Genomic DNA, 113,932 nt, shown 5'->3' with positions numbered 1-113,932 from the left:
CGCCCTGTACGCCGAACCATTCGCTGACCTGCATGACCGCACCCGCCGCCGCGCCGCCGAGCAGTGGGGCGACGAACGACACCGGTGCGTAGCGGATCCAGCCAGGGTCGAGGGCCGCCAGCTCGCCCTCCCGATGGGTCCCGGGGGCTTCGGCCGCGGCGCGGGCCAGCAGCTCGCGCCGCAGTCGCTCGCCCTCCGCCCTGCTGACGGGGTCGAGCTCCAGCGTGGACTCACCGCCGCCGCTGTGCTCGCCGGTGCCGATCCGCACCTTGACCAGGCCGAGTATGCGCAGCAGCGGATTGGCCGTCAGATCGACGCTGCGGATGCGCTCCCGGGCCAGGGAGCGGCGTTTGACGAGCAGCAGCCCGGTGTGGAGTTCGGCGCGCTCGGGGCCGATCCGGTACCGCGTGCGCCGCCACCGCACATAGTCCGCGCCCGCGCCGCCCGCGACGAGGACGACGGCTCCCGCCACGACCCAGCCGAGCGCCTGCCACCACGGCATACCGCCGGCCAGGCCGAACAGCACCGGCAGTCCGGCGCCGCCCGCGACGCCGGCCATGACGGCGGCCGTGACGAGGACGGTGCGCGGGTCGAGCCTGAGCCAGCCGTCGCTCATGTGGCGTCCCCGGGCGTGGTCTGCGTGATCCTGGTCAGCTGCGCGGCCAGCTCCGCCGCCAGCTCATGGTCCAGGCCCGCGATCCTGATCGCGCCTCTGGACGAGGCCGTGGTGACGGTGACCGTGGCGAGCCGGAACGCCTGCTCCAGTGGTCCGCGCACGGTGTCCACGGTCTGGATCCGGGACATGGGCGCGATCCGCCACTCCTGCCAGAGCGCGCCGGTGCGCACGTACACCGCCTCGTCCGTGACCTCCCAGCGGTGCACCCGGTACCACCAGGCGGGGAAGAAGGCGGTGCCGGCGAGCCCGAGGACCGCCAGGGCACCGGCCGCGGCCAGCAGCCAGACCCTGGCGGGCTCGATGAGCGCGCCGAGGACGGCGAGCACCGCCACCGGCACGGCCGTCGTCAGCAGGCACTGCGACCGCCACCAGCCGACGGCCCGTTCGTTCAGCTTGTTGTTCGGCGGCCGCAGCCGCACCGTCCCCTCCCCCGCCATCGGATCAGCGTCCGCGCAGCGTGCGGTACGTGTTCACGAGCGCCGCGGTCGAGCTGTCGAGGTCCTCTCCGCCACGGCCCTCGGTGAGGACGGGCTCGATCCTCTTGGCCAGCACCTTGCCGAGCTCGACGCCCCACTGGTCGAACGAGTCGATGTTCCATACGGCGCCCTGGACGAACACCTTGTGTTCGTAGAGTGCGACGAGCTGGCCGAGGACGGACGGGGTCAGCTCCTTCGCCAGGATCGTGGTGGTCGGGTGGTTGCCCACGAACGTCTTGTGCGGCACCAGCTCCTCCGCGACGCCCTCCGCCCGTACCTCGTCGGGGGTCTTGCCGAAGGCCAGCGCCTGCGTCTGGGCGAAGAAGTTGGCCATCAGCAGGTCGTGCTGGGCGACGAGCCCGGGCAGCAGGTCCGGGACGGGCTGTGCGAAGCCGATGAAGTCGGCCGGGACGAGCTTCGTCCCCTGGTGGATCAACTGGTAGTACGCGTGCTGCCCATTGGTGCCGGGCGTGCCCCAGACGACGGGTCCGGTCTGCCAGTCGACGCGATTGCCCTCGCGGTCGACGGACTTGCCGTTGGACTCCATGTCCAGTTGCTGCAGATACGCGGTGAACTTGCTCAGGTAGTGCGAGTACGGGAGCACCGCGTGCGACTGGGCGTCGAAGAAATTGCCGTACCAGACGCCGAGCAGGCCGAGGAGCAGCGGCGCGTTCTCCTCCGGCGTCGCCGTGCGGAAGTGCTCGTCGACGAGGTGGAAGCCGTCGAGCATCTCGCGGAAGCGGTCCGGGCCGATGGCGATCATCAGCGAGAGCCCGATGGCCGAGTCGTACGAGTACCGCCCGCCGACCCAGTCCCAGAACTCGAACATGTTCGCCGTGTCGATGCCGAACTCGGCGACCTTCTCGGCGTTGGTCGACAGGGCCACGAAGTGCTTGGCGACGGCCTCCTGGCCGGCCTTCAGCTCGGTGAGCAGCCAGTCGCGGGCGGACGTCGCGTTCGTGATGGTCTCGATCGTGGTGAACGTCTTGGACGCGATGATGAACAGCGTCTCGGCCGCGTCGAGGTCGTGCACCGCCTCGTGCAGATCGGCCCCGTCCACGTTCGAGACGAAACGGAACGTCAGGTCCCGTGCGGTGTAGGAGCGCAGTACCTCGTACGCCATGGCCGGGCCGAGGTCGGAGCCGCCGATGCCGATGTTGACGACGTTCTTGATGGGCTTTCCGGTGTGACCGGTCCAGTTGCCCGAGCGGATCTGCTCGGAGAAGGCGCCCATCTTGTCGAGCACGGCGTGCACCGCGGGGACCACGTTCTCACCGTCGACCTCGACGACGGCGTCGCGGGGGGCGCGCAGCACCGTGTGCAGCACGGCCCGCTGCTCGGTGATGTTGATCTTCTCGCCGCGGAACATGGCGTCCCGCAGCCCTGCGACATCGGTGGCCGCGGCCAGCTCGCGCAGGAGCGCGAGCGTCTCGTCGGTCACCAGATGCTTGGAGTAGTCGAGGTGGAGGTCGCCGACCTGGAGGGTGTACCGGCTGCCCCGGTCGGCGTCAGCGGCGAACAGCTCCCGCAGATGCGTACCGGCCAGCTGCTCATGATGCTTGCCGAGAGCAGCCCATTCGGGCATCCGGTTGAGCCTCGTTGCGTTCATCTTCAGCCCACTTCTTCTCGTGCCTGCCTGCGTGCCCCGCTGCCCCACCAACCTAATTGATCTGGGTGGCCAAAGACGTGACGGCGAGGGTGAACAGTCCGGCCGCCAGCAGTGCGGGTGTGTTCAGGCCCCAGGCCGCCGCCGACGCACCGCCGAGCAGCGCCCCGAGCGGCGCCCCGGCGATCGCGAGCGTGCGGAAGGCGGAGCTGATGCGGCCCAGCATGCCGTCGGGGCTGCGCTCCTGCATCAGCGTCACCTGATTGGCGTTCCACACCAGTCCCATGAGGCCGAAGAGCGCCAGCGCCACGGCCGTCACCCACAGCTCGCGGACCGTTCCCATGGCGACGAGGCAGCCGGTCTGCACGGTCCCGGCCAGGAACACGCCGCGCAGCCTGCCGATCCGTTCGGATATCCGCCGGGCGAGCAGGCCGCCGACGACGCTTCCCGCGCCGTACGCCGTGACGACCGCGGCATAGCCGCCGTTGCCCGCGTCGAGCCAGCCGGTGACGTGCAGGACGAGCGTGGCGATGAGCGCGCCCATCCCGATGTTGCAGAGTGTGGTGGCGGTGCACAGGGAACGCAGTGCCCGGTCACGCCACAGCGCGCGTATGCCCTCGGCGATCTCGGCCCGCAGCGTGGAACCCGCCTTGCGGGGCTGCCGCTCGGGGCCCGCGCCCCGCAGCGAGGCCACCAGGAGTGCCGCCAGCAGATAGGTCGCCGCGTCCGCCGCGTACGGCACGGCCGCGCCCGCGATGAGCAGCACCGGCACCAGTGGCCCTGCCAGGAAGGTGCCCGCCATCTGCTGCCCGGTCTGCAGCCGGGCATTGGCGCTGCCGAGCGCCTCGCCCGGCACCAGGGACGGCAGCAGGGCCGTCGCCGCGTTGTCGAACAGGGTCTGGAGCGCGGTGAGGGCGAAGGCCACCGCGATCAGCACGGCGATCGAGACGTGGCCGAGGGCCACGGCGACCGCGAACGCGGCCATCAGCCCGCCCCGCAGCAGATCCACGGCCCACATGGCCCGCCGCTGGTCGACCCGGTCGGCGACGGCCCCGCCGAGCAGCCCGAACAGCAGCCACGGCAGATAGCCGCAGGCCGTCACCGAGGCGATGAGCAACGGGTCGTCGGTGAGCGAGGCGGCCAACAGCGGCATCGCGGCCGTACGCAGCGCGTCGCCGAATTTCGACACGACCGCCGCCGTCCACAGCCGCCCGAATCCGCCGCGCCATGCCGGCGCCGTCCGGGCAGCACCCGCTGCCTCCGCTGTCGTCACGGTGCCCCCCTACGGCCGTTGGTCGTCCACCGGGCACGACCGTAGAGGAGGGCACTGACAATGCCCCCGGATCAGTGGCCGCCGCGGTGCAGCCGCCCCTCGTAGCGGGCCTCGAGCACGTCGTTCCGCTCGTACCCGCCGGGCACGTTGGCGGAGACGTACACGGGGGCCTCGTGGCCCTCGGCGGTGAGCAGGGCGACGGCCTCGGCGACGGTCATCTGGATCAGGAGCGAGGAGGTGAGCGTGGAGACGCCGCACAGGGCGTTGCCGTCGGGCAGCGGGAGGAGGGCGTCGCCGGTGGGCGCGCAGTTGTCGAGCACGGCGTCGGCGAGGTCGGCGAGCCGCTTGCCGCTGCTGTGCAGTGCCGGTACGGAGTTGGTGTGCTCCAGCGAGGTGAGGGCGACCAGTGGATGGCCGGCGCTCTTCACATGGAGCGCCATGTCGACGATCGAGTTGTTGACGCCCGAGTTGGAGATGATCACGAACATGTCCTGCGGGCGTGGCGTGGCCAGGGCGTAGAGCCGCGCGGCGAGGCCCGGGGAGCGCTCCAGCAGCGGGTCCTTGAGCACGGAGCGGTCCTCGCCACCGCGGAGCACGAGGTCGGCGAGGGAGATCCGGCTGGTGGGGACGAGCCCGCCGGCCCGGCCCGCGACCTCCAGCGCGGCGGCCTGCGAGTGACCGGTGCCGAAGGCGTGGACGACGCCGTCCGCGGCGACGCAGTCCGCGACGAGCCGGGCCGCCGCCATCACCGAGTACTTGTTGGCCTCGACCGCCCGCTCGAAGGCCGCGCGTCCCTGCTCGACGAAGAGGTCGGCGCCGAGCTGTGCGCGCGGACCGTGCTGCGACTGCGGCATGACAGGACTCCCTGAGGTCACCGGCGACGGCCGGTTCGTTGCATGGGCTGGTTCGTTGCATGGGCCGGTTCACTGCGTGCGTCAACGAATCGCCGACTCGATGACTCAACGATTCACTTTCTCGCGCGCCACCCGGTTCAATGAATCAGCAGTGTGGACTCACGTCAAGAGCCGCGCGAGCGCCACCGCTCCGGCAGCGCCGTCCGCCACGGGCTCGGGCCTCAGCCCCAACTCCGCCGTACGCACGGCCAGCCGCTCCAGCAGCGGCCCTTGCGGTCCGAGCAGGCCACCGGTCGTGACCAGCGGCTCTCCGGGACGAGGAGCCAACGCGCCCACCGTGGCAGCCAGTTCGTCCGCGGCGCGGTCGAGCAGCGCCCGGGCCACCTCGTCGCCGGCCCCCGCCGCCGCCACCACGAAGGGGCTCAGCGCCGCGAGCTGCACCGGGTGCCCCTCGAAGGCGTATCCGATGATGCGTTCCCGGAGCGTCCTGCGCCCCTCCCAGGACTCCGGCAGGCCTTCCTCGTACCCCAGGCAGTGTGCGAGCAGCGGCTCCACCAGCCCGGTCCGCGGGCCACGCCCGTCGAGCGCCCTCAGCACCGCGGTCAGCGCCTCGCGGCCCAGCCAGAAACCGCTCCCGGCGTCGCCCAGCAGCCAGCCGTCCCCGTCGGCCGTGCGCACCGTCCGGCGGCCCGCCATCCGCGCCCCGGTCGCGCCGGTGCCGGCGATGACGACGATCCCGTCGGCAGGCGCCCCCGGCCCCGATGCGAAGGCGACGTCCGCGTCCCCGACCACCTCCAGGGCCGCGGGAGCAGCACCCACTGCCCCGAGTGCGTCGGCGAGGCAGCTCAGAGCGAGGTCGCGTCCCTTGCCGGGACCGCCGCCGGTCGACCCGCCGGCGAATCCGCCCACGACCGCGGCGACCGAGCCGCCGAGCCCGGACGGAACGGCCCCGGTGAGGGCGGCGGTGAGATGGCGGGTGAGGGCGTCGCGCCCGACGCTCATCGCGTTGCCCGGCCCGCCCGTGCCCTCGCCGATGACGGTGCCGCCCCGCGCGTCGGCCAGTCGCGCGCGGACTCGGGTACCGCCCGCGTCGATGCCGATGACCAGGCGGCTGATGGAATCGCTCATGGGTCCGCATCGTGGTTGATAGATTCACCGGAAACAATCCCCCGAGCGCCGGACGACGGAGAGGAGCAGCCGTGATCACCGCACTGATCCGTTCCGCGCTGCCACGGATGACGGGCTCGCTGCGCAAGATCGGCGAGCACGTCCTGGCCGACCCGCAGGGCGTGACCCTCGCCTCCGCCGCCGAACTCGGCCGCCGGACCGGCACGTCCCAGGCCTCCGTGACCCGTTTCTGCCGGGCGCTCGGCCTCGACTCGTACCAGCACCTCCTGCTCGAACTGGCCAAGGAGCAGGGGGGCCAGGCCGTCGACGAACGTCCTCTCGGCCCCGGAATCGGCCCGGACGACCCGCTGGACCATGTCGTCGCGGTCGTCGCCCAGGCCGATCAGCAGGCCCTGCGGCAGACCGTGGAGAGCCTCGACCGGGACGCGCTGGAACGCGCCGCGCTGGCCGTCGCCCGCGCCCGTCGCATCGATGTGTACGGAGTGGGCGCGTCCGGCATCGTGGCGCGGGAGACGGAGGCCCGGCTCTTCGGCATCGGCTGCGCCGCCCGGGGCTGGACCGAGGTGCATGCGGCGGAGACCTCAGCCGCTCTTCTGACGCCCGCCGACACCGTCGTGGCCCTGTCGCACTCCGGCGCAACCCGCGAGGTCCTGAGCCCTCTGCAGCTCGCTGCCGAGCGGGGCGCCACGACCGTGGCCGTCACCGGCGACCCTCGCTCGCCCATCGCCACCGCGGCATCGGTCCATCTCACCTCGACCTCGGCGGAGACCAGCTTCCGGCGCGGCGGCTTCGGCACCCGGCACTCGGTGCTGCTGATTCTCGACTGCCTCTTCGCGCGGGTGGCCCAGCTGACCTACGAGCGGGCCACCGCCTCGCTCGCTTTGACCGCACACATCGGCGACGCTCACGCCGTACGCACACGGCACCGCTGAAACGCGTCCGGGCCCGGCCCGCTCAGGAATCCAGGATTCCTCAGCGGGCCGGGCCCGTTGTCAGCGGCTGGAGGTCGGCCGAGCCTCGAGTGCTCAGATCTCGCCCCGGAGCTTGGCCAGCGCCTCGGCGAGGATCGCCTCGCCGTCCGCGTCGCTGCGCCGCTCCCGCACATACGCCAGATGCGTCTTGTACGGCTCGGTGCGCGGCGGGTCCGGGGGGTTGTCCCGGTCCTGACCGGCCGGGAACCCGCAGCGCGGGCAGTCCCAGCTCTCCGGAACCTGTGCGTCACTGGCGAAGCTGGGCTGTGTCTCGTGCCCGTTCGAGCACCAGAAGGAGATGCGGAGACGCGGTGCGGACTCGCCCCGCTCGGCCTCCCCCATCGGCCCCGCTCCGACCCGGCTTCCCCGGATCGCGTTGCCACTTGCCACGGTTGTAACTCCCTGCGTGATGGTGCTCGAAGATGCCCCAGTCTACGTAAGGCCCAACGCGCGTCCAGTGATTGGAGTTACACCCCCACCCCCGGGACGCCCGAAGTGCGTCAGCTGCCCATCTTCAGCAGCAGACCAAGTACGACAATGCACGCGAACCACATCAGAGCGACGACGATGGTGATGCGGTCGAGGTTGCGCTCGGCGACCGAGGAACCGCCGACGGACGACTGCATTCCGCCACCGAACATGTCGGAGAGGCCGCCGCCCTTCCCCTTGTGCATCAGCACCAGCAGCATCAGCAGCAGGCTGAAGACGATCAGGGTGATCGAGAACCCCATAACCACGGCTGGACCAACTTCCTCGGACGGGACAGGACTGGACAACAACGGAACAACTGATCAAGGAGACGGGGGCCGGGCCCGAAAGCCCCGGCCCCCGCAAGGGTACGACGGATCGGCGCTACGGCCTACTCACTGGTCACGGAACCGGACGATCTTGACGAATTCGTCCGTGCTCAGCGAGGCACCGCCGACCAGGGCACCGTCCACATCGGGCTGCGCCATGATCGCAGCGATGTTCCCGGCCTTCACGGAGCCGCCGTACTGGATCCGGACCTTGTCGGCCAGCTCCTGACTGTACAGCTCGGCCAGCCGACCGCGGATCGCCCCGCAGACCTCCTGGGCGTCCTCGGGGGTGGCCACCTCACCGGTGCCGATGGCCCAGACGGGCTCGTACGCGATGACGATGGACTCGGCCTGGTCGGCCGGGACGTCCTTCAGGCCGCCGTCGACCTGGTTCAGCGTGTACTGGACCTGCTGGCCGGCCTTGCGGACGTCCAGGCCCTCGCCGACGCAGAGGATCGGGGTCAGACCGTGCTTGAACGCGGCCTTCACCTTGGCGTTGCAGAGTTCGTCCGACTCGCCGTGGTACTGGCGTCGCTCGGAGTGACCGACGGCGACGTAGGTGCACTTCAGCTTGGCGAGCATCGGGCCCGAGATCTCACCGGTGTACGCGCCGGAGTCGTGCGCCGAGAGGTCCTGGGCGCCGTACTTGATCTTGAGCTTGTCGCCGTCCACCAGGGTCTGCACGGAGCGCAGATCGGTGAAGGGGGGCAGGACGGCGACCTCGACGGCGTCGTAGTCCTTGTCGGCGAGGGCGAAGGCGAGCTTCTGGACGTGGGCGATGGCCTCGAGGTGGTTGAGGTTCATCTTCCAGTTGCCCGCCATCAGCGGGGTGCGGGTGGTCATCGGTAGGTCAGTCCTCCAGTGCGGCAAGGCCCGGCAGCGTCTTGCCCTCGAGGTACTCGAGGCTGGCGCCGCCACCGGTCGAAATGTGGCCGAATGCGTTCTCGTCGAAGCCGAGCGTGCGGACGGCGGCGGCCGAGTCGCCACCGCCGACGACGGTGAAGGCGTTGCTGTCCACGAGCGCCTGGGCCATCTCGCGGGTGCCGCCCGCGTAGTCGGGGTGCTCGAAGACGCCCAGCGGGCCGTTCCAGAAGACGGTCTCGGCGTCGGCGATCTTGGACGCGTACAGCTCGCGGGTGCGCGGGCCGATGTCCAGACCCTCCTTGTCGGAGGGGATCTTGTCGGCGTCGACCGTGATGAACTCGGCCGGGGCCTTGGTCTTCAGGTCGGGGAAGTCCGACGAGGCCAGGGTGTCGACCGGCAGCACCAGCTCGACGCCGTGCTTCTCGGCGCGCTCCATGTACTCGGTCACGGTCGGGACCTGGTCCTCCTGGAGGAGGGAGATGCCGACCTCGTAGCCCTTGGCCTTGAGGAAGGTGTACGCCATGCCGCCGCCGATGAGCAGACGGTCGGCCTTGCCGAGGAGCTCGTCGATGACGGCGAGCTTGTCGGAGACCTTGGCGCCACCGAGGACGACCACGTACGGCCGCTTGACGTCCTCGGTGAGCTTCTTCAGGACGCCGACCTCGGTGGCGATGAGGTAGCCGGCGGCGTGCGGCAGCCGGGCCGGGAGGTCGTACACCGAGGCGTGCTTGCGGTGGACGGCCCCGAAGCCGTCGCCGACGTACACGTCGGCGAGGGAGGCGAGCTGCTCGGCGAAGGCGCCCCGCTCGGCGTCGTCCGTGGACGTCTCGCCGGCATTGAAGCGGAGGTTCTCGATGACGGCGACCCGGCCGTCGGCGAGGCCGTCGACGGTACTGCGGGCGGACTCGCCGACCGTGTCGGTCGCGAACGCCACGTCGGCGCCGAGCAGTTCACCGAGGCGCGTGGCGGCCGGGGCGAGGGAGAAGGCCGGGTCCGGGGCGCCCTTCGGGCGGCCCAGGTGCGAGGCGACGACGACCCGGGCGCCCGCGTCGGCGAGCGCCTTCACGGTGGGCAGTACGGCGCGGATACGGCCGTCGTCGGCGATGGCGGTGCCGTCGAGCGGCACGTTGAGGTCGGCGCGGACGAACACCCGCTTGCCGGTGACGCCTTCGGCGAGAAGTTCGTCGATCGTCTTCATGTGTGATGACTCCTAGAGGGGTCGAGGACAAGCGACAGGGCTCGTACAGCGCATCGTTGCGCTGCCCGAGCCCTGTGCTCACATCGAGGTGCCTACCGGCCCGTGATCAGAGCTGGTTGCCGACGAAGACCGTCAGGTCGACGAGGCGGTTGGAGTAGCCCCACTCGTTGTCGTACCAGCCGACGACCTTGACCTGCTTGCCCTGAACCATGGTCAGCTTCGAGTCGAAGGTGCAGGAAGCCGGCCAGTTGACGATGTCCGAGGAGACGATCGGGTCCTCGGTGTAATCCAGGATGCCCTTCAGCTGGCCTTCGGCGGCCTTCTGGAAAGCGGAGTTGATCTCGTCCTTGGTGACCTCGCGGTCGAGCTCCAGGACCAGGTCGGTGACGGACCCGGTCGGAACCGGGACGCGCATGGCGATGCCGTCCAGCTTGCCCTTGAGCTGCGGGAGGACCAGCGCGGTGGCCTTGGCGGCACCGGTGGAGGTCGGGATGATGTTCTCCGCGGCGGCACGGGCGCGGCGCAGGTCCTTGTGCGGGAAGTCCAGGATGCGCTGGTCGTTCGTGTACGCGTGGACCGTGGTCATCATGCCCTTGACGATGCCGAAGCTCTCGTCGAGGACCTTGGCCATCGGCGCCACACAGTTGGTGGTGCAGGAGGCGTTGGAGATGACGTGATGCTTGGCCGTGTCGTACTTGTCGTGGTTCACACCCATGACGATGGTGATGTCCTCGTCGCTGGCCGGAGCCGAGATGAGGACCTTCTTCGCGCCACCGGCGATGTGCTTCTCGGCGTCGGCCTTCTTCGTGAAGATGCCGGTCGACTCGATGACGATGTCGACGCCCAGCTCACCCCAGGGGATGTCGGCCGGGTTGCGCTCGGAGAGCACCTTGATGGTGTGGCCGTCGACCGTGATGGTGTCGGCGGTGTGGCTGACGTCCGCCTTGAGGCGGCCGAGGATGGTGTCGTACTTCAGAAGGTGAGCAGTGGTCGCGGTGTCACCCAGGTCGTTGACAGCCACGATCTCGATGTCAGCACCCTGCTCCAGCAGCGCGCGGAAGTAGTTACGACCGATGCGGCCAAAGCCGTTGATGCCTACGCGGATCGTCACGAACCGATCTCCTCGTTGGTACGCCGGTTTTTGACGCCGGCGAGCTGTATGGGATGTCCCCGACCGCTTATGACCCTACCTCCCTCGGGCAGCCGGAGTGACATCGAGCGCGCCCGTATTCACGGTGCCCACCGATGACCCGTACCTACCGACAAGTACGGGCCATCGGTGCCGTGCGACTACACAGCGTCAGCGCCGGAGCGCGCTGAGCGCCTTACCGATGATCTGCTTGCGCTCGGCCGCGGTCCTCACATGCTCCAGGCCGAAGCCGAGGAGCACGGTGTCCTGCGTCGTGACGGACGCGTAGGAGTGGAAGAGGGCGGGTGAGCGCGCCCAGTCGGAGCCGTTGCCCGGGCTGCCCGCCGGCGGTCCGGTCACGCTCCACGGTCCGAGGGAGGTCTCGAAGCCCTCGGCGCCCTGCGGGGTACCGCCGACGACGAGGCGCGTGTCGTCGGCGAAGACACCGAGGCCGCTGGTGCCCGGGTCGGTGATGTAGGAGATGGACAGCTCGACCTGCCTGCCCGCGTAGGCGCTGAGGTCGACGGAGACCGGCTGCCAGCCGTTGGAGCTGCCGGTGAAGCGGTTCCAGGCGCCGGTGGTGCCGGTCGGCGCGCAACTGTCGGTTCCGATGGTGAGGTAGCGGGCCAGGAAGGGGTGGCCGCCGATGTAGAAGCCCGCGTCGCATTCCGCGGGGGTCTCGGTGGTGGTGCCGCCGTTGGCGTCGGGCAGGGTCGTCCAGTCGTCCTGGCCGACGGTGTGGGCCTCGACGACCACGTTGTCGTAGTGCTCCTCCGTGTCGTAGCTGAGCTGGAACTGGAGGCTGGGCTCGGCCGAGGCCGCCGTTCCGGTCAGGTCGACGGTCCGGCTGAGCCGCATCCACGCGTCGTCGCTGTGCCTGGCCGCGGCGAAGCCTGTGCCTTCGTACGGCTCGAAGGGGGACCGCACGCCCGGGTAGTCACCGGCGGAGCTGCTGCGGAACTGCGGGAACCGGTCGGGCTTCAGGGTGTCGGAGGTGACGGTGTAAGCGCCCGCCGCGTTCAACGGGTTGTCCGCGGCGTCGCCGAGGACCGCCTTCGTACCGGCGAAGGGTCCCGTCCCGGCGAATCCGGGCGGGCTCTTCAGACCGGCGCGGTGGTACGCACCGAGGTAGTACTGGGCGAAGTCGTTCGACTCGGCGCGGCCGATGTTGACGCTGCCGCCGTTCTCCTCACCGGCGTTGATCAGCTTGCCGCCCTCGTTGACGTAGTCGCGGACGGCGAACATCACCGGGCCGGACGGCCTGCCGGAGCCGGTGTACCAGACGACGGTCCTGAAGTGGGACAGCACGCCGAGTGCGTGCGGGGTGCCCTGGGTGGCGACGTCCCAGACGGCGGCCTTGCGGCCGTTGTCGGCGAGCGCCCGGGTGTACGTGGCGAGGTGCGCGGCCGGGGCGCCCTCCTCCGCGAGGACGAGGGTGTCGGCGCCGCGCGGCCGTTCGGTGACGGTGTACGTGAACGGGGTGCTGGAGACCCGCTTGCCGTCGCGCGTGCGGCCGGTGAACCAGACCTCGACCTTGTCGCCCGGCCCGGTGTCCTCGACCTCGGCGCGGTACTGGTCGAAGCGGATGTTGTCCTCGCCGCCGTAGATGTCGCCGCCCTTCCACGGCTTCAGGTCCTCGTCGTGCGTACGGCCGCCGTTGACGCGGTAGTTGAGCTCCTTGTCGCGCAGCGACTTGCGGGCGGTGACGGAGACTTCCTGGTCCCCTCGGGCGTACGAGACCGAGAAGGCGTCCGGGGTGAAGTCCGGGGCCTCGATGCCGACCGGGGACGAGGGCTGGTCGGGGTGGGCGGCGGTCTCGGCGACGGCGAGCGCGAACGGGATGTTCTTGGCGAACTCCTGCTGGATCAGCTTCTCGTCGTCGGGGAAGGTGAAGACGGAGGCGCAGTCGGCCGGCTCCCAGGGGTCGTTCGGGTCGATCCTGGACGCGGTCGCGCAGGTCGACATCTCGGGGGTGAACATCATCATCCCGTTGACGTTGGCCGCGTGGCCGTCGGCCTCGCCGTTGGTGGTGTAGAGCTCCGAGGAGAGCTGCGGGCGGTAGCCGGGCACGGCGGAATTCTGCGGCGTACCGGCGAGGGACTCGTAGAGGACGTCGTCGGGGGTCGGTGTGCCGACCTGCCAGCCCACTCCGTAGAGCAGCAGCTGGGCGGCGGAGTGGTAGTTGATGCCGTACTCGAAGCCGATCCGCTTCTGGAAGGCGTCGATGGCCCTGGTCTCGGGCTCGGAGGCGGGGACCGTGCCCCTGTAGGTCTCGTCGGCGGGGTCGGGGGACGAACCCTCGTTGTCGTAGCCCCACTTGTAGGAGAAGTTGCGGTTGAGGTCGACGCCGTCGCCGGGGGCGATCTTTCCGTCGCGGTTGTTGTCGCGGAGGTTCTTGCGCCACTGGCGGTCGCCGTCGGGCGCGTGCGTGTAGTCGTAGCCGTCGGGGTTGGCGGAGAGCACGAACCACAGCTCGCTGGAGTCCACGATGCCGGTGATGCGCGGATCCTTGCCGTAGTTGGCCAGGTAGTGGTGGAGCAGCCGGCGGGTCATCTCGGGGGTGATCCACTCGCGGGCGTGCTGGTTGGAGAGGTAGAGGGTGGCCGGCTTGGCCCCGTCGTGGTACTTCTTGGCGCCCTTGGTGAGCTTGAGGGCGAGGATGTCCTGGCCCTTGAGGCTCTTGCCGATGCTGACGACCTTGGTGATGGAGGGGTTGGCCGCGGCGGCGGCGAGAATCTCCTCCTTGAGGCCGCCTTTGCCGCCGTAGGGGCGGAAGACGCCGTCCCCGGCGGCCGCGACGCGCTTCTGCGCCGTGGCGGAGACCGTGTGCTCGCTGATGTCCACGCCCTGGCCGCGGAGCTGACCGGCCTGGTCGTCGGTGAGGTACATCTCGATGGTGGCGGTGCCCTTGTCGGGCACCTGCTCGGTCAGTTCATGTCCGTCGGCACCGGCCGCGAGGAGCAGCGGCACTTGCGCCTTGGTGACTTCCGCATGCCATACGGAGAGTCCTTCGTCCTCTCCGCCCTGGTCGGCCTGGGCGAGCGGTGCAGCCGCCAGGCCGGCGATCAGGAGTGAGGTCGCGGCGAGGATCGATCTCGCTCTTCGTCTCATTGGCCCCCCTTGCTTTCGTCTGTCGCGAAAGAAAACAGATGCCAGGCTCATGACTGTTCATGATCATGTCAAGATGCCCGGGGGGCCGGCGACACGCCGCTGCCGACGCCCCAATGGGCGCCGGCAGCGGCAAAATTCACTCTTCGGAGGGACAACGGTGACCGCTGTCGCGGAGGGACTCGGGTGGCCCGGCCGTCACGGACGCGGGCCGGCCGTCATCCGACGAGCCCGTCGGCCATCTCCTCGGTGAGGTTGGACTCCGTGCCCGGGATGCCGAGGTCCTGGGCTCGCTTGTCGGCCATCGCCAGGAGGCGGCGGATGCGGCCCGCGACCGCGTCCTTCGTCAGCGGCGGATCCGCGAGGGCGCCCAGCTCCTCCAGCGACGCCTGCTTGTGCTCCATGCGCAGCCGGCCCGCGGCGGCGAGGTGCTCGGGCACCTCCTCGCCGAGGATCTCCAGAGCGCGCTGCACCCGGGCACCGGCGGCCACCGCGGCGCGGGCCGAGCGGCGGAGGTTGGCGTCGTCGAAGTTGGCGAGGCGGTTGGCGGTGGCGCGGACCTCGCGGCGCATCCGCCGCTCCTCCCAGGCCAGCACCGACTCGTGGGCGCCGAGCCTGGTGAGCAGCGCGCCGATGGCGTCCCCGTCACGGACCACGACCCGGTCGACCCCGCGCACCTCACGGGCCTTCGCGGCGATGGAGAGCCGGCGAGCGGCCCCGACCAGCGCCAGCGCGGCCTCCGGGCCGGGGCAGGTCACCTCCAGCGAGGAGGAGCGGCCGGGCTCGGTGAGCGAGCCGTGCGCCAGGAAGGCCCCGCGCCAGGCCGCCTCGGCGTCGCACGTGGCGCCCGAGACGACCTGCGGGGGCAGTCCGCGGATGGGGCGGCCCCGGCCGTCGACGAGCCCGGTCTGCCGGGCCAGCTGGTCACCGCCCGCCACGACCCGTACGACGTAGCGCGAGCCGCGCCGCAGTCCGCCGGGAGCCATCACCACGAGGTCCGAGGAGTGCCCGAAGATCTCCAGGATGTCCTTGCGGAGCCTGCGCGCCGCGATCCCCGTGTCCAGCTCCGCCTCGATCACGATGCGGCCGCTGACCAGGTGCAGCCCGCCCGCGAACCGAAGGATCGCCGAGACCTCCGCCTTTCTGCAGCAGGTCCGGGTGACGGGGAGCCGGGAGATTTCGTCCTTCACCGCTGCCGTCATCGCCATGGGCCGATCCTTCCATGCATCCGAAAAATACGGTCGTACGCGGCGGCCAGGAGCTCCGGATCGTGCTTCGGAGCTCCGTCGGGCCGGGCCACCGGCGCCAGCTCGACCGCGGCACCGAACCGCTCGGCGGCGACGGCGAGGGACTCGCGGTCGGGCACGGCGGCCTCGTCGGCCAGCACCACGTCCAGGGCGAGTTTAGGGGCGTGTCGTCCCAAAACCTCCAAATGACGCTGCGGGGAGAAGCCTTCCGTTTCTCCGGGCTGCGGCGCCAGGTTGAGGGACAGCACGCGGCGGGCCTTCGTCTCGACCAACGCGTCCAGCAGCTCGGGGACCAGAAGATGCGGGATCACCGACGAGAACCAGGAGCCGGGACCGAGCACGACCCAGTCGGCGTCGAGGACGGCCGCGACGGCCTCCGGGACCGCCGGCGGGTCGTTCGGCACGAGGTGCACGGACTGCACCTCGCCGGGCGTGAGCGCCACGGTCGCCTGCCCCCGGACCGTCCCCACCTCGTCGGGCTGTGCCGGATCATGGCCCTTGACCAGCGCCTGCAGCTCCAGCGGGACGGCCGACATGGGCAGCACCCTGCCGTGCGCGCCGAGCAGCCTGCCGACCAGGTCCAGGGCCTGCACATGGTCGCCGAGCTGCTCCCACAGGGCCACGATCAGCAGATTGCCGACCGCGTGCTCGTGCAGCTCGCCGTGCGACTGGAAGCGGTGCTGGATGACCCTCGACCAGGTCTGCCCCCAGTCGTCGTCGCCGCACAGCGCCGCGAGCGCCTTGCGGAGGTCGCCGGGAGGCAGCACGCCGAGCTCCTCACGAAGCCGGCCGCTGGAGCCGCCGTCGTCGGCGACGGTGACGACCGCGGTGAGGTCGCCGGTGATCCGCCGCAGTGCCGCGAGCGACGCGGACAGCCCCATCCCGCCGCCGAGGGCGACGACCTTGGGCTGTGCGCCGCGTCTGCGGCCTGCGCGGAGCGCATCGCTGCCCCGCAGCCGGCGCAGACGGAGAGTACGTCCGGTCACTCGCGCCCCATGTCCCGGTGGACGACGACGGTCTCGATCCCCTCGGAGCCGAGGCGGGCGGCGAGCTTCTCGGACATGGCGACCGAGCGGTGCTTGCCGCCGGTGCAGCCGACGGCGATCGTCACGTACCGCTTGCCCTCGCGCCGGTAGCCCGCGGCGATCAGCTGCAGCAGCTCGGTGTACTGGTTGAGGAACTCCTTGGCGCCCGGCTGGTCGAAGACGTAGGCCGACACCTCCTCGTTGAGGCCGGTGAAGGGGCGCAGCTCCGGGACCCAGTGCGGGTTCGGCAGGAAGCGGCAGTCCACCACGAGGTCGGCGTCGACCGGCAGGCCGTACTTGTAGCCGAACGACATGACCGTGGCCCGCAGCTCCGGCTCCTCGTCGCCGGCGAACTGGGCGTCCATCTTCGCGCGCAGTTCGTGGACGTTGAGGCTGGAGGTGTCGATCACGAGATCGGCGTCGCCGCGCAGCTCCCGCAGGAGATCCCGCTCGGCGGCGATGCCGTCGACGATCCGGCCGTCGCCCTGCAGCGGGTGCGGGCGGCGCACGGACTCGAAACGGCGCACGAGGGCCTCGTCGGACGACTCCAGGAAGACGATCCTACGGGTGACCTGCTTGGCGTCGAGGTCCGCGAGCGACTCGCGGAGGTTGTCGAAGAACCGCCGGCCGCGGACGTCCACGACGACGGCGATACGGGCCACGTTGCCCTGGGACCGTGCGCCGAGCTCCACCATCGTGGGGATCAGAGCGGGTGGCAGGTTGTCGACGACGAACCAGCCGAGGTCCTCCAGGCACTTGGCCGCAGTGCTGCGGCCCGCGCCCGACATACCGGAGATGATGACCAGCTCGGGGATGGCCGCCTCGGCGGCCTGCCCGGCCTCGGTCGTTGCCGTACTCACGTCTCCTGCTCCGTGTTCTTCTCGGTCTGCGCGGCCGTGCCGACCGGCGATTCCCTGCTGGTCGGCGCGCTTGTGCTGCTCAGCACCGCCTGGCGATCCGGTGCCGTCCTGCTGCTCAGCACCGTCCTGCTGCCCGGTTCTGTCCTGAGCGGTCATTCCGTGCTTCCCCCGTCCTCGGTCGTGCGTGCTGCCGGAACCCCGTCGTCCGCTTCCTCTTCAATGATCTCTCCTGTCGCCGTGTTCACGGCGGGCGCGGCCGGGGCCGCCTGGGAGAGGGCCACGACGAGGGACTCGGCCGTCTTCCTGCCCATGCCCGGCACCTCGCAGATCTGCTCGATTGTCGCCTGCCGCAGCCGCCTCACCGAGCCGAAGTGCTTGATCAGAGCCTGCTTGCGGGTCTCGCCGAGGCCGGGCACGGCGTCCAGCGGGCTGCTGCGCAGCCGCTTGGTGCGCTTGGAGCGCTGGTAGCGGATCGCGAAGTCGTGAGCCGTGTCACGGACGCGCTGGATGAGGTAGAGCCCCTCGCTGGAGCGCGGGAGCACGACCGGGTCGCCCTCGTCCGGCAGCCAGACCTCCTCCATCCGCTTCGCGATGCCGCACACGGCGACATCGTCGATGCCCAGCTCGTCCAGGGCCCGCTGGGCCGCCGCGACCTGCGGCCGGCCGCCGTCGACGAGCACGAGCTGGGGAGGGTAGGCGAACCGCTTCGGCTTGCCGTTGCCCTCGTCCGCCGCCACCTCGCCGCCCTCGGCCGACCGTCCCCTGCCTTCGGCGGGGAGACCCCATTCCCCCGTCTTCTCCTTCTCGGCCAGATAGCGCTTGAAGCGCCTGCTGATCACCTCGTGCATCGAGCGGACGTCGTCCTGGCCCTCGAAGCCCTTGATCTGGAAGCGCCGGTACTCGCTCTTGCGGGGCAGCCCGTCCTCGAAGACGACCATGGACGCGACGACGTCCTCGCCCTGCAGGTGCGAGATGTCGAAGCACTCGATCCGCAGCGGCGCCGAGTCCAGGTCCAGCGCCTCCGCGATCTCCTCCAGGGCGCGGGAGCGGGTGGTCAGATCGCTGGCGCGCCTCGTCTTGTGCAGGACGAGGGCCTGCTGCGCGTTGCGCTCGACCGTCGCCATCAGGTCCTTCTTGTCGCCGCGCTGCGGGATGCGCAGCGAGACGTTCGCCCCGCGCCGACCGCTCAGCCACTGGGTGACCGCGTCGACATCCTCGGGGAGGGCCGGGACGAGGACCTCCTTGGGGACGGCGTCGCCGCTCTCCTCCCCGTAGAGCTGCTGCAGTGCGTGCTCGACCAGTCCCGCGGTGTCGACCGCCTCGACCTTGTCGGTGACCCAGCCGCGCTGGCCGCGCACGCGCCCGCCGCGGACGTGGAAGATCTGGACGGCGGCCTCCAGCTCGTCCTCGGCGACCGCGATCAGGTCGGCGTCGGTGGCATCGGCCAGCACGACGGCGTTCTTCTCCATGGCCCGCTTCAGGGCCTCTATGTCGTCGCGGAGCCGGGCCGCCCGCTCGTACTCCATCTCCTCGGCCGCCGCCATCATGTCCTTCTCGAGGCGGCGGATGTACGTGCCGGTACGACCGGCCATGAAGTCGCAGAACTGCTCGGCCAGTTCGCGGTGCTCCTCCGGGGTGACCCGTTCCACACAGGGCGCCGAGCACTTGCCGATGTACCCGAGCAGGCAGGGGCGGCCGGTCCGGGTGGCGTTCTTGAACACCCCTGCGGAGCAGGTCCGCACGGGAAACACCCGGAGCATCAGGTCGACGGTCTCGCGGATCGCCCACGCGTGCCCGTACGGACCGAAGTAGCGAACGCCCTTCCGCTTGGCCCCGCGCATGACCTGGACGCGCGGGAACTCCTCGTTCATCGTCACCGCGAGATAGGGATAGCTCTTGTCGTCCCGGTACTTGACGTTGAAGCGGGGGTCGAACTCCTTGATCCAGGAGTACTCCAGCTGCAGCGCCTCCACCTCGGTGGAGACGACCGTCCACTCCACGGAGGCCGCGGTCGTGACCATCGTGCGCGTGCGCGGGTGCAGACCCGCCAGGTCCTGGAAGTAGTTGGCGAGACGCTGGCGCAGGCTCTTCGCCTTGCCGACGTAGATCACCCGGCGGTGCTCGTCACGGAACTTGTAGACCCCTGGCGAGTCGGGGATCTGCCCCGGCTGGGGACGGTAGCTGGAGGGGTCTGCCATGCCGCCCACCCTACTGGCGGCCAACGACAACCGGGGCCCGCCGTGGGAGGCCGTGACCCGCCGGGGAAGGCGGTGCGGGAGCAGGCAGGGCGCCCTTCGCGCCGGTGGTCGTTTACGGGTGGTTACGCGTCCGGGCCCGCGACGAGCTTTCCGTCCCGCACGGTGACCGGGACCTCCGGCAGCGGTACGGTCGCCGGACCCCGGAGGGCCTCGCCGGTGGTGACGTCGAAGCGGCTGCCGTGGCAGGGGCAGTTGCCCTCGGTGCCCTCCACCTTGTCCAGGAGGCAGCCGGCGTGGGTGCACTGGGCGCTGAACGCCTTGTACTCGCCCTTGGCCGGGCAGTGCACGACGACCCGCTGCTCGCGGTAGAGCTTGGCGCCGCCGACCGGGACCGCGTCCGCGGCGCCGAGATCGACGGGTGCGGTCGGGGTCGGGACCTGGGCATGGCCGAGCTTGGACTCGGTGGAGCAGGCGGCTACCCCCAGCCCGGCGGCCCCGGCGAGGGCAGCGCCTTTCAGCACGGTACGGCGGGCTGCGGGCTGGCCGGGCATGAAGTCTCCACTGGTCGGGGCGGGTGCGTCGGCATCGGCGTCGGCGACAGACCCGACGATACCGGCGCAGATCGCGGCACCTGCGGCCGGGGCGGGGTGCCCGGGGCGGGCCCCGGAAGGCCGGGCCGTGCAGGGTCGAACCCGGCTCGAGCCCGGCTCGGTCCCGGCGGGCCGGGAGCCCTGGGCGCACTGTCGTCCGACCGGAACCATGGGTTACGTTTTCAGCCGTGATCGTCATCGCCGGTGAGTCCCTGATCGACCTGGTCCCACAGCGGGCGGCGGTCGACGGTGAGCCGCTGCCCCCGTTGCTGCCACGGCTCGGCGGTGGCCCGTACAACACGGCCGTGGCGCTCGCGCGGCTGGGCACGCCCGTCACCTTCTGCTCCCGCATCTCCACGGACGGCTTCGGGGAAGCGTTGCTCGGCGGGCTGCGTGCGGCGGGCGCCGGGACGTCGCTGGTGCAGCGCGGGCCGGAGCCGACGACGCTCGCGGTCGCGGCGATCGGGGCGGGCGGCTCTGCGGGGTACGGCTTCTACGCCGCGGGGAGCGCGGACCGGCTCTTCGAGCTGCCGCCCGAACTCCCGCCAGCGGTGCGGGCGTTGGCGCTGGGGACGTGCTCACTGGTACTGGAGCCGGGCGCGAGCGCGTACGAGGCGCTCCTGCTGCGCGAGGCGGCGCGCGGGGTCTTCACCCTGCTCGATCCGAACATCCGCCCGGGGCTGATCGCGGACCCGGACGCGTACCGTGCCCGCTTCGACGGCTGGCTCCCCTCGGTGTCGCTGCTGAAGCTCTCCGAGGACGACGCGAAGTGGCTGGGGGGCTCACCTGAAGAGTGGCTGGCGAAGGGCCCGGCCGCGGTGGTGCTCACCCGCGGTGAGCGAGGACTCACCGTGTTCACCCGGGACGGCGTGGAAGCCTCCGTCCCCGCGGCGGCGGTGACCGTCGCCGACACGATAGGGGCGGGCGACACGGTGAACGCGGCTCTGCTGCACGTCCTGGGGCGACGCGACGCCCTCTCCCCCGGGGCCGTGCGTGCCTTCGACGCCGCCGCCTGGTCCGCGGTCCTCACCTTCGCGGCCCGCGCCGCGGCGGTGACGTGCTCCCGTACGGGAGCGGAGCCCCCGTACGGGTCGGAGCTGGGGTGATCCTCGGGGCGAGCCCCGGAACTCCCGAGCCGACCCGCTTCCTGACGCGCCTGAAAGCCACGGGGCCCGAGGACTCGTCCCCCAGACCCCGCCGGCCCGTCGCCGGACCTGCCGCCCCAGGGTGAGGGGCGGGGCCGGCGACGGGCCAAAAGTCAGGCCTTGCGCGCGCGGGCGCGCGAGGTGGCCTGCTTCTTCACCGGGGTCGCGTTCGCCGTCACCGTCTTCTTGCTCACCGCGGTGGAGTTGGCCGAGACCGTCTTCCTGGCCGCGGCCTTCTTCGCCGCCGTCTTGCGTGACTGCGGCGGCACCGCGTCGCTGATGCGCTCCGCGCTGAGGATGTCGCGCAGGAACTTGCCGGTGTGGCTCGCGGGGACGCCCGCGACCTCCTCCGGAGTCCCCTCGGCGATGACGAGGCCACCGCCGCTGCCGCCCTCGGGGCCCATGTCGACGACCCAGTCCGCGGTCTTGACGACGTCCAGGTTGTGCTCGATGACGATCACCGTGTTGCCCTTGTCGACCAGGTTGGACAGCACCTTGATCAGCTTCGAGATGTCGTCGAAGTGCAGACCGGTGGTCGGCTCGTCGAGGACGTAGACCGTGCGGCCCGTGGACCGCTTCTGGAGCTCGCTCGCCAGCTTGACGCGCTGCGCCTCACCACCCGACAGCGTCGGTGCGGACTGCCCGAGCCTGACGTACCCGAGACCCACCTCGTTCAGCGTCTTCAGGTGGCGGGCGATCGTCGGGACGGCCTCGAAGAAGTGCAGGGCCTCCTCGATCGGCATGTCCAGGACCTCGGCGATCGACTTGCCCTTGTAGTGGACCTCCAGGGTCTCCCGGTTGTAGCGCGCGCCGTGGCAGACCTCGCACGGGACGTACACATCCGGCAGGAAGTTCATCTCGATCTTGATGGTGCCGTCACCCGAGCAGTTCTCGCACCGCCCGCCCTTGACGTTGAAGGAGAAGCGGCCGGGCAGATAGCCGCGCACCTTCGCCTCCATCGTCTCGGCGAAGAGCCTGCGGACGTGGTCGAAGACGCCGGTGTACGTCGCCGGGTTGGAGCGGGGCGTACGGCCGATGGGCGACTGGTCCACGTGCACGACCTTGTCGACGAGATCGTCGCCGTCCACGCGCGTGTGCCGCCCGGGCACCGACTTGGCCCCGTTCAGCTCGCGCGCCAGATGGGTGTACAGGATGTCGTTGACCAGGGTCGACTTCCCGGAGCCGGAGACTCCGGTGACGGCCGTGAAGACCCCGAGCGGGAACGACACGTCGATGTCGCGGAGGTTGTTCTCCCGGGCGCCGTGCACCGTCAGCCGGCGGGTCGGGTCCATGGGGCGCCGGACGTCCGGCGTCGGGATGGACTTCTTCCCCGACAGATACAGCCCGGTCATCGACTCCTCGTTGTCCAGGAGCGCCTTCAACGGTCCGGAGTGGACGACCTTGCCGCCGTGCTCACCGGCGCCCGGGCCGATGTCGACGACCCAGTCGGCGGTCTTGATGGTGTCCTCGTCGTGCTCCACGACGATCAGCGTGTTACCCATGTCCCGCAGCCGGACGAGCGTCTCGATGAGCCGGTGGTTGTCGCGCTGGTGGAGTCCGATGGACGGCTCGTCCAGCACGTACAGCACGCCCACCAGCCCGGAGCCGATCTGCGTGGCGAGCCGGATGCGCTGCGCCTCGCCGCCGGAGAGTGTGCCCGCCGCGCGGTTCAGCGAGAGGTAGTCGAGGCCGACGTCGACCAGGAAGCGCAGCCGCTCGTTGACCTCCTTCAGCACCCGCTCGGCGATCTTCTTGTCCCGGGCATTGAGCCTGAGCTCGCCGAGGAACTCGGCGCACTCGCTGATCGACATCGCGGAGACCTCGGCGATGGACTTCTCCATGACCGTGACCGCGAGGACGATCGGCTTGAGTCGCGTGCCCTGACAGGTGGGGCAGGGCACCTCGCGCATGTAGCCCTCGAAGCGCTCACGGCTGGCGTCGCTCTCGGCCTCGCTGTGCCGCCGCCGGACGAACTCGACCGCGCCCTCGAAGGCCGGGGTGGTGTACGCCCGCTCCCGCCCGTACCGGTTCCGGTAGCGGACCTCGACCTGGGTCTTGTGCCCGTACAGCAGGGCCTTCCTGGCACGCTGGGGCAGGCCGGCCCACGGCATGTCCGTGCTGAAGCCGAGCGCCTGGGCGAGCCCGCCGATCAGCCGCCCGAAGTACTCCCTGGTGTGGCCGTGGGACCACGGGTGGATCGCGCCCTCGTCGAGCGACCGCTCCTCGTCGGGGACGAGCAGGTCGGGGTCGACCTCCATGCGTGTACCGATGCCGGTGCAGTCCGGGCAGGCGCCGAAGGGCGAGTTGAAGGAGAAGGAGCGGGGCTCCAGCTCTTCGAACGACAGGTCGTCGTACGGGCAGTACAGATGCTCCGAGTACATCCGCTCGCGCTCGGGGTCGTCCTCGGGGAGGTCGACGAAGTCGAGCACGACCATGCCGCCCGACAGACCGAGCGCGGTCTCGACCGAGTCGGTGAGCCGGCGCTTGGCGCTCTCCTTGACGGTGAGGCGGTCGACGACCACCTCGATGGTGTGCTTCTCCTGCTTCTTCAGCTTGGGCGGCTCGGTGAGCTGGACGGTCTGCCCGTCGACCCTGGCGCGCGCATAGCCCTTGGTCTGGAGGTCGGAGAAGAGGTCGACGAACTCCCCCTTGCGCTCGCGCACGAGCGGCGAGAGCACCTGGAAGCGGCTGCCCTCGGGCAGCTCCAGCACCTTGTCCACGATGGCCTGCGGCGACTGGCGCGAGATGGGACGGCCGCACTCGGGGCAGTGCGGCTTGCCGATCCGGGCGAAGAGCAGCCGGAGGTAGTCGTAGACCTCGGTGATCGTGCCGACGGTGGAGCGCGGGTTGCGCGAGGTGGACTTCTGGTCGATCGAGACGGCCGGGGAGAGGCCCTCGATGAAGTCGACGTCCGGCTTGTCCATCTGCCCGAGGAACTGACGGGCGTACGAGGACAGCGACTCGACGTACCGACGCTGTCCCTCGGCGAAGATCGTGTCGAACGCGAGAGACGACTTGCCCGACCCCGAGAGCCCGGTGAAGACGATGAGTGAGTCACGCGGGAGGTCGAGCGAGACGTTCTTGAGGTTGTGCTCGCGAGCGCCACGGACGATGAGACGGTCGGCCACGCCGGGTCCGCACCTTTCTTGAGTCTTGAGAGAGGTCGTGAAGAAGCGGGGGCACCGCCCCCGGTCCCGGACTGCTCCAGGCTAGGGGCGCCGCCAGATCGATGACGGCCGGACGGATGAATGCCTGACTACCAAGGATGCCTCTACCGAGCCTATAGCACGCGCATTCGATTTCCGGGCAGGCTCCACCACCTTCACCCGAACGTGTGGCGGGGCTATCGTCTTCCCCATGATCGATCCTGTGCGCGACCTGACCGCCGTGCGTGAGGCGACCGACCGGTTGCTGCGCGCAGCCGCCGAACTGGACAACGCGGCGGTCGCCGAGCCGTCACGGCTCACCGGCTGGAGCCGCGGCTACGTCCTCGCCCATCTCGCCCGTAACGCGGACGCGCTCGTCAACGTTCTCGAAGGCCGTCCCATGTACGTGAGCGGCGAGGCACGCGACGCCGACATCGAACGGGACGCGCCGAGACCGCTCTCCGTCCAGCTCGAGGACGTACGCGAGAGTGCCGAACGCTTCCGGACCGCAGGCGCCGCGGACGCCGACTGGTCCCGCACCGTCGAGCTGCGCAACGGGGTGAAGGACGCGGCGGCCCGTATCCCCTTCCGGCGCCTCGTCGAGGTCGAGCTGCACCACGTCGACCTCGGCATCGGCTACGAGCTGGAGGACCTCCCGGCGGATTTCGTGGCGCGCGAGATCGACTTCCTCACCGAGCGGTTCGCCGGGCACAGGGACGTACCGTCCACCGCGGTCGTCGCCGACGACGGCCGGTTGTGGAGCACGGGCGGCGGCGCCGACGGCGGGCCGGTCACCGTCAAGGGCCCGGCGCCCGACCTGCTCGGCTGGCTGGCCGGCCGCCGCGACGGCTCGGCCCTGGAAGTCACGGACGGATCGCTTCCCCTGCTGCCGCCGCTGTAGTCGGCTGAGTACGCTGACCCCATGACATACAGCGGAGCGGTCAAGGTCGGCGGTCCTGCGGATGTGCACGAGCTCAAGGACGTGATGATCTCCAAGGTCGCGGTCGGACCGATGGACAACAACGCCTATCTGCTGCGCTGCCGGACGACCGGCGAGCAGCTGCTGATCGACGCGGCCAACGAGCCCGAGACCCTGCTCACGTTGATCGGTGACGACGGCATCACGTCCGTCGTCACCACGCACCGGCACGGGGACCACTGGCAGGCGCTGGCCGAGGTGGTGGACGCCACCGGGGCCCGTACGTACGCGGGCCGTCACGACGCCGAGGGCATCCCGGTGCCCACCGACGTGCTGGTCGACGACGGCGACACGATCCGGGTCGGCCGGGTCGAGCTCACCGCCCGCCACCTGATCGGACACACCCCGGGCTCCATCGCCCTGGTCTACGACGACCCGCACGGCCACCCGCACGTCTTCACCGGTGACTGCCTCTTCCCCGGCGGGGTCGGCAACACCCACAAGGACCCCAAGGCATTCGCGAGCCTGATCCACGACGTGGAGACGAAGCTCTTCGACGAGCTCGCCGACGAGACCTGGGTCTACCCGGGGCACGGCAACGACACGACCCTGGGCGCCGAGCGGCCCCACCTTCCGGAGTGGCGCACTCGCGGCTGGTGAGTGCCCGCCGGGCGCTGATGCGGATCCATGTCGCGCCCCCGTACGCCCCCGTAACCAGGGGCGATCACGGGTAGTTGGCGCGACATGCGCAAAAGTCACGCTCCGTCGCCGACTGCTCGCTCGGCCTCTGGTTCCTCCGCCGGCTCCTCCTCGGCTTCCGATCCAGACGCTTCCGGTCCCGGCACTTCCCGTCCCGACGCTTCCGATCCCGACGCTTCCGATCCCGCCGCATCCGCTCCCGCTGTTTCCATGACGCGGCTCGCCGCGGCCTCCCTCGCAGGGACGGCCGTGGAGTTCTACGACTTCTTCGTGTACGGCACCGCCGCAGCGCTCGTGCTCGGGCCGCTGTTCTTTCCGACGTTCTCGCCGCTCGCGGGGACGCTGGCCGCCTTCGGCACGTTCGCGGTCGGCTTTGTTGCGCGTCCGCTCGGTTCCGTGCTCTTCGGCCACGTCGGCGACCGGTACGGACGACGGCCGGTCATGTTCGCCTCGCTGCTGCTGACCGGGCTGGCCACGGTCCTGGTCGGCTGTGTGCCGTCGTACGCGACCCTCGGCGTCACCGCTCCCGTACTGCTCCTGGTGCTGCGCTTTCTGCAGGGGCTCGGGCTCGGCGGCGAGTGGGGCGGGGCCGTGCTGCTGACCGCCGAGCACGCGCCCGCAGCGCGGCGCGGGCTGTGGGCGAGCTTCCCGCAGATCGGTCCGGCGGTCGGATTCCTGCTGGCCAACGGGGTGATGCTGGCGCTGTCCGCGGGGCTGAGCGAGGAACAGTTCCGGGAGTGGGGCTGGCGGGTGCCGTTCTGGGCGGCGGGGCTGCTCGCGGCGGGCGGACTGCTGCTGCGCAGTTCGCTGGCGGAGACCCCGCAGTTCCGGCGGATCACCGAGCCCGCCCGACTGCCGCTGGCCGAGGTGCTGCGCGGGCACTGGCGCCTGGTGCTGCTGACCGCAGGGGCGCTGGCCGTCGGATACGCCGTCTTCTACGCCGTGTCCACCTGGTCCCTGGCGTACGGCACCGAGCGGCTCGGCGTCAGCCGGACGGCGATGCTCACGTGCATCATGGCGGCCGTGGCGATCAAGGGCGCCGCCACGCCGTTCGCGGCCATGCTCGGCGACCGCTACGGCCGGCGACCGCTGTGCCTCATCGGGTGCACCGCGACCGCGCTGTGGATGTTCCCGATGGTGGCGCTGCTGCAGACCGCCGAGCCGCTGCTGATGTTCGCCGGGTTCCTGGGCGCCCTGCTGGCGTTCATCACCATGTTCGCGGTCGTCGCTGCGTATCTGCCGGAGCTGTACGAACCGAGGGTGCGGTGCACCGGCGCGGCCGTCGGCTACAACCTGGCGGGAGTCCTGGGCGGCGCGCTGACACCGATCGTGGCCACGGCGATGGCGGGCGGAAGCGGTCCGCCGTGGGGCGTCGCCGCATATCTGACCGTGATCGCCCTGCTCAGTCTCGGGTGCTTCGCGCTGCTGCCGGAGACCCTGCCGGCGCGGATGGCCGTGGCGGAGCCGGCGGAGGAGGGAGCGGCCGCCTGAGCGCGCCGTCCGGTCCGGTGCGGCCGCGGCGGGCGGGACGCAGACATGCCTCCACGTGAACGCCGGCCGGGTTGCTGGGCAACCCGGCCGGCGTTCTGCCGCGTACGGCACGTGCCGACGTCGCGCACGGAGGTGCGTCCGGCGCGCCGGCTCAAGCCCCTCAGACGTCGATGCTGTCCTTCTGGGCCGTGCCGCCCGCCTCGGCCGCAGCCTGCTCGGCGGCCTCGGCCGCCTCACGCTGCTCCTGCTTCCTGGAGGCGATGAGGCTGGTGATCGTGGTGATGATCAGCACACCGCAGATGACCGCCAGCGAGAACGGGATGGAGATCTCGGGGACATGGACCCCCGACTCGTGCAGCGCGTGCAGCACCAGCTTGACGCCGATGAAGCCGAGGATCACCGACAGGCCGTAGCTCAGGTGGACCAGCTTCTTCAGGAGTCCGCCGATCAGGAAGTACAGCTGGCGCAGGCCCATCAGCGCGAAGGCGTTGGCCGTGAAGACGATGTACGGGTCCTGGGTCAGGCCGAAGATCGCTGGGATGGAGTCCAGCGCGAACAGCACATCCGTGGTGCCGATGGCGAGCATGACGACCATCAGCGGGGTCAGCACGCGCTTGCCGTTGACGCGGATGAAGAGCTTCGTGCCGTGGTACCGGTCGGCGACGCCGAACTTCTTCTCGATGGACTTGAGGAGGCGGTTCTCCTCGAACTCGTCCTCCTCCTCGTCGGAGCGCGCCTCCTGGATGAGCTTCCAGGCGGTGTAGATCAGGAACGCGCCGAAGATGTAGAAGACCCACGAGAAGCTGGCGATGATCGCGGCGCCGGCCGCGATGAAGATCGCCCGCAGGACCAGGGCGATCAGGACACCCACGAGCAGCACCCGCTGCTGGAGGTGGGACGGCACCGCGAACTTCGCCATGATCAGGACGAAGACGAAGAGGTTGTCGACACTGAGCGACTTCTCGGTGATGAAGCCCGCGAAGAACTCTCCCGACGCCTGGCTCTCGCCGGCCACCAGGAGGCCGAGGCCGAAGAGGACGGCGAGGACGATCCAGACCACCGTCCAGATTCCGGCTTCCTTGACCGACACATCGTGCGGCTTGCGCCCGATGAAGAAGTCGACCGCGATCAGGGCCACCAGACCGAGAATGGTCAGCACCCACATGGTCCATGAAACGTCCACTGCGCCTCCGGCGTCGTACGGCTACTTGATCAGCGTCGTCGCTGCCGGAGGTCTCTTCCACCCGGGCGGCATGCTGCCGCAGTCACGGGCCGGCGCCCCGGGACGGGTCATGTCCTGTCCGTCCGTACTGACGGGAACGCCGCAGGTGGGAATACTCCCCTCCGCGCAAAGAAGATTACAGGAAAGACCAAAGAAAGGTAAAGGGAAGGGTAATGTAAGCGTCAAATGAGCAGGTCAGCGGCTCTGCGGTGGGCCGGCCGGTCCCGAAGGGCGCCTTCCCTGCTCAGCGGCGCCAGGTCCGGCGCGCCTCGGCGACCTGGGCCAGCACCTGCTGGAGGACCTGACTGCCCGGCGGGACGCGCGGCGGCTCGTAGGTCCAGATGTGCTGCACCCAGGGGTCGGCGAGGTGGTCGTCCGGAACCGGGGTGATCCGCAGCAGGGAGCGCCAGAGCGGGTCGAGCACCGGGCCGTACGCGCTGGCGTCCTCGCGGTCGGCCACCATCAGCAGATGGACGCCGACCGCCGGGCCCTCGTCGGCGAGATAGCGCAGCTGAGTGACGGCCCGGTCGTCGAAGCCGTGCGGGAAGTCGTTGACGATCAGCAGTTGCTCGGCGGTGTCGAGGTCGGGCGGCAGGGCATCGGCAGCGCCGCCGCGCACCGCCATCTGCACGAGGTCGACGCGCTGGGTGAGCTTCGCGAGCACGGACGAGACGCCCTGGGCGCCCGCGGCGGGCGGCTGGTCCAGCACCCCGGACTGCACGAGCGGGGCGAGCGCGCCCGCCGCGGAGCCGGCGGGGTCGATGACATGGACCGTGAACTCGCCGGCCGGGTAGACCGCCAGCAGCCGGGCGGCGTGCGCGACCGCAGTGTCCACGGCGAGCCGGCGTATCCGCCCCTCGTCCATCAGCGACGCCGCCTCGGACGAGGCACGGCCGCTGTCGACCCAGAGACCGCGCTCCAGCGGCAGCCGGATGAGCATGGGGATGCGCAGCTCCGGGCGCTCGGGAAGGTGCAGATCACCGAGGCGCAGGGCCATCGGGACCTCCATCGGGACGCGGTAGCCGTGCCAGACGGGGTTGTCCCACCGGGCGAAGGCGGCCGGCAGGGCCGGCTCGACGACGTCGGACTCGGCAGCGAGCTGGGCGAGATCGCGGTCGAGGACCTCGCGGGCCTGCTCGGTCAGCTGATCGTGCTTGGCGCGGGCCGCCGCGCGGGCGGCGTCCCCGGAGCCCGCGATGCGGCTGCGCGGGTCGGACAGGGCGCGGTCGAGCTCCTGGTCGAGCCGGGACTCGGCGAAGTCGACGGCGCTGCGGTACGCCGCCGTGGTGCGGGCCAGGTCCTCGAACATGCCCCACACCTGGTTGTACAGCCGCTCCTCCATGGACCAGCCGGTGGCGTCCCCGGCGACCGGGACGGGCGGCCGGCCGGGCTCGGCGGGCGGTGCGGCCGGGGGCGGCGGCGGGGGTGCGACCGACTGCCTGCCGGGGTGCGTGTAGTTGATGGGCCCGTCGTGGGTCTGCGCCGGAGGCTGGGGCGCCGTACGGTCCGGCGGCTGGGTGGTGGCTCCCGGCCCTGGGCCCGGGTCGCCGCCCGTGCCGCCTGCGGCCGTCGCCGCGCTCCGGCGCACCTCCGTCGTACGGGGCGGGGGCGCCCCCACCGTACGGGCGAGGCCGGGCGCGACGGCCTCCTGGACGGCGGCGGCCAGCTCACCGGCGCGGTCGAGGCCCTGGTCGGCCAGAAGCTCGGCGAGGCCGCCCGCGTATCCCTGGCCGACGGCGCGAACCTTCCACGCGCCCTGGCGGCGGTAGAGCTCCAGGGCGACGACGGCGGACTCCGCGTCCAGGCCCGTGATGGTGTAGCTGGCGATCTCGGCGCCGTCGCGGTCGGCGACGGCGACGAACGGTGCGGCGACGGAACCGAAGCGGACCGGAAACGCGGGGCCCAGGGGCAGCGCGAGCAGCACGGTCACCCGGTGCACGGCCGCGGGCACGGTGTCGAGTTCGACGGCGATCCGGTGATCGGCGGTGGCCTGGCGGGAGACCTCGACCCCGGGAAGGCCCGGCCGGCCGGGGTGGGCGACCCATTCGGCACCCGGAACCCTGCCGTCCTCGTCGCCGAGCGTGGCTCCGGCCACGACCGGTTTGCCGGCCGACACCCGGATCTCGAGACGGGTGTGGGGCAAAGGATGGTTCTGCCCCCTGACCAGCTCGGCCGTCATCGCCTGTGTCCCCTCGGTGCGTCGGTGGTCAGCGGTGCAGCTCCCGGCGGCCTGCTGCCTCCGGGAGCTGCGTGGTCACGCCGTGCGGAAGCCGTGCCTACAGGTGCGGCAGGACCGACGGCATCAGGTCCTGGAACGTGCGGCCGTTGGCCGGGTTGCCGAGGGCCGTCATCTGCCAGCCGGAGCCGACGCGGTGCACCTTCGCCATGATCTGCGCGGTGTACTGCCCGCCGCCGTCCAGGGTGTAGCGCGCGAGCTCCTGACCGTTGGTCTCGTCGACGATGCGGCAGAACGCGTTCTGCACTTCCTGGAACGTCTGGCCGGTGAACGAGTTCACCGTGAAGACGATCTGGTCGATGTGCACCGGAACACGCTGCAGGTCGACGAGGATCGCCTCGTCGTCGCCGCCCTGGCCGGCGCCGCCGACCAGATTGTCACCGGTGTGCCGGACCGAGCCGTCGTCGCTGACGAGGTGGCGGAAGAACACCACGTCGACCGGCTGCTTGTCGGCGAAGAGCACCGCCGACGCGTCCAGGTCGATCTCCCGTGTGCGCGAGCCGAACAGACCGCGCCGGGGCGCCGCCTGCCAGCCGAGCCCCATCCGCACCGCGGTGAGGGTGCCGCCGCCCTTCTTCTCCAGGTTGATGGCCTGACCCTTGGTCAGGTTGACGCCTGGCCCCCCGGGCGCACCGCCCTTGGATACGTCCACCACGCGCAGTCCCCTCTCCATGGTTCCCCCGCAACCGTCCGTGTGTGCGGTTGCCCCGTACCCTACGCAGTCGGTCCGACAGCACAGCAGACTTGGGCAGCTTTTGTGTCGGTCTTGAAACACAGCTGCCGGTGCGTCAGGCCAGGCCTGCACCCTCTTCGGCCCCAGCCGCCCCTCAGGCCAGGCCGGCCTCCTTCATCTGCCGCAGCTCCTTCTTGAGCTCGCTGACTTCATCGCGCAGCCGCGCGGCGACCTCGAACTGGAGCTCGGCCGCCGCCGCCCGCATCCGGTCGGTCATCTCCTCGATGATCCCGGCCAGTTCGGTGGCAGGGCGGTCGCTCGTGATCTCGCCCTTCCTGGCCGCGGCCTTGCCGCCCTTGGCGCCCGGGACGGCGTGCGCCGCCAGCGACGGCACCGGGGCCTTGGCGCCCTTGCCTTCCTTCCCCTGGCGGTAGCCGGTGCCGAGCAGTTGCTCGGTGTCGACCTCCTCGCGGGCGATGGTGGCCACGATGTCGTTGATCTTCTTGCGGAGCGGCTGCGGATCGATGCCGTTCGCCTTGTTGTACGCGACCTGCTTCTCGCGGCGCCGGTTGGTCTCGTCGATCGCCTTCTCCATCGCCGGAGTGATCTTGTCGGCGTACATATGGACCTGGCCGGAGACATTGCGCGCCGCGCGGCCGATGGTCTGGATCAGGGAGGTGCCGGAGCGCAGGAAGCCCTCCTTGTCGGCGTCGAGGATCGCCACCAGGGACACCTCGGGGAGGTCGAGGCCCTCGCGGAGCAGGTTGATACCGACCAGCACGTCGTACTCACCGGAGCGCAGCTCGCGCAGCAGCTCGACCCGGCGGAGTGTGTCGACGTCGCTGTGCAGGTAACGGACCTGGATGCCCATCTCCAGGAAGTAGTCGGTGAGGTCCTCGGCCATCTTCTTGGTGAGCGTGGTGACCAGGACGCGCTCGTCCTTCTCGGTGCGCTTGCGGATCTCGTGCACCAGGTCGTCGATCTGGCCCTCGGTGGGCTTGACGACGACCTCGGGGTCGACGAGGCCCGTGGGGCGGATGATCTGCTCCACGAAGCCGTCGGAGCGGGAGAGCTCGTAGGTGCCCGGGGTGGCGGAGAGATAGACGGCCTGACCGATCCGCTCCTGGAACTCCTCCCACTTCAGTGGCCTGTTGTCGAGCGCCGAGGGCAGCCGGAACCCGTGCTCGACCAGGGTGCGCTTGCGTGACGCGTCGCCCTCGTACATCGCGCCGATCTGCGGGACCGTGACGTGCGACTCGTCGATGACGAGGAGGAAGTCCTCCGGGAAGTAGTCGAGGAGGGTGTTGGGCGCGGTGCCGGGGGCGCGGTCGTCGAAGTGCATCGAGTAGTTCTCGACGCCCGAGCAGGAGCCGATCTGGCGGAGCATCTCGATGTCGTACGAGGTGCGCATGCGCAGCCGCTGGGACTCCAGCAGCTTGCCCTGCTTCTCCAGCTCGGCGAGACGCCCCTCGAGCTCGCGCTCGATTCCGTTGATCGCCTTCTCCATGCGCTCCGGGCCGGCCACGTAGTGGGTGGCAGGGAACACGTGCAGCTCACGGTCGTCGCTGATCACCTCGCCGGTGATCGGGTGGAGTGTGGACAGCGCCTCGATCTCGTCGCCGAACATCTCGATGCGGACGGCGAGCTCCTCGTAGACCGGGAAGATCTCGATGGTGTCGCCGCGGACCCGGAAGGTGCCCCGCGTGAACGCCAGGTCGTTGCGCGCGTACTGGATGTCGACGAAACGGCGCAGCAGCTGGTCGCGGTCGATCTCCTCGCCGACCTTCAGCGACACCATGCGGTCCACGTACTCCTGCGGGGTGCCCAGACCGTAGATGCACGAGACGGAGGCGACGACGACGACATCCCGGCGGGTCAGCAGCGAGTTCGTCGCCGAGTGGCGCAGGCGCTCGACCTCCTCGTTGATCGAGGAGTCCTTCTCGATGTACGTGTCCGACTGCGGGACGTACGCCTCGGGCTGGTAGTAGTCGTAGTACGAGACGAAGTACTCCACCGCGTTGTTCGGCAGGAGCTCGCGGAACTCGTTGGCCAGCTGGGCGGCCAGTGTCTTGTTCGGCGCCATGACGAGGGTGGGGCGCTGGAGCCTCTCGATCATCCAGGCCGTGGTCGCCGACTTGCCGGTGCCGGTCGCACCGAGCAGGACGACATCCTTCTCACCTGCGCGGATGCGCTTCTCGAGCTCGGCGATGGCCGTCGGCTGGTCACCGCTCGGCTGGTAGGGGCTGACAACCTCGAAAGGCGCCATCGTGCGTTCGATCTGGGAAACGGGCCGCATGCCACCACCGTACGACCCACCACCGACAGCCGGGCCTGATCCCGGCTCCCGCCCTGGATCGGCGGGGGGACGGGCGCGGGCGGGAGCAGGCGGTCAGCGGTTGCGGGAGCGGTGGGAGGCGCGGCGGCCCGAGCGGGAGGGTGCCGCCCAGTTCGCGGGCTCGCCGTACGCGGGCAGCTGCCGCTGCGCCGCCACGCCCGCCCGCGCCCGGCGTCCGGTCGCCTTCCGGCCCGCCTCCGGTTGCTGCCGGTCGGGCTCACCCATGACGAGCAGCGGGTCGAACATGACGATCACGCCCGCCAGGACCAGGAAGACGGCGGGCCCGACCAGCATCGGGGCGATGAGCGTGGCGGGCGAGTCGCCGACGGCGCCGGGCGGGACGGTGCCGTGCAGGTGGACGTCGACGGCGGCCATGCCGGTGTAGTGCATGCCGCTCACGGCGAGACCCATCACCAGACTCGCGCCGAGGCTCGGCAGGAAACCGTGGATGGACACCGCCGCCCACAGGGCGGAGGTGGCCGCGACGACGGCGATCACCACGGAGAGGGCGACGGTGAGGGTGTCGTACTCGAGCCGGCCCTGGAGCTGCATGCCGGCCATGCCCAGGTAGTGCATGGACGCGATGCCGAGGCCGGTGATGGTGCCGCCCGTGACCAGAGCCATCGCGGTCGCGCCGCGGTAACCCACGATGAAGATCCCGATGCCGGTCATGACGACGGCGACGCCGAGGCTGGCGAAGGTCGTCGGCCGGTCGTAGCTGATCGGGGCCTCCGCCACGGTGAAGCCCATCATCGCGATGAAGTGCATGGTCCAGATCCCGGAGCCGATGGAGATGGCGCCGAGCGCCCGCCAGCCGGGCTTGAGGGACCTGCCGTTGCGCACTGATCTGGTGGTGCAGCGCAGCCCCAGGGCGCCGCCGAGGCAGGCCATGAGGTAGGCGGCCACAGGTGTGACGACGCCGTAGGTGAAACCGTCGACTGTGCCCTGCATGCCTCGGTCTCCTTCGCCGCTTGTGCCACCCGTGCCCCGTGCGCTCCTCGTCGGGGATGCCTGGTGGGGGCGAGAGTATGGCGAGCGTGGCGGCGAGCAGACATCGGGGCCCGTATTCGCAGGTCGGGGCCGGTTGTCAGTGGGCGCTCGTACGGTGGTCCGCATGAACAGTTTCGAGTGGACCGTCGTGTGCTCGGACATCGGGCCGCTGCTGCTCGCCGCCACCGGGGCGGGGCTGGTGAGCGTGGTCTTCCATGCCGACGCGCCGGTGCGCGACAGGGCCCTCGGGCAGCTGGCCGCGCGGCTGGGCGCGGAGCCGGTCGAGGTCGCGTCGGGGGACAGGGCTCGCGACAGGTCGGGGGACGGCCAGGGGAACGCGCCAGGAAACGGGTCCGGGGGCGCGGCGGCCCCGGTGCTGCTCGCCGAGCCGATACGCCAGCTCGAGGAGTACTTCACGGGGAGGCGCCGGGGCTTCGCGCTCCCGCTGGACTGGTCGCTGACGTCCGGCTTCAACCGGCAGGTGCTGCGCGAGCTGGCGTCCGGCGTGCCGTACGGCTCGGTCGTCGGGTACGGCGACCTGGCCGACCGGGTGGGCCAGCCCGGCGCCGCACAGGCGGTGGGGGCTGCCATGGGGTCGAATCCGCTGCCGGTCGTGGTGCCGTGCCACCGGGTGGTGGAGAGCGACGGCGGCCTCGGAGGCTTCGGGGGCGGGCGGGAGACGAAGCGGAAGCTGCTGGCGCTGGAGGGGGTGCTCCCGCAGCCGCTGTTCTGAGGGGAGGGCCGGACAGACGGTTCCGCACAGACGTACGTAACTGGCACACTGCGGCGGTGCCCAGTACATCTGCCCGTACATCCCGTGACCGCAAGAAGACCGCGCTCAGCGCGTCGCATCTGCCCGCTCTGAGGCGGCGGATCACGCCCGTGCTGATCATCAGCCAGATTCTCGGAGGGCTCGGCGTCGCGACGGGCATCGCCCTGGCCACGGTGCTCGCCCAGGAGGTGAGCGGTACCGAGGCGCTGGCCGGCCTCGCCCCCACCGCCACCGTCGCCGGAACGGCGCTGCTGTCGCTGCCGCTGGCGGCGCTCATGACCGCACGCGGGCGACGCCCGGGGCTCGTCCTGGCGTATCTCATCGGGGCTGTCGGTGCCGGTGTGGTGGTCGTGGCCGCGGTGATCGGGAGCTTTCCGCTGCTTCTGCTCGGGATGGCGGCGTTCGGGGCGGCCTCGTCGGCGAATCTGCAGGCGCGGTTCGCCGCCGCGGACCTCGCGGAGCCGGACCGCCGGGCACGGGCCATCTCCACGGTGGTGTGGGCGACCACCATCGGGGCGGTGCTCGGTCCGAACATCGCGGCGCCGGCGGGGCGGAGCGTATCCGGGCTCGGGATTCCCGAGGCGGCCGGTCCGTTCCTTTGGGCGGCAGGAGTGTTCCTGATATCGGCGCTGGTCGTCGCGGTGCTGCTGCGACCTGATCCGCTGCTGACGGCGCGGGCACTGGCGCCGGCCGAGGAGGGCCCGCGGGAAGGACGTTCCCTGCGGACGGCCGTGCGAACGGTGCGGGAGTCCGCGCCCGCCCGGCTTGCGCTCGTCACCGTCGCGGTCTCGCACACCGCGATGGTGTCGATCATGTCGATGACCCCGGTCGCGCTGAGCCACCACGGCGCGGGCATCGAACTCATCGGCCTGGTCATCAGCGGCCATATCGCGGGCATGTACGCGTTCTCGCCGGTGATGGGCTGGCTGTCCGACCGTCTCGGGCGGCTCACGGTGATCGGCCTGGCCGTGGGACTGCTCTCGTGTGCGGCACTGCTGGCGGGTACGGCCGGGGGAAGCCATGCCCGTACCGCGGTGGGTCTCTTCCTGCTCGGCCTCGGCTGGTCCGCCGGACTGGTCTCGGGCTCCGCGCTCCTCACGGACTCGGTCCCGGGCCCGGCCCGCGCCGCCGTCCAGGGCCTCTCGGACCTGACGATGAACGCGACGGCGGGCATCGGCGGCGTGGCGGCGGGCCTCATCGTGTCGAACGCGGGCTACGGCTGGCTCAACGCGGTCGGAGCCTGCCTGCTCCTCCCTCTGGCCGCGCTGGTTATTCACCGCGCACTGGCCCGGTCGCATGCGGATGTCCCGGACACCTCGAAGGCCCCGGCCGCCTCGGACACCCCGGAGGCCCCGTCCACCTCGGATACCCCGGCCGCACCGGATACCCGGGCCGCCGTCTCGGGCGCTCCGGATGCCGCGGCCGTTCCGGACTCCTCCGGCGGCCTCACCTGCCCGGCGGCTCAGGACATCGGCCTCAAAGAGTGATGTGGTACGCCTTCCGCAGCGTCTCGTGGACGGTCCAGGTCGTACGGTCGCCCTCGCGCAGCACACAGGCGTCGCCGGGTCCGACGCCGAAGGTGTCGCCGCCCTCGACCTCGATCGTGGCGCGGCCGCTCACGACGACGAAGAGCTCGTTGGCCTCGGTGTCGGTCACCACGCCCGGCGTGATCTGCCAGATGCCGCGGAGCTGCTTGCCGTCCTCGGACTCCCACAGCACCTTTCCGGTCACGACCGGCTCGCCGGAGACGATCTGACCGGGGTCGAGCGGCTCGACCTCCAGCTCGACGTCCGGGATGTGCACGGCGAACGAAGGGGAAGCGGGCGTGGCAGCGCTGTGATCAAAGGTCGTCATGGCGCGTCACCTTAGCGGGGGCGGTTGGGCGCCTCGCGCCAAGGACCGGCTGAAAGGAGCCCGTGCGCTCCGGTCCGGCCACTCGGCCTCGCGAAAGCCCACGTGCTCGACGACATCCGTCGCCTGCCTGGTGAGTCGTCTGCCGGCGATGAGCGCCCGGTAGCGGGGCCGGACCCTGGTGGTCCGTTCCCCGCCCGCAGCGGAGCGCAGCTGGGACCGTGCCCGTGGGGAGCATCCGCAGGTGTGCGGCACCGACGCGAGAGGCAGGGTCCGTGCGGCTGCCTCGCCCGCCGGCCCGCACGCCCGGCCCGCACACCCGGCCCGCGCAGCGCTCACGGTGGTGGTGGCTGGCGGAGAGTCCGGGGCGGGAGGGGCGAACGGGCAGACGGCTGCACGGGCGGAACCGTGCGGAAACGTTTGCGCAGGGGGCCTGTGTGCCAGGGATGGGGACATGCCCGAGACCACGCTGCTGTTGTCGGAAGAGGTACGGGAGGCGCTGGACGCGCGCCGGCCCGTCGTCGCCCTGGAGTCCACGATCATCGCGCACGGGCTGCCGCGCCCACGCAACCTGGCGGTCGCCGAGGAGCTGGAGTCGCTGGTCAGAAGCGAGGGCGCGGTGCCCGCGACGATCGCCGTGCTCGACGGAAGGGCCCATGTCGGCCTGGACAAGGGCCAGTTGGAGCGCGTCGCCACGGACCCCGGGGTGCGCAAGCTCGGCCACCGCGATCTCGCGCCCGCCCTCGTAAAGGGGGCGAGCGGGGCGACGACCGTGTCGGCCACGGCGTTCCTCGCCGCTCGTGCCGGGATCAGGGTGTTCGCGACGGGCGGGCTCGGCGGGGTGCACCGGGAGTGGACCACGACCCAGGACGAGTCGGCGGATCTGCGGCTGCTCGCGCAGACCCGGATCGCCGTCGTCTGCGCCGGGGTGAAGTCGATCCTCGACGTCCCTGCGACCCTCCAGCGGCTCGAGACCCTGGGCGTCGGCGTGCTCGGCTACGGCACCGACCACTTCCCCGGCTTCTATCTGACCTCCTCGGGCGAACCCGTCGACTGGACGGTCCGCACACCGGAGGAGGTGGCCGAGGTGATACGCGCCCAGGCTGCCCTCGGCGGCCCCGACACGGCGCTGATCGTCGCCCACCCCGTGCCCGAGGACGAGCAGCTCGACCCGCGGCTGCACGACCGGGTGCTGGCGGAGGCGCTGGACGAATGCCGGGAGCGGGGCATCACGGGCCAGTCGGTCACCCCCTTCCTCCTCGACCATCTGATGCGGCGCACGGAGGGCGCGTCCCTGGAGGCGAATCTGGCGGCCGTACGCGGCAATGTGCGGCTGGCGGCGCGGATCGCGGCGGCGCTGTGACGCGTCCTGCCGCCGCGTCCGGTGCGCTGCTGGTCATCGGGGACGTGGCCACCGATGTCGTGGCCCGCCACGGTTCGGCGCTCGCGCACGGGACGGACACGGCCGCCGAGATACGGACCCTGCCGGGCGGCGCGGGCGCCAACGCCGCCTGCTGGGCCGCGCACTCGGGCTGTGCCGACGTACGCCTGCTCGGCCGGGTCGGCGCCGACGCCGCGTCCTGGCACGCCGTACACCTGCGCCGGGCCGGGGTGCGGCCGCTCCTGGTGCCCGACGACGAGGCGCAGACGGCCACGGTCGTCGCGCTCGTCGACGCGCACGCGGAGCGCACGTTTCTCACCGACAGCGGAGCGGCTCTGCGGATCTCCCCCGCCGACTGGTCGCCGGCCCTGCTCGACGGGGTCGGGCGGCTCCATCTGTCCGGCTATCTCTTCTTCGCACCGCCGAGCCGGGACCTGGCCGTCCTCGCCCTCGCCGACGCCCGCGAGCGGGGCGTGCCGGTGAGCGTGGACCCGGCGTCGGCGGGCTTCATCGCCACCCTCGGCGTGGACCGCTTCCTCGCGGCGGCGGCCGGTGCGGATGTGCTGCTGCCCAACGCCGACGAGGCCAGACTCCTCACCGGAATCCCGGACGTCGCCGACGCCGCCGCGAAGCTGAGCCGACAGGTGCCGCTGGCCGTCGTCACGCTCGGCGCGGACGGGGCGGTGGTGGCCGAGTCGGGCGTGGTGACGGCCCGCGTGCCGCCGGTCCCGGCGAAGGCGGTCGACTCGACGGGCGCGGGCGACGCGTTCACCGGTGCGTTCCTCGCCGCCCTCCTGGCAGGTGCGGACCCGGCGGCCGCGGGGCAAGAGGGCTGCCGGGCGGGTGCGCTCGCCGTCACCCTGCGCGGGGGCCGCCCGCCGGGGCGGCCGGACGGCACCTGCTGACCCGCCGCCCCCGAAGCCCGGGCCCTACGTCCCCCACGGGTTGTTCCACGCCGGGTGGCGCGGGTCGTCGGTGCGGACGACGACCTCCGCGGTCTCGTCCGGGCCGACCTCGCGCTCGTACCGCTCGAAGGCGGGCAGGGTCCACTGCCGTGACTCGTCGGTACGGCGCCGCAGTGCGCCCGGCGAGAGTCTCAGGTGCAGGGTCAGGTCGAAGGGGAACCAGCGCCCCAGCAGCAGCGGTCCGTGCAGCACCAGCACGCCGCCGGGCGGGAGTTCGTGGTGCGGGCTGCGCGTCGCACGGTCGGTGGCCGGGTCCCACAGGTCCGGCAGCACCCGTCCGGACCCGCCCGGCTCCAGCGGCCCGAACACCTCGCGCCAGAGCGCGCCGGTGTCGAACCAGCCGTCGTAGTACGTGTCCGGGTCCTCGCGCCCGTACTCGTACCGCAGCGAGGCGGGCCGCAGAAAGCCCTCCGTGCCGACCACGAGCACCGAGCGCCCGCGCACCCGCAACGCCTCGGCGAGCGCGTCTGCCGCCGTGCCGGTCCCGGCGGCGGGGGCACCGTCGACCGCGATGCGCAGCCAGGGGCTCCCGTCGCCGGTCTTGATCCCCACGGTCCGGTCGGCGACGGCTTCGGTCAGCCGTTCCCAGGTGATCGGTTCGAGTCTCACCGGCCCATCATGGCTTCTCGCCCAAGGTGCGCAGCGGGACGCGGAAGCGCTCGGCGAGGACCGACGCCACGGACGCGGCCTCCTCCTCCGCCCCGGCCTCGACTTCACGGAAGGCGGCGAGCCACACACTCTCCCCCGGCGTCCCGTCGGGCGCCGTGGGACCGACCACGGTCATCAGCACCTGCATCCAGCCGCCGGTGTCGCCGTCCCGGCCGAGCTCGAACGCGACAGGCGCCCGGGGCAGCCCGGCGACGGTCGCAGCGAGGGTCTCCACGTCCCGGGGCGGCGGTGGCTCCACACGGTCGCCGAGCGCCTCTGCTCGTGCGGCGATCAGAATCTGGGACATGCCAAGATCGGGACGGGGCTCGAATCCCGAAGCCCAGATCACCGAGACAGCCGCAAGCCGGCGGCGTCGTGCGACGAGTTCGTCGACGCGCTCGCGCACCTCGTCCGGAAGCGCCGCCCACAGGCTCTCGACCTCGTACCGGCTCGTGCTCATGGGACGATCCCGTCATTCGCGTCCGGGACCGAGCATCTGCGCAACAGGGTCGGCCAGGTCCCGGAGGTCCGTATCTCCGCGCAGAGCTGTCGCGAGCGATCCGTCACCGGAAACCCGGATGCGCCCGTCCCGTAGGCCCTCCTCCACGGTCAGGCTGCCTCGGTTGACGGCGAGGCACGCGTCCGTGCCCAGTTCGAGCCGTGAGGCTGTCCCACCTCGCGGCGCCGGCCCTTCCCCGTACACGGGTCGGGTCCCGTCGCCCCCGACCCGCACATGGAACACCCCCTCGGGCAGCCGGACTTCGACGACATCCGTCACGCCCATGGCCTCCAGACGGCGCAGCAGCGGAAGCGCGAACCAGTGCGCCCGCACGGCGTCCGTGGGCCGGGGCTCGGCCAGTTCGGGTGCTCCCCACTCGGCAAGGGCGGTCACCACGGGGAGCAACGCCCTGCCGCGTCCGGTGAGTTCGTAGACGAAGGCCGAGACGGGGGCGGGGAGCCGGTGCCGTGCGGCCAGACCGTCCCGCTCCATGTCCTTGAGCCGGGATGCGAGGACGTCCGTGCTGACTCCGGGCAGATCGGCGTGCAGATCCGTGTACCGCCGGGGTCCCGCCAGCAACTCCCGCACGATCAACAGGGTCCAGCGGTCACCGACGGCGTCGAGGGCGCGGGCGGCGGCGCAGTACTGGTCGTAGCTTCGGCGGCGCTGAGGACGTGGCATGCGACGCAGTCTAGACATGTTGTTGGACTTTCCAAGCTCCCACTTGGTAAAACCAAGTAACACCGTTTCTGGGGAGGCCACCCGCATGGAGTTCCGGCAGTCGAGCAAGCTCAGCGAGGTCTGCTACGAGATCCGCGGCCCGGTGATCGAGCACGCGAACGCGCTGGAGGAGGCGGGCCACAGCGTCCTGCGCCTCAACACCGGAAACCCCGCCCTCTTCGGCTTCGAGGCCCCGGAGGAGATCGTCCAGGACATGATCCGGATGCTCCCGCAGGCCCACGGCTATACCGACTCCCGGGGCATCCTTTCGGCGCGGCGCGCCGTGGCCCAGCGCTACCAGTCGCTCGGGCTCACCGAGGTCTCCGTCGACGACGTCCTCCTCGGCAACGGCGTCTCGGAGCTCGTCTCCATGGCGGTGCAGGCCCTGCTGGAGGACGGCGACGAAGTCCTCATCCCGGCGCCGGACTTCCCGCTCTGGACCGCCGTCACCACCCTCTCCGGCGGAAAGCCCGTCCACTATCTGTGCGACGAGTCCGCCGACTGGTACCCGGACCTCGACGACATGGCGTCGAAGATCACCGACCGGACCAGGGCCGTCGTGATCATCAACCCCAACAACCCCACCGGTGCCGTGTATCCGCCCGAGATCCTCGAGGGCATCCTGAATCTGGCGCGCCGGCACCAGTTGATGGTGTTCGCCGACGAGATCTACGACCAGATCGTGTACGACGACGCCGTCCACCACAGCACGGCCGCCCTCGCCCCGGACCTGGTCGTCCTCACCTTCAGCGGGCTGTCGAAGACGTATCGCGTGGCCGGTTTCCGCTCCGGCTGGCTGGTCGTCACCGGGCCCAAGCAGCACGCGCGCAGCTACCTGGAGGGGCTCACGATGCTCGCCTCCATGCGGCTGTGCGCCAACGCGCCCGCGCAGTACGCCATCCAGGCCGCGCTCGGCGGACGCCAGTCGATCCGCGAGCTCACGGCACCGGGCGGGCGGCTGCACGAACAGCGCGACCGCGCGTGGGAGCGGCTCAACGAGATCCCGGGGGTCTCGTGCGTGAAACCGAAGGGCGCGCTGTACGCGTTCCCGCGCCTGGACCCCACGGTGCATCCGATCCACGACGACGAGAAGTTCGTCCTCGATCTGCTGCTGCGGGAGAAGATCCAGGTCGTCCAGGGCACCGGCTTCAACTGGCCGCGTCCGGACCACTTCCGGATCCTGACCCTTCCGTACGCGGACGACCTGGACACCGCCATCGGCCGGATCGGGCGCTTCCTGAGCGGCTACCGCCAGTAGGCCGCGGGGGGCGCAAACCGGAACCGGAAAGGGAGCGGAAGCCGGAACCGCAAGAGGGAGCGGAAGCGAGCCCGGAGGCGTAGCCACACGCGGGAGCGGGCCCGGAGGCGTAGCCACACACGGAAGCGAGCCCGGAGGCGTAGCCACACACGGAAGCGAGCCCGGAGGCGTAGCCACACACGGGAGCGGGCCCGGAGGCGTAGCCACACACGGAAGCGAGCCCGGAGGCGTAGCCACACACGGAAGCGAGCCCGGGGGCGTAGCCACACGCGGGAGCGGGCCCGGGGGCGTAGCCGGCCCCCGAGCCCTGTTGATGCCACTCACATCGCACGCCGGCACGCTTGAGGGTCCGGGTCAGTCTCATTGCGTCGCGTCCTGCCTTTGGACCACCGCGGATCGAGCTCCGCGGGCCGGACTTGAACCGGCAATTCGACGCACCAGGGCCCGAGCCCGGTCGATCCGGCGATGAGCGGCGAATGCTGAGTCTGGAGCGAGAGTCTGAGATTCATCGCGGCCGGTCGCCTGCCGGCCACGTCGTTCACGACAAGCTTCAGCTTCAGCTTTGCGCTCCTCGCGCACCCCGGCCATGTGCTCTTCGGCCGGGGAGTCTGTGGTGCGGCTACCCGAAGAGGTAGCCGAACACGGCGTCGCCGACCCGCTGGTCGGTGACCTCCGCGCCGTTCGCCTCCTCGCGGGCGAACTTCACGGCCTGCTGGAGCTTCTCCACCCGGTCCAGCAGCTCGTTCACCCGCCGGGCCGGCAGCGCACCCGAGAACTTCACCGTCGTCCAGTACCCGACGGGTATGTCCTCGTAGTACACCTCCACCTGCGCCGGGTGCTTCTCGGTGGCCTCGGCCTTCACGTGGTTGCGGGGCACCTTCTTCGTGCGGACCGTCTTGACCGGCTCGGTCTTCCAGGAGTCCGTCGACGGGTCCTGAGACCACGACTCGGCGGCGTCCAGCACCGGCAGCTTGCGCACGAAGGTGTTGAGGTCCGTCAGCTGCTTCTCCAGGAAGAGGAGATACGCGACGGGCGCATCGGCCACCAGCACGCGCCCGTCGACGGTGATGTCGGCGCGGGCCGTGCAGTTCGCCCAGTCCTTCGTGGCGGTCACGTCGAACAGCCGGGTCAGCGTCTTCGCGGTGTCGCGCAGCACGTCCTCGGCCTTGACCTGGACCAGCGTGGACTCGGGCGGGAGCTGCTCGCCCTCTTCGTCCTTGGGCTGGTACGTCCGCGCGATACCGGCCAGCAGTGCGGGCTTCTGCAGGCCGTGATGAGCCGCCGTGAGGTCCTGATGCGCCTTGGACTTGACGCCCTTCTCGACCGCGATGATCTGATTGAGTTTCGCCACGTCCAGGAAACTAGCAAGACCAACGTCCACTCCTCGAACGAATATTGGACGTACGCGCGAAGAAGGCCGCGGATGCGGAAGGGGGTTCGAGGTGGCGGATCCGCTGGTGGTCGTCGAGCCGCTGAAGGCGCGGCACTGTGCCGAGTGCCGGCACGGGCCGCTGGAGCGGATGGTCCTGGAGTTCCATGCGCCGCGCTGCCTGGACTGCGCGGATCTCGGGCATCTCGTCTTCCTGCCGCGCGGGAACGCGGCGCTGACCCGGCGGGCCCGCGAGGCGAGTTCCCTCTGGGCCGTCGTCGTCCGGCACAACAAGCGCCGTACGCGGTACGAGCGCCAGGGCCTCCTCGTCGAGGAGGCCGCCCTCGCCCGGGCGGAGGCGGCGTGCCTGGCCGACGCGGACGTACGGGCACGTCGCCGGGAGCGCGACGCGGCGCGGCGGGCGGTGGAGGACCTGCGCTTCACGGGCGCGCTCACCGCGGAGATCCTGCGGCTCTTCCCGGCCTGCCCGCTCGACCGGGTGCTGGACATCGCGGCGCACACGTCGGTACGCGGCAGCGGACGGGTGGGCCGCACCGCGGCGGGCCGGGCACTGGACGAGGGGGCGGTGACGGCGGCGGTGCGTGCGTCCGTACGCCATCTGGACACGCCGTACGACGCGCTGCTGATGCAGGGGGTGCCCCGTCATGAGGCCCGGGAACGCGTGGGGCCGGCAATCGCGGCGGTGCTTGCCGTGTGGCGCGGCTGAAGCGTCACAGGGCGGCAGCGGCAGGCGCGTCACCGGGTGACGGCGCCAGGGCCTCACCGAACGGCGTTCACCGCGCGCGCGTTCCGCGCGGCGGCCCCGCCCGGGCGGACGAGAGGGGCACCGGTTGTCGTAACCGGGCCCCTCTTTCCCTACCGTCCGGATACTTCATCCGCCCGCACTAGGCGTCGTCGGAGGCGGCGCGGGAGCGGCGGTAGAGGATCGCGCCGCCGAGGATCAGGGCGGCGGCGGCCGGGACGGCGAGGCCGACGCCGGTCGGGGCGCCGGTCTCGGCGAGGTGGCCGGCGCCCGGCTGGGGCTGAACCGGCGCTGCGGGACGCGGCTTCGGCGGGGTCACCGGCTTCGGCGCCGGCTTTCCGGGCGAGTTCGAGGACGAGTTTCCGGTGGACGCATTGCCGATGCCGACGACGTTGACGGAGTTTCCGGTGACATTCACGGGCACGTCGACGGGAAGCTGGATCGTGTTGCCGGAGATCACCCCGGGAGAACGCTTTCCGCCTCCCTTGGCGACGGCACCGCCCCCACTGTGGCCGCCCTTGCCCGCTCCTTCGTTCTCGCAGCTGTTGCCGGCCGCCGGATTCAGCAGACCGATCACATTCACGGTGTTGCCGCACACATTCACCGGGACATGCACCGGGACCTGAATCGTGTTCCCGGAGATCAGGCCCGGTGACCCGGCGGCGCTTCCGTGCGCACCCGAGTCGGCGTGGGCGGCCCCGGCCGCGGCAAGGGCGCCGCCCGTGACCATCGCTGCGACCAGACCTGTTCGGCGAATCTGCCTCATGGGTTCCTGCCTTCCGGAGGATGAACTCGGGTACTCACCCGCACCGGAAATAACGCGATTACGCCAATCAGGTTATGGCCGACAATCCTTTCACCCGATCGAGCGGATAATTTATCGAACTGCTCTTCGTCGACCGGGTGCTCACATTGCTGTCCTCAGCGCGTTCCGCCGCCGGGCCCGGCGTCCTGCCCGACGTCGTATTCCTGAATGCGGCGCCCGTGTGCGCGGTCCGTCAACTCCGGGAGTCGCGACGTGAGTTCGTACGCGATCTCCTCCACGTCGAGCGTCAGGAGTTTCCGGTCCCGCATGAGAACGCGGCCGTCCACGATCGTGATGCGGCCCCCGGCGCCGCCCGCCATGCGCAGCGCGAAGTCGAGGGAACGTTCCCGGCCTTCGGGTCCCTGGCTGGAGAAGTACGCCCAGCCGAGGTTGGCCCGCAGCCCGCTCCGTACGACCGCGGCGGCGACCCGGTCCATCGAGAAGTAGTGGTCGGCGAAGGCGGTGACGCCGCCGCGGATCATCTCGGCGCAGGCGAGCAGCGCGCCGAGCTCGACGATGTCGTCGGTGAGGTTGCTCTCGATGGGCCAGATCCAGTCGTTGAACCACTCCTCGACCGGCACGTCCTCCGCGATGCCGCGCAGGGCCACCATCGGGGCGTGCGTATGACAGTTGATCAGCCCGGGCATGGCCAGCCGGCCGCGCGCGTCGATACGCTCGTGTGCCGGCAGTCCCGCCGTGTCACGGGCGGAGGTGACCGTCTCGATCACCCCGTCGCGTACGACGACGGCGCTGTCCTCCTCGAACCGGATTCCGCCGTCCTCGGTGTGCACGAGCGCGGTGCACCCCTCGACGACGAGATCGGCGGGTCCGCTGTTCACGAACTCCTCGTGCGACATGCCGCTCCTTCGACACAGGCCTCGCCCTGCGCCCGGCCGATGTCAGCGGCCGTCGCTGCCGCCGAGATTGAGTGTGATCGAGCCCGAGCCCCCCTGGACCACGGTCCCGTGCTGGACTCCTCCGCTGATGGTGTTGTGCACCTCGGTGGTCTGCTGCGGTGCCGGAAGCTCGGGCGCCAGCTCGTCGAGGAGCGCGCGGAGCTCGGCCGCCGCCTCGGGGTCCGCTCGCAGAGTGCGACGCAGACGGCCTCGCCATTCGGCGGCGATGTCGGCCGCTGCCTGCTCCTCGGCCCCCTCCTCCACGAGGTCGGCGTGGGCGATGTCGAGGTCCGCCGCGACGCTCTCCTCGTCGGCGCCACCGTGCCGGGCGAAGAACGCGACCAGCCGCTCCTTGGCGCGCATCCAGCCGTCCGTCGCCATCTGCTGGACGAGCGCGGTCGCCCCGGCTGTCGCCAGTGCCACCAACTCCGCTTCCATCAGGCCCCCTTGAGCAGGTCACCGGTCGTCGACACGAGCAGTCCGAGCCTACCCGTCAGCGGCCGAGCAGGGCAGCGAGCGCTCCGACGGGGTCGGCGTCGGGCGTGCCCCGGGGCCACCAGTCGTCGCGGCCGGGGTCCGACTCGTAGCCGTACCACAAGCCGTCACGGCCCAGACGCAGTTGCAGCGAGGGGGTGGAGAGGCGGTTGTGCGAGGGGCGGAAGTCCGGGAAGTCGGCCGCGGCCAGTGCGGGGCGGGCCCGGTCGAAGGGGCCGGCGGGCGGGTCCCACTCCTTCTCCAGGACGGCCAGGCCCGCGAGGCCGCCCTGTCGCCAGGCCGCGACGGCGCGGGCCAGGTCCGTCGGAGTGCGGTCGGTGGCGCGGGCCAGCGCGGTGTACAGCGCGCGGGTGGAGGCGGTCAGTCCGGAGCCCGGGTGGGCAGCGGCCAGCCGGACCGCGTCCTGCCACGGGGTGAGGCCCGCGACGGGGTCCCGGCCGGTCTGCAGGGTGGTGCGGGCACGGGCGGCGGCCTCGGTGGCGAGCAGGTCGAGGGCGAGCGGATCCGGGGCACCGGGCGACTGCGGGTACACCGGCGGGCGGCCGGGGTGCGGTGGTACGGGCAGCGGCGGCGGGAGCGATGGCCGCGTGCGCGGTGCGAGGGCGTCGCGGGCGGGGACGGTCGCGAGGGCAGGAGGGGAGCCTGGCGTGCCGGGCTCCTCCGCGGCGGCCCGCTCCGCCGCCGAGCGGGTGGCGTTGCGCCGGGTGAGTTCGGCCAGGATCTCCTGCTCCCCGCGGCCGCGCATGAGGAACAGCACGAACGGGTCCTCGTCGAGGATCCGCGCCGTCTGGTAGCAGAGTGCGGCCGCGTGCTTGCAGGGGTAGCCGTCGTCGGGGCAGGAGCAGTCGGGGATCAGATCGCCGGGAGCGGGCAGCAGGTCGGCGGCGCCCGCGAGCGCGTGCGGCACGTCCTTGTCGAGCAGAGCCGCGATGTGGTCGGGGCGGGCGGCGGCGGTGTCGAGGAGCCGGTCCCAGTCGTCGTCGCCGAGGGTCCGCAGGCGGATGTCCGTGCGGTACGGGCGCGCGCGGGACCCGTGCACGTACGCGGTGACCCGGCCGGGCGTGACGGTGATCGCGTCGACCTGGCCGCGCCCGGCGTACGCGCGGCCGCGAGCCAGGCGGGCCGGGTCGAGCGCCGTGTCCTCCAGCGCGTCCACCCAGGCGTTGCCCCACCAGGATGCGGCGAACGACTCGTCGCCGGACCGGGGTGCGAACGCCGGGAACGTGCGCCGGCGGTCGTCCGGCCTGCGCGGCGCGTCCCGGCGCGGCCGCCCGGACCCGGGGCGGTGGGCGATCACGACAGCCTCCTCATGACGGCCTCCGCAGCGAGACGAGATCGGCCAGCTCCCGGTCGGTGAGCTCGGTCAGCGCCGCCTCCCCCGAGCCGAGCACCGCGTCGGCCAGTGCCCGCTTGGAGAGCAGCATCTCCGCGATGCGGTCCTCGACCGTGCCCTCGGCGATGAGGCGGTGGACCTGCACCGGCTGGGTCTGGCCGATGCGATAGGCCCGGTCGGTGGCCTGGTCCTCCACGGCGGGGTTCCACCAGCGGTCGTAGTGGACGACGTGGCCGGCGCGGGTCAGGTTCAGCCCGGTGCCCGCGGCCTTGAGGGAGAGGATGAACACCGGGATCTCGCCGCACTGGAAGCGGTCCACCATCCGCTCCCGCTCCGGCACGGGGGTGGACCCGTGGAGCAGCTGGGACGGAATCGCCCGGGCCTCGAGGTGGCCGGCGATGAGGCGCGCCATCGACACGTACTGGGTGAAGACCAGCACCGCGCCGTCCTCGGCGAGGATCGTGTCGAGCAGCTCGTCGAGGAGGGCGAGCTTGCCGGAGCGGGCCGCGAGGCGGGCGGTGTCCTCCTTCAGATATTGCGCGGGGTGGTTGCAGATCTGCTTGAGCGATGTCAGCAGCTTCATGATGAGGCCGCGGCGCGCGATGCCCTCGGCGCTCTCGATCTGCGCCATGGTCTCGCGCACGACCGCCTCGTACAGCGAAGCCTGCTCGCGGGTGAGCGGGACGGGATGGTCGGACTCCGTCTTGGGCGGCAGCTCCGGCACGATGCCGGGGTCGGACTTCTTGCGGCGCAAAAGAAAAGGGCGCACGAGTCGGGAGAGCCGCTCGACCGCCGCCTCGTTCTCGACGTGCTCGCTGTTCTCGACGGCGCGGGCGTGGCGGGCCCGGAAGGACTTGAGCGGACCGAGCAGTCCGGGGGTGGTCCAGTCGAGGAGGGACCACAGCTCGGACAGGTTGTTCTCGACGGGTGTACCGGTCAGGGCGACGCGCGCGGGGGCAGGGATGGTGCGCAGCGCCTTGGCGGTCGCGGAGAAGGGGTTCTTGACGTGCTGGGCCTCGTCCGCGACGACCATGCCCCAGTCCCGAGCGGCCAGTTCTCCGGCGCTCGTGCGCATCGTGCCGTACGTGGTCAGGACGAAGCCGGGGCGCTCGCCGGGCACGTGGACCCCGTCGAGGGAACGCTCGGCGCCGTGGAAGCGGCGCACGGGCACGCCCGGCGCGAAACGGGTGATCTCCCGCTGCCAGTTGCCGAGCAGCGAGGCCGGGCACACGACCAGGGTGGGCGCACCGCAGGTGCGGTGCTCCGCGCCGGCCTGCACCGCCAGGTCATCGGCCCGGCTCCCGGACGCCTCCTCGGCCCCGGGTCCGCCGGCGCCCCCGGCCTCGGCTTCGGCCCGAGGCCCGCCAGAACCCCCGGACGCTACGTCTGCCCCAGGCCCGCCGGCGCCCCCGGCCTCGGCTTCGGCCCGAGGTCCGCCCGCACCCCCGGACGCTACGTCTGCCCCAGGTCGGCCGGCGCCCCCGGCCTCCGCTTCGGCCCGAGGCCCGCCCGCACCCCCGGACGCCTCCTCGGTCCCAGGCCCGCCTGCGCCCCCGGACCGGTGCTCCGCCCGGCGTCGCTCGGCGCGCTCCTCGCGGTGCAGATGGAGCGCGATGACCGTGACCGTCTTGCCGAGGCCCATGTCGTCGGCGAGGCAGCCGCCGAGGCCGAGCGAGGTCATCAGGTCCAGCCAGGCGAGGCCGCGGAGCTGGTAGTCGCGCAGGGTGGCGTCGAGTCCGGCCGGCTGGGCGAGGACCGCCGGGCCCTCGGTGAGCCGGTCGCGCAGCGCGGCCAGCGCACCTTCCGGGACGGCCTCGACCGTCTCGCCGTCCACCTCGGCGGTGCCGGTGAGCGCCACGGCCAGCGCGTCCACCGGCTCCAGGAGACCCAGCTCCCGTTTGCGCGCCTTACGGACGAGATCGGGGTCGACCACGACCCACCGGTCGCGCAGCCGGACGATCGGGCGGTGTGCCTCGGCCAGTGTGTCCATCTCGCGCTCGGTGAGGGGATCCCCGTCCAGCGCCAACTGCCAGTCGAACCTCAGGAGCTGCTCGCTGTCGAAGAACGGCGTGCCGTCCGTGGCGGAGCCGGGCGCGGGCGCGCGGACGACCGCGGCCGCGCTGAGCGTCCTGGCCAGCTCCCTGGGCCAGTGCACGGCCACGCCCGCAGCGCCGAGCCGGGCGGCGGCCTCGCCCAGCAGCTCGTACAGCTCGTCCTCGGTGAGCGGCAGCACGTCGGGTACCTCGCGCTCCAGCAGCCCTCCGAGCGGGGGCCAGACCCGGGCGGCCCGGCGCAGCGCGAGCACGGCGTCGATACGGGCCCGCGGCCCGAAGTGCTCCTCGCCCTCGCCCGCCCAGAGCCGGGCCGCGTCCAGGACGAGGGTCGGGTCGGCGAGGCTGTGCACCTGCACGAGCGCGGCGCCCGCGTGCCGCTCGGCCCCGCCGTCCTCGGCGATGTCGAACAGCTCGTACGCCGACAGATCGAGGCGCAGCGAGATCCGGACCCCCGCGTCCATGCCGGCCGCGGCCTCCGCGGCCCAGTCACGGGCCCCCGGCAGATGCTGCGGCGCCTTCGCGGCGAACGGGCGGCCCGCCGCGTGCTCGGCCGCGGGGGTGCGGGGCAGGGTGTCCGCGACCGCGTCCAGGAACGACCTGATCAGCGCCTCGGGCTCGGGCAGCCGGAGGGGGCGCGGGCCGGGCAGCGGGGTGGCATGCGCCTCGTGCGGCATGGCCGCGGCGATGGCGCGCAGATGGGCGATGTCGTCGGCGTCCAGCGGGCCTGCCCGCCAGGCGTCGTGGTCGTCGGGGGTCAGCCCGGGCAGGAGTCTGCCGCGCGCGGCGAGGTGCAGGGCATGCAGGGCCGCAGCGCCCCAGCAGACGGTGGCGGGATGCGCCGCGGCGTCGTGCCGGGCGCGCACGAGGAGCGGCACGGCATCGGCGACCGGGAGCAGCACGGCGGGCACGGTGCGGCTGCGGACGCCGCTGCCGTGCGGCCGTACGACCGTCAGCTCACCGAACTCGACACCCTCACGGAACTCCGCGGTCTCGCCGGTCCCGGCTCCCCCGCCAGGCCCGCCCGCCCCGCCAGGCGCGACCGGAAGCGCGCCACCGTCCGGGCTCCAGAAGGCGACCCGCCCCTCCCGCGGCAGCGCGGCCGGCACGAACACGGCGGCGCAGGTGTGCAGCATGCGCGGGGCACCTCCCCTCCCACTGGCCGGATCCTTGGAGTCACGACCATACGGGCGAGGTCTGACAATGCCCCTCGACCGGCCTTCGGCCTGCGCCTTTACCGTTCACTCGGTTCGTCGACGGACTTGTGGACGTCCGCGCCGTGTCCGTCCACACCGTGAGCGTGGCCCTCGCGCTCCGGCGGCCTCCCCGAGGCGTCCGGCACTTCCGAGCCCGGCAGTTCCAGGCTCTCCGGACCTCTCAGCCCGTCCAGCCCTTCCAGGGCCGCCGGCCGTTGCTCCGCCGGTAGGCCCGCCGGCTCCTGCTCGGCCGGTACGCCCGCCGGTCCGCCGGCTTCGTTCGATGCGCCGGGCTGCGGTGAGGCCTGCGGGGCAGCCTGCGCACCGGCCTGCGGGGAGAGCTGCGAGCCCCGCTCCAGGAAGCGCAGCAGTTCCACCGGGATGGGCAGCACCAGCGTGGAGTTCTTCTCGGCGGCCACGGCCATCACCGTCTGCAGCAGCCTCAGCTGCAGGGCCGACGGCGCGTCGGCCATCTGGTGGGCCGCCTCGGCCAGCTTCTTCGACGCCTGGAGTTCCGCGTCGGCGTTGATGACCCGGGCCCGCCGCTCCCGGTCCGCCTCGGCCTGCCGTGCCATCGAGCGCTTCATCGTCTCGGGCAGCGACACGTCCTTGATCTCCACCCGGTCGACGCTGACTCCCCACCCCAGGGCCGGGCTGTCGAGCATCAGCTCCAGGCCCTGGTTGAGCTTCTCCCGGTTGGAGAGCAGGTCGTCGAGCTCGCTCTTGCCGATGATCGACCGGAGCGAGGTCTGCGCCATCTGGGAGACGGCGAAGCGGTAGTCCTCGACCCTGATGATCGCGTCGGCCGCGTCCACCACCTTGAAGTACACGACGGCGTCCACCCGCACCGTGACGTTGTCGCGCGTGATGCCCTCCTGGGCGGGCACCGGCATGGTCACGATCTGCATGTTCACCTTGTGCATCTTGTCGACAAGCGGAATGATCATGGTGAATCCCGGCTCACGCACCTTGTTGCGCAGCCGCCCGAGGCGGAGCACCACGCCTCGCTCGTACTGCTTGACGACCCTCGCCGCGGCCAGCCCGTAGACCAGGCAGGCGGATCCTGCCGCCAAGCCCGCCGCCACCAGCTCTTCGACCATCACGGCACCCCCTGCCGTCCATGCGTTCGGGAGGTTCGGTCTGTGACTCAACGGTATTCCCGTCGTGACGCCCGGTCGAGCGCCAGGGATCCCCTGTGCGGCTGCACCTGGGGTGCCGCTCCGCCGCATGTCCGGCAGGGTGGCGAGCACGAGTCCTGAACCACCGACGACGGACGACACACACGACAGACGAGGACCAGCCATGTCCGATCTCCGGCGTCCCGGCATCGCCGCCGGGGCAGTGCTCCTGACCGTCGCCGTCGCGGGCTGTTCCGGTCTCGGCCGGACCGCGGTGGGGACCGTCACCTACGAGACCGAGGGCAAGCGGGTCGTCACTGTGTCGAACCCCGGGGTGAACGGCTGTCACCGGCTCGCACCGACCGGTGCCCACAGGGTCGAGAACGCGACACTGATCGACATGATCATGTACACGACGCCGGACTGCAAGGGCGCCCAGTCGGCGTACATCCCGACGACGCTGTTCGACAACATCGCCCCCGGCTCACCGCCGTGGCGCAGCTACACCTTCGTGCACTGAGACCGGGACCGGACGGAGCCCGCGTCCGAGCCCGAGCAGACTTTGGCCCCGGCCGGGACGACCGGCCGGGGCCAGGAGCTGCACGTGCCGTGCTGCGCGTCAAAGGCGCGCTCCGACCAGGGCGAAGAGCTCGGCGGTGCGGTTGCGCCGGGTCCAGGCGATGACGGCGAGCGGGATCGCCACCAGCACCGGCGTGATCGCGTACTGCCCGTCGAAGACCGTCATCTGGGTGATGAACGCACCGGCCATCAGGCCGATCAGGGCCAACGCCGACAGACCGGACAGGATCGGGATCACCAGCGCCACGGCACCGGCCAGCTCGAGCACCCCGACCAGGTACATGAACCAGTCACCGAAGCCGATCTTGTCGAAGGACTCCGCGGCCGAGGCGTGTCCGATGAGCTTCGGCAGCGCACTCGGGATCGCGAGGAACAGCGCGAGAACGATCTGCAGCGTGCGCACGGCGAGGTCCGAGCCCCGGCTCAGCGGCCTGGCGGTCGTGCGGGTGGTCGTACCCGTGGTGGCAGTGGCGGTGGTGGGGTCGGTGGCGGACATCGCGGTCTCCTCCGTATGAGCGTGACGGGCGATCCGTAGCGCTTTCACGGAGTCAGACCGGGCCCGCGGCCGGAACTCATCGCACTCTCACGCGTGCGGACAGCGAATCCGCTCGGCGCCGCGTACGGGGATGCCGGGACGGGCACGGCCGGGTGCGCACGCGCAGCGCGAAAGGGAGGCGGCTCCGCGGCCCGGGTCCCCGATTCCGGCCCGTCGACCGCGACTGTGCGGCGGAAATCGGGTGCATGCTGGACAGGAAGAGGCGATGGCCATGCGCACTGGGAGTGAACCGGCAACCGCACGCAGTCCTCTCCGGCTGCGGTTCTGGCTGAGTGTATGGGGCCTGCTGTGGGCGGTCGCGGGCACGGCCGTGTTCGCGCTCGCGGAGAGGCCGGGCTGGGCGATCGCCTGCGCGGTGCTGTGCCTGATCGTTTCGGCGGATCTGATGGTGGTGGTGCACCGGCTCCAGCAGGGGCCGCACTACCAGCCCGGTCCCGACATCCCGCCGTACGAACCGGATCACGGCGACAACAGGCCCCATCGTCAGCCCGGACCACCATCGGGCCCGGGTGCGAGGCCTGGAGGCACGAGGCCCTGAGGCGAGAGGCCTCAGGACTCGAACCGGGCCGCCTCCAGGTATTCCGGCTTCGGGTCGAGCGCCGCCGCCAGCCGGAAGTGCCGCAGCGCCTGGTCCGGGCGGCCTGACCGCTGGAAGGTGCGGGCCAGCGCGAAGTGGGCGAACGCGTTGTCCGGCTCACGGTCCACGATGTGCTGGAATTCGCGCTCCGCCGCGCGCAGTTGTGCGGCCGCGAAGTAGGCGCGCGCCCTCAGCAGTCGGGCCGCGCCGCTCTCCGGATGAGCGGCGATGACCGAGTCGAGCAGCTTGATCGCGCCGCGCGGGTCCCTGGCGGCGAGCAACTGCTCGGCCGCGCGGAAATCGATGACGTGGGTCTCCGGGTTCGTCTCGGGCACGCTGCCATCCTTCCCCTCGCTCGCGCGATTCAACATCCCTCACGGCAGGGCTATTCCGATTGTCGGAGCGCGGTGACGGCGAGTGTCAGCCCGATGAGCACCATCAGCGCACCGGCCACCACGAAGCCCCGGTCGACACGGCGGCGCTCATGGCCGAGCAGGAGGACCTCTCGCGGGTCCTCGGGGTTGTACGAGATCCGGACGGTCGAACCCGGTGTCAGTGCCCGACCGCGACCCGGCGGCACGGGCGAGGGCAGCTCCATGACGCGGCCGTCCTCGGTCTCGAACTGGAGGAGCGGCCGGTCCGCGCCCGGGGCCGCAGGCTTGACGAAGGCCACGACGACGCGGCCCGTCGCGGCGATCCGGCGGGTCCGGTCCAGCCCGTACGCGCCCGCGAGCAGTGCGACGAGCCCTCCGAGCAGGGTGAAGCCCGCGAAGACGATCCGCACCGAATCCATAGCGGGAGCCATGCTGGCGCACTTCGGCCATCGTTGCCTCTCGAACGCCGGAATCGTACGGACTCCTGACGGCGGCCCTAGCTGCTCGCGCGCTCGGTCAGGACCGCCCACACCTTGCGGACCTGCGGCTCCAGGGCCTCCAGCCGGCCGTCGTTGTCGATGACGATGTCGGCGACGGCGCGCCGCTCCTCGCGGGTGGCCTGCGCGGCCATGCGCGCCCGCGCGTCGGACTCGCTCATTCCGCGCAGGCGTACGAGCCGGTCCAGCTGGGTCCCGGGAGCCGCGTCCACGACCACGACCAGGTCGTACAGCGGGGCGAGCCGGTTCTCGGCGAGGAGCGGCACGTCATGGATGACCACCGCGTCCTCGCCGGCCGCCGCCTCGAGCTCGGCCGACCTGGCCCCGACCAGCGGATGGACGATCGCGTTGAGCTCCGCCCTGCGGTCGGCGTCGGCGAACACGATCGAGCCGAGCTTCGGCCGGTCGAGGGTGCCGTCCGCGGCAAGGACCCCGGGCCCGAAGGCCTCGACGACGGCCGCGAGCCCGGGGGTCCCTGGCTCGACGACCTCTCGTGCGATCTTGTCGGCGTCGATCAGCACCGCCCCGTACGACGCGAGGAGCCGCGACACTTCACTCTTGCCGGCACCGATTCCACCGGTCAGGCCCACCTTCAGCATGAGCGGAAGCTTAGGGGCCGGGTGCCCGTGGCTATGCGTCGCCCTCCCGCTCCGCCAGGAACCGCTCGAACTCACGCCCGATCTCGTCCGCGGAGGGCAGGTCCACCGGTTCGGCGACCAGGTTGCCGCGCGTCTCGGCACCGGCCACCGCGTCGTACTGGTGCTCGAGACCCTGCACCAGGGCCACGAACTCCTCGTCACCCTCGCCGATCTGCCGGTCGATCTCGGTCTGTGTGCGCTGGGCCTGGGCGCGCAGGGTGTGCGCGACGCCGGGCAGGACGAGACCCGTCGCGGCCGTGATCGCCTCGAGGGCGGTGAGCGCAGCGTCGGGGTAGGCGGAACGGGCGACGTAGTGCGGCACGTGGGCGGCGACGCCGAGAACGTCGTGGCCCGACTGCATCAGCCGGTACTCGACGAGCGACTCCGCGCTGCCCGGCACCTGGGCCTCGTCGAAGGGGCTGCGGTGACCCGGCATGAGGTCGGTGCGGTTGCCGTGCGGGGTGATGCCGACCGGGCGGGTGTGCGGAACGCCCATGGGGATGCCGTGGAAGTTCACGGAGAGGCGTACGCCGAGACGCTCGACGATCTGCCGTACGGCGGCCGCGAAGCGCTCCCACTCGACGTCGGGCTCGGGGCCGGAGAGCAACAGGAAGGGTGCGCCCGTGGCGTCCTGGACGAGCCTGACCTCCAGCGTCGGCGTCTCGTAGCCCGTCCAGCGGTCGCGCCGGAAGGTCAGGAGCGGGCGGCGCGCGCGGTAGTCCACGAGCCTGTCGTGGTCGAAGCGGGCGACCACCTGGTGCGGAAGCGAGTCCAGCAGCGCCTCGACGATCTGCTCACCGGTCTCCCCCGCGTCGACGTATCCGTCGAAGTGGTACAGCATGACCAGTCCGGCCGACTCCTGCGCGAGCGCCATGTCGACGACGGCCAGGCCCTTCGGCTCCCACTCGTACAAACCCTGCGGATCAAGCACGATTACCGCTCCTCCTCGTGTCCATAGGGAGGAACGCCGTACGCGGGACGGGCATTCCCTTCCGGCGCTCCCTTCCTCGAGGGCGCCGGACCCTCAACTGCGCCTGACCGCGGCCGGATTGTTCCGGACGTCCTGCGCACCGCCCCTCGGGACACGACCGAGGCCCGCTCCCCATCGGGGAGCGGGCCTCGGCTGTGAGCTACGGACTAGCGGTGAGCGGTGATCAGCTCTGGCCGCCGGCCAGCTTCTCGCGGAGCGCGGCGAGGGCCTCGTCCGACGCCAGGGCGCCGGAGTTGTCGTCCGACTCCGAGGAGTACGAACCGCCCTGCGGCGCGGCGGCCGGAGCGGCGGCGCCACCCTCGGCAGCGGCGGCCTCGTCGGCCTCGCGGGACTTGATGACCTGCGCCTGGTGCTGCTCGAAGCGCTGCTGCGCCTCGGCGTACTGGCGCTCCCACTCCTCGCGCTGCTTCTCGAAGCCGTCGAGCCAGTCGTTGGTCTCCGGGTCGAAGCCCTCGGGGTAGATGTAGTTGCCCTGGTCGTCGTACGACGCGGCCATGCCGTACAGGGTCGGGTCGAACTCGACCGAGGCCGGGTCGGCACCGAAGGACTCGTTGGCCTGCTTCAGGGACAGCGAGATCCGGCGACGCTCGAGGTCGATGTCGATGACCTTGACGAAGATCTCGTCGTTGACCTGGACGACCTGCTCCGGGATCTCCACGTGGCGCTCGGCCAGCTCGGAGATGTGGACCAGACCCTCGATGCCCTCGTCCACGCGGACGAACGCACCGAACGGAACCAGCTTCGTGACCTTGCCGGGGACGACCTGGCCGATCTGGTGCGTGCGGGCGAACTGCTGCCACGGGTCTTCCTGCGTCGCCTTCAGCGACAGGGAGACACGCTCGCGGTCCATGTCGACGTCGAGAACCTCGACGGTGACTTCCTGGCCGACCTCGACAACCTCGGACGGGTGGTCGATGTGCTTCCAGGACAGCTCGGAGACGTGGACGAGACCGTCGACGCCACCCAGGTCCACGAAGGCACCGAAGTTGACGATCGAGGAGACGACGCCGGAGCGGACCTGACCCTTCTGCAGGGTGGTGAGGAACGTCTGGCGAACCTCGGACTGGGTCTGCTCGAGCCAGGCGCGGCGGGACAGGACCACGTTGTTGCGGTTCTTGTCCAGCTCGATGATCTTCGCCTCGAGCTCCTTGCCCACGTAGGGCTGGAGGTCGCGGACACGGCGCATCTCGACGAGAGATGCCGGCAGGAAGCCACGGAGGCCGATGTCGAGGATGAGACCACCCTTGACGACCTCGATGACGGTGCCGGTGACGATGCCGTCCTCTTCCTTGATCTTCTCGATGGTGCCCCAGGCACGCTCGTACTGAGCGCGCTTCTTCGAGAGGATCAGGCGGCCTTCCTTGTCCTCCTTCTGGAGAACCAGGGCCTCGATCTCGTCGCCGACCTTGACGACCTCGTTCGGGTCGACGTCGTGCTTGATCGAGAGCTCGCGGCTCGGGATGACACCTTCGGTCTTGTAACCGATGTCGAGCAGGACCTCGTCCCGGTCGACCTTCACGATGACGCCGTCGACGATGTCGCCGTCGTTGAAGTACTTGATCGTCTCGTCGATCGCGGCGAGGAAGGCTTCCTCGTTACCGATGTCGTTGACCGCAACCTGCGGGGTGGTGGCGGTGGTCTCGGTGCTGCTCGTCATGTGGGAAAGGGCTCCGGTACGGACATTGAAGTCGTAGGTACTGCTACGCCGTGAGCCCGATATCGCAGCTGAAGAAGCCGGACAGCCAAGGAAGCGCCAACCCGACAGGAAAGACGCCTCGACAACCGAGGGGACATACAACAGATGCGAGCGCGGCCTGCTCCGTCTGAGGCGCGCAAGCCCGCAGCGCAACCTTTAGCATAAGGGGACGGCAGGGCACGGTCAATGCGCGAAGGCCCCCACCCGGGGCGGAACGACCCATACCCGGCACAACTAAGGTTTCCCGAGGCCACAATGGCCGCGCCTCGCTCGTCCGCGACACGTCGGCGACACGCCTGCAGGACGTCCGGGCGGGGCTCGAGCAACGTACAACGACGGGCGAGATGATCCAAGAGTACGAACCCGAAGCAATGGCGTACGGACCGGAGACCGAGCCCGAAGCGGAGCCCGCGGCCACCCGGCGTGACACCGGGGACGCGGAGAGCAGCCGGGCGAGCCGCGGCTGGTGGGACCGGAACGCGGACGAGTACCAGAGCGAGCACGGAACGTTCCTCGGCGACGACCGGTTCGTGTGGGGGCCCGAGGGACTGGACGAGGCGGAGGCGCGACTGCTGGGCCCCGCGGAGTCGCTCGACGGGCTGGACGTCCTGGAGATCGGCTCGGGTGCGGCGCAGTGCTCGCGCTGGCTGGCGGCGCAGGGCGCGCGGCCGGTGGCCCTGGATCTCTCGCACCGGCAGTTGCAGCACGCACTGCGCATCGGAGCCGGTTTCCCGCTTGTGGAGGCGGACGCCGGAGCCCTGCCCTTCGCTGACGGCTCCTTCGACCTGGCGTGCTCGGCCTACGGCGCGGTGCCGTTCGTGTCGGACCCGGTGAGGGTGTTCCGCGAGGTCCGGCGGGTCCTGCGGCCGGGCGGGCGGTGGGTCTTCTCGGTCACGCATCCGATCCGCTGGGCGTTCCCGGACGAGCCGGGCCCCGAGGGGCTGAGCGTGGCGGCCTCGTACTTCGACCGCACGCCCTACGTGGAGCAGGACGAGCAGGGCAGGGCCGTCTATGTGGAGCACCACAGGACCATCGGCGACCGGGTACGGGACGTGGTGGCGGGCGGCTTCCGGCTGCTCGACCTGGTCGAGCCGGAGTGGCCGGCCTGGAACGGCCAGGAGTGGGGCGGCTGGTCGCCGCTGCGGGGACATCTGATCCCGGGAACGGCGATCTTCGTGTGTGAGCGGAGCGAGACGGAGGTCCCTCCGGCCGAAGTCCCCCAGCCGTCGGCCGGGGGTGCCCCCGGGGGAAGGGACTAGGGGCGTGATCCGCGAGGACGCCCTGGAGGGGCTGCCGGTACGCACCGCCTTGCCCGCGCTGGAGCGGGCGCTGGACGAGCACGGGGCCGCGGTGCTGTGCGCGCCGCCGGGCACCGGGAAGACGACGTTCGTGCCGCTGGCGCTGGCCGGGCGGGGCGCCCGGGTCGTGGTCGCCGAGCCGCGCCGGATCGCGGCGCGGGCGGCGGCGAGGCGGATGGCGTGGCTGCTGGGCGAGCAGGTCGGCGGGCGGGTCGGGTTCACGGTGCGCGGGGAGCGTGCGGTGGGGCGCGGGACGGTCGTCGAGGTGGTCACCACGGGTGTGCTGCTGCAGCGGCTCCAGCGGGACCAGGAGCTGGCGGGCGTCGACGTGGTGATCCTCGACGAGTGCCATGAGCGGCATCTGGACGCGGACACGGTGGCGGCGTTCCTGCTGGACATCAAGGAGACGCTGCGGCCCGGGCTGCGGCTGGTGGCGGCGTCGGCGACGACGGACGCGGCGGGGTGGGCGCGGCTGCTGGGCGACGCGCCGGTCGTGGAGGCCGAGGGAGTCGCGCATCCGGTGGAGGTGGTGTGGGCTCCCCCGGCCCGGCCGGTGCGGCCGCCGCACGGGATGCGGGTCGATCCCGCGCTGCCGGCACATGTGGCGTCGGTGGTGCGGCGGGCGCTGGCCGAGCGCGTGGGTGACGTGCTGTGCTTTCTTCCCGGGGTCGGGGAGATCACCCGGGTCGCCGGGCTGCTCGCGGGCGTGGACGCCGAGGTCCTGCAGGTGCACGGGCGGGCGCCGGCGTCGGTGCAGGACGCGGTGCTGGCCGGTTCCACCGGAGGGCGACGGGTCGTGCTGGCGACCTCGGTCGCCGAGTCGTCGCTGACCGTGCCGGGCGTACGGGTCGTCGTGGACTCGGGCCTCGCCCGGGAGCCGCGTACCGACCACGCGCGGGGCATCGGCTCGCTGACGACCGTACGGGCGTCACAGGCGGCCGCCCGCCAACGGGCCGGCCGGGCCGGGCGCGAGGCGCCGGGTGCCGTCTACCGCTGCTGGTCGCAGGCCGAGGACGGGCGGCTGCCGCGCTTCCCCGCGCCGGAGATCCAGGTCGCGGACCTGACGGCGTTCGCGCTCCAGGCGGCGTGCTGGGGCGACCCCTCGGCGTCCGGGCTCGCCCTGCTGGACCCGCCCCCGGGCGGTGCGATGGCGGCCGCCCGGTCCGTGCTGGCCGCGATCGGCGCCGTCGACGCCACGGGCCGCGCCACCGACCGCGGCGTCCGGATGTCCCGCCTCGGCCTCCATCCCCGGCTCGCGCGGGCCCTCATCGACGGCGCGCCCGAGGTCGGCGCCCGGCGCGCGGCGGAGGTCGTGGCCCTGCTGAGCGAGGAGCCGCCACGGGAGTACGGCGACGACCTGACGGCGGCATGGCGCTCCGCGCGCGGGGGCAGGGACGCGTACGGCGCGCGCTGGCGGGCGGAGGCGGGGCGGCTGGCGGCAGCACTGGGAGCCGCCCCGGCGGTCGGCCGGGCGCTGGGGGACGACGCCGCCGCCGGGTTCGTCGCAGCGCTCGCCTTTCCGGAGCGCGTCGCGCGGGCCCGGGGTGAGGCGGCGTATCTGATGGCCTCCGGGACCGGGGCCGAGCTCGGGGACGCGTCACGGCTGCGGAAGGCGCCGTGGCTGGCGGTGGCCGTGGCGGACCGGGTCGCGCAGGCCGCGTCCGCGCGGGTGCGGCTGGCTGCCGTGATCGACGAGGAGACCGCGCGTACCGCCGCGTCGCACCTGCTCGGCAGCGGTGAGGAGGTGCACTGGGAGGACGGCGACGTCGTCGCCCGGTACGTGGAGCGGCTCGGCGCGGTGGAGCTGGCCGTACGACCGCTGAGGGAACCCGGCCCCGGGCTCGTGCGGGGTGCGCTGCTGGAGGGGCTCCGGCGCGAAGGCCTCGGGCTGCTCGCGTGGTCGAAGGACGCCGCGGGGGTGCGCGAGCGGCTGGCGTTCCTGCACCGCGTGCTGGGCGCGCCATGGCCGGACGTGTCGGACGGCGCCCTGCTGGAGCGGGCCGGCGAGTGGCTGGAGCCGGAGCTGTCCCGTGCCCGCCGCCGGGCCGATCTGGGGCGCATCGACGCCGGGCAGGCGCTTCAGCGGCTGCTGCCGTGGGCGAGCGGCGACGCGGTCAGGCTCGACGAGCTGGCGCCGGAGCGCATCGAGGTGCCGAGCGGTTCGCGGATCCGGGTCGACTACACGGGTGAGCAGCCCGTACTGGCCGTGAAGCTGCAGGAGCTGTTCGGGCTGTCGACGACCCCGGCCGTGGCCGGCGTGCCGGTGCTCGTGCACCTGCTCTCCCCCGCCGGCCGGCCCGCGGCCGTCACCGCCGACCTCGCGTCCTTCTGGCGTGACGGATACCGGGCCGTACGGGCGGAGCTGCGCGGGCGCTATCCGAAGCACCCGTGGCCCGAGGACCCGTCGACGGCGGAGCCCACCCGCGGCGTCAGCCGCGGGTTCAGGCGCTGACCGGCTCCGGCTCGCGCTGCTCCACGACCGGGTCGTCCGGCCGCCGGGACCGCGCCTCCAGGTAGAGGGAGAGCGCGAGCAGGAGGAGCCCCAGTGTCACGAAGCTCCAGGGCAGATACGAGACGAGGAGCAGCACGGTGGTGCGGTTGGACGAAACCAGGTCGACGGTGTGGTCGATGTAGTCCTCGCGCATCTTCACGTGCCCGGAGAACGCCGTGACCTTGTCCCGGCCGCCCAGCAGCGAGCCGCCGCGCAGCTCCTCGGTGTGGATCTCCTCGCCGTTGACGGGCGCGCCGGTGACCGGCTCGACCCAGAACATCCGCTTGGTCGTGTACCAGCGGGTGGTGCCGGTCTGCTTCTCCAGCGTCGTCGCGTCGATGCCGGGCATCGGCATCTTCTTCGGGTACGGGACCTTCGTCCACGGGATCGTCTGCTCGAAGTAGTAGACCTCCATGCCCCGGAAGGTCCTCGTCCCCTTGTAGTGGATGGGCGCGGAGGTCCGGGTCTGGGCGTCGAAGTACTCGTAGTCCCGCTTCTCGGTCAGGAAGGGCCACTTGAACTCGATGCCCTCGCGCCGCACGGCGTCCCCGTCGACCGTCTCGCCGGTCGCGTGCACGGGCGCCTGGGTGTGGGCGTCGAAGATGTAGCGCTCGGGGATCCGGGACACCATCTTGCCGTCGGGGCCCTGGACGTACGACAGCGAGTCCCAGACCACGACGTCACGGCCGGCGTCCCGTTCGATCCTCTCGGACTCCTCGACGTTGCCCTTGAGGGTCTGGACGATGGTGACCTTCTCGACCTGTTCGGCCTGCATGGTGTCGTACTGCAGCAGGGTCGCGGGCTTCGCCTCCAGCACCATCTCCTGGTACTGGCTGGGCGGGATCTTCGCCAGCCGCGGGAAGGCGTACCAGCGCAGGACCGGTGCCAGGGCGGCGAAGAAGACGGCGAAGGCCAGGAGGACGAGGCTGGCTCGGCGGCGCATGACGGCTGGTCCTCCCGCTAGTTCTTGGGGCCGGGGACGGTGGTGTAGAGCGGCTTGGGGGAGGTCTCCCCGGGCGGTACGTCGAGGACCGCGATGAGCAGCATGATGAGGAGCACCGGGGCCAGCCCGATGGCGGCGGCGACGAGGGCGCGCAAGGTCGGCCTCCCGGGGATGCGGATCTGATACGTCGTCAGGACGTCGGGGCGGGGGCACCGTAGCAACGCGGCCGCGAGATGAGAACACGTTGCACCGCACCCTGCGCACGGTTCCCTACCGCCACCCGCTCGCCCCGGCGCCCGCGGTTCCGCCCGGGCGCCGGGGCTCCGCATCGCCGCGCACGCCTCCTTGGGGGCCCTCGGTTCCGCCCCGGCGTCGCTCTCCGCAGGCCGCCCCTACCGCTCCCGGCCGACGACCGCGGTCCGCGGCGGACCCAGGCGCCGGAGCCGCACATCGGACACAGCTCCCGACCCCGCGGGCACGCCGGACGGTGCCGGGCGGGCTCGCGGGGCTCGCCTTCCTAGGTGGCCGGCGGGGTCGCGACCTTCAGCGCGAGGGTGAGGGAGCCGTCGCCCGGGGTGGTGAGGCGGAGCAGGAAGGTGCCGGTCTGCTCGTCGGCGTAGAGCTTCGGGAGGACGAGAGCACCGTTCGCGTCGGTCTTCAGGTCGGTCAGGGTGCGGACGGGGTTGCCCTCCGCGTTCTTGAAGTACGGGCCCTTGGTGTTCTCGGCCGGGTCCTCGGCGGCGGTGATCAGGGTGGCGGTGACGGCGACGCCCGTGGCCGGGGCGCCCTTGAACGTCGCCGTGACCTCGACCGCGTCGGCGAACTCGGTGCCGGGCGCGGCCGTCAGCTCCTTGTCGCCGGTCCTGGCCAGCGCGTCGGCCTGGCGGGGGGTGACGCTCGCGGTGTAGTCGAGTCCGGGCAGGCTGCGGCCGGGGACGGTGACCCGGACCGTGAAGCCGCCGGTCTTCTCGCCCGCGCGCAGGGCCGGCGCGGCGGCCCTTCCGTCGGCTCCGGTGGTGACGACGGCCTTGGTGCTGCCGTCGGCGAAGCGGGCGTCGGTGTCACCGACGATCTCGAAGGCGAGCACCGTCTTGGCGACACCGCCGCCGACGCGGTTCTCGGCACGGACCTTGATGCGCTCGGCGAACTCCGTGCCCGCGAAGGCGGTGAGCGGCCCACTGCCCGCGTCCTCGATGCGCGCGACACCCACGGTGGGCGTCGCAGGCGGCGTCGGCGTCGGCGTGCCGGGCGTCGACGGCGGCGGAGTGGTCGTGGGGGGCGGCGTCGGAGTGGGCGTGCCGCCGGGCTGCGTGGGACTGGGGCTGGGGCTGGGGCTCGTGGGGCCGGGCGTGACAGGGGCGGTCGGCGTGGGGCTCGCCGGAGTGGCGCCGTCGCTGCGGTCGTCGGGCACGGTGCCCGTGCCGTCCGGGATCTGGTGGGTGCCGCGCTTGTAGTACTCGAACCACGACAGCACCGTCCGCAGGTACTCCCGCGAGTGGTTGTAGCTCAGGATCGCCCGGTCCAGATCGGCCTGCCGGGACAGGTCACGGCCGCCGGCGCACAGGTACTTGCCGGCCGCGAGGGCCGCGTCGTAGATGTTGTTCGGGTCCCTGCGGCCGTCGTTGTTGGCGTCCTGCCCCCACGTCTCCCAGGTGGACGGGATGAACTGCATCGGCCCGACCGCCCTGTCGTGGGTGCGGTCGCCGTCGTACGCGCCGTCGTCGGTGTCGGAGATGTTGGCGAAGCCGACGCCGTTGAGGACCGGGCCGAGGATCGGGGACGTCGTCGTGCCGTTGGCGTCGACGCGCCCGCCGCGCGCCTGGCCGGACTCGACCTTGCCGATGGCGGCGAGCAGCTGCCAGGGGAGGCGGCAGGCGGGGTCGGAGGCCGCAAGGGCCGTCTCGGCCTGCTTGTACGCGGCCAGGACCGTGGCCGGTATGCCCGCTTCCGCCGAACCTGTCACGACGGGCAGGTTGTCGGAATTCCCTGGCCGGTTCGACGTGTTGAGCGGGGGCAGGTCGGTGTAGTACGGGGAGTTGCCGGTGGCCGAGCTCTCCGGCGGGGCGGTCGACCCGGCGGCGTTGCCGCCGCCTCCCGCGGTGGCGGACGTGACGCCGGGCGCCTGTGACGCGGAGAGCGCGGCCACCGCGGCCGCGGCCACTGCGGTGCTGGTCGCCCCCTTGCGCAGCCGGCGGCCGAATTGCGCTGCCATACGTCTGTTCCCTCCCCGTGGACGGCCGTTAGCGCTCCCCGCGCATTGTCCCGGGTGACACTACGGCAACCACGGGCCCCATAACACCGGCCCCCCGGCCGCTCTTGCGAGTTGTTCACCGACCGGCCATCCGGCGTGCGGCGAACGGCCTGCGGAACAGCCCGTTCGCATGGCGGACGGCCCGCATCGCGCATACTGGGCGCCGTTGTTCGAGGCCGGTCGCACACGGGGGACCCATCATGCCGTTCACGCTCAGCCATGCCGCGGCGGTGCTGCCAGGAATCCGCAGGAACGGCACGGCCCGTGGACCGCTGTTCGCCTCGGCACTCGTCGCGGGGTCTTTCTCGCCGGACATGACGTATTTCGCGGCAAGTGTCGTGCCTGGCGCCATGGAGTTCGGGAGCGTGACGCACGGGCCGGTGGGCGTCCTGACGGCCGATGTCGCCATCACCGCAGTGCTGGTGGGCCTCTGGCTCACGATCCGCGACCCGCTGGTGGCACTGCTCCCGCGCGGATGGCAGGGGCGGGTGCACACGCTGCTGCGGGGTCGGGCCTGGCGGGAGCGGCCATGGACGTCGGCGGCGCTCTGGTTCTACGTGTCCGCCGTACTCGGCGCGACGACGCATGTGGTGTGGGACGCCTTCACCCACGTCGGCCGCTGGGGCGTGCGGATGCTGCCGGTGCTCGGCGAGGTCGTGGCCGGCTTCCCGCTCTACACCTACACGCAGTACGGCAGTTCCGCGCTGGGACTCGTCGGCATGGTCTGGTTCACGGCCTCGGCGCTTCGGCGGCTGCCGGTGACGACGCCGCGGCCGCCCGCGTCGGTGCCGGTGCTCGGGCGCGGGGAGCGGCGGGCGGCCATGGCGGTGCTGGCGGTGTGCATGCTCGCGGGGATCACCCACCGCTGCGTGCGCTGGTACCAGTACTGGGGGCGCATCGAGACGCCCCTCGACATCATCCCGACCGCGTGCTTCGGCGCGGGTGCGGGGCTTGCCGTGGGGCTGGTGCTGTACGGGACGACCACCCGCGTCCGCACCCGCCGCCGCACCACCCCGGCCCCGGAAGCCGACCGCGCGGGCGTCCTCTGAGGACCGCCCCTGCGGCTTGCGGGGAGGGCGCCCGCGCCCCACCAGCACAGGCACCCCACAGCACAGGCACCGCGGAGGCGCCCACCGGGCAGACGGGGGGCTGACGCCCCCCGTCACGCAATCAGTGCGCCGCGGACTCCCAGTCCGGGCCCACGCCCACCGACACATCCAGCGGCGCCCTCAACTCGACCGCCGTCGACATCTCGTGACGCACGATCTCCTCGGCCTGCGCCCGCTCGCCCGGCGCGAGCTCCAGCACGATTTCGTCGTGGACCTGGAGCAGCATCCGGGAGGTGAGCCCGGCCGTCCGCAGGGCGCCGTCGACGCGCAGCATCGCGACCTTGACGATGTCCGCGGCGGTGCCCTGGATCGGCGCGTTGAGCGCCATGCGCTCGGCGGCCTCGCGGCGCTGGCGGTTGTCGCTGTTCAGATCCGGCAGGTAGCGGCGGCGGCCGAGCATCGTCGCGGTGTAACCCGTCGCCCGTGCCTCGTCCACGACGCGCCGCAGATAGTCACGGACCCCGCCGAAGCGCTCGAAGTAGGTGTCCATCAGCGCTCGTGCCTCGGCCGCCTCGATGTTCAGCTGCTGGCTGAGGCCGAAGGCCGACAGGCCGTACGCCAGTCCGTAGGACATGGCCTTGATCTTGCGGCGCATCTCCGCGTCGACCGCGGACCGCCCGACGCCGAAGACCTGGGAGGCCACCGTCGTGTGCAGGTCCTCACCTGAGGTGAACGCCTCGATCAGACCCTCGTCCTCGGACAGATGGGCCATGACGCGCAGCTCGATCTGGCTGTAGTCGGCGGTCATCAGGGCGTCGAAGCCCTCGCCGACCACGAACCCGCGCCGGATCGCCCGCCCCTCGTCCGTGCGCACCGGCACGTTCTGCAGATTGGGATCGGTCGACGACAGGCGGCCGGTCGCCGCGACGGTCTGGCTGAAGGTCGTATGGATCCTGCCGTCCGCCGCGATCGTCTTGATCAGGCCCTCGACGGTGGAGCGCAGCCGGGCCTGCTCACGGTGGCGCAGCATGACCACCGGCAGCTCGTGGTCGGTCTGGCCGGCGAGCCAGGCCAGCGCGTCCGCGTCCGTCGTGTAGCCGGTCTTGGTCTTCTTCGTCTTGGGGAGGTTCAGCTCGCCGAAGAAGACCTCCTGGAGCTGCTTGGGCGAGCCGAGGTTGAACTCATGGCCCACCGAGGCGTGCGCCTCCTTCACGGCCTGCTGCACCGCACCCGCGAACTGCTGCTCCATCGCCTCCAGATGGGCGCGGTCGGCGGCGATGCCGTGCCGCTCCATCCGGGCCAGCAGCAGCGAGGTGGGCAGCTCCACGTCGTGCAGCAGCTCGACCGCGCCGACCTCCTCGAGGCGGGCGCGGAACGCCTCACCCAGGTCGAGGACCGCACGGGCCTGGGCCATCAGGGCGTCGGCCTCGGCCTGCTCGTCGGTGCCGAAGGCCAGTTGCCCGTCGGCGGCGGCGGGGGCCAGTTCGCGGTGGAGGTACTCCACGGAGAGGGCGTCGAGCGCGAAGGAACGGCGGCCCGGCTTGATCAGATACGCGGCGAGCGCGGTGTCCATCGTGATGCCCGCGATGTCCCAGCCGTGCTCGGGGAAGACCCGCAGCGCGTCCTTGGCGTTGTGCATGACCTTGGGCCGGTCCGGGTCGGAGATCCAGGCGGCGAAGGCCCGCTCGTCGGACTCGTCGAGCTGGGTCGTGTCGAACCAGGCGGCGCTCCCGTCCGCGGCCGCCAGCGCGATCTCGCTGACGCTGCCGACGCCCAGCGCCCAGGCGGCGACGGTGGCCACGCCGAGCGGCTGCCCGCCGTGCCGCTCCAGCCAGGGGGCCAGCTCGCCGGCGCCGAGCACGGTGCCGTCCAGCTCGACTCCGGCCTCCGGCGCCGGGGCCTCGTCCTCCTCGGCGCCCGGGTCGACCGCGAGCAGCCGGTCCCGCAGGCTCGGGTTGCGGATCTCCAGGACCTCGAGGAAGCCCTTCAGCGCGGTCCTGTCGTACGGCTGCCGCTCCAGGTCCGGGACGGACCTGGGCAGCTCGACGTCGCGCACCAGCTCCGTGAGGTGGCGGTTGAGCTTGACGGACTCCAGGTGGTCGCGCAGGGACTGTCCGACCTTGCCCTTGACCTCGTCGGCGCGCTCGACCAGCTCCGCGAACGAACCGAACTGGTTGATCCACTTCGTGGCGGTCTTCTCACCCACGCCGGGGATGCCCGGCAGGTTGTCCGACGGGTCGCCGCGCAGGGCCGCGAAGTCCGGGTACTGCTGCGGGGTCAGTCCGTACTTCTCCTGGACCTTCTCCGGCGTGAAGCGCGTCAGCTCGGAGACGCCCTTCGTCGGGTACAGCACGGTCACATGGTCGGACACCAGCTGGAAGGAGTCGCGGTCGCCGGTGACGATCAGCACCTCGAAGCCGGCGGCCTCGGCCTGGGTGGCAAGGGTGGCGATGATGTCGTCGGCCTCGAAGCCGTCCACCGCGAACCGCACCGCGTTCATGCTGTCCAGGAGCTCGCCGATCAGCTCGACCTGGCCCTTGAACTCGTCGGGCGTCGCGGAGCGGTTCGCCTTGTACTCCGGGAAGTCCTGGGAGCGCCAGGTCTTGCGGGACACGTCGAAGGCCACGGCGAAATGCGTGGGCGCCTCGTCGCGCAGCGTGTTCGCCAGCATCGACGCGAAGCCGTAGATGGCGTTGGTCGTCTGGCCGCTCGCGGTCGTGAAATTCTCCGCGGGCAGCGCGAAGAACGCCCGGTACGCCAGAGAATGCCCGTCCATGAGGAGCAGGCGCGGACGGGTTTCGTCTGGGGTCTTCTTCGATGCTGTCTCAGCCACGCCCCCGATCCTGCCACGGACCACCGACAACCCCGTCCACGGCAGCCGGGGCCCCGGCGCTGTCGATGGCGCGTGACAGGATCGGGACAAGACACACCGATCCCGCGCTCGAAGAGGAGCACGATGCCCAGCAAGCCGCCCGCAGGTGACCCGGTCCAGGACGCGCCGCAGGTCGAGGCGCCCCGGCGTGCCGCGGCCGGCCTCCCCGCGATCGGGCACACGCTGAAGATCGCCCAGCAGCAGATGGGCGTGCGGCGCACCGCACAGACCCTCCTCAAGGTGAACCAGAAGGACGGATTCGACTGCCCGGGCTGCGCCTGGCCCGAGGGCGACAAGCGGCATGTGGCGGAGTTCTGCGAGAACGGCGCGAAGGCGGTCGCCGAGGAGGCGACGCTGCGCCGGGTCACGCCCGACTTCTTCGCCGCGCACCCGGTCTCCGATCTCGCGGCCCGCAGTGGGTACTGGCTGGGTCAGCAGGGCCGCATCACACAGCCCATGCTTCTGGAGAGGGCGTCGGCGGAGGGTGCCGAGCGGTACGAGGCGGTGACCTGGGAGCGGGCCTTCGCGATCATCGCGGAGGAGCTCCAGGCGCTCGACTCCCCCGACGAGGCCGTCTTCTACACGTCGGGACGGACGAGCAACGAGGCGGCGTTCCTGCTGCAGCTCTTCGCCCGCGAGTTCGGCACCAACAACCTTCCGGACTGCTCGAACATGTGCCATGAGTCCTCGGGCTCGGCGCTCACCGAGACCCTCGGCGTCGGCAAGGGCAGTGTCTCCCTGGAGGATCTTCACCAGGCGGACCTGATCATCGTGGCCGGGCAGAACCCCGGCACCAACCACCCCCGGATGCTGTCCGCGCTGGAGAAGGCCAAGCTCTCCGGCGCAAAGATCATCTCGGTGAATCCGCTGCCCGAGGCCGGCCTGGAGAAGTTCAGGAACCCGCAGACCCCGCAGGGCATGCTCAAGGGCGTCTCCCTCACCGATCTCTTCCTCCAGATCCGCATCGGCGGCGACCAGGCCCTCTTCCGCCTCCTCAACAAGCTGATCCTCGAAGCGTCCGACAGCGCCTCCGGCGCGGGCGACGGCGCGGTCGACGAGGACTTCGTACGGGACCACACGCACGGCTACGAGGAGTTCGCCGCCGCAGCGCGGGCGGCCGACTGGGACGAGACGCTCGCCGCGACCGGACTGGACCGGGCGGACATCGAGCGGGCCCTGCGCATGGTCCTGGACTCGAAGCGCACGATCGTCTGCTGGGCGATGGGCCTGACCCAGCACAAGCACGCCGTCCCGACCATCAGGGAGGTCGTCAACTTCCTGCTGCTGCGCGGCAACATCGGCCGCCCAGGCGCCGGGGTGTGCCCGGTGCGGGGGCACTCCAATGTGCAGGGCGACCGCACCATGGGCATCTTCGAGCGGCCCGCGCCGGCCTTCCTGGACGCCCTGGAGCGGGAGTTCGGCTTCACGCCGCCGCGCCACCACGGCCTCGACGTCGTCCGGTCCATCCGGGCGCTGCGCGACGGCGAGGCCAAGGTGTTCTTCGCCATGGGCGGCAATTTCATCGGTGCCGGCCCGGACACGGAGGTCACCGAGGCGGCCATGCGCCGCGCCCGTCTGACCGTGCACGTGTCGACGAAGCTCAACCGCTCGCACGTCGTCACGGGCACGCGCGCGCTGATCCTGCCCACGCTCGGCCGCACCGACAAGGACATGCAGAAGAGCACTCTCGGTGGGAAAGGCACAGCGCAGTTCGTGACCGTCGAGGACTCGATGGGCATGGTCCATGCCTCACGCGGCAACCTGCCGCCCGCGAGCCCGCATCTGCTCTCCGAGCCGGCGATCGTGGCGCGCATGGCGCGTGCCGTCCTCGGCGCGCGGTCGGGGACGCCCTGGGAGGACTTCGAGAAGGACTACGCGACGATCCGCGACCGGATCTCCCGGGTCGTCCCCGGCTTCGAGGACTTCAACGCGAAGATCGCGCGCCCGGGCGGTTTCACGCTGCCGCACGCCCCGCGCGACGAGCGCCGCTTCCCCACCGCCACCGGCAGGGCCAACTTCACGGCGGCCCCCGTCGAGTACCCCCGGGTCCCGCAGGGCCGGCTGCTGCTGCAGACCCTGCGCTCCCACGACCAGTACAACACCACGATCTACGGGCTCGACGACCGCTACCGCGGCATCAAGGGCGGCCGCCGCGTCGTCCTCGTCAACCCGCAGGACGCCGCCGAGCTGGGCCTCGCGGACGGTTCGTACACGGATCTGGTGAGCGAGTGGAAGGACGGCGTGGAGCGCCGGGCGCCCGGCTTCCGGGTCGTGCACTACCCGACCGCGCGGGGCTGCGCCGCCGCCTACTACCCGGAGACGAATGTGCTGGTGCCGCTGGACGCCACCGCGGACACCAGTAACACCCCCGCCAGCAAGTCCGTGATCGTGCGTCTGGAACAATCACCGGCCGACTGAGCGTTTGCTCAGGCAGCAGCTGAGGACGCACCGACGTACGAAGACGTACGCACACGAACGGAGCCGGGCCCATGGGCGAGCAGACCACCGTGAAGTTCCCGCAAGAGGTCATCGACGAGTACGCCGAGCTCGGCGTCGACCTGCCCGCGCTGTTCTCCGCCGGGCATCTCGGCAACCGGATGGGCGTGCAGATCGTCGAGGCCTCGGCGGACCGGGTCGTGGGCACCATGCCCGTCGAGGGCAACACCCAGCCCTACGGACTGCTGCACGGTGGCGCCTCCGCGGTCCTCGCCGAGACGCTCGGCTCGGTCGGCTCGATGCTGCACGGCGGAGTCTCCAAGATCGCGGTCGGTGTGGACCTGAACTGCACCCACCACCGGGGTGTCCGCTCCGGCCTGGTCACCGGAGTGGCCACCCCGGTGCACCGGGGACGCTCGACCGCCACGTACGAGATCGTGATCACCGACGAGCGGGACAAGCGGGTCTGCACGGCCCGCCTGACCTGCCTGCTGCGGGACGTGAACCCGAGCGACGAGGAGCGGGGGCGCGACCTGGTCTGACCTGCCCCGGAACCCTCGCCCACACCGGCCTCCACAGCGCGCGTGAGAAGGACCCGGGGAGGGGCCGAGTGCCCTCCCCGGGTCCTCCGGCGCTACCGCCCGACGGACAGCGTCACCGGTGGACCGGCAGCGTGACACTGCTGAGCCCGGCCCGGACGGACAGCTGGGTGCCTGCCGGGTACCGGAGGGTGTAGTCGTAGTCGGTGGAGATCAGCACCACGCCCAGCCGGTGCCCCTTCTTGAAGACGTGGTCCTGTGGCTGCATGCCCCACTCCAGGGGATACTCGCGGCCCTCGACGACGTGGCTCTGGCGCTCCATGGAGTGCCGGTTCCTGACGTCCAGCCAGCCGCGCGACACGATCTTGAAGTCGGTGGTCTCGGTCCGGTGCCGCGTCCGGTAGGTGCAGCCGGTGTCACCGGGGATCCCTTCGCCGTAGCAGACGAGCTGCGAGGTGTCCGCGACGGTCCCGGCGGTCGCGCGTGTGTCGGTGCCGTAGTCGACCAGCAGCGCGGTCACGTACGGTGACGATCCGGCGAGCGAGGCCCGCACCGACACCTCCGGCACACCGTTCAGACGCAGGTCGGCCGGGAGGGGCCCTGTCGTGTACGCGAGCCGGTCCGGGCGGGCCGTGTCAGGGGCGGCGACCAGCTCCTCGGCAGGCACTGTACGGCCCGCGTCGGTCATCGTCTGCCGCACCGGCAGGCCCGGGAGCGGCGAGAGCCTGTCGGCGTTCAGCCGCAGGGTGAGGTCGCGGGTGGAGCGTGCGGGCCATTCCGGCTGCTGCCGCCAGCTGAAGTCCGCCTGCTCGACATCGACGCGCGGAGCGGTGAGGGCGCCGTTGTCCAGCCCGTACAGCCAGTGGTCGAACCACTGGTGCAGCTGGTGCAGCCACTCCTCCATGCGCAGCGGCATCGGATTGACGTGGCCGGCCTGGTGCAGCCACAGCTTCCGCGGGACGTCGTGCTTCTTCAGGGCCTCCCAGAGCTGTCCGAAGTGCTGGGTCTTCACGTTCCAGTCGTTGCCGCCGTGCACGACGAAGACGCCGGCCTTGATCTTCGGGACGTCCCGGAGATAGTCCCGCTCCTTCCAGAAGCGGGTGAAGTCGCCGGTCACCCGGTCCTGTTCGGCGGTCAGCCGGTCGATCACGGGCTGGCAGATCTCCCGGTCGGCGCGCGTGTGGACGTACTTGGCGAGGACGTCGGTGTCCTCGCCCTGGTAGCCGCCGGGCGCCACGACCCCGCCACCGGCGCGGTAGTAGTCGTACCAGGACGAGATCCCGGAAATCGGCACGATCGCCTTGAGTCCCTCGACGCCGGTGGTCGCGACGGCGGTCGGCAGCGTGCCGTTGTACGAGATCCCCATCATCGCGGTGTTCCCGGTCGCCCAGGCGGCGCCGACCGGACTGCCGTCCGGGGCCCAGCCCCTGGCACGGCCGTTCAGCCAGTCGACGGCGGCCTTCGCGCCGAGGGTTTCGTTGCGTCCGCCGGAGGTCGGGCAGCCGGTCGAGCCGCCGGTGCCGAGGCTGTCGACCTGCGCGACCGCGTAGCCGCGCGGCAGAAAGTAGTTGTCCGTGTAGCCGGACCAGGTGACCGAGGGGCCGGACTGTGCGTACGGGCCGGACTGCGGGGAAGCGCCGGACTGCGCGTACGGACCCACGAGCCCCGGGACCCGTTCGCTCGGCGCGAGCCGCCTGCCCGCCGGGAGGCCGTCCTCGTCCACGTCCACGTTGTGGTTCTGCACATCGTTGCCGCCCGCCCAGTAGGGGCTCGCCTCGACGATCGTGGCGACCTTCAGCCCGGAGTCCGTCTCCTTCGGCCGCAGGATCCGCATCCGTACGGTGTCGCGCCGGCCGTCGCCGTCGCTGTCCACCTCGGTCTCGATGTCGACCTGTTGATAAATCGCGTCGGCCCGGGAGAAGACCGGCCGGGTCTCGTTGCCGACGATGCTCAGCGACGGGGCCCCCGCCTGAGCGGCGGGCGCGGGGAGCGCCGTCAGCAGGGAAGCGGCAAGAGCCGCTGTCCCCCAGGTCCGAATGCTACGGACATAGCGGAATGTCCAGGCCCTACGTATTCGGGTGGGTCTCGCCATCGTGCCTGCCTCCAGGGACGGGATGAGTGACGATCACGCGGGAAGCGCGGACACATTCCACCGCTCGTGCACCAGCCGCACCAGACCGCGACACCGCCAACACCTGCGACCCCGTGCCCTCTTGCCCCACCCGCCGTTCACCGCTTCACTGTCGCTCTCCCCACAGGAGGTCCCGTCCCCACCACACGCAGAGGGGTTCTTCTTGACCGCCGTACGCACCACCGCGCTCACCGCCGCCACCGCGGCCGCCTGCGCCGCCGTCCTCGCCACCGCGATCCCGTCCGCGGCCATCAACTCGTACAACGCCACGCCCGCGCCCGAGCGCACCGAAGTGGGCGCCCTGGTCGCCACCTGGGACAACGACGGCGATCCGGCCACCCCCGACCGCGTCGACTGGGTCTGCTCCGGCACGATGGTCGACACGAACACGTTCCTGACCGCCGCGCACTGCACCACCGACTGGCCGGCGAACGTGAAGTTCTACGTCTCCCTCGACCAGGACGTGCAGTCCGGACTCGACAAGGCCGCCGCCGAGCACCCGGGCGACCCCGCCGCCGTCGCGAACGCCGTCGCCGTCCAGGGCACCGCGCACAGCCACCCGGCCTACCCGGGGCCCGCATCCGACACGCACGACATCTCGGTGATCGAACTGCCCGCGGCCAAGGTCAAGGCCCGCTGGTCCTTCACCCCGGCCGCGCTCCCCAAGGCAGGGGCCCTCGCGGCGCTCGGCCCGCAGGGTCTCGACGACACGTCGTTCCTCGTCGCCGGATACGGCACCCAGGAGGCCCAGCGCGGCCCCGGCGGGCACACCCACCCCGGCGGCGGAGTCCGGATGAAGGCCCCGGTCACCTACAACGCGCTCAACGACGCCTGGCTGCGGCTGGCCATGACCGCCCCGCAGGGCAACGGTGGCGCCTGCTACGGGGACTCCGGCGGCCCGAACTTCGCCACGCTGGCGGGCAAGCGCACCCTTGTCGCCACCACGATCACCGGAGACACCCCCTGCTACGCCACGAACGTGACGTACCGGCTCGACACCCCCGGCGCCCGCGCCTTCCTCTCCCCTTTCGTCGCGCTGCCCTGAAACCCTTGCGGGAACGGGATGTTGTGCTCCCGCGGGCAAGGTCCTAGCGTTCCCTCATGAGGCACAAGGCGTACCGCCCGGCCAGGGCCGCCGTCGGCGCGGCCCTGGCCGCCGGTGTTCTCGTGGGTGCGGCAGCCTGCTCGGCCGGAGGGTCCGACAGCGGAGCGCCCGACGGCAGGCGCACCACCCCTTCGCCGCACACCACCTCGCCCCAGGAACTGTGCACGGCCCTCATCACCAAGTGGGGGCACGAGCTCCTCGACGACGACAGCGGCTACGGCGACTACCAGTCGATAGGCTTGTCCAACGCCCAGTACGAGATCCTGCGCGCGACGCTGGACGCCGCCCGCGCCGCCAAGCAGCGCAACGGCCCCGCCTCCGCCCGTGAGTTGATCGACCGTCAGGCCGAGGAGCGCTGTACGGAGCGTTACCGCAACGGTGTACCGACCGGCGGGCCGTGGCAATGACCGGCGTCGGCCCCGTGGAGCCCGGCGAGTACACGTACGTCGCGGAGGCCCCCGGGCCGTCGCCCCGCCGCGGACCGGCCGGACCATGGGGGGCACTCCCCCCACGTCGCCGCCGCACGCTCCTCACCGTCCTGCTCGTCATCGCAGTCGCCGCCGGCTCCGTCCACCTCTACGTCACCCGGCCCCGCCCCGATCCCGGCCCCTGGCCTGCACAAGCGGTCTCCGTGTCGTACGGGCGCGCCGCCCCGGCCCCCGACCGCCCTGAGGGTGCGCTGCGCTTCTCCGTCCGGATCACCGTCGGCGCGGGCACGCCCGTCACGGTCGAGAACATCCGGCAGCCTTCGGCAGCCCTGCGGCTCACGACGGACCCGAATCCTCCCTTTACGGTGAAATCCGGGTCTGCCCGCAGTGTGGATATCGTGCTCAACGTGGACGACTGCGGAAAAGCGCCTAGGAATGCCGGCATGGCTTTCCTCGATGTAACGCTGCGTAATGCCCGCGCAAAACAGGACCAGAGTTTCATCCTGGGCGACCGCTACGCACGGGACCTGGGGCGGACCGTGACCGACTACTGCGAGCAACCACCACGGCCGTCATGACCAAAAGCATGGAACAGTCATGCACCCCATCCCGCAAATCCGTTCGGGATAACAAGAGCGTCACAGCCTCGGCAGACCCGTGCTGAATTCCCATTTACCCGCTTAGAGTCACGGCCAGTCACCGCGCCACCGGATTCCTTGTCAGTGAGGCTCCAGCGCTCGACTCGGCACTCCAAAGGGAGACGCCGTGCCAGGTGAAAGGACCAGACAGTGCGTCAACGTTCGCTCATAGCCATAACCGCTGCGCTTGCCGCGGGGGCACTCACCCTCACCGCCTGTGGCTCGCGCGACGAGAACGGCGGCGGCACCGCTGACGGTGGCGACACCACCGTGGTCATCGGTGTCGACGCGCCCCTGACCGGCGACCTCTCCGCGCTCGGACTCGGCATCAAGAACTCGGCCGACCTCGCCGCCAAGCAGGCCAACGAGAAGAAGTACGTCAAGGGCGTCACCTTCAAGATCGAGGCCCTCGACGACCAGGCGCAGCCCTCCTCCGGCCAGCAGAACGCCACCAAGCTCGTCGCCGACAAGGGCGTCCTCGGCGTCGTCGGCCCGCTGAACTCCTCGGTGGCCGAGTCGATGCAGAAGGTCTTCGACGACGCCAAGCTCGTCCAGGTCTCGCCCGCCAACACCAACCCGGCCCTGACGCAGGGGCCGGAGTGGAACGGCGGCACGAAGAAGCGCGTGTACAACTCGTACTTCCGCACGGCCACCACGGACGCCATCCAGGGCCCGTTCGCCGCGCAGTACCTGTTCAACGACGCCAAGAAGAAGAAGGTCTTCGTCGTCGACGACAAGAAGACCTACGGCGCCGGCCTCGCGGCCACCTTCAAGGCCGAGTTCACCAAGCTGGGCGGCGCGGTCGCCGGCGAGGACCACGTGGACCCGGACACGAAGGACTTCTCCTCCGTCGTCACCAAGATCAAGGCCTCTGGTGCGGACGTCGTCTACTACGGCGGCGAGTACCCGGCGGCCGGCCCGCTGAGCAAGCAGATCAAGAAGGCCGGTGCCAAGATCCCGCTGGTCGGCGGCGACGGCATCTACAGCGCCGACTTCATCAAGCTCTCCGGCAAGGAGGGTGAGGGCGACCTCGCCACCTCCGTCGGCGCGCCGGTCGAAACCCTCCCGTCCGCCAAGGAGTTCGTGGCGAAGTACAAGGAGGGCGGTTACAAGGAGGCCTACGAGGCCTACGGCGGCTACTCCTACGACTCCGCCTGGGCGATCATCGAGGCCGTGAAGAAGGCCGTCGACGACAACGGCGGCAAGCTGCCCGAGGACGCCCGCACCAAGGTCCTCGACGCCATGAAGGGTGTCTCCTTCGACGGTGTGACCGGCAAGGTCTCCTTCGACGAGTACGGCGACGCCACCAACAAGCAGCTCACCGTCTACACGTACAAGGCGGGCGCCTGGGCCCCCGTCAAGTCCGGTACCTTCACGGGCTGAACCGGCTGAACAACCGCAACACATTTCTGGCCGCGCGGGGCGCCGCAACAGGCGCCCCGCGCGGTGTCACATCCGGCGAAAGACTTCGGAGGACCTGCGGTGAACGAACTGCCGCAACAGCTGGTCAACGGCCTGCTACTCGGATCGATGTACGGGCTGGTCGCCATTGGCTACACGATGGTCTACGGCATCGTCCAGCTCATCAACTTCGCCCACGGCGAGATCTTCATGACCGGAGGCTTCGGAGCTCTCACGGTCTGGCTGATCCTCCCCAGCGGCACGACCATGTGGCTGGCCCTGCCACTCATGATCATCGGCGCGATCATCGTCGCCACCACCATCGCCGTCGGAGCCGAACGCTTCGCGTACCGGCCCCTGCGCGGAGGACCACGCCTCGCACCACTCATCACCGCCATCGGGCTCTCCCTCGCCCTCCAGCAGGCCGTATGGGCGTGGTACCCCGGAGCCAAGTCCTCCCGCACCTTCCCGGAGATCCCCGGCGGGCCGTTCCACCTCGGAGACGTCACCATCCAGACGGGTGACATCTTCCTGCTGATCGCAGCCCCCATCTCGATGGCCTTCCTCGGCTACTTCGTGATGAAGACCCGCACCGGCCGCGGCATGCAGGCCACCGCGCAGGACCCCGACACCGCCAAGCTCATGGGCGTCAACACCGACCGCATCATCGTGGTCGCCTTCGCCCTCGGCGCCGCGTTCGCCGCCATCGGAGCCGTCGCCTACGGCCTCAAGTACGGCGAAGTCCAGTTCCGCATGGGCTTCCTCCTCGGCCTCAAGGCCTTCACCGCGGCCGTCCTCGGCGGCATCGGCAACATCTACGGCGCCATGATCGGCGGACTCGTCCTCGGCGTCGCCGAGACCATGGCCGCCGCCTACGTCAGCGAAATCCCCGGCATGCAGCAGCTCGGCGGCCAGTCCTGGGCCAACGCCTGGGCGTTCGTACTCCTCATCCTCGTGCTCCTCTTCCGGCCCCAAGGCCTCCTGGGTGAGCGCGTCGCGGACAGGGCGTGACCACCATGACGACACAGACCAGCACCGCGGACACCCCCCGCATCGACAAGTCCGAGGCACCCAGCGGCCTCATCGCCCTGCCGCCGCACATCGCACGCGCCACCGCCACCGCAGGCGGCATCCTCACCGTCCTGTCCGCCTTCATGTCGTGGACATGGACCGCCGCGTTCCCCGGCAATCTGACCGTCTACGGCTACCCGGGCGGCCTGCAGTGGCTCGTCCTCGTCGGCGGTGTGCTCACCACGCTGTTCGGCCTCGCCTCGTACGGGGTCAAGGGCACCCGCTGGCTCGTGCCGGCCGGCGCCGACGCCGCGATCAAGCTGTCCGCGCTCGCGGCGTTCGTCACCGCCTGGTACACGGTCATCGCGATCAGCACCCAGCTCGGCGGGCTCGTCAACCTCGAGCCGGGCGGCTACGTCGCGGCCGTGGGCAGCCTCGTCGCCCTCATCGGCGCACTGGCACTGCCCTTCGAGCGGCCGACGCTCCAGCCCGGCGACCCGGAGGACAGCGCCTGGCAGCGGGTCAGGCACCGCGGCAGGAACCGCTTGACGACGTTCAAGGCGGCCTTCGCCTCGGGCACGCCCTCCCCGACTCCCAAGCTCCCGGCGTACGCCGAGATCCTCATCATCACCGCAGTACTCGCACTCGGGCTGCTCGTCTTCACCTACGGCATCACCACCGAGTACGACGAGCTCTTCGTCGGCTTCCTGATCACGGCGGGCTTCGGCTTCGGCGCGCTCTTCAAGTCCGGGCTCATCAGCCGCGCATCGGCGCTCACCGCGCGCCACCGCAATGTGACGATGGCCGGAGCGTTCGCCGCCGCCGCCGCGTTCCCGCTCACGCAGTCCGACGACCAGTACGCGACCATCGGCGTGAACATCCTGATCTTCGCCACCGTCGCCCTGGGCCTCAACATCGTCGTCGGCCTCGCCGGACTTCTCGACCTCGGTTACGTCGCCTTCCTCGGTGTCGGTGCGTACGCCGCGGCCATGGTCTCCGGATCGCCGTCCTCGCCGTTCGACGTGCACCTCTCGTTCGGGTGGGCGATCCTCGTCGGCGCCTGCGCGTCCATGGTCTTCGGCGTGCTCATCGGCGCGCCGACCCTGCGACTGCGCGGCGACTACCTCGCGATCGTCACCCTCGGCTTCGGTGAGATCTTCCGCATCACCGTACTCAACCTCGACGGCACCTCCGGACCGGACATCACCAACGGCTCCAACGGCATCTCGTCGATCCCGAACCTCAACATGTGGGGCTTCGACTTCGGTGCCGAGCACAGCCTCGGCGGCATCGCCATCGGCCGATTCGCCAACTACTTCTACCTGATGCTCCTCGTCACCCTCGTCGTGGTCGTGGTCTTCCGCCGCAGCGCGGAGTCCCGCATCGGCCGCGCCTGGATCGCCATCCGTGAGGACGAGACCGCCGCGGAGGCCATGGGCGTCAACGGCTTCCGCGTCAAGCTCATCGCCTTCGCCCTCGGCGCCGCGCTCGCCGGCCTCGCCGGCGCCGTCCAGGCGCACGTGACGTACACCGTGACCCCGGAGCAGTACCAGTTCGCCCACGTCGTGCCGCCGAACTCGGCGTTCCTGCTCGCCGCCGTCGTACTCGGCGGCATGGGAACGATCAGCGGCCCCCTCGTCGGCGGTGCCCTGCTCTTCCTCATCCCGGCGAAGCTGCAGTTCCTGAGCGACTACCAGCTCTTCGTCTTCGGCCTGGTCCTCGTCGTGCTGATGCGCGTCCGCCCCGAGGGCCTCATCCCCAACCGACGCCGCCAGCTCGAGTTCCACGAGAACGAGGAAGCGCCCGCCACCCTCACCAAGGCAGGTGCCTGATCATGACGACCATCACCACGGCAACCGCCACGGCGACCGGCGAGGCCGTCCTCGACGCCCGCGGTGTGACCATGCGCTTCGGCGGCCTCACCGCCGTGCGCAACGTCGACCTCACCGTCAACAGCGGCGAGATCGTCGGCCTCATCGGCCCCAACGGCGCCGGCAAGACCACCTTCTTCAACTGCCTCACCGGCCTCTACATCCCCACCGAGGGTGAGGTCCGGTACAAGGGCACGGTCCTGCCGCCCAAGTCCTTCAAGGTCACCGCGGCCGGAATCGCCCGGACGTTCCAGAACATCCGGCTGTTCAACAACATGACCGTGCTGGAGAACGTCCTCGTCGGACGCCACACCCGCACCAAGGAAGGCCTCTGGTCCGCCCTGCTGCGCGGTCCCGGTTTCCACAAGGCCGAAGCCGCATCGCGCCAGCGGGCCATGGAACTCCTGGAGTTCGTCGGCCTCGCCGCCAAAGCCGACCACCTCGCCCGCAACCTCCCCTACGGCGAGCAGCGCAAGCTCGAGATCGCCCGGGCACTGGCCAGCGAGCCGGGGCTGCTGCTCCTCGACGAGCCCACCGCGGGCATGAACCCGCAGGAGACCCGGGCCACCGAGGAACTGGTCTTCGCCATCCGGGACCAGGGCATCGCCGTCCTCGTCATCGAGCACGACATGCGGTTCATCATGAACCTCTGCGACCGCGTCGCCGTCCTCGTCCAGGGCGAGAAGCTCATCGAGGGCGACAGCGCCACCGTCCAGAACGACGAGCGCGTCATCGCCGCCTACCTGGGTGAGCCCTTTGAGGGCGCGCCCGGCGCCGAGGAGGCGGCGGAGGTCGCCGCGGCAGAGGCGCACACCGCCGACGCCAACACCGACGAGGCGGACGACACGCCGGCCGACGCACCAGCCGCCGCGCCGGAAGCTTCGTCCGACAGCGACAGCGACGGCGACGCCGACAGCACCACCGCCCAGGCCTCCGGCTCTGGCAAGGAGAACGACTGATGACCGCACTGCTCGAAGTCGAGGACCTGCGCGTCGCCTACGGCAAGATCGAGGCCGTCAAGGGCATCTCTTTCAAGGTCGAGGCCGGCGAGGTCGTCACCCTCATCGGCACCAACGGCGCCGGCAAGACCACCACCCTGCGCACCCTCTCCGGGCTCCTCAAGCCCGTCGGCGGCCAGATCAAGTTCAACGGCAAGTCACTGCGCAAGGTCCCCGCCCACCAGATCGTCTCGCTCGGACTCGCCCACTCCCCCGAGGGGCGGCACATCTTCCCGCGCATGACGATCGAGGACAACCTGCTCCTCGGCGCCTTCCTCCGCAGCGACAAGGAAGGCATCGCCAAGGACGTCCAGCGCGCCTACGACCTCTTCCCCATCCTGGGCGAACGCAGGAAGCAGGCGGCGGGCACCCTTTCCGGCGGTGAACAGCAGATGCTCGCCATGGGCCGGGCGCTGATGTCCCAGCCCAAGCTGCTGATGCTGGACGAGCCCTCCATGGGCCTCTCGCCGATCATGATGCAGAAGATCATGGCGACCATCGCCGAGCTCAAGGCCCAGGGCACCACCATCCTGCTCGTCGAGCAGAACGCCCAGGCCGCGCTCTCCCTGGCCGACCACGGCCACGTCATGGAGATCGGCAAGGTCGTCCTCTCCGGCACCGGACAGGACCTCCTCCACGACGAGTCGGTCCGCAAGGCCTACCTCGGCGAGGACTGAGCACGACAAGCACACGAGGAGGCCCGCACCCCGGATCGGGGTGCGGGCCTCCTCGTACGTACGGGCACGTACAGCCGGGCAGCCGGGGTTACTGCCCCTTCGCGGCCTTCTTCTCCTCGGCGTCCTCGATGACCGCCTCCGCGACCTGCTGCATCGACAGCCGCCGGTCCATCGACGTCTTCTGGATCCACCGGAACGCGGCAGGCTCCGTCAGCCCGTACTGCGTCTGCAGGATGCTCTTCGCCCGGTCGACCAGCTTCCGCGTCTCCAGCCGCTGAGCGAGGTCCGCGACCTCCTTCTCCAGCGCCCTCAGCTCCGCGAACCGCGACACCGCCATCTCGATGGCCGGCACCACATCGCTCTTGCTGAACGGCTTCACCAGATACGCCATCGCACCGGCGTCCCGAGCCCGCTCCACGAGGTCGCGCTGCGAGAACGCGGTGAGCATGAGGACCGGGGCGATCGACTCCTCGGCGATCTTCTCCGCGGCGGAGATGCCGTCGAGCACCGGCATCTTCACATCGAGGATCACCAGATCCGGCCGGTGCTCCCGGGCGAGCTCGACGGCCCGCTGGCCGTCCCCGGCCTCGCCCACGACCTGGTAGCCCTCTTCCTCGAGCATCTCTTTGAGGTCGAGGCGGATGAGGGCCTCGTCCTCGGCGATGACGACGCGGGTCGTCAGCGGCGGGACGTGCGACGTGTCGTCGTCTGCGACGGGCTGGGGCGACTCGGGCTCGGGGGCGGTCACGGTACTCCTCGCTGCGGGCAGGTGCTGCTACCTGAGCCTACCTAGCAGCGAGCAGCTGCGGGCACAGGGTACGCTTTCGGCGGTGCCACCAGCCCGGTTGGAGGAACTGGTCAGACTCGCGGTGCTCAAACCACCGTGCCTTAGGGCATGTGGGTTCGAATCCCACACCGGGCACTATTCGACGGAAGCGGATGCTCACGTTCTCGTGAACATCCGCTTTCTGCTACTTGGCGCCACGATCAGTCGCCCAGAGTGGCCCCATGGACTGCCACGGCACTGATGTGCGACAGAAGGCACTCTCGCTCCTGCGAAGTGGCGCCAGAAACGCTGACGTGGCCCGCCAGCTGAGCGTCCCCCCAAGCACGATTGGCGTCTGGCTTCACAGGGACCGGGCCAAACGCGGAGAGTGTCCGGGAAAGCCCGCTCCGCAATGTCCACGTTGTGATGGGCGAGAGCTTGATAGTGCGGCGTACGCCTACCTCCTCGGCCTATACCTGGGGGACGGCTGCATCAACGTGCTCAAGAAGGGGGTCTACTTTCTCCGCATCGCTTGTGCTGACGCCTGGCCTGGCCTCCTTGACGCCTGCGAGGCCGCGATCCGCTCCGTACATCCCAGCAACAGCGTGTGCCGCGTCCAGCGGCAGGGATGCCAGTACGTCACCGCCTCGAGCAAGCACTGGCCATGCCTGTTCCCGCAACACGGGCCCGGCAGGAAGCACGAGCGCAAGATCATTCTCGAGCCCTGGCAGCAGGAGATCGTGGACGCCCACCCCTGGGAGTTCATCCGCGGCCTCATCCACTCCGACGGGTGCCGGATCACCAACTGGACCACCCGAGTGGTCGGCGGCGAGCGGAAGCGCTACGAGTACCCGCGGTACTTCTTCACGAACCTCTCGGCCGACATCATGAGGCTGTTCACAGATGCGCTGGAGGGCGTCGGCGTCGCGTGGACGCGTACCAACGCCCGCAACATCTCCGTCGCCCGCAAGGAATCCGTCGCCCTCATGGACGCGCACATCGGGCCCAAGTACTGAGCTCGGGCCCGGCCGTGTGCGCGGTGGATCAGGCGTGGAGCAGCCGGTTGAAGAAGGTCCGGTACCGCTGGAGTGCGACGCGGAGGCCTTCGGTCTCGATCTCCTCGCCCCGGCTCCACTGGGACTCGAGTTCCTTCTTGTGGTCGGCGAAGTTCGCGGCCAGCGACTGGATCACGTCGGCGACCAGGGCGTCGGCGGCGCGGACGGAGTCCCTGGGGTCGTCGACGAAGGTGCCCTGGATCTCCTGCCAGCGGTCCCGGTAGCTCTCGGCCTCCTCGGGTGCGATGAGGGGCGGGCCTTGCTCGGGTGCCGCGGCGGTCGGGGGTTCCTCGGCTGCGGCCGGTTCTTCGGCGGGTTCGGCAGGTGCTTCCTCGGGCGCCTCTTCCGTGGCGCCGGGCAGCGGGGTGGCCTCGCCGGGGTAGGCGGGCGCTTCGTCGCGGGTGCTGGTGTCCTCCCTGAAGGTGTCGGTCTTCGGGTGCGCCAGGTCGTCGGTGGTGAGACCGCTCGTCGAGGCGTCGTGGGTGGTGTCGGTGTCTCGCATGTCAACTCACCTCGTGCGGCGCGGGATCAGGCCGCGTCGTGCCGGGGTCGTCGGTCGCTTCGGGGGTTCCTGTCGCCGAGCAGCTCCTGGAAGAGGGCCCGGTAGTGCACCATGGCGCCGCGCAGTTCCTCGGTGGTCGCGCGGCTCTCTCTGTTGCGGATGCCGACGTCGTGGGCGGCGCGGTAGTGCTCCAGGGTGCGTCCGTGTTCGACGGAGAGGTCCCGGAGTTGCTGGTCGTAGCCTTCCGTCGGGTAACCGCGGTCGCTCATGAGGCGGGTGACCAGGCGGTCGGCGTCGTCGACGCTCGTGCCTGGTGCGTCGACGAAGTGCTGTTCCGCGTGCTTCCACTCCTCGGCGTACCGCGCGCGGGCTTCCGCGGGCAGTTGCCTGATGTCGAGGTCCTGGTGCCGTTGCTCCCGGGAGCGCAGGTCGCGTTCCGCGGAGTGCCGGCTGTCCTCGGTCTGGACGGTCCGGTCGTACTCGGGTCCGAACCGTTCCTGGAGGCGACGCCGGCGCATGGCGAGCCATACGCCCACGGCGATGAGGATCAGGAGGACCGCGAGGGCGACGATGATGGCGATGAGCGTTCCTGTGGACATCCGGACCTCCAGGTGCGTCCGTTGTCGGCCGGGCCCTGTGTGGTTCGGGCCTCCTGTAGTCGCCGACTGCCCGGGACAAGACCGGACAAACGTCTTCAGGAACTCGTGTCGTCCTCGCCGATGTGGTGCACCCGCACGAGATTCGTCGAACCCGGGACGCCCGGCGGTGAGCCGGCCGTGATGACCACGATGTCGCCCTTCTGGCAGCGGCCGATCTTCAGGAGCATCTCGTCGACCTGGGCGACCATCGCGTCCGTGGACTCGACATGCGGGCCGAGGAAGGTCTCCACGCCCCAGGTGAGGGTGAGCTGGGAGCGGGTGGCCGGGTCCGGGGTGAAGGCCAGCAGCGGGATCGGGGAGCGGTAGCGGGAGAGGCGGCGGACGGTGTCGCCCGACTGGGTGAAGGCGACCAGGAATTTCGCGCCGAGGAAGTCGCCCATTTCGGCGGCTGCGCGGGCGACGGCTCCGCCCTGGGTGCGGGGCTTGTTGCGTTCCGTGAGCGGCGGGAGGCCCTTGGCGAGGATGTCCTCCTCGGCGGCTTCGACGATCCGCGCCATGGTCTTGACCGTTTCGACGGGGTACTTGCCGACGCTGGTCTCGCCGGAGAGCATCACGGCGTCGGTGCCGTCGATGACCGCGTTGGCGACGTCGGAGGCCTCGGCACGGGTGGGCCGGGAATTGTCGATCATCGATTCGAGCATCTGGGTGGCGACGATGACCGGTTTGGCGTTGCGCTTGGCGAGTTTGATCGCGCGCTTCTGGACGATCGGCACCTGCTCCAGGGGCATTTCCACGCCGAGGTCGCCACGGGCGACCATGATGCCGTCGAAGGCGGCGACGATGTCGTCGATATTGTCGACGGCCTGCGGTTTCTCGACTTTGGCGATGACGGGGAGTCGGCGGCCTTCCTCGTCCATGATGCGGTGCACGTCTTCGATGTCGCGCCCGCTGCGGACGAAGGAGAGTGCGATGACGTCGGCGCCGATTCTGATCGCCCAGCGGAGGTCGTCGATGTCCTTCTCGGATAGCGCGGGGACGGAGACGGCCACGCCGGGGAGGTTGAGGCCCTTGTGGTCGGAGATCACGCCGCCTTCGACGACGGTGGTGCGGACGCGGGGTCCGTCGACGGCGGTGACTTCGAGGGCGACGCGGCCGTCGTCGACAAGGATGCGCTCTCCGGTGGTGACGTCGGCGGCGAGGCCGGAGTAGGTGGTTCCGCAGGTGTGGCGGTCGCCTTCGACGGGTTCGACGGTGAGGGTGAACTCGTCGCCGCGTTCAAGCAGTACGGGACCTTCACGGAATCGTCCGAGACGGATCTTCGGGCCTTGAAGGTCGGCGAGCACGCCGACGCTGCGGCCGATTTCGTCGGAGGCCTTGCGAACGCGCTGATAGCGCTCCTCGTGGTCGGCGTAGGTGCCGTGGCTGAGGTTGAATCGGGCGACGTCCATTCCGGCTTCGACCAGTGCCTTGATCTGGTCGTATGTCTCGGTGGCGGGCCCCAGTGTGCAGACGATCTTTGCTCGGCGCATGGCTCGAGCCTATGGCTTACCGGCCGGTAGAGATTCGGCTGAGCATGACTACTCAACAACCATTACGTGAAAGGTTATTGACAAGTATTGAATTGTGCATGGGGTCGCTCTTTTGAGCAATTCGGCGTCCCCCGTCTTGGGCGACCGCCACGGAGCCACCTGTGTGTCACAGCTGCGGCGGTGTCATCGTGAAGCGCGCGTTCACCTGCGCGTGGACCGTCTGGCGCTGCGGCTCCAGGTCGAGGGCGGGGGCGGCCTCGGTGGCGGCCCCGGCGAAGGCGGCCGAGCGCATGGCGCCGGGGGCCTGGGTCATGCCGTACGACATGGGCGCCTCGGCGCCGAGGTCGGCGAGCTCGACGAGGGCGGCGAGGCGGGCGCCGAGGGCCTCGGCGTACTCGCGGGCGCGCTGGACGGCTTCGCGGACGGCCTGGCGGCGGGCCTCGCCGTGGGCCGGGGAGTCGGGGCGCAGGGACCACCAGGGGCCGTCGACGCGGGTGAGCTCGAGGTCGGCGATGCGGGTGGTGAGCTCGCCGAGGGCGGTGAAGTCACCGAGCACCGCGGTGATGTGGACGCGGCCGTGGTAGGCGCGGACGCGTTCGCCGCGGCCGTGCTGGGTCAGCTCGGGACTGATGGAGAACGCGCCGGTCTCCAGCTTCTCGACCGCGTCACCGTACGACTTGATCAGGTCGAGCACCTGGCCGTTGCGGCGGGTGAGATCCTCCAGGGCTGCCCTGCGGTCCCTGCCGCGTGCGCTGACCATGACCCCGATCCGGGCGATCTCGGGGTCGACCTCGAGGCGGGCTTCACCGCGGACCGCGACGCGCGGCGTCTCGGGTGTTCCGTACGGTGCCGGTGGTGCGGTGTCGCTGCTCACGGTCCACTCCCTCGCTGGTGTCCTCGAATCACTTTCGCACGGGGCCGTGCTGCGCCAGAATCTACGCGCGTTGTGTCAGTGAACGAGGGAGATCTTCATGCCGATGAATCGCAGGACGTTCCTTGGCCGTTCGGCCGCCGCAGGGGCCGGGGTGGCCGTCGCGGGGAGCGTCGCCGGGCCCGCCGAGGCTCAGGGACACGGAGGGCGGATGAAGCGGTACTCGTTCACGGTGATGGGGACGACCGACCTGCACGGCAACGTCTTCAACTGGGACTACTTCACGGACAAGGAGTTCGACGACAAGAGCCACAACGACGTGGGCCTTGCCAAGATCTCGACCCTGGTCGACCAGGTCAGGAGCGAGAAGGGTCGGCGCAACACCCTTCTCATCGACGCCGGTGACACCATTCAGGGCACCCAGCTGTCGTACTACTACGCCAAGGTCGACCCGATCACCGCCCGCAGCGGTCCGATCCACCCGATGGCGCAGGCCATGAACGCGATCGGCTACGACGCCGCGGCGCTCGGCAACCACGAGTTCAACTACGGCATACCGGTGCTGCGGAAGTTCGAGGAGCAGTGCGACTTCCCGCTGCTCGGCGCCAACGCGCTGGACGCGAAGACGCTCCGGCCGGCCTTCCCGCCGTACAGCATGCACCGGCTGTGCACCCCGCTCGGCCGGGATGTCAGGGTCGCCGTCCTCGGGCTCACCAACCCAGGTATCGCGATCTGGGACAAGGCCAACGTCAGCGGGAAGATGGTGTTCCCCGGTCTCGAGGAGCAGGCCGCGAAGTGGGTGCCGAAGCTGCGCGCGATGGGTGCGGACGTCGTCGTCGTGTCGGCGCACTCGGGGTCGAGCGGCACGTCCTCGTACGGTGACCAGCTCCCGTACGTCGAGAATGCCGCTGCGCTCGTGGCCGAGCAGGTGCCGGGCATCGACGCGATTCTCGTGGGGCACGCGCACACGGAGATCGTCGAGTACTTCGTCACGAACAAGCAGACCGGCAAGCAGGTCGTGCTGTCCGAGCCGCTGAAGTGGGGCCAGCGGCTGACGCTCTTCGACTTCGACCTGGTGTGGGAGAAGGGCCGCTGGACGGTGGAGCGGGTGGGCGCGAAGGTCCTCAACTCCAACACCGTCGCCGAGGACCCGCAGATCGCCAAGCTGCTGGGTGACGAGCACGAGAAGGTCGTCGCGTACGTCAATCAGGTCATCGGCACCTCCACCGCCGCGATGGCCACGGCCGAGGCGCCGTGGAAGGACGAGCCGATCATCGATCTGATCAATCACGTCCAGGCGGAGACGGTGAAGGCGGCGCTGGCCGGCGGCTCGTACGCGGCGCTGCCGGTCCTCTCGCAGGCGTCCTGCTTCTCCCGTACGGCGGCGATTCCGGCCGGTCAGGTGACGATCCGGGACGCGGCGGGGCTGTACCCGTTCGAGAACACGCTGGAGGCGCGGCTGCTGACCGGCGCGCAGCTGAAGGACTATCTGGAGTACTCGGCGCGGTACTACGTGCTGACCCCGGCGGGGGCGCCGGTGGACACGACGAAGCTGACGAACGCCGACGGCATCCCGGACTACAACTACGACGCCGTGTCCGGGCTGACGTACGAGATCGACGTGGCGAAGCCGTCCGGGTCGCGGATCGTGAATCTGTCCTTCGAGGGCAAGGCGCTGGACCCGGCGGCCCAGTTCGTGCTGGCGGTGAACAACTACCGGGCCAGTGGCGGCGGTGCGTTCCCGCACGTGGCCAAGGCCGAGCAGCTGTGGGCGAACTCGGACGAGATCCGTAACACGATCATCCAGTGGGTGCAGTCCAAGGGCACCGTCGATCCGGCCGCGTTCGCGTCGGTGGGCTGGAAGCTGACCCGCGAGGGCGATCCGGTCTTCTAGCGCCGGCCTTCTGGCGCCGGTCTTGTCGCGCCGGCCTTCTAGCGCCGGTCTTGTCGCGCCGGTCTTCTAGCGACGGTCTTCGAGCGGAGTGAGCGGGGGCGCCTGGCCGGGAATGCCGGGCGCCTCCCGCCGTTCGAGGCCGAAGCTGGTGAAGGCGGTGCGCCGCGGGAGCGGGTAGTGCTCCTTGCCGGTGAGCGAGTTCAGGATGGTCGCGCTGCGCCAGGCGGCGAGGCCGAGATCGGGGGCGCCGACGCCGTGCGTGTGCCGTTCCGCGTTCTGGACGTAGACCGAGCCGGTGACGGCGGGGTCGAGGACGAGGCGGAACTGGTCGTCGATGCGGGGGCGCTCGGAGGAGTCGCGGCGCATGTACGGGTCGAGTCCGGCGAGGATCCGGTCGAGGGGGCGCTCGCGGTATCCGGTGGCGAGGACGACGGCGGCGGTGGTGAGGCGGGAGCGGGTGCCCTGCTGGAGGTGCTCCAGATGGAGCTCGACCTTGGTGGTGGCGACGCGGCCCGCGGTGCGGACCTGGACGCCGGGGGTGAGGACGGCGTCGGGCCAGCCGCCGTGGAGGGTGCGGCGGTAGAGCTCGTCGTGGATGGCGGCGATGGTGTCGGCGTCGATGCCCTTGTGGAGCTGCCACTGCTGCGGGACGAGTCCGTCGCGTACGGATTCGGGCAGGGCGTGGAAGTAGCGGGTGTAGTCGGGGGTGAAGTGTTCGAGGCCGAGCTTCGAGTACTCCATGGGGGCGAAGGCTTCGGTGCGGGCGAGCCAGTGGATCTTCTCGGCTCCGGTGGGGCGGGCGCGCAGCAGGTCGAGGAAGATCTCGGCGCCGGACTGACCGGACCCGATGACGGTGATGTGCTCGGCGGCGAGGAGCTTGTCCCGGTGCTCGAGGTAGTCGGCGGAGTGCAGGACGGGGACGGTGGGCGCCTCGACGAGGGTCTTCAGCGGTACGGGGACGAACGGCTCGGTGCCGATGCCGAGGGCGATGTGGCGGGCGTAGGCGCGGCCGAGTGACTCCGCTCCCCCGTGGGTGTCGAGCTGGGTGAAGTCGACCTCGAACAGGGCTCGTTCGGGGTTCCAGCGGACGGCGTCGACCTGGTGGCCGAAGTGGAGTCCGGGGAGCCGGCCGCTGACCCAGCGGCAGTACGCGTCGTACTCGGCGCGCTGGATGTGGAACTTCTCGGCGACGTAGAAGGGGAAGAGCCGGTCGCGGGCCTTGAGGTAGTTCAGGAACGACCAGGGGCTGGCGGGGTCGGCGAGGGTCACCAGGTCGGCGAGGAAGGGCACTTGGAGGGTCGCTCCGTCGATGAGGAGGCCCGGGTGCCAGTGGAAGTCGGGGCGCTGCTCGTAGAAGGTGGCGGCGAGCCCTCCCGCCCCTTCCCCGTACTGCAGCCCGTGGGCGAGGGCGGCGAGGGAGAGGTTGAACGGCCCGATGCCGATGCCCACCAGGTCGTGGGGCTGGTCGAGGCCGTGGGCGCCGGAGGCGGGCGTGCCGGTCATCGGGGAGTGCTGCCTTCCACGAGGGAGATGAGGGTTTCGAGGTCGCCGGGGGTGGCGTGGGGGTTGAGCAGGGTGGCCTTGAGCCAGAGCCGGCCGTCGGCGCGGGCGCGGCCGAGTACGGCGCGGCCCTGGTGCAGGAGGGTGCGGCGGACGGCTGCGACGGTGTCGTCGCTCGCGCCGCGCGGGCGGAAGAGGACGGTGGAGAGGACGGGCCGGGCGTGGAGCTCCAGGGAGGGGTGCTTCTCGACGAGGTCGGCGAGGTCGTGGGCGGCGGCGACGGTGCGGTCGACGAGGTCGGCGAGGCCGCTGCGGCCGAGGGCGCGGAGGGTGACGGCGATCTTGAGGATGTCGGGGCGCCGGGTCGTCCGCAGGGAGCGGCCGAGCAGATCCGGGATTCCGGCCTCGGTGTCGTCGTCGGGGTTCAGATAGTCGGCGGTGTGGGCGAGGGGGGCGAGCAGGGCGCTGTCGGGGACGGCGAGGAGCCCGGCGGCGACCGGCTGCCAGCCGAGTTTGTGCAGGTCGAGGGTGACGGACCGGGCGCGGTCGAGGCCGCGCAGCAGGTCGCGGTGGCGAGGGCTGAGGAGCAGGGGCCCACCGTATGCGGCGTCGATGTGGAGCTCGGCGCCGTGGCGCTCGCACAGGTCGGCGATGCCGGGGAGCGGGTCGATGCGGCCGGTGTCGGTGGTGCCGGCGGTGGCGGTGACGAGCACGGGGCCGTGGAGGCGGGCGAGTGCGTCGTCGAGGCCGCCGAGGTCCGTGGTGCCGTCGGGGGCGGGGACGGTGAGGGGCTCGGGCAGGCCGAGGAGCCAGGCGGCGCGGGTGACGGAGTGGTGGGCCTGGGCGCCGCAGACGACCTGGACGGTGCCGTGGCGCTCGCGGGCGAGGAGGAGGGCGAGCTGGTTGGCTTCGGTGCCGCCGGTGGTGACGAGCGCGTCGGGGCGCGCGCCGCGGGGGTACACCTCGCCGGCCAGGGCGCGGGTGACCTCGGCCTCCAGGGCCGATGCGGCGGGCGCCTGGTCCCAGGAGTCCAGGGACGGGTTGAGCGCGGATGCGGCGAGGTCGGCGGCGACGGCGAGCGCGAGTGGCGGCGTGTGCAGATGGGCGGCGCACCGGGGGTCTGCCGGGTCGGCCGCGCCCCGGGCGAAGGCCCGTACGAGCGTGCGCAGCGACTCGTCGGCGCCGTGGCCGTGCTCGGGGATGACGGGGGTGACGGCCTCCCGTACGTCCGCGCGGACCGCTTCGGGTCCGCCGGACGGCAGGGGTCCGCCCCGGGTGTCCGCGCCCTCCTTGAGCGCGTCGAGCACGACGCCGAGCAGGGGCCGCAGGGCGTCGGGCCCTGCGGCCCCTCCGGCGAGGGGCGGGACGGTCATGCCCCCAGACTGGCCGCGCCGGGGGCGGTGCGCCCGGAGACCGGGTGATCTCAACCCGAAAGGGGTACGGCCTCCCGGATCGCCAGCGCGCGGCGCAGGTCGTCGAGCTGGTCGACGAGCTTGCGGCGCAGGGCCGGGATCATCTCGGTGTCGCGGAGGAAGTCCTCGCCGAGACGGAGGGCCTCCGCGTCCGCCGCGTGGGCCGGGAAGGCGTAGCGCCCGGCGGCCTCGGCGATGGCGGGGCCGCGGCGGGCGGCCACGGCGACGGCGGAGGGGTAGAAGCGGGGGACGTAGTCCCTGAGGAGCTCGGCCTGTTCGGGGCGCCAGAAGCCCTGGGCGGTGGCGGTGAACAGGTAGTTGGAGAGGTCGTCGGAGTCGAAGAGCCGGGACCAGGCGGCCGTCTTGGCCTCGGGGGTGGGGAGGGAGGCGCGGCAGCGGGCGGCGCCTTCCTGGCCGGTGGCGCTGGGGTCGCGGTCGAGTTCGGCCGCGATCTCGCTCTCGTCGGTGGCGCCGAGCACGGCGAGCCTGGCGAGGATGCGCCAGCGCAGTTCGGGGTCGAGGTCGGGTCCGCCGGGAACGCTTCCGCTGCCGAGCCAGTCGCGGAGCGCGTTGGACTGGGAGGCGGAGTCGATGAAGTGGCGTACGGCGGTGAGCCGCAGGCCGGGGTCGCGGCCGTCCTCGGTGCGGCGGATCAGGTCGCGGGTGAGGTCGGTGAGGAGGGCGAGTGCGGCCGGGCGGGCCTCGGGGGTGAGGTAGCGGTCGGCGATCTGGGTGCCGGCGAAGGCGAGGACGCCCTGGACGACGGCGAGGTCGCTCTCCGCCGGGAGGTGGGCGCGGGCGGTCTCCAGATAGGCGGTGGGTTCGAGCTCGCCGTCGCGGACCATGTCGCGCAGGCAGTTCCAGACGACGGCGCGGGTGAGGGGGTCGGGGATGCCGGAGAGGCTCCGCAGGGCCGGTTCCGCGGAATCCTCGTCGAGACGGACCTTGGCGTAGCTGAGGTCGCCGTCGTTGAGGACGACGAGGGCGGGGCGGCGGCCGGGGCGTGCTGTCGTGGGCTCGCCGGGGGGTACGTCGATCTCGAACCGCTCGCGCAGGACGAGGCGGCCGCCTTCGGCGGGGTCGCGGTCGTAGGCGCCGACGGCGATGCGGTGCGGGCGGCTGCCGTCCTGGGTGATGTCGAGCCGCCAGCTGCCGTCGGACTCGGCCACGGCGGGCGTGAGGGTGTCGACGCCCGTGGTGCGCAGCCAGGCTTCGGCCCAGCTGTGCACGTCGCGGTCGGTGGCTTCGGCGAGGGAGTCGATGAAGTCGGCGAGGGTGGCGTTGCCGAAGCGGTGGCGGGCGAAGTGGAGGTTGATGCCGGTGAGGAAGTCCTTCTCGCCGAGCCAGGTGACGAGCTGGCGCAGGGCGGATGCGCCCTTGGCGTAGGAGATGCCGTCGAAGTTGAGCATGGCCGATGCCGTGTCGGGGACGGCGTCGGGGTCGGGGGCGACGGGGTGGGTGGAGGGGCGCTGGTCGGCGTCGTAGCCCCAGGCCTTGCGCACGATCCCGAAGTCGGTCCAGGTGTCGGTGAAGCGGGTGGCTTCGGTGAGGGTCTGGTAGCCCATGTACTCGGCGAACGACTCGTTCAGCCAGATGTCGTCCCACCAGCGCAGCGTGACGAGGTCGCCGAACCACATGTGGGCCATTTCGTGGGCGATGACGACGGCGCGGGTCTGGCGTTCGGTGTCGGTGACGGCCGAGCGGTAGATGAACTCGTCGCGGAAGGTGACCAGTCCGGGGTTCTCCATCGCGCCGGCGTTGAACTCGGGGACGAAGGCCTGGTCGTACGAGTCGAAGGGGTACGGCTCCTCGAACTTCTCGTGGTAGCGGTCGTAGCAGGCGCGCGTGATGTCGAGGATCTCCTCGGCGTCGGCGTCCAGGTACGGGGCGAGCGACTGGCGGCAGTGGATGGCGAAGGGCAGCCCGGCGTGCTCGGTGCGCACCGAGTGCCAGGGGCCGGCGGCCACGGCGACGAGATAGGTGGAGATCAGGGGTGTGGGCGGCGCGGTCCAGCGGCCCTGTCCGTGGTCCGTGGTGATGCCGTTGGCGAGGACGGTCCAGCCCTCGGGGGCGGTGACGGTGATCTCGAAGACGGACTTGAGGTCGGGCTGGTCGAAGGCGGCGAAGACGCGCTGGACGTCCTCCATGAAGAGCTGGGTGTACAGGTACGTCTCACCGTCGCTCGGGTCGGTGAAGCGGTGCATGCCTTCGCCCGTGCGGGAGTAGCGCATGGCGGCGTCGATGTGCAGCTCGTGCTCGCCCGCCGTGAGCCCCTTCAGGGCGAGTCTGTTCCCGTCGAGGGTCTCGGGGTCCAGGGGCTGTCCGTCGAGGGTGACGGAGCGCAGGGTGGCGGGCTTGAGCTCGACGAAGGTGTCTCCGGCCGCGCGGGCCGTGAACCGGATCGCGGTCCGTGAGTCGAAGGTCTCGTCCCCGGTGGTGAGATCGAGGTCGATCGTGTACCGGTGGACGTCGAGGAGCTGGGCACGGGTCTGCGCTTCGTCGCGCGTGAGTACGGGCATGGGGCCATGCTGCCCGACGGGGTGGGGGCAGTGGCAGGGGGATTCGCTGTGGGCGAGCGAAGCACGGCCGAGGAAGGCCGAGGAAGGCCGAAGAAGGCGAACGAGGTCGGACGGGCCGGCGGCCGGCTCAGGAGCAGGGCGCGTCCGCGTCGCCGCCCGCGATGGTCTCGTGGTGGCGGATGACCTCGGCGATGACGAAGGTGAGCAGCTTCTCGGCGAACGCCGGGTCCAGTTTGGCGCTCTCCGCGAGCTCGCGGAGGCGGGCGATCTGACGGGCCTCGCGGGCGGGGTCGGCGGGCGGGAGGCGGTGCTGCGCCTTGAGGTGGCCGACCTGTTGGGTGCATTTGAACCGTTCCGCAAGCATATGGACGACGGCCGCGTCGATGTTGTCGATGCTCTCGCGCAGCCTGGTGAGTTCGGCCTGGACGGCCTCGTCGATGTCGTTCGTCTCGCTGGAGGTCATGGGGAGGGAGCTTACGACGGGCGGGCCGTGATCATCGGAGGGTGATCAGGATCCGGAATGCGGTTGCTCCAGCCCCCTGGCACGGTGCGGCCCTGCTGTTCGCGGAAGCGGATCGGGGCGGTGCCGACGCGGCGGGTGAAGAGGCGGGAGAAGTAGGCCGGGTCGTCGTAGCCGACGCGGCGGGCGACGGCGGCGACGGGAAGATCGGTCGCGGCGAGGAGTTCCTTGGCCCGGCCGAGCCGGATGCCGAGGAGGTAGTCCTTGGGGCTGCACCCGGCGCCGCGGCGGACGGCGGTGCGCAGTTCGGCGGTGGTCATTCCGTGGCGGGCGGCATGTTCGGCAACGGTCAGCGGCTGGAAGGCGTCGCGGGCGAGGGCCTGGAGGACGGGGTCGCCGTCGGGGCTCATGTCGGCGCGGGCGCGGCGCAGGGCGACGAGGAGTTCATGGACGGCGGCGGCGGTCTCGACCTCGAGGAGCGGGTTGCCGCGGCGGGCGGCGCGGGCGATGCGGCCGACGGCCGCGCGGGCGGGGGACGCGTCGGAGAGGGGGACGACGGGGCGGTCGGGCTCGATGTAGCCGAGTTCGGCGTAGGTGGCCGTCGCCGGGCCCGCGAAGTCGACGAAGCTCTCGTCCCAGCCGGTCGCCGGGTCCGGGGCGTAGTGGTGCGCAACGCCGGGGGTGAGCCAGAGCACGGCCGGTGCGGTCACCGTGAGGCGCCGCCCGTCGGTGCCGCGGAACCAGCCGCCGCCCGCGCTGATCAGGACGGCGACATGGTGGTCGAGGGTGCGGGGACCGACGGTGGGCAGGACACCGTGCTGGAGGCCGACGCCGAGGCAGACGAGGCCCAGGCGGTGGTGGACGGGGCTGGGCGTGAAGTAGCGCATCCAGGTGTGGTACATCGAGCCTGCCCTCCGGGCTCCGAGCGTTCGTGCGTCCAAACGGTGCCGATCTTTGTCCATGGACCGGCCTGCCGCCAGGGGGTGAAGGTGGCTCGTGGCACGTGATCAAGGAGGGGCGGGACCGGTGCGCGAGTTCGCTGCGGGTGAGGAGCACTTTCTGCTGGACGGGCGGCCGGTGCGGCTGCTGTCCGGGGCGCTGCACTATTTCCGGGTGCACGAGGCCCAGTGGGAGCACCGCATCGGGATGCTGCGGGCGATGGGCCTGAACTGCGTCGAGACCTACGTCCCGTGGAATCTGCACGAGCCGCACCCCGGTGAGTTCCGCGATGTCCGGGCACTCGGGCGGTTCCTGGACGCCGTGCGCGCCGCGGGCCTGTGGGCGATCGTGCGCCCAGGACCGTACATCTGCGCCGAGTGGGAGAACGGCGGCCTGCCGCACTGGCTGACCGGCACCCTCGGGACCCGCGCGCGCACCCGCGACCCGGAGTACCTGCGGCACGTGACACGCTGGTTCCACCGCCTGATGAAGGAGGTCGTGCCCCGGCAGATCGACCGCGGCGGCCCGGTGATCCTGGTGCAGGTCGAGAACGAGTACGGCTCCTACGGCTCGGACCAGGTGTATCTGCGCCGGCTCGCGGACCTGCTGCGCGAACGGGGCGTCACCGTCCCGCTCGTCACCTCGGACGGTCTCGAGGACCACATGCTCACCGGCGGCTCGATCCCCGGTGTCCTCGCCACCGCCAACTTCGGCTCACGCGCGACCGAGGGTTTCGACGTGCTGCGCCGGCACCAGCCCAAGGGTCCGCTGATGTGCATGGAGTTCTGGTGCGGCTGGTTCGACCACTGGGGTGCGGAGCACGCCGTGCGCGATCCGCGGGAGGCGGCGGACGCGCTGCGCGAGATCCTCGCGTGCGGGGCCTCGGTCAATGTGTACATGGCGCACGGCGGCACCAGCTTCGCCGGCTGGGCGGGCGCCAACCGCGGCGGCGAGCTGCACGACGGCGCACTGGAGCCGGATGTCACGTCGTACGACTACGACGCCCCGATCGACGAGTACGGACGCCCGACGGAGAAGTTCTGGGCGTTCCGCGAGGTGCTCGCCGAGTACGCGGACGGGCCGCTGCCCGCACTCCCGGCCTCCCCGGCCCGGCTGGGGGCGCCGACGACGGCCGCCCCGGACGCATGGGCCCCGCTCGACGAAGTGGTCGACGCGCTCGGCGGCGAGGAGTCGGAGACCGGCGCACCGCCCTCCTTCGAGGACCTCGACGTGGATCGCGGCCTGGTCCGCTACCGCTTCTCGGTGCCGGGCCCGCGACAGCCGTACGCGCTGAGCGTGCGGGGACTGCGGGACCGTGCGGTCGTCCACGTCGACGGCGCGCGGGCCGGGGTGCTCACCGAGGCCGAGCCGGTCCTGCCCGAGCCCGTGCCGGGACCCGCCTCGGTCGAGCTGTGGGTGGAGTCCCTGGGGCGGGTGAACTACGGGCCGCTCGTCGGGGAGACGAAGGGCATCACCGGTGGGGTGCTGCACGAGCGGCAGTATCTGCACGGCTTCCGGGCGCGGGGGCTGCGGCTGGACGCGTTCGACGACGCGGAGGCCGTGGCGAAGGTGCCGTTCCGGGCGGTGGAGGGCTGCGAGCCCGGCCTCTACCGCGCCACCGCGGACGTGGCCGTCCCGGGTGACGCGGGTCTCGAACTGCCGGGCTGGACCCGGGGGTTCGTGTGGGTCAACGGCTTCTGTCTCGGCCGCTACTGGGCCGCGGGGCCGCAGACGTCCCTGTTCGTCCCCGGTCCGGTGCTGCGGGAGGGCGCGAACGAGGTGTGGGTGCTGGAGCTGGAGCGGGGCGGGGAGGACGTACGCCTGGTGTGACCCCGGGGCGTACGCCTGGTGTGGTCTCCCCGCCCCTCCATGTCCGTGGGACGGGGAGCTACAGGGTGGCGGCCGCGTTCTTGATCGCGGTGGCGAAGGTGGACACCTCGGTGTAGACACCGGGGAAGCCGGCCCGGGCACAGCCGTAGCCCCAGCTCACGATGCCGACCTGGATCCAGGCGCCGGCGCTGTCCCTGCGGAACATCGGTCCGCCGGAGTCACCCTGGCAGGTGTCGACGCCGCCCTCGTTGTAGCCGGCGCAGATCTCCTCGCCCGGCACGAGCTCGGGGTACGAGGACTGGCAGGAGGCGTCGGAGACGAACGGGACCGTCGCCTTGCGCAGGTGGCGCTGCTGGGCGCCGCCCTCGCGGGTGGCGCCCCAGCCGGCCACGGTGAAGGTGCCGTTGTTGTGCGCCGTCGTCTCGGCGATCTTCAGGGTCGGCAGGTTGATCGGCTGGGCGAGCTTGATCAGCGCCCAGTCCTTGCCGGTGCCGTTGTAGCCCGGGGCCTGGAGGACCTTGGTCGACTTGACCTTGATCGCGCTGGAGCTCTGGAGGTCCACGACTCCGGCGGTGGCCGTGATGCTGGTGTTGTTGCCGGAGCCGCTCACACAGTGCGCGGCGGTGAGCACGATCTGCTGGGTGTAGAGCGCGCCGCCACAGCCCATGGAGAGCCGGACCATGAAGGGGAACTCGCCCTGGGTGGCGCGGGTTCCGCCGACGACGGGCGGCGGGGCTGCGGAGGCGGAAGTGGGCTGGAGGCTGACGGCGGCGAGTATGACGGCACCGGCGGCGGCGCATCTCTTGAGGGCACGTACAAGCTTGTTGTTCAAGGTTCTGCCTTCTTCCGTGGGGGGTTGCGGTGACGCGCAGGACGGCACACGGCACACCGCTGTGACATGCGCCCGTCAAGGCGTGTCCGGATTATGGGGAGGGCGCGAGGAGAGCCACAAGGTGCACTTTTCGGCCAGGAAGGGCGCCCGCGACGTAGCGCGGGGCCGCCGCGGAGCACCGTAGAGTTGAGAGCGGTCGACCGTCGTCCAGGGCGACTTCGTACGGCACCTGCAGGGGGTACGGGCGTGACGACCGGCAGCGAGGTGGTCCACGGGTTCCCGCACCTCGACACCGCGCGCGCGGCCATCACCGCGCTGCACAAACGGCTGTCGTACGACGGAGTGCGGGCGTACCCGACCAGCGTGCTGCCGGCCGACGTGGCCTTCGCCGACCACGACGACCTGCATCTCGGGGCGCAGCGCGTGGCCCGTGCACTGGTGCATCAGCTGCGGCTGCCCGAGGCCCGGATGATCGTGAGCTTCCGGGAGATGGAGCATGCGGCGAGCGTGGAACTCACCGCCGGGCCCGAGTACTTCATCGAGCTGAACGACCGCTTCCGCAGGCATCGCAGGGACATCGGGGCGGCACTCGCGCACGAGATCACGCATGTGCTGCTGCACCGGCTGGACCTCTCGTTCCCCGGGACGCGCGACAACGAGATCCTCACGGACACGGTGACGACGTATCTCGGAGCGGGGTGGCTGCTGCTCGACGCGTACCGCGAGGACGCGGTTTCCAGCCAGAAACTGGGCTATCTGACCCCTGAGGAGTTCGGGTACGTCCTGGCGAAGCGCGCGCTGGTCTTCGGCGAGGACCCGTCGGTGTGGTTCACCAGCCCGCAGGGCTACTCGGCGTACACGAAGGGCCGGGTGCAGGCCCTGCGCGACGGGCAGCAGCCACCGCTGACCGCGGCGGGGTGGAACGGGCGGCGGCGGTACGCGAAGGACCGGCGCAACGCGCAGGACCACCCCGGACCGGGGCGTCCGGGGCCGGGCCCCGGCCCTGGCCCCGGCTCGCCGTACGCGTTCGAGCGGGCGCCGGGAGGCGGGCTGCGGGTGTCGTTCCCCTGCCCCACCTGCCACCAGCGGATCCGGGTGCCGGTGCGGGGACGGGTGCGGGCGCGGTGTGCACTGTGCCGGACGGTTCTCGAATGCGACACCTGAGGGGGTTTCCGTAGGGTTTCGGTATGAGCACCGAAAGCGGCGGCGACGCGGACCGGGACCGTGACCTGGACCTGACCGAAGAGCTGTTCGAGGCCCTGTACGAGGGCGACGACGACGCGGTGGTACGGGCGCTGCGGGCCGGGGCACCGGCGGAGGCTGCCGACGAGGACGGGCAGACCGCGCTGTACCTGGCCGCGTCCCAGGACCGTCCCGGCACGGTGCGCCTGCTGCTCGCGGCGGGCGCCGACCCCGATCGGGCGAGCGGGCCCGAAGCAGATGAGCTTCCCCTGTGCGGGACCGCGGTGTGGGGCCACACCGCGGTGATGAGCGCCCTGCTCGCGGCAGGGGCGCGGCCCGATCTGGAGGAGAACCCCGGGGTGCGTGCCCTGACCTGGGCCTGCCGCCAGGGCCGCGCCGAGGTGGCGGAGCTCCTGCTCGCGTCCGGCGCCGATCCCGACCTGCCCGGTCCCGACGGGGATCCCCCGCTCGTGACCGCGGCCCGGCGCGGGTCCCCCTCGTGCGTACGGGCCCTGCTGAGGCACGGTGCCCGGGCCACGGACGAGGCGCTCGCGGAGGCCCGGCGGTGGCTCGACCTCGATGTGGAGGAGGAACTGCGGCGCACGCTGTCCGCATCCGAGCCCGGGCCGGAGGGCGAGGGCGCCTTGACGGTGGCCCGGCAGGTCGAGGAGGACGGCGGGGTGACCGTGGTCGTGGAGCTGATCGGCGACCGCGGTCCGATGAGGTCGGTCGAGCAGCAGACCGGGCACGCGGCGATCGTCACGCTCCTGGAGGACGCGCTGGGTGTGCACCCGCCCGCCGATGAGCTCGTGGCGCGGGCGCTGGGCTGCGGGGACCCGGACCAGGACGACTGGACCGAGGCGGTGGCCGTCCTGCAGCGGCGCGGCGACGAGGAGACGTTCCGGGCCGCGGCGGCGTGGTGCGGGACCGTGGATCCCCTGCGCCAGGCGTTCGCGGCCGACGTGCTGGCGGGGCTGGGCGCGGTGGAAGCGGAGCCGACGGAACCGGCGGGAGGCACAGAAGCTGCGGGACGGACGGGGCCGGCCTCGGCCGAGGGTGAGGCTCCCGGGCGTGGGGCGTTCGCCGCGCGCGTCGTGCCGCTGTTGCGGGAGCTGGCACGTGCGGCCGACGAGCCCGAGCTGATCCGGGCGGCCGTGGCGGGGCTCGGGCAGCAGGGTGATCCGGCGGCGCTGCCGGAGGTTCTGCGGCACGCCGGGCACGACGATCCCGAGATCCGCTTCGGCGTGGCGGTCGCGCTGCACGGGCTCGTGCCCGGTGATCACGCCGAGGCCGTCCGTGTGCTGCTCGGCCTCACCCGGGACAGCGACGACGGGGTCCGGGACTGGGCGACGACGGCGCTGGCGGACGTGGCGGCCGACAGCCCGGAGATCCGCGAGGCGCTCGCGGCCCGGCTCACGGACCAGGTCCCGGACATCGAGGCGGAGGCGGCGCGAGGGCTGGCGATGCGTCAGGACGCGCGGGCGGTGGAGGCGCTGGCGCGGATCCTCGCGGACGAGGATCCGGAGGGGTACGCGTACTCCACCGCCGAGCAGGCCGTGGAGTACGTCCAGGACGAACACGCCAGGCGCCGCCTGGAGGCGACGGTCCCGCGCACGCACTGACGCCTGCGGCGGGCCGGGGTGAGGGGCAGGGCAGGCCCCGCCCCGGCCGCCGGGGACGTGCCCGGTACCGCCCGGCGGCCCGAGTGTCCGTCCCCGAACGCCGGACAGCCTCGATGTGCGGCTCGGCACCCGCGCGTCGGCCCGAGTGCCCGACCTCCCGACACCCCACGGGCTCAACGCGCACCCGGCACCGGCGAGCCGGCGCCCCGATGCCTCCCCGAACACCGGACAGGCTCGAAGTGAGCCCAACCCCACCCCGCCCGGTAATCGCATCGCACGCGACGCTCCGCGTTCACCGTCGGGACACCGGCAGCCCCCGTAATGACGGAGCTGTATGGACAACTGTTGTCCATACAGCTTTGGCCCCGCCTCGCATTCCCTCATGGAGTACGCGTGACCACCCCTGCCCGCGCCGCCGCCTTCGTCGGTGCTCTCGGTATCACTCTGACGCTCACCGCCTGTGGCGCCGCCCCCACCAACGACTCCGCCACCGTCGACGGAAAGAACCTCGCCACCGCTGCGTCCGCGGCCGACGCCGGCGGCATGGACGCCCTCGTCGCCGCCGCGAAGAAGGAAGGCGTGCTCAACGCGATCGCCCTCCCCCGCGACTGGGCGAACTACGGCGCGATCATCGACGGCTTCACCGCCAAGTACGGCATCAAGGTGACCGTCGAGAACCCCGACGCCTCCAGCCAGGACGAGATCAACGCGGTGAAGACCCGCAAGGGTCAGGACCGTGCCCCGGACGTGCTCGACCTCGGTGCCTCCTTCGCCCAGGCCGCCGCCGCCGAGGGGCTGACCGCCCCGTACAAGGTCGCCGCCTTCGACAAGATCCCCGAGGCGCAGCGCGATGCGCAGGGCCGCTGGTTCAACGACTACGGCGGCTATGTCTCCATCGGCTGCGACGCCAAGCGCGTCAAGGTCTGCCCGCAGACCTTCGCCGATCTGCTCAAGCCCGAATACAAGGGCCAGGTCGCCCTCAACGGCAACCCCACCAAGTCCGGCTCCGCCTTCGGCGGCGTGTACGCGGCGGCCCTCGCGAACGGCGGCTCGTTCGACGACATCCAGCCCGGCATCGACTTCTTCGGCAAGCTGAAGAAGAACGGCAACTACAACCCCGTCGAGTCCACCCCGGCCACGGTCGAGAAGGGCGAGACCCCGATCAGCATCGACTGGGACTACCTCAACTCGGGCTACGCCGAGCAGTTCTCGTCCAAGGGCATCGACTGGAAGGTCGCCGTCCCCTCCGACGGCGTCTACGCCCAGTACTACGCGCAGGCCATCAACAAGGACGCCCCGCACCCGGCCGCAGCCCGCCTGTGGCAGGAGTACCTGTACAGCGCCGAGGGCCAGAACCTGTGGCTCAAGGGCCACGCCCGCCCGGTGCTGATGCCGGCGATGACCGCCGACGGCACCATCGACAAGGCGGCCGCGGCCGCACTGCCGGTCGTCGAGGGCACCCCGAAGTTCCCGAACGAGCAGCAGACCGCCAAGGCCAAGGAGACCCTCGCGCAGGGCTGGGCCGCGGCCGTCTCCGGGTGATCCGCCGATGACCCTGCTCGACTCCCCCGCCCGCGCCTCGGCCGGTACCTCACCGGCCGCGGGCGCGGGCCCCCGGCGCAGGCGGCGCTCCTGGGCCTGGATGTCCGCGCTGCCGCTGTTCCTCGTCGTCGGCGTCGCCTTCGGGCTGCCCGCCCTGGCCATGGCCGACGGGGCGTTCACCGTCGACGGCTCGTACGGCCTCGACAATCTGAGCCGCTCGGTCGACGGCGCCTACCGCACCGCCCTGCTCGGCAGCGTCGAGCTCTCCGCGCTGACCGCGGCCGGGGGCACGCTCTTCGGGCTGCTGCTCGCCCAGGCCGTCGTCACCTCCCGCGGCCGCGCGCTGCGCGAGGCCGTGCTCACCGCGTCCGGTGTGCTCGCCAACTTCGGTGGCGTACCGCTCGCCTTCGCGTTCGTCGCCACGCTCGGCAACGCCGGCGTCCTCACCACCCGGCTCGGCCTCGACGACCACGGCTGGTCGCTCTACAGCTTCTGGGGACTCGCGCTGACGTACGTGTACTTCCTGGTCCCGCTGATGGTGCTGACCGTCGCGCCCGCGCTCGACGGGCTGCGCGTCCAGTGGCGGGAGGCGGCCCGCGACTGCGGCGCCTCCACCTGGCAGTACTGGCGGCACGTCGGCATCCCGGTGCTGCTGCCCACGCTCCTCGGCGGGTTCGTGCTGCTCTTCGGCAGCGCCTTCGCGGCGTACGCCACCGCCGCGGCGATGGTGGGCAGTTCGGTGCCGCTGGTCACCCTCCAGATCGCCGACGCGCTCTCCGGCAACGTCCTGGTCGGCCAGGAGAACGTGGCGCTCGCGCTCAGCCTCGACATGGTGCTGGTCGCGGCTCTGGTGATGGCCGTTCATCTGCCGCTGCAGCGAAGGAGCACCCGATGGCTCGCCTGACCCGCTCCGCCGTGCTGCTGGTCGCCGGGGTGTACTTCCTGGTGCCGCTGATCGCCTCCGCCGTGTTCACGCTGGACATCCCCGGCCAGGGGCTGACCCTGTCCTCGTACACACGGGTCGTCGTCGCGCCCGGCTTCACCGGCAGTCTGCTGCTGTCGCTGGCACTCGCGGCGGCCACGGTCGCGCTCGTGCTGCTGATCACCGTGCCGGCGGCGGTCGCGGCCAGGCTCGCGGCTCCACGGCTGCGTCCGGTGCTCGAAGTCGTGTGCACCCTGCCGCTGGTGGTGCCGCCCGTGGCGCTGACCGCCGGGCTCGGGACCGTGCTGCGCTGGGGCCCGGAGAAGCTCTCCACGACGCCGCTGTACCAGACGTTCGTGGCCGTGCAGAACCCGGACTTCCCGTTCGTCCTCGTCCTGGCGTACGCCGTGATGGCGCTGCCGTTCGTGTACCGGGCGCTGGACGCGGGGCTGCGCGCCGTCGACGTGCGCACCCTGGTGGAGGCCGCGCGCGACTGCGGGGCGTCCTGGCCGCGGGCGCTCGTCTCGGCCGTGCTGCCCAATCTGCGGGGCGCGCTGCTGAACGGCTCGTTCCTCACGCTCGCCCTGGTGCTGGGCGAGTTCACGGTCGCCTCGCTGCTCGGCTTCCAGCCGTTCGCGGTCTGGATCGTGCAGGCATCGGGCTCGGACGCCCGGCTGTCGGTGGCCGTTTCGCTGCTGAGCCTGCTGCTGACCTGGGTGCTGCTGCTGGCGCTGACCACGCTCGGCAACCGCCGCCGCCCGTCCCGCACCTCTGCACCCCGTGCCTCTGCCCGTACCTCTCAAGGAAAGACCTCCCGATGACCCTCATCGACGCGCCCGCCCGCACCGGCGCCGCGCTGCAACTGCGCGGGCTGCGCCGTACCTTCGCTGCCACCGTCGCGCTCGACGGCCTCGACCTGGACGTCGCGCCGGGCGAGCTGCTCGCCCTGCTCGGCCCCTCCGGCTGCGGCAAGACCACCGCGCTGCGGGTGCTGGCGGGTTTCGAGCAGCCCGACGAGGGCCAGGCGCTGCTGGACGGCGAGGACCTCGTGCCGGTGCCGGCCAACCGCCGTGACACGGCGATGGTGTTCCAGTCGTACAGCCTCTTCCCGCACCTCACGGCCACGGACAACGTCGCCTTCGGCCTGCGCATGCGCAGGGTCGGAGGTGCCGAGCGGCGGGCGCGCGCCGCCGAGCTGCTGGAGCTCGTCGGACTGCCCGGTCACGGCGGCCGTTTCCCGCACCAGCTGTCCGGCGGCCAGCAGCAGCGGGTCGCGCTCGCCCGGGCGCTCGCGCTGCGGCCCCGGCTGCTGCTGCTCGACGAGCCGCTGTCGGCGCTGGACGCGCAGGTGCGGGTGACCCTGCGGGAGGAGATCCGCAGGCTCCAGCTGGAGCTCGGCATCACCACCGTGTTCGTCACGCACGACCAGGAGGAGGCCCTCTCGATGGCCGACCGGGTCGCGGTCATGAACCAGGGCCGGCTCGAACAGTGCGCCGCACCCACGGAGTTGTACGCCCGGCCCGCGACGGACTTCGTCGCCGAGTTCATCGGCACCATGAACCGGGTGCCCGGGCATGCCGCCGACGGCGGCGGTCCGGTGGAGGTGCTGGGGGTGCGGCTGCCCGTCGAGGGCGACGCGCCCGCGTCCGGCGGTCCGGTGCACGCGCTGATCCGGCCCGAGGCGCTGGACGTCGTCGTGGACGCGGCCGGTAAGGCCAGGGTCACCGCCACCGCCTTCCACGGCCCCACCACGCGGGTGCGGGTCACGCTGGCCGACGGCACGTCCGTCAAGGCGGACGTGCCGACGCACGCCGCCGCGGAGCTCGCACCGGGCACCGCCGTGTCCGTACGCCCGCAGGAGCGGCCCGTCCTGGTCACCCGTGGCGGCGCCGCGTGAGCGTACTGCGTGGAGTGCTGTTCGACATGGACGGCACCCTGGTCGACACCGAACGTGCGTGGCTCGATGTGGTGGAGTCGGCTGCCGTACGACGGGGGCGTGTGCTGGACCCCGAGCGCCGGACGGCCGTGACCGGCCGCTCGGTCGAGGACACCGCGGCGATGCTGCACAGCTGGCTGGAGGCACCGGAGGGGGAACTCGCCGCGGAGCTGGGCGCGGACTTCGCGTCCCGCCTCGCGGCGGCCGCCGTGCCTCGCCCGGGCGCGCTGCGGCTGCTCGCCGCGCTGCGCGCCCGGAACGTGCCGACGGCGCTGGTCTCGGCGTCGCCGCGGGCGGTCGTCGAGCAGGTCGCGGGGACGCTGGACGGGCACCGGTTCGACGCGCTGTTCGGCGCCGAGGACACCGTACGCACCAAGCCGGAGCCCGATCCCTACCTGGCGGCGGCCGCGGCGCTCGGCGCCGACCCGGCGCAGTGCGTCGCGGTCGAGGACAGCCCGGCGGGGGTCGCGTCCGCCGTCGCCGCGGGGTGCCGGGTGCTGGCCGTGCCGTCGACCGAACCCCTCGCGAAGGCCGACGGGGTGACGCTGGCAGGGTCGTTGAACGAGGTGGATCCCGAGCTGCTGAGCTCGCTGGTCCGGATGACAACGGTGCATGACAAGGTGTGGACGTGAGCGAAGGACGGGGCAGGACTCCGCTGTATCTGAAGGTCGCCGCCGATCTGCGGACCGCAATCACGGCAGGTGACTACGACTCCGGGGCGAAGCTGCCCGCCGAGGACGAACTCGCCCGCCGCTACGGCGTGTCCAGAGGCACCGTGCGCCAGGCGCTCGCCGCGCTGCGCACCGACGGACTCATCACGTCGCGACGCGGGACACGGCGCGTGGTGCTGGGCGGGCCACGGCTGCACAGCTTCGGTGAGCTGCGCTCGTTCACCCGCTGGGCGCGGTCGCTGGGCGAGGAGCCGGGCGGCCGGGTCGTGGCGGTCGACCGGGTCGTCGCGAGCGAGGAGGAGGCGGAGAAACTGCGGCTGGCGGAGGGCTCGGTCGTGTACCGGGTGCGGCGGCTTCGTACGCTCTCGGACGCGCCGGTGATGGTGGAGCGGACGACCTATCCGGAGCGGATCGGGAAGCTGGTGGCGGCGATGCCCCTGGACACCGTCTCGCACTCGGCCGCACTCGCACTGCACGGCGTGCTGTTCGCGGACGCCCGGCACACGATCGACCTCGTGCCGGCGAACGACGACGACGCGCAGCTGCTGGGGTGCCGGGCCGGGGAGTCACTGCTGCGGGAGCGGCGCCACTCGACGGATCCGACGGGAGCACCGGTCGAATGGTCCCAGGACCGCTATCTGCCGGGGACGGTGGCGTTCACGATGCAGAGTTCGACGGCAACGAGCGCGCTGGGGCGGCGACTGAGCCGCTGACCGCCTCCGCGGCGGGCGTGGTGGGCTGGGTGCGCGTCGACCACGCGTTCGATACCCGGCGTGCGTCGCACACCGGCTTGTCGGCCGTGGCGCGAGACGTTGCGGCACCGGGTCTCTCGGCGGCGGTGCCCGGCTTGTGGCTCCCCCCATCCGAGCGGGGTGCCGCACCCGTCCGGCATGGCGCCGGGGCCCGCCGCGCCACGCGTCGGATGCTGATGCCTCCTACCCTGCAGGAGAGGCCCGTGAACGACCCCAGCTCTCAAGGAACCCGAAGGCCGGCATCCACCGGCGCAGGTGATGACGCTGCCGGTCAGGCCGGGGTCATCGGCATGGGACTCGCTGCCGTGCTGACGATCGCACTCGCGCAGGGCTCCTGGCAGTGGTTCGCCACCTTCATCGGGGTGACGCTTCTTGCGGTGATCTTCGCCTTTCATCGACAGCCGGCATGGACGCCCGGCATCCGATCTGCATACATGCGCAGTCTGGTCGCGTACTCGCTGGTCGTCGGCCTGTGCGTGGCGATCGCACTGGCCCCCGTGCTGCAGCGCTGGGCTTGGCTGTTTCCGATGTCAGGCACGCGTAGCGGGTGCCAAGAGGTGGGCAGGTACGAGGCCGTCCGCTCGAGGGCCGCGCTGGCGAACCTGGCCGGTCGCGACAGCGCGGCCCTGGCGTACGCGCAGGAGACTCAGAGCGCCAAGGCCGTTGCCGACTGCCTGGCAGCGACTACGACCCTGTGGCTGCCCCTGTACGGAGCCGGGGCGGCCGTGCTGGTCGGCGCTGGTACGTGGTCCCGCGACCGGGCTCGGGCGAGGAAGGGTCCTCAGCCGACATCCTCCTCGCCAAGGCCGGCGAGCGCGGGAACGTGGCAGGACGGCACGAAGTAGCCGCCGGGGCCCTCGCTCCTAGGGGCTCCTGTGTCGTCGACACGGGATCTCCACGGGCCACGGGCCAGATGCCATAAGACCGCAGGCAGGACAGTCCAGCCGGTTCCCGTGCCGGTGCCGTCGACGGTGGGGCTGTCGGAGGTGCTGGACCGGCCGAGTCGGCCTCGCCGGAGCTGTCGGCCAAGGCCGGCGCCCCGCCGATGGCCGTGGCACCTCAGCGGGCGGACACCAGAGCCCATGCCGTGACCGTAGGGAGCAGCACCATTGCGGAGCTGAACCGCCAGTACCGGCCTGCACGGAGATCGGCCTTGCGGCGCATCAGGGTGTTGAGCGACAACCACAGGCCGAGAACGCCGGCCAGTAGCGGTGCCAGCAGGATCAGCCAGGGCAGCATGCCGTCGTTCTCCGTGGGCTCCCTCTCACTCGGCCCGAGTGCGGCGAGCGGGAAATTCACCGCGAACAGCACGAGCAACCAGATCGGAACGATGGCGACAAGGCCCACGAGGTTCACGAACGTCGGCTTCGCCCACTTGCCACCGCTCTTCATCTGCCCGCCCGTCCCGGTGGTCGTGGAGCTCGCACTGTACCCGGCGGCCGGCGGAGTCTTTTCCTTCGACTGCTGCACTCCCGGAGAGCCGGGCGGGGCACTCCACCGGAGCCATCCATGGGCAACGGTTTCCGAGCCCCACCCGACTCTCCCCGGACCGCCGGACTGCTCGACGAGCGGCTCCGGCCGGTGTCCCGCCCGCCTCAGCCCGTCGGCGCCGCCTCCGGGCGCAGCAGACCCGCCAGCAGCGGCCGGAAGTGGGCGAAGGCCGGCGTCGGCATGGCCGGGTCCTTCGCCTGTTCGTCCCAGCGGCGGACGGCGACGGCGTCCCGCGCCCCGGGTTGTCCTTCGAAGGCCCGCACCTGCTCCTCCGTCATCGGACCGCCCTGGACCCGCAAGGTGTGGACGGACGCCTCGGAGAGCAGGTCGAAGTAGCCGGGTTCGACGGCGCACAGATAGCGCTTGGCGGCGACGTGCAGCCGGACGGGCTCGGTCACTTCGGGGCCGAACCACCGGTCGAGCCAGTCGGCGCCGGTGTGGCTGTGCCGGTTGTCGGTGCCGTGCTCCATCAGGTCGCGGCCGGTGACCGCGCCCTGGAAGTGGCCGACGTCGTGCAGCAGCGCGGCGGCGACCAGGTGCGGCGGGGCTCCGGCGGCCTCGGCGAGGGCCCCGGCCTGGAGCATGTGCTGGGCCTGGGTGACGGCCTCGCCGAAGTACTCGGCGCTGCCTTGGCCCTCGAAGAGCTCGGCGAGGGTGTCGAGGGGGTTCGCTTCACTGTCGAGGGGGTTCACTTCACGGTCTCCTCTCGGCGCAGGACCGCCAGCGTGGACGCGAGGCCGTCGATGTCGGCGTACGCGCCCTGGAGGTGGCGGTCGCCGGACTCGGCGAAGGCCGTACGGGCGTGCAGCAGGCGGGTGTTGTCGAAGATGAGGCAGTCGCCGGGGGTGAGCCGGAATTCCAGCTGGAGCTCGCTTCGCAGCAGCAGCTCGCCGAAGCGCCGGTAGGCGGCGTAGAAGGCGTCGAGCACGTCGGCCGGCTGGTGCAGCGTGCCGATGGAACGGTTGTTGAAGCGGATCTCGCGGATCCGGCCGGCCGGGTCGGTGCCGATCAGCGGCCGGTGGGCGCGCAGCTCGCTGCGGTCGTCGGCGAAGGCGAACGGCACCGGGACGCGGGTGAGGACGTCGTACGCCTCCGGGTCCTCGTGCCGCAGCAGGGCCGCCGCGTGGAAGCCGTCGACGAGCCCGGAGTCGCCGCCCTGGGCCGCGTTGGTGAGGCAGTGCAGCAGCTGGAGGGTCGGCACCGGATCGCGGTACGGGTTGTCCGTGTGCGGGGTGATGCGGGCGCCGGTGAAGGCGAGGTTGTTCGGGTCGGCCTCGACGCGTACCTCGAAGAGTTCGCCGTAGTTCGTCTCGCGCACGTAACCGAAGGTCCGGGCCACGTCGAGGACCTGGCGGTCGCGGACGGGGACGCCGCGCAGCAGGACGAAGCCGAGGCGCAGCACGCTCCGGAGGGCGGCGGCCTTGACCGCAGGGTCGGTCGTGTAGGCGGACCAGTCGGCCTCGGGGAGTCGTCCCTCCAGGTCGGCGGCGGCCCACAGCTCCTTGTCGTCCTCGGTGCGGCCGTCGCCGGGTGCGGCGGAAGCGCCCGGGAGATGCGCGCCGAGCCAGGTCTCGGCGTAGACGGAGCGGTGCCCGTCGGGGGCCCAGACGACCTCGCGGGCGGGGGCGCCGTCCGCGGTCGTGGCGTCCCGGACGCTGTCCACGGCGAGAGCGGCGGGCAGCTCGGTGATCTGGAACAGCTTCTGGCCGTTACGGGGGTCCCGGCAGTGCGGGCAGGGACAGTTGTCGCGCAGCCAGACAGGCGGTGCGGATGCGAGGGGGGGCATGAGCGGAACTCCGAGTTGTACAGACAACTTCTTCGACGACGCGGAGCCTCGCAGCCTGGGATGACACGGGGGTTACGCCGAGGTGGACGGCGCAGTGCCGGCCCCTGGAACGCGCCGTGCCGCCGGCCGAGGAGCGGGAAGGGCCGGCGGCACGGGGTGGGGGGCGGCTGTGCGACGGCTCAGCAGCCGTAGTCGACGAGGTCGAACGAGCGGTAGTGGTCGGCGGTGTAGTAATCCTCCAGGTACGACTGCCCGGTGACGATGCGCCGTGCGCCGCGCGTGGAGGAGCCGGGCGTCTTGACCGTGTACTCGTGGTAGTAGCCGGTCGAGTGGGCGGGCAGGATGCCTTCCCGGTTCTGGAAGACCGTCCCGTCCTGGGAATACGGGAACGGGCCCCCGTTCTCGATGAGTTCGAGGGTGTCGTACGCCTGGGACGGCAGGTCGGAGTAGCAGATGTCACCGACCGCGGTGGCGGCGGCGGTCGCCGGAGCCGCTACGGGTCCGCCGACGAGAAGGGCGGAGAGAAGGGCGGCGGCGCCGCCGAGCATGGTGATCCGTGGGGGGATTCGCATGACCCCATGATGACGCGCGTAGACGTTGTCGTGTCAACGTCAAGTCGAGGAGTTTTCGTGCAATTCACCTCCTCCACGTGACCGTCACGCGCCGGACGCGCGAACGCCCTTGGGCGGTGACCGGGTCCGGGTTCGCGCGACGGGAACGGCGCGACTCGCTCGCCCTGGCCCATCGCCGCGCGCTTGCGGACGCCCAGCGGCCCTCCGGCCGTACGATCGACACCGTGCACATCGTCGGCGGCGGCGCCCACAACGAGCTGCTGTGCCGGCTGACGGCCGACGCGTGCGGTCTGCCCGTGGTGGCGGGCCCGGCCGAGGCCGCCGCGCTGGGCATCATCCTCGTCCAGGCCCGCACCGCAGGCGTAATCATCGGAGGTCTGCGTGAATCGCGGCAGCTCCTGTGCGAGACTCAGGGCCTACGGCACCACGAACCCACAGAAGACGTCCGAGCATGGGAGCGGGCCGAGGCCCGTCTCGCCAAGGAGGAACAGCCATGCGGGTAGCGCTCTTCGTCACCTGCGTCAACGACACGCTCTTCCCCCGCACCGGACAGGCGGTCGTCACCCTGCTGGAGCGCCTCGGCGTCGAGGTGGACTTCCCGCCGGCGCAGACCTGTTGCGGGCAGCCGCAGTTCAACACCGGTTACCGGCACGAGACCGAGCCCCTGGTGCGCCGGTACGCCGCCGCCTTCGACGCCTACGACTACGTCGTCACCCCGTCCGGCTCCTGCGCGGCGATGGTCCGCGACAGCTACCCCCGCATCGGCGCGAAGGCGGCCGCCGAGGGGCGCGGCCAGGAGCTCGCCGAAGCGGCGGCTGCCGCGGTCCCGAAGACCTACGAGCTCACGGAGTTCCTGGTCGACGTGCTGAAGGTGACGGACGTCGGGGCCTGTTACCCGCACACCGTCACCTACCATCCGACCTGCCACGGCCTGCGGATGCTCGGTCTCGGCGACCGGCCGCGGCGGCTGCTGGAGCACGTCAAGGGGCTCGAACTGCGGGAGCTTCCGGGCGCCGAGGAGTGCTGCGGCTTCGGCGGCACCTTCGCCGTGAAGAACGCCGCCGTGTCCGCGGCGATGGGCGCGGACAAGGCCCGCAACATCGTCTCCACCGGGGCGGAGGCCGTGTGCACGGTCGACAACTCCTGCCAGATGCACATCGGCGGGACGCTCACCCGGCTCGGCTCGCCGGTGCGTCCGGTCCACATCGCCGAGATCCTGGCGAGCACGGAGGAGGATGCCCGATGAGCGGCACGTATCTCGGCATGCCCGCCTTCCCGAAGGCCGCGGCCGAGTCCACGCGGAACGTCACCCTGCGCAGCAATCTGCGCCATGCCACCCACACCATCCGCGACAAGCGCGCCAAGGCCGTCGCCGAACTCGACGACTGGGCGGAACTGCGCGCCGCCGGGGCAGCGATCAAGAACCGTACGCTCCGGCACCTCGACCACTACCTCGAGCAGGTGGAGACCGCCGTGACGGCGGCGGGCGGCCAGGTGCACTGGGCCGCCGAGGCCGCCGAGGCCAACCGGATCGTCACCGACCTCGTCCGGGCCACCGGCGAGACCGAGGTCGTCAAGGTCAAGTCCATGGCCACCCAGGAGATCGGGCTCAACGACGCGCTGGCCGAGGCCGGGATCACCGCCTGCGAGACCGACCTCGCCGAGCTGATCGTGCAGTTGGGCGACGACCTGCCCTCGCACATCCTGGTCCCGGCGATCCACCGC

99 protein-coding genes, 1 tRNA gene and 2 pseudogenes (2 of these 102 running past the window's edge) are annotated in these 113,932 nt (G+C 71.3%); 42 read left to right on the top strand and 60 right to left on the bottom strand.

What is annotated here, in order from left to right; all coding sequences use genetic code 11:
• From ACWCP0_RS05815 to ACWCP0_RS05790, 6 genes are all read right to left on the bottom strand, one after another.
• On the bottom strand, positions 1-616 hold the start of the coding sequence (locus ACWCP0_RS05815) for a PH domain-containing protein (protein WP_451077612.1). It extends 881 nt beyond the left edge of the window; 616 of the gene's 1,497 nt are visible here — the first part of the coding sequence; the start codon lies at positions 614-616; its stop codon lies beyond the left edge, outside the window.
• On the bottom strand, positions 613-1,113 hold the full coding sequence (locus tag ACWCP0_RS05810) for a PH domain-containing protein (protein ID WP_451077611.1): 501 nt from the start codon (positions 1,111-1,113) through the stop codon (positions 613-615). Before ACWCP0_RS05810 ends, ACWCP0_RS05815 begins: the two co-directional genes overlap by 4 nt.
• A gap of 4 nt (positions 1,114-1,117) precedes the next feature.
• The gene (gene pgi / locus ACWCP0_RS05805; RefSeq protein ID WP_451077610.1) at positions 1,118-2,761 is read right to left on the bottom strand and encodes a glucose-6-phosphate isomerase; all 1,644 of its coding nucleotides are present in this window, start codon (positions 2,759-2,761) and stop codon (positions 1,118-1,120) included.
• A 52-nt stretch (positions 2,762-2,813) separates the two neighbouring features.
• Positions 2,814-4,031 carry an MFS transporter gene (locus ACWCP0_RS05800; RefSeq protein WP_451077609.1) on the bottom strand — a complete coding sequence of 406 codons (1,218 nt, stop codon included), beginning with the start codon at positions 4,029-4,031 and terminating at the stop codon, positions 2,814-2,816.
• A 71-nt stretch (positions 4,032-4,102) separates the two neighbouring features.
• Positions 4,103-4,885: a sugar isomerase domain-containing protein gene (locus ACWCP0_RS05795; RefSeq protein ID WP_451077608.1), complete on the bottom strand. Its 783-nt coding sequence runs from the start codon at positions 4,883-4,885 to the stop codon at positions 4,103-4,105.
• Positions 4,886-5,044: 159 nt separating this feature from the next.
• The gene (locus tag ACWCP0_RS05790) at positions 5,045-6,013 is read right to left on the bottom strand and encodes an N-acetylglucosamine kinase (protein WP_451077607.1); all 969 of its coding nucleotides are present in this window, start codon (positions 6,011-6,013) and stop codon (positions 5,045-5,047) included.
• 71 nt (positions 6,014-6,084) lie between these two features.
• Between ACWCP0_RS05790 and ACWCP0_RS05785 the strand changes: the two genes are divergently transcribed.
• The gene (locus tag ACWCP0_RS05785) at positions 6,085-6,945 is read left to right on the top strand and encodes a MurR/RpiR family transcriptional regulator (protein WP_451077606.1); all 861 of its coding nucleotides are present in this window, start codon (positions 6,085-6,087) and stop codon (positions 6,943-6,945) included.
• Positions 6,946-7,038: 93 nt separating this feature from the next.
• Here ACWCP0_RS05785 and ACWCP0_RS05780 read toward each other — a convergent pair whose 3' ends face one another.
• From ACWCP0_RS05780 to ACWCP0_RS05730, 11 genes are all read right to left on the bottom strand, one after another.
• Positions 7,039-7,374, bottom strand: a complete 336-nt coding sequence (locus ACWCP0_RS05780) for an RNA polymerase-binding protein RbpA (protein WP_351225356.1) — start codon at positions 7,372-7,374, stop codon at positions 7,039-7,041.
• 110 nt (positions 7,375-7,484) lie between these two features.
• A complete protein-coding gene (gene secG, locus ACWCP0_RS05775; RefSeq protein WP_451077605.1) occupies positions 7,485-7,721 on the bottom strand; it encodes a preprotein translocase subunit SecG in 237 nt (78 codons plus the stop codon).
• 126 nt (positions 7,722-7,847) lie between these two features.
• The gene (gene tpiA / locus ACWCP0_RS05770) at positions 7,848-8,624 is read right to left on the bottom strand and encodes a triose-phosphate isomerase (protein ID WP_451077604.1); all 777 of its coding nucleotides are present in this window, start codon (positions 8,622-8,624) and stop codon (positions 7,848-7,850) included.
• Between the two features lie 7 nt (positions 8,625-8,631).
• A complete protein-coding gene (locus ACWCP0_RS05765; protein WP_451077603.1) occupies positions 8,632-9,843 on the bottom strand; it encodes a phosphoglycerate kinase in 1,212 nt (403 codons plus the stop codon).
• Positions 9,844-9,949: 106 nt separating this feature from the next.
• The gene (gene gap, locus ACWCP0_RS05760; protein ID WP_451077602.1) at positions 9,950-10,954 is read right to left on the bottom strand and encodes a type I glyceraldehyde-3-phosphate dehydrogenase; all 1,005 of its coding nucleotides are present in this window, start codon (positions 10,952-10,954) and stop codon (positions 9,950-9,952) included.
• 189 nt (positions 10,955-11,143) lie between these two features.
• Positions 11,144-14,083, bottom strand: coding sequence for a M14 family zinc carboxypeptidase (locus ACWCP0_RS05755; RefSeq protein ID WP_451077601.1), 2,940 nt, complete (start codon positions 14,081-14,083; stop codon positions 11,144-11,146).
• A 215-nt stretch (positions 14,084-14,298) separates the two neighbouring features.
• A complete protein-coding gene (whiA, locus tag ACWCP0_RS05750; RefSeq protein ID WP_093653140.1) occupies positions 14,299-15,288 on the bottom strand; it encodes a DNA-binding protein WhiA in 990 nt (329 codons plus the stop codon).
• Positions 15,279-16,313, bottom strand: a complete 1,035-nt coding sequence (locus tag ACWCP0_RS05745) for a gluconeogenesis factor YvcK family protein (protein ID WP_351225369.1) — start codon at positions 16,311-16,313, stop codon at positions 15,279-15,281. The genes whiA and ACWCP0_RS05745 overlap by 10 nt, the downstream gene beginning before the upstream one ends.
• The gene (rapZ, locus tag ACWCP0_RS05740) at positions 16,310-17,212 is read right to left on the bottom strand and encodes an RNase adapter RapZ (RefSeq protein WP_351225371.1); all 903 of its coding nucleotides are present in this window, start codon (positions 17,210-17,212) and stop codon (positions 16,310-16,312) included. The genes ACWCP0_RS05745 and rapZ overlap by 4 nt, the downstream gene beginning before the upstream one ends.
• A 152-nt stretch (positions 17,213-17,364) precedes the next feature.
• The gene (gene uvrC, locus ACWCP0_RS05735) at positions 17,365-19,410 is read right to left on the bottom strand and encodes an excinuclease ABC subunit UvrC (RefSeq protein ID WP_451077600.1); all 2,046 of its coding nucleotides are present in this window, start codon (positions 19,408-19,410) and stop codon (positions 17,365-17,367) included.
• A 122-nt stretch (positions 19,411-19,532) separates the two neighbouring features.
• Positions 19,533-19,961, bottom strand: a complete 429-nt coding sequence (locus ACWCP0_RS05730) for a Rieske (2Fe-2S) protein (RefSeq protein ID WP_451077599.1) — start codon at positions 19,959-19,961, stop codon at positions 19,533-19,535.
• Positions 19,962-20,188: 227 nt separating this feature from the next.
• On the opposite strand from ACWCP0_RS05730, the gene ACWCP0_RS05725 reads away from it, so the two are divergent.
• On the top strand, positions 20,189-21,106 hold the full coding sequence (locus ACWCP0_RS05725; RefSeq protein ID WP_451077598.1) for a carbohydrate kinase family protein: 918 nt from the start codon (positions 20,189-20,191) through the stop codon (positions 21,104-21,106).
• A 152-nt stretch (positions 21,107-21,258) separates the two neighbouring features.
• Here the strand turns inward: ACWCP0_RS05725 and uvrA are convergent, their stop codons facing one another.
• Positions 21,259-24,273 (bottom strand): excinuclease ABC subunit UvrA, encoded by a 3,015-nt coding sequence (gene uvrA / locus ACWCP0_RS05720; RefSeq protein WP_451077597.1) that lies wholly within the window; start codon positions 24,271-24,273, stop codon positions 21,259-21,261.
• A gap of 229 nt (positions 24,274-24,502) precedes the next feature.
• Here uvrA and ACWCP0_RS05715 point away from each other — a divergent pair, with 229 nt between their 5' ends.
• From ACWCP0_RS05715 to ACWCP0_RS05705, 3 genes are all read left to right on the top strand, one after another.
• Entirely contained in the window at positions 24,503-25,192 is a 690-nt protein-coding gene (locus ACWCP0_RS05715) for a maleylpyruvate isomerase family mycothiol-dependent enzyme (RefSeq protein ID WP_451077596.1), read from the top strand.
• 21 nt (positions 25,193-25,213) lie between these two features.
• A complete protein-coding gene (locus ACWCP0_RS05710) occupies positions 25,214-25,870 on the top strand; it encodes an MBL fold metallo-hydrolase (protein WP_451077595.1) in 657 nt (218 codons plus the stop codon).
• A gap of 249 nt (positions 25,871-26,119) precedes the next feature.
• The gene (locus ACWCP0_RS05705; RefSeq protein WP_451077594.1) at positions 26,120-27,400 is read left to right on the top strand and encodes an MFS transporter; all 1,281 of its coding nucleotides are present in this window, start codon (positions 26,120-26,122) and stop codon (positions 27,398-27,400) included.
• 160 nt (positions 27,401-27,560) lie between these two features.
• Here ACWCP0_RS05705 and ACWCP0_RS05700 read toward each other — a convergent pair whose 3' ends face one another.
• The 5 genes from ACWCP0_RS05700 to ACWCP0_RS05680 all read right to left on the bottom strand — a co-directional run bounded on the left by ACWCP0_RS05700 (position 27,561) and on the right by ACWCP0_RS05680 (position 34,817).
• Positions 27,561-28,583 (bottom strand): TerC family protein, encoded by a 1,023-nt coding sequence (locus ACWCP0_RS05700; protein ID WP_451077593.1) that lies wholly within the window; start codon positions 28,581-28,583, stop codon positions 27,561-27,563.
• 283 nt (positions 28,584-28,866) lie between these two features.
• Entirely contained in the window at positions 28,867-30,801 is a 1,935-nt protein-coding gene (locus tag ACWCP0_RS05695; protein WP_451077592.1) for a TerD family protein, read from the bottom strand.
• Between the two features lie 97 nt (positions 30,802-30,898).
• Positions 30,899-31,531, bottom strand: a complete 633-nt coding sequence (locus ACWCP0_RS05690; protein WP_451077591.1) for a TerD family protein — start codon at positions 31,529-31,531, stop codon at positions 30,899-30,901.
• A gap of 154 nt (positions 31,532-31,685) precedes the next feature.
• The gene (gene uvrB, locus ACWCP0_RS05685) at positions 31,686-33,827 is read right to left on the bottom strand and encodes an excinuclease ABC subunit UvrB (RefSeq protein WP_451077590.1); all 2,142 of its coding nucleotides are present in this window, start codon (positions 33,825-33,827) and stop codon (positions 31,686-31,688) included.
• Between the two features lie 93 nt (positions 33,828-33,920).
• Positions 33,921-34,817 carry an MHYT domain-containing protein gene (locus ACWCP0_RS05680; protein ID WP_451077589.1) on the bottom strand — a complete coding sequence of 299 codons (897 nt, stop codon included), beginning with the start codon at positions 34,815-34,817 and terminating at the stop codon, positions 33,921-33,923.
• 163 nt (positions 34,818-34,980) lie between these two features.
• Between ACWCP0_RS05680 and ACWCP0_RS05675 the strand changes: the two genes are divergently transcribed.
• Together ACWCP0_RS05675 and ACWCP0_RS05670 are read left to right on the top strand one after the other, a co-directional pair.
• A complete protein-coding gene (locus ACWCP0_RS05675; RefSeq protein ID WP_451077588.1) occupies positions 34,981-35,589 on the top strand; it encodes a methylated-DNA--[protein]-cysteine S-methyltransferase in 609 nt (202 codons plus the stop codon).
• 119 nt (positions 35,590-35,708) lie between these two features.
• Entirely contained in the window at positions 35,709-37,115 is a 1,407-nt protein-coding gene (locus tag ACWCP0_RS05670) for an MFS transporter (RefSeq protein WP_451077746.1), read from the top strand.
• Here the strand turns inward: ACWCP0_RS05670 and ACWCP0_RS05665 are convergent.
• Positions 37,105-37,482: a cupin domain-containing protein gene (locus ACWCP0_RS05665; protein ID WP_451077587.1), complete on the bottom strand. Its 378-nt coding sequence runs from the start codon at positions 37,480-37,482 to the stop codon at positions 37,105-37,107. The two genes, ACWCP0_RS05670 and ACWCP0_RS05665, sit on opposite strands and share 11 nt — an antisense overlap.
• A gap of 451 nt (positions 37,483-37,933) precedes the next feature.
• On the opposite strand from ACWCP0_RS05665, the gene ACWCP0_RS05660 reads away from it, so the two are divergent.
• On the top strand, positions 37,934-38,842 hold the full coding sequence (locus tag ACWCP0_RS05660; protein WP_451077586.1) for a pseudouridine-5'-phosphate glycosidase: 909 nt from the start codon (positions 37,934-37,936) through the stop codon (positions 38,840-38,842).
• Positions 38,839-39,765, top strand: coding sequence for a carbohydrate kinase family protein (locus tag ACWCP0_RS05655; protein ID WP_451077585.1), 927 nt, complete (start codon positions 38,839-38,841; stop codon positions 39,763-39,765). Before ACWCP0_RS05660 ends, ACWCP0_RS05655 begins: the two co-directional genes overlap by 4 nt.
• A 24-nt stretch (positions 39,766-39,789) precedes the next feature.
• On the opposite strand, the gene ACWCP0_RS05650 is transcribed toward ACWCP0_RS05655, so the two are convergent.
• Genes ACWCP0_RS05650 through ACWCP0_RS05640 form a run of 3 tightly spaced genes read right to left on the bottom strand, consistent with a single transcriptional unit; the run spans position 39,790 to position 41,653 of the window.
• Complete coding sequence (locus ACWCP0_RS05650) at positions 39,790-40,434, bottom strand: uridine kinase (RefSeq protein ID WP_451077584.1); 645 nt, start codon at positions 40,432-40,434, stop codon at positions 39,790-39,792.
• Positions 40,435-40,441: 7 nt separating this feature from the next.
• Positions 40,442-40,933, bottom strand: a complete 492-nt coding sequence (locus tag ACWCP0_RS05645; protein ID WP_451077583.1) for a hypothetical protein — start codon at positions 40,931-40,933, stop codon at positions 40,442-40,444.
• Positions 40,934-40,945: 12 nt separating this feature from the next.
• On the bottom strand, positions 40,946-41,653 hold the full coding sequence (locus tag ACWCP0_RS05640; protein WP_451077582.1) for a winged helix-turn-helix transcriptional regulator: 708 nt from the start codon (positions 41,651-41,653) through the stop codon (positions 40,946-40,948).
• 85 nt (positions 41,654-41,738) lie between these two features.
• Here ACWCP0_RS05640 and ACWCP0_RS05635 point away from each other — a divergent pair, with 85 nt between their 5' ends.
• On the top strand, positions 41,739-42,950 hold the full coding sequence (locus tag ACWCP0_RS05635; RefSeq protein ID WP_451077581.1) for a pyridoxal phosphate-dependent aminotransferase: 1,212 nt from the start codon (positions 41,739-41,741) through the stop codon (positions 42,948-42,950).
• Positions 42,951-43,569: 619 nt separating this feature from the next.
• On the opposite strand, the gene ACWCP0_RS05630 is transcribed toward ACWCP0_RS05635, so the two are convergent.
• Positions 43,570-44,301: a DUF7873 family protein gene (locus ACWCP0_RS05630; RefSeq protein WP_451077580.1), complete on the bottom strand. Its 732-nt coding sequence runs from the start codon at positions 44,299-44,301 to the stop codon at positions 43,570-43,572.
• A 91-nt stretch (positions 44,302-44,392) separates the two neighbouring features.
• Between ACWCP0_RS05630 and ACWCP0_RS05625 the strand changes: the two genes are divergently transcribed.
• Positions 44,393-45,046 carry a DUF2293 domain-containing protein gene (locus ACWCP0_RS05625; RefSeq protein ID WP_451077579.1) on the top strand — a complete coding sequence of 218 codons (654 nt, stop codon included), beginning with the start codon at positions 44,393-44,395 and terminating at the stop codon, positions 45,044-45,046.
• Positions 45,047-45,224: 178 nt separating this feature from the next.
• On the opposite strand, the gene ACWCP0_RS05620 is transcribed toward ACWCP0_RS05625, so the two are convergent.
• The 6 genes and pseudogenes from ACWCP0_RS05620 to ACWCP0_RS05595 all read right to left on the bottom strand — a co-directional run bounded on the left by ACWCP0_RS05620 (position 45,225) and on the right by ACWCP0_RS05595 (position 52,958).
• A complete protein-coding gene (locus ACWCP0_RS05620; RefSeq protein ID WP_451077578.1) occupies positions 45,225-45,848 on the bottom strand; it encodes a chaplin in 624 nt (207 codons plus the stop codon).
• A gap of 329 nt (positions 45,849-46,177) precedes the next feature.
• Positions 46,178-46,744: pseudogene (locus tag ACWCP0_RS05615) on the bottom strand (amidohydrolase family protein); the annotation flags it as partial.
• Between the two features lie 42 nt (positions 46,745-46,786).
• Positions 46,787-47,221 (bottom strand): hypothetical protein, encoded by a 435-nt coding sequence (locus tag ACWCP0_RS05610; RefSeq protein ID WP_451077577.1) that lies wholly within the window; start codon positions 47,219-47,221, stop codon positions 46,787-46,789.
• Positions 47,222-47,276: 55 nt separating this feature from the next.
• On the bottom strand, positions 47,277-48,575 hold the full coding sequence (locus ACWCP0_RS05605; RefSeq protein WP_451077576.1) for an SWIM zinc finger family protein: 1,299 nt from the start codon (positions 48,573-48,575) through the stop codon (positions 47,277-47,279).
• A 10-nt stretch (positions 48,576-48,585) separates the two neighbouring features.
• Positions 48,586-51,798: a DEAD/DEAH box helicase gene (locus tag ACWCP0_RS05600; protein ID WP_451077575.1), complete on the bottom strand. Its 3,213-nt coding sequence runs from the start codon at positions 51,796-51,798 to the stop codon at positions 48,586-48,588.
• A 98-nt stretch (positions 51,799-51,896) separates the two neighbouring features.
• Positions 51,897-52,958, bottom strand: coding sequence for a slipin family protein (locus ACWCP0_RS05595; RefSeq protein ID WP_451077574.1), 1,062 nt, complete (start codon positions 52,956-52,958; stop codon positions 51,897-51,899).
• Between the two features lie 202 nt (positions 52,959-53,160).
• On the opposite strand from ACWCP0_RS05595, the gene ACWCP0_RS05590 reads away from it, so the two are divergent.
• The gene (locus ACWCP0_RS05590) at positions 53,161-53,496 is read left to right on the top strand and encodes a hypothetical protein (protein WP_451077573.1); all 336 of its coding nucleotides are present in this window, start codon (positions 53,161-53,163) and stop codon (positions 53,494-53,496) included.
• Between the two features lie 99 nt (positions 53,497-53,595).
• Here the strand turns inward: ACWCP0_RS05590 and ACWCP0_RS05585 are convergent, their stop codons facing one another.
• Positions 53,596-54,051 carry a DoxX family protein gene (locus tag ACWCP0_RS05585; RefSeq protein ID WP_451077572.1) on the bottom strand — a complete coding sequence of 152 codons (456 nt, stop codon included), beginning with the start codon at positions 54,049-54,051 and terminating at the stop codon, positions 53,596-53,598.
• Positions 54,052-54,316: 265 nt separating this feature from the next.
• On the opposite strand from ACWCP0_RS05585, the gene ACWCP0_RS05580 reads away from it, so the two are divergent.
• Complete coding sequence (locus ACWCP0_RS05580; RefSeq protein ID WP_451077571.1) at positions 54,317-54,649, top strand: DUF6343 family protein; 333 nt, start codon at positions 54,317-54,319, stop codon at positions 54,647-54,649.
• Between the two features lie 11 nt (positions 54,650-54,660).
• Here the strand turns inward: ACWCP0_RS05580 and ACWCP0_RS05575 are convergent, their stop codons facing one another.
• The 5 genes from ACWCP0_RS05575 to rpsA all read right to left on the bottom strand — a co-directional run bounded on the left by ACWCP0_RS05575 (position 54,661) and on the right by rpsA (position 58,845).
• Entirely contained in the window at positions 54,661-55,023 is a 363-nt protein-coding gene (locus tag ACWCP0_RS05575; protein WP_351225425.1) for a tetratricopeptide repeat protein, read from the bottom strand.
• A gap of 50 nt (positions 55,024-55,073) precedes the next feature.
• A complete protein-coding gene (locus ACWCP0_RS05570; RefSeq protein ID WP_451077570.1) occupies positions 55,074-55,493 on the bottom strand; it encodes a hypothetical protein in 420 nt (139 codons plus the stop codon).
• 65 nt (positions 55,494-55,558) lie between these two features.
• Positions 55,559-56,158: a dephospho-CoA kinase gene (gene coaE, locus ACWCP0_RS05565; RefSeq protein WP_451077569.1), complete on the bottom strand. Its 600-nt coding sequence runs from the start codon at positions 56,156-56,158 to the stop codon at positions 55,559-55,561.
• A 31-nt stretch (positions 56,159-56,189) separates the two neighbouring features.
• Entirely contained in the window at positions 56,190-57,128 is a 939-nt protein-coding gene (locus ACWCP0_RS05560) for a PAC2 family protein (protein ID WP_451077568.1), read from the bottom strand.
• 223 nt (positions 57,129-57,351) lie between these two features.
• The gene (gene rpsA, locus ACWCP0_RS05555; protein WP_338676048.1) at positions 57,352-58,845 is read right to left on the bottom strand and encodes a 30S ribosomal protein S1; all 1,494 of its coding nucleotides are present in this window, start codon (positions 58,843-58,845) and stop codon (positions 57,352-57,354) included.
• 383 nt (positions 58,846-59,228) lie between these two features.
• On the opposite strand from rpsA, the gene ACWCP0_RS05550 reads away from it, so the two are divergent.
• Complete coding sequence (locus ACWCP0_RS05550) at positions 59,229-60,143, top strand: class I SAM-dependent methyltransferase (protein WP_451077567.1); 915 nt, start codon at positions 59,229-59,231, stop codon at positions 60,141-60,143.
• A 4-nt stretch (positions 60,144-60,147) separates the two neighbouring features.
• A complete protein-coding gene (gene hrpB, locus ACWCP0_RS05545) occupies positions 60,148-62,634 on the top strand; it encodes an ATP-dependent helicase HrpB (RefSeq protein ID WP_451077566.1) in 2,487 nt (828 codons plus the stop codon).
• Here the strand turns inward: hrpB and ACWCP0_RS05540 are convergent.
• The 3 genes from ACWCP0_RS05540 to ACWCP0_RS05530 all read right to left on the bottom strand — a co-directional run bounded on the left by ACWCP0_RS05540 (position 62,624) and on the right by ACWCP0_RS05530 (position 65,828).
• Positions 62,624-63,616 carry a DUF3068 domain-containing protein gene (locus ACWCP0_RS05540; RefSeq protein WP_451077565.1) on the bottom strand — a complete coding sequence of 331 codons (993 nt, stop codon included), beginning with the start codon at positions 63,614-63,616 and terminating at the stop codon, positions 62,624-62,626. The genes hrpB and ACWCP0_RS05540 overlap by 11 nt on opposite strands.
• 17 nt (positions 63,617-63,633) lie before the next feature.
• Positions 63,634-63,771 (bottom strand): SPW_0924 family protein, encoded by a 138-nt coding sequence (locus ACWCP0_RS05535; RefSeq protein WP_451077564.1) that lies wholly within the window; start codon positions 63,769-63,771, stop codon positions 63,634-63,636.
• 362 nt (positions 63,772-64,133) lie between these two features.
• Positions 64,134-65,828 (bottom strand): lytic murein transglycosylase, encoded by a 1,695-nt coding sequence (locus ACWCP0_RS05530; RefSeq protein WP_451077563.1) that lies wholly within the window; start codon positions 65,826-65,828, stop codon positions 64,134-64,136.
• Positions 65,829-66,067: 239 nt separating this feature from the next.
• Here ACWCP0_RS05530 and ACWCP0_RS05525 point away from each other — a divergent pair, with 239 nt between their 5' ends.
• The gene (locus ACWCP0_RS05525) at positions 66,068-66,916 is read left to right on the top strand and encodes a DUF4184 family protein (protein WP_451077562.1); all 849 of its coding nucleotides are present in this window, start codon (positions 66,068-66,070) and stop codon (positions 66,914-66,916) included.
• 121 nt (positions 66,917-67,037) lie between these two features.
• Here the strand turns inward: ACWCP0_RS05525 and polA are convergent, their stop codons facing one another.
• Positions 67,038-69,692: a DNA polymerase I gene (gene polA / locus ACWCP0_RS05520; protein ID WP_451077745.1), complete on the bottom strand. Its 2,655-nt coding sequence runs from the start codon at positions 69,690-69,692 to the stop codon at positions 67,038-67,040.
• A 180-nt stretch (positions 69,693-69,872) separates the two neighbouring features.
• Between polA and ACWCP0_RS05515 the strand changes: the two genes are divergently transcribed.
• Together ACWCP0_RS05515 and ACWCP0_RS05510 are read left to right on the top strand one after the other, a co-directional pair.
• Entirely contained in the window at positions 69,873-72,206 is a 2,334-nt protein-coding gene (locus ACWCP0_RS05515) for an FdhF/YdeP family oxidoreductase (RefSeq protein ID WP_451077561.1), read from the top strand.
• A 71-nt stretch (positions 72,207-72,277) separates the two neighbouring features.
• Positions 72,278-72,766 carry a PaaI family thioesterase gene (locus tag ACWCP0_RS05510; RefSeq protein ID WP_451077560.1) on the top strand — a complete coding sequence of 163 codons (489 nt, stop codon included), beginning with the start codon at positions 72,278-72,280 and terminating at the stop codon, positions 72,764-72,766.
• A gap of 112 nt (positions 72,767-72,878) precedes the next feature.
• On the opposite strand, the gene ACWCP0_RS05505 is transcribed toward ACWCP0_RS05510, so the two are convergent.
• Complete coding sequence (locus ACWCP0_RS05505; protein WP_451077559.1) at positions 72,879-74,855, bottom strand: Xaa-Pro dipeptidyl-peptidase; 1,977 nt, start codon at positions 74,853-74,855, stop codon at positions 72,879-72,881.
• A 202-nt stretch (positions 74,856-75,057) separates the two neighbouring features.
• On the opposite strand from ACWCP0_RS05505, the gene ACWCP0_RS05500 reads away from it, so the two are divergent.
• The 8 genes from ACWCP0_RS05500 to ACWCP0_RS05465 all read left to right on the top strand — a co-directional run bounded on the left by ACWCP0_RS05500 (position 75,058) and on the right by ACWCP0_RS05465 (position 83,023).
• Positions 75,058-75,939, top strand: a complete 882-nt coding sequence (locus tag ACWCP0_RS05500; protein ID WP_451077558.1) for a trypsin-like serine protease — start codon at positions 75,058-75,060, stop codon at positions 75,937-75,939.
• 56 nt (positions 75,940-75,995) lie between these two features.
• Entirely contained in the window at positions 75,996-76,406 is a 411-nt protein-coding gene (locus ACWCP0_RS05495; RefSeq protein ID WP_451077557.1) for a hypothetical protein, read from the top strand.
• Positions 76,407-76,630: 224 nt separating this feature from the next.
• Positions 76,631-77,005 carry a hypothetical protein gene (locus ACWCP0_RS05490; protein ID WP_451077556.1) on the top strand — a complete coding sequence of 125 codons (375 nt, stop codon included), beginning with the start codon at positions 76,631-76,633 and terminating at the stop codon, positions 77,003-77,005.
• Positions 77,006-77,215: 210 nt separating this feature from the next.
• Positions 77,216-78,448 carry a branched-chain amino acid ABC transporter substrate-binding protein gene (locus tag ACWCP0_RS05485; protein ID WP_451077555.1) on the top strand — a complete coding sequence of 411 codons (1,233 nt, stop codon included), beginning with the start codon at positions 77,216-77,218 and terminating at the stop codon, positions 78,446-78,448.
• A 99-nt stretch (positions 78,449-78,547) separates the two neighbouring features.
• Positions 78,548-79,477: a branched-chain amino acid ABC transporter permease gene (locus ACWCP0_RS05480; protein ID WP_451077554.1), complete on the top strand. Its 930-nt coding sequence runs from the start codon at positions 78,548-78,550 to the stop codon at positions 79,475-79,477.
• Entirely contained in the window at positions 79,474-81,309 is a 1,836-nt protein-coding gene (locus tag ACWCP0_RS05475; protein ID WP_451077553.1) for a branched-chain amino acid ABC transporter permease, read from the top strand. Before ACWCP0_RS05480 ends, ACWCP0_RS05475 begins: the two co-directional genes overlap by 4 nt.
• A gap of 2 nt (positions 81,310-81,311) precedes the next feature.
• Entirely contained in the window at positions 81,312-82,307 is a 996-nt protein-coding gene (locus tag ACWCP0_RS05470) for an ABC transporter ATP-binding protein (protein ID WP_451077552.1), read from the top strand.
• Complete coding sequence (locus ACWCP0_RS05465; protein WP_451077551.1) at positions 82,307-83,023, top strand: ABC transporter ATP-binding protein; 717 nt, start codon at positions 82,307-82,309, stop codon at positions 83,021-83,023. The genes ACWCP0_RS05470 and ACWCP0_RS05465 overlap by 1 nt, the downstream gene beginning before the upstream one ends.
• A gap of 88 nt (positions 83,024-83,111) precedes the next feature.
• Here the strand turns inward: ACWCP0_RS05465 and ACWCP0_RS05460 are convergent, their stop codons facing one another.
• Entirely contained in the window at positions 83,112-83,771 is a 660-nt protein-coding gene (locus ACWCP0_RS05460) for an ANTAR domain-containing response regulator (RefSeq protein ID WP_451077550.1), read from the bottom strand.
• Between the two features lie 91 nt (positions 83,772-83,862).
• On the opposite strand from ACWCP0_RS05460, the gene ACWCP0_RS05455 reads away from it, so the two are divergent.
• Both ACWCP0_RS05455 and ACWCP0_RS05450 read left to right on the top strand, forming a co-directional pair.
• A tRNA-Leu gene (locus ACWCP0_RS05455) sits at positions 83,863-83,945 on the top strand.
• An 86-nt stretch (positions 83,946-84,031) separates the two neighbouring features.
• Positions 84,032-84,805 (top strand): helix-turn-helix domain-containing protein, encoded by a 774-nt coding sequence (locus ACWCP0_RS05450; protein ID WP_451077549.1) that lies wholly within the window; start codon positions 84,032-84,034, stop codon positions 84,803-84,805.
• A gap of 28 nt (positions 84,806-84,833) precedes the next feature.
• Here ACWCP0_RS05450 and ACWCP0_RS05445 read toward each other — a convergent pair whose 3' ends face one another.
• From ACWCP0_RS05445 to ACWCP0_RS05430, 4 genes are all read right to left on the bottom strand, one after another.
• A complete protein-coding gene (locus ACWCP0_RS05445) occupies positions 84,834-85,346 on the bottom strand; it encodes a hypothetical protein (protein WP_451077548.1) in 513 nt (170 codons plus the stop codon).
• Positions 85,347-85,372: 26 nt separating this feature from the next.
• The gene (locus tag ACWCP0_RS05440) at positions 85,373-85,945 is read right to left on the bottom strand and encodes a hypothetical protein (RefSeq protein WP_451077547.1); all 573 of its coding nucleotides are present in this window, start codon (positions 85,943-85,945) and stop codon (positions 85,373-85,375) included.
• 95 nt (positions 85,946-86,040) lie between these two features.
• Positions 86,041-87,474: a pyruvate kinase gene (gene pyk / locus ACWCP0_RS05435; RefSeq protein WP_451077546.1), complete on the bottom strand. Its 1,434-nt coding sequence runs from the start codon at positions 87,472-87,474 to the stop codon at positions 86,041-86,043.
• 166 nt (positions 87,475-87,640) lie between these two features.
• Positions 87,641-88,348, bottom strand: a complete 708-nt coding sequence (locus tag ACWCP0_RS05430) for an SIMPL domain-containing protein (RefSeq protein WP_451077545.1) — start codon at positions 88,346-88,348, stop codon at positions 87,641-87,643.
• Between the two features lie 97 nt (positions 88,349-88,445).
• Here ACWCP0_RS05430 and ACWCP0_RS05425 point away from each other — a divergent pair, with 97 nt between their 5' ends.
• Positions 88,446-90,239 carry a bifunctional metallophosphatase/5'-nucleotidase gene (locus ACWCP0_RS05425; protein WP_451077544.1) on the top strand — a complete coding sequence of 598 codons (1,794 nt, stop codon included), beginning with the start codon at positions 88,446-88,448 and terminating at the stop codon, positions 90,237-90,239.
• A 66-nt stretch (positions 90,240-90,305) separates the two neighbouring features.
• Here the strand turns inward: ACWCP0_RS05425 and ACWCP0_RS05420 are convergent, their stop codons facing one another.
• The 5 genes from ACWCP0_RS05420 to ACWCP0_RS05400 all read right to left on the bottom strand — a co-directional run bounded on the left by ACWCP0_RS05420 (position 90,306) and on the right by ACWCP0_RS05400 (position 97,032).
• A complete protein-coding gene (locus ACWCP0_RS05420) occupies positions 90,306-91,742 on the bottom strand; it encodes a lysine N(6)-hydroxylase/L-ornithine N(5)-oxygenase family protein (protein ID WP_451077543.1) in 1,437 nt (478 codons plus the stop codon).
• A complete protein-coding gene (locus ACWCP0_RS05415) occupies positions 91,739-93,112 on the bottom strand; it encodes a pyridoxal phosphate-dependent decarboxylase family protein (RefSeq protein WP_451077542.1) in 1,374 nt (457 codons plus the stop codon). Before ACWCP0_RS05415 ends, ACWCP0_RS05420 begins: the two co-directional genes overlap by 4 nt.
• Before the next feature lie 50 nt (positions 93,113-93,162).
• On the bottom strand, positions 93,163-95,670 hold the full coding sequence (gene pepN / locus ACWCP0_RS05410; RefSeq protein WP_451077541.1) for an aminopeptidase N: 2,508 nt from the start codon (positions 95,668-95,670) through the stop codon (positions 93,163-93,165).
• 127 nt (positions 95,671-95,797) lie between these two features.
• Positions 95,798-96,133, bottom strand: coding sequence for a chorismate mutase (locus ACWCP0_RS05405; protein ID WP_451077540.1), 336 nt, complete (start codon positions 96,131-96,133; stop codon positions 95,798-95,800).
• 11 nt (positions 96,134-96,144) lie between these two features.
• The gene (locus ACWCP0_RS05400; RefSeq protein ID WP_451077539.1) at positions 96,145-97,032 is read right to left on the bottom strand and encodes a helix-turn-helix domain-containing protein; all 888 of its coding nucleotides are present in this window, start codon (positions 97,030-97,032) and stop codon (positions 96,145-96,147) included.
• Between the two features lie 124 nt (positions 97,033-97,156).
• Between ACWCP0_RS05400 and ACWCP0_RS05395 the strand changes: the two genes are divergently transcribed.
• Positions 97,157-98,899, top strand: coding sequence for a glycoside hydrolase family 35 protein (locus tag ACWCP0_RS05395; protein WP_451077538.1), 1,743 nt, complete (start codon positions 97,157-97,159; stop codon positions 98,897-98,899).
• A gap of 58 nt (positions 98,900-98,957) precedes the next feature.
• Here ACWCP0_RS05395 and ACWCP0_RS05390 read toward each other — a convergent pair whose 3' ends face one another.
• A complete protein-coding gene (locus tag ACWCP0_RS05390; RefSeq protein WP_451077537.1) occupies positions 98,958-99,731 on the bottom strand; it encodes a S1 family peptidase in 774 nt (257 codons plus the stop codon).
• A 246-nt stretch (positions 99,732-99,977) separates the two neighbouring features.
• Here ACWCP0_RS05390 and ACWCP0_RS05385 point away from each other — a divergent pair, with 246 nt between their 5' ends.
• The 9 genes from ACWCP0_RS05385 to ACWCP0_RS05345 all read left to right on the top strand — a co-directional run bounded on the left by ACWCP0_RS05385 (position 99,978) and on the right by ACWCP0_RS05345 (position 109,203).
• Positions 99,978-100,895: a hypothetical protein gene (locus tag ACWCP0_RS05385; protein WP_451077536.1), complete on the top strand. Its 918-nt coding sequence runs from the start codon at positions 99,978-99,980 to the stop codon at positions 100,893-100,895.
• Between the two features lie 23 nt (positions 100,896-100,918).
• The gene (locus ACWCP0_RS05380) at positions 100,919-102,535 is read left to right on the top strand and encodes an ankyrin repeat domain-containing protein (RefSeq protein WP_451077535.1); all 1,617 of its coding nucleotides are present in this window, start codon (positions 100,919-100,921) and stop codon (positions 102,533-102,535) included.
• Positions 102,536-102,928: 393 nt separating this feature from the next.
• On the top strand, positions 102,929-104,077 hold the full coding sequence (locus ACWCP0_RS05375; protein WP_451077534.1) for an ABC transporter substrate-binding protein: 1,149 nt from the start codon (positions 102,929-102,931) through the stop codon (positions 104,075-104,077).
• 7 nt (positions 104,078-104,084) lie between these two features.
• Positions 104,085-104,981 (top strand): ABC transporter permease, encoded by an 897-nt coding sequence (locus tag ACWCP0_RS05370; RefSeq protein WP_451077533.1) that lies wholly within the window; start codon positions 104,085-104,087, stop codon positions 104,979-104,981.
• Complete coding sequence (locus ACWCP0_RS05365) at positions 104,969-105,820, top strand: ABC transporter permease (protein ID WP_451077532.1); 852 nt, start codon at positions 104,969-104,971, stop codon at positions 105,818-105,820. The genes ACWCP0_RS05370 and ACWCP0_RS05365 overlap by 13 nt, the downstream gene beginning before the upstream one ends.
• Positions 105,817-106,896, top strand: coding sequence for an ABC transporter ATP-binding protein (locus ACWCP0_RS05360; protein ID WP_451077531.1), 1,080 nt, complete (start codon positions 105,817-105,819; stop codon positions 106,894-106,896). Before ACWCP0_RS05365 ends, ACWCP0_RS05360 begins: the two co-directional genes overlap by 4 nt.
• Positions 106,893-107,567: an HAD family hydrolase gene (locus ACWCP0_RS05355; protein ID WP_451077530.1), complete on the top strand. Its 675-nt coding sequence runs from the start codon at positions 106,893-106,895 to the stop codon at positions 107,565-107,567. Before ACWCP0_RS05360 ends, ACWCP0_RS05355 begins: the two co-directional genes overlap by 4 nt.
• Positions 107,564-108,319, top strand: a complete 756-nt coding sequence (locus ACWCP0_RS05350) for a GntR family transcriptional regulator (protein ID WP_451077529.1) — start codon at positions 107,564-107,566, stop codon at positions 108,317-108,319. Before ACWCP0_RS05355 ends, ACWCP0_RS05350 begins: the two co-directional genes overlap by 4 nt.
• A gap of 329 nt (positions 108,320-108,648) precedes the next feature.
• The gene (locus ACWCP0_RS05345) at positions 108,649-109,203 is read left to right on the top strand and encodes a hypothetical protein (protein ID WP_451077528.1); all 555 of its coding nucleotides are present in this window, start codon (positions 108,649-108,651) and stop codon (positions 109,201-109,203) included.
• A gap of 214 nt (positions 109,204-109,417) precedes the next feature.
• Here ACWCP0_RS05345 and ACWCP0_RS05340 read toward each other — a convergent pair whose 3' ends face one another.
• From ACWCP0_RS05340 to ACWCP0_RS05325, 4 genes are all read right to left on the bottom strand, one after another.
• Positions 109,418-109,750 carry a hypothetical protein gene (locus tag ACWCP0_RS05340; RefSeq protein WP_451077527.1) on the bottom strand — a complete coding sequence of 111 codons (333 nt, stop codon included), beginning with the start codon at positions 109,748-109,750 and terminating at the stop codon, positions 109,418-109,420.
• A 203-nt stretch (positions 109,751-109,953) separates the two neighbouring features.
• Entirely contained in the window at positions 109,954-110,541 is a 588-nt protein-coding gene (locus tag ACWCP0_RS05335; RefSeq protein ID WP_451077526.1) for a phosphonate degradation HD-domain oxygenase, read from the bottom strand.
• Complete coding sequence (gene tmpA / locus ACWCP0_RS05330; RefSeq protein ID WP_451077525.1) at positions 110,538-111,635, bottom strand: 2-trimethylaminoethylphosphonate dioxygenase; 1,098 nt, start codon at positions 111,633-111,635, stop codon at positions 110,538-110,540. The genes ACWCP0_RS05335 and tmpA overlap by 4 nt, the downstream gene beginning before the upstream one ends.
• A gap of 179 nt (positions 111,636-111,814) precedes the next feature.
• Positions 111,815-112,207: a ribonuclease domain-containing protein gene (locus ACWCP0_RS05325; protein WP_451077524.1), complete on the bottom strand. Its 393-nt coding sequence runs from the start codon at positions 112,205-112,207 to the stop codon at positions 111,815-111,817.
• Positions 112,208-112,359: 152 nt separating this feature from the next.
• On the opposite strand from ACWCP0_RS05325, the pseudogene ACWCP0_RS05320 reads away from it, so the two are divergent.
• The 3 genes and pseudogenes from ACWCP0_RS05320 to ACWCP0_RS05310 all read left to right on the top strand — a co-directional run.
• Positions 112,360-112,710 (top strand): annotated as a pseudogene (locus ACWCP0_RS05320) (FGGY-family carbohydrate kinase); the annotation flags it as partial.
• Positions 112,701-113,453, top strand: coding sequence for a (Fe-S)-binding protein (locus ACWCP0_RS05315; RefSeq protein WP_451077523.1), 753 nt, complete (start codon positions 112,701-112,703; stop codon positions 113,451-113,453). The pseudogene ACWCP0_RS05320 and the gene ACWCP0_RS05315, both read left to right, overlap by 10 nt.
• A protein-coding gene (locus ACWCP0_RS05310) for a lactate utilization protein B (RefSeq protein ID WP_451077522.1) crosses the window boundary here: on the top strand, positions 113,450-113,932 show its 5' portion. Its footprint extends 996 nt past the window's final position; only the first 483 of its 1,479 coding nucleotides appear in the window; it begins with the start codon at positions 113,450-113,452; the stop codon falls past the right edge of the window. Before ACWCP0_RS05315 ends, ACWCP0_RS05310 begins: the two co-directional genes overlap by 4 nt.

It is taken from the genome of Streptomyces sp. NPDC001970 (assembly GCF_053594115.1).
The sequence above is the reverse complement of the archived record's forward strand: the minus strand, read 5'-3'. Positions and strand labels throughout refer to the sequence as shown.

Excerpts from the sequence above, each read along its gene's own strand:
- ACWCP0_RS05705 (WP_451077594.1), top strand. The coding sequence starts at position 26,120 with ATGACGCGGCTCGCCGCGGCCTCCCTCGCAGGGACGGCCGTGGAGTTC.
- ACWCP0_RS05420 (WP_451077543.1), bottom strand. The coding sequence starts at position 91,742 with ATGACCGGCACGCCCGCCTCCGGCGCCCACGGCCTCGACCAGCCCCAC.
- ACWCP0_RS05755 (WP_451077601.1), bottom strand. The coding sequence starts at position 14,083 with ATGAGACGAAGAGCGAGATCGATCCTCGCCGCGACCTCACTCCTGATC.
- pgi (WP_451077610.1), bottom strand. The coding sequence starts at position 2,761 with ATGAACGCAACGAGGCTCAACCGGATGCCCGAATGGGCTGCTCTCGGC.
- ACWCP0_RS05445 (WP_451077548.1), bottom strand. The coding sequence starts at position 85,346 with ATGCGAGACACCGACACCACCCACGACGCCTCGACGAGCGGTCTCACC.
- ACWCP0_RS05425 (WP_451077544.1), top strand. The coding sequence starts at position 88,446 with ATGCCGATGAATCGCAGGACGTTCCTTGGCCGTTCGGCCGCCGCAGGG.
- pepN (WP_451077541.1), bottom strand. The coding sequence starts at position 95,670 with ATGCCCGTACTCACGCGCGACGAAGCGCAGACCCGTGCCCAGCTCCTC.
- ACWCP0_RS05370 (WP_451077533.1), top strand. The coding sequence starts at position 104,085 with ATGACCCTGCTCGACTCCCCCGCCCGCGCCTCGGCCGGTACCTCACCG.
- uvrB (WP_451077590.1), bottom strand. The coding sequence starts at position 33,827 with ATGCGGCCCGTTTCCCAGATCGAACGCACGATGGCGCCTTTCGAGGTT.
- coaE (WP_451077569.1), bottom strand. The coding sequence starts at position 56,158 with ATGCTGAAGGTGGGCCTGACCGGTGGAATCGGTGCCGGCAAGAGTGAA.
- ACWCP0_RS05610 (WP_451077577.1), bottom strand. The coding sequence starts at position 47,221 with ATGGAAGCGGAGTTGGTGGCACTGGCGACAGCCGGGGCGACCGCGCTC.
- ACWCP0_RS05635 (WP_451077581.1), top strand. The coding sequence starts at position 41,739 with ATGGAGTTCCGGCAGTCGAGCAAGCTCAGCGAGGTCTGCTACGAGATC.
- ACWCP0_RS05540 (WP_451077565.1), bottom strand. The coding sequence starts at position 63,616 with ATGCGCCGCCGAGCCAGCCTCGTCCTCCTGGCCTTCGCCGTCTTCTTC.
- ACWCP0_RS05345 (WP_451077528.1), top strand. The coding sequence starts at position 108,649 with ATGGGACTCGCTGCCGTGCTGACGATCGCACTCGCGCAGGGCTCCTGG.
- ACWCP0_RS05465 (WP_451077551.1), top strand. The coding sequence starts at position 82,307 with ATGACCGCACTGCTCGAAGTCGAGGACCTGCGCGTCGCCTACGGCAAG.
- ACWCP0_RS05405 (WP_451077540.1), bottom strand. The coding sequence starts at position 96,133 with ATGACCTCCAGCGAGACGAACGACATCGACGAGGCCGTCCAGGCCGAA.
- ACWCP0_RS05495 (WP_451077557.1), top strand. The coding sequence starts at position 75,996 with ATGAGGCACAAGGCGTACCGCCCGGCCAGGGCCGCCGTCGGCGCGGCC.
- ACWCP0_RS05585 (WP_451077572.1), bottom strand. The coding sequence starts at position 54,051 with ATGTCCGCCACCGACCCCACCACCGCCACTGCCACCACGGGTACGACC.
- ACWCP0_RS05790 (WP_451077607.1), bottom strand. The coding sequence starts at position 6,013 with ATGAGCGATTCCATCAGCCGCCTGGTCATCGGCATCGACGCGGGCGGT.
- rpsA (WP_338676048.1), bottom strand. The coding sequence starts at position 58,845 with ATGACGAGCAGCACCGAGACCACCGCCACCACCCCGCAGGTTGCGGTC.
- ACWCP0_RS05665 (WP_451077587.1), bottom strand. The coding sequence starts at position 37,482 with ATGACGACCTTTGATCACAGCGCTGCCACGCCCGCTTCCCCTTCGTTC.
- ACWCP0_RS05470 (WP_451077552.1), top strand. The coding sequence starts at position 81,312 with ATGACGACCATCACCACGGCAACCGCCACGGCGACCGGCGAGGCCGTC.
- ACWCP0_RS05510 (WP_451077560.1), top strand. The coding sequence starts at position 72,278 with ATGGGCGAGCAGACCACCGTGAAGTTCCCGCAAGAGGTCATCGACGAG.
- polA (WP_451077745.1), bottom strand. The coding sequence starts at position 69,692 with ATGGACGGGCATTCTCTGGCGTACCGGGCGTTCTTCGCGCTGCCCGCG.
- pyk (WP_451077546.1), bottom strand. The coding sequence starts at position 87,474 with ATGCGCCGAGCAAAGATCGTCTGCACACTGGGGCCCGCCACCGAGACA.
- ACWCP0_RS05795 (WP_451077608.1), bottom strand. The coding sequence starts at position 4,885 with ATGCCGCAGTCGCAGCACGGTCCGCGCGCACAGCTCGGCGCCGACCTC.
- ACWCP0_RS05380 (WP_451077535.1), top strand. The coding sequence starts at position 100,919 with ATGAGCACCGAAAGCGGCGGCGACGCGGACCGGGACCGTGACCTGGAC.
- ACWCP0_RS05645 (WP_451077583.1), bottom strand. The coding sequence starts at position 40,933 with ATGAGCACGAGCCGGTACGAGGTCGAGAGCCTGTGGGCGGCGCTTCCG.
- ACWCP0_RS05580 (WP_451077571.1), top strand. The coding sequence starts at position 54,317 with ATGGCCATGCGCACTGGGAGTGAACCGGCAACCGCACGCAGTCCTCTC.
- tmpA (WP_451077525.1), bottom strand. The coding sequence starts at position 111,635 with ATGCCCCCCCTCGCATCCGCACCGCCTGTCTGGCTGCGCGACAACTGT.
- ACWCP0_RS05325 (WP_451077524.1), bottom strand. The coding sequence starts at position 112,207 with ATGCGAATCCCCCCACGGATCACCATGCTCGGCGGCGCCGCCGCCCTT.
- ACWCP0_RS05315 (WP_451077523.1), top strand. The coding sequence starts at position 112,701 with ATGCGGGTAGCGCTCTTCGTCACCTGCGTCAACGACACGCTCTTCCCC.
- ACWCP0_RS05710 (WP_451077595.1), top strand. The coding sequence starts at position 25,214 with ATGACATACAGCGGAGCGGTCAAGGTCGGCGGTCCTGCGGATGTGCAC.
- ACWCP0_RS05675 (WP_451077588.1), top strand. The coding sequence starts at position 34,981 with ATGAACAGTTTCGAGTGGACCGTCGTGTGCTCGGACATCGGGCCGCTG.
- ACWCP0_RS05450 (WP_451077549.1), top strand. The coding sequence starts at position 84,032 with ATGGACTGCCACGGCACTGATGTGCGACAGAAGGCACTCTCGCTCCTG.
- ACWCP0_RS05600 (WP_451077575.1), bottom strand. The coding sequence starts at position 51,798 with ATGCTGCACACCTGCGCCGCCGTGTTCGTGCCGGCCGCGCTGCCGCGG.
- ACWCP0_RS05365 (WP_451077532.1), top strand. The coding sequence starts at position 104,969 with ATGGCTCGCCTGACCCGCTCCGCCGTGCTGCTGGTCGCCGGGGTGTAC.
- ACWCP0_RS05415 (WP_451077542.1), bottom strand. The coding sequence starts at position 93,112 with ATGACCGTCCCGCCCCTCGCCGGAGGGGCCGCAGGGCCCGACGCCCTG.
- ACWCP0_RS05595 (WP_451077574.1), bottom strand. The coding sequence starts at position 52,958 with ATGGTCGAAGAGCTGGTGGCGGCGGGCTTGGCGGCAGGATCCGCCTGC.
- ACWCP0_RS05570 (WP_451077570.1), bottom strand. The coding sequence starts at position 55,493 with ATGGCTCCCGCTATGGATTCGGTGCGGATCGTCTTCGCGGGCTTCACC.
- ACWCP0_RS05530 (WP_451077563.1), bottom strand. The coding sequence starts at position 65,828 with ATGGCAGCGCAATTCGGCCGCCGGCTGCGCAAGGGGGCGACCAGCACC.
- ACWCP0_RS05730 (WP_451077599.1), bottom strand. The coding sequence starts at position 19,961 with ATGCCCGGCCAGCCCGCAGCCCGCCGTACCGTGCTGAAAGGCGCTGCC.
- ACWCP0_RS05590 (WP_451077573.1), top strand. The coding sequence starts at position 53,161 with ATGTCCGATCTCCGGCGTCCCGGCATCGCCGCCGGGGCAGTGCTCCTG.
- ACWCP0_RS05640 (WP_451077582.1), bottom strand. The coding sequence starts at position 41,653 with ATGCCACGTCCTCAGCGCCGCCGAAGCTACGACCAGTACTGCGCCGCC.
- ACWCP0_RS05340 (WP_451077527.1), bottom strand. The coding sequence starts at position 109,750 with ATGAAGAGCGGTGGCAAGTGGGCGAAGCCGACGTTCGTGAACCTCGTG.
- ACWCP0_RS05680 (WP_451077589.1), bottom strand. The coding sequence starts at position 34,817 with ATGCAGGGCACAGTCGACGGTTTCACCTACGGCGTCGTCACACCTGTG.
- ACWCP0_RS05440 (WP_451077547.1), bottom strand. The coding sequence starts at position 85,945 with ATGTCCACAGGAACGCTCATCGCCATCATCGTCGCCCTCGCGGTCCTC.
- ACWCP0_RS05620 (WP_451077578.1), bottom strand. The coding sequence starts at position 45,848 with ATGAGGCAGATTCGCCGAACAGGTCTGGTCGCAGCGATGGTCACGGGC.
- ACWCP0_RS05765 (WP_451077603.1), bottom strand. The coding sequence starts at position 9,843 with ATGAAGACGATCGACGAACTTCTCGCCGAAGGCGTCACCGGCAAGCGG.
- ACWCP0_RS05525 (WP_451077562.1), top strand. The coding sequence starts at position 66,068 with ATGCCGTTCACGCTCAGCCATGCCGCGGCGGTGCTGCCAGGAATCCGC.
- tpiA (WP_451077604.1), bottom strand. The coding sequence starts at position 8,624 with ATGACCACCCGCACCCCGCTGATGGCGGGCAACTGGAAGATGAACCTC.
- whiA (WP_093653140.1), bottom strand. The coding sequence starts at position 15,288 with ATGGCGATGACGGCAGCGGTGAAGGACGAAATCTCCCGGCTCCCCGTC.
- ACWCP0_RS05715 (WP_451077596.1), top strand. The coding sequence starts at position 24,503 with ATGATCGATCCTGTGCGCGACCTGACCGCCGTGCGTGAGGCGACCGAC.
- uvrC (WP_451077600.1), bottom strand. The coding sequence starts at position 19,410 with ATGGCAGACCCCTCCAGCTACCGTCCCCAGCCGGGGCAGATCCCCGAC.
- ACWCP0_RS05810 (WP_451077611.1), bottom strand. The coding sequence starts at position 1,113 with ATGGCGGGGGAGGGGACGGTGCGGCTGCGGCCGCCGAACAACAAGCTG.
- ACWCP0_RS05505 (WP_451077559.1), bottom strand. The coding sequence starts at position 74,855 with ATGGCGAGACCCACCCGAATACGTAGGGCCTGGACATTCCGCTATGTC.
- ACWCP0_RS05695 (WP_451077592.1), bottom strand. The coding sequence starts at position 30,801 with ATGACGGCCGAGCTGGTCAGGGGGCAGAACCATCCTTTGCCCCACACC.
- ACWCP0_RS05550 (WP_451077567.1), top strand. The coding sequence starts at position 59,229 with ATGATCCAAGAGTACGAACCCGAAGCAATGGCGTACGGACCGGAGACC.
- ACWCP0_RS05690 (WP_451077591.1), bottom strand. The coding sequence starts at position 31,531 with ATGGAGAGGGGACTGCGCGTGGTGGACGTATCCAAGGGCGGTGCGCCC.
- ACWCP0_RS05400 (WP_451077539.1), bottom strand. The coding sequence starts at position 97,032 with ATGTACCACACCTGGATGCGCTACTTCACGCCCAGCCCCGTCCACCAC.
- ACWCP0_RS05360 (WP_451077531.1), top strand. The coding sequence starts at position 105,817 with ATGACCCTCATCGACGCGCCCGCCCGCACCGGCGCCGCGCTGCAACTG.
- ACWCP0_RS05515 (WP_451077561.1), top strand. The coding sequence starts at position 69,873 with ATGCCCAGCAAGCCGCCCGCAGGTGACCCGGTCCAGGACGCGCCGCAG.
- ACWCP0_RS05660 (WP_451077586.1), top strand. The coding sequence starts at position 37,934 with ATGCCCGAGACCACGCTGCTGTTGTCGGAAGAGGTACGGGAGGCGCTG.